This window comes from Corynebacterium heidelbergense (assembly GCF_028609845.1).
GTDB lineage: Bacteria > Actinomycetota > Actinomycetes > Mycobacteriales > Mycobacteriaceae > Corynebacterium > Corynebacterium heidelbergense.
Genome location: NZ_CP063191.1, coordinates 1378690 through 1494032 on the forward strand (window position 1 = coordinate 1378690; position 115343 = coordinate 1494032).

Here is a 115343-nt window from a genome sequence, read left to right on the forward strand (position 1 = left end):
CCCCACTGTACAGCCGGGGGAGATGAGCAACCGGAAATGGCGGCCTAGTCGAGATCGACCGCGTCGTCCACCTCGGAGGTGCGGCTAGTGCCCCGGGCCCCCTTGTTGCGGCTGGCGGCAACGGCGCCCTCGGGGATGGCGTTGACCCCCGTGTCCACGGTCATCGTCGAGTCCTCGTAGTTGTAGGCGGACTCGCCGTGGTGGGAAGTGTCGATGCCAGCAATCTCGTCGTCGCCGGAGATACGCCAACCCATGGTTGCCTTCAGAGCCAGGCCGAGGATCATGGTGATGATGGCGCAGTAGATGGCAGCCCCGCCCGCAGTCACGGCCTGGACGGCGAGCAGCTTGAAGCCGTCGGCGCCGCCACCGGTAAGAATGCCGCTGCCCTTCGCAAGGAAGCCGATGCACAGCGTGCCCCAGATACCGGCGACGAGGTGCAGGCCGACCACATCCAGGGAATCGTCGAACCGAAACCGGTACTTCAGGCCCACGCCGATGGCTGCGAGGATGCCGCCGATGAACCCGGCGATCAGCGACGTCAGCGGGGTCAGCGCTCCAGCTGCGGGGGTGATGGTGACCAGACCCGCAACCACACCGGATGCAGCGCCGACGGAGGTGACGTGCCCGTCACGCAGCTTTTCCGCCAGCAGCCAGCCCAGCATCGCGGCACAAGCGGCGGCGGTGGTGTTTAACCAGGCCAGGCCGGCCAGCCCATCCGCGGCGAAACCGGAACCGGCGTTGAATCCGAACCAACCGAACCACAGCAATGCCGCGCCAAGCATAACCAGCGGGACGTTGTGCGGCCGCTGCATGGATTCCATGAACCCGTGGGAGCGGCCGATGATGACGGCGAGCACCAGGCCCGCCACGCCCGCATTGATGTGGACGACGGTGCCACCAGCGAAGTCGATGGGAGCGATGGCGGCGACGGTATCTGCCCCGTCCTTGACTGTGCCGAACATCATCGCGGCCAAACCGTTCTCATTCCCGGAGAGCAGACCGCCACCCCAAACCATGTGGGCCATGGGAAAGTAAGAGAGGGTCGCCCACAGCAGGGTGAAGGTTAACCACGTTGAGAACTTCACGCGGTTAGCGAGGGAGCCGGAGATGATGGCAACCGTGATGGAGGCGAAAGTCACCTGAAAGGCAATGTCGATGACGTTGGCGTAGCCGTGATCTCCAACGAGGTAGTTACCCGCCGCATCCGTGACCGAATCCCGCAGCCCAAAGTACTGCAGGGGATTGGCGACGATCCCCGCGAAGGACTCCTTGCCGTAGGACATAGACCAGCCCCACAGGACATAGACCACGCCCACGACGCCGAGGGAACCGAAGGACATCATCATCATGTTGATGGCGGATTTCTGGCGTGACATGCCGCCGTAGAAGAGCGCTAGTGCTGGCGTCATCAGCAACACTAACCCCGCGCTCATCAATATCCATGACGCATTGCCGCTCGCTGCGGCGGTTTGATCCGGTGTCATTAGGAAACGGTTCTCCTCAGGTGGGCTAAATATGGCTAGTTTCCCATTGAACGGGGCCTGTGTTTCGCCGAGACGTGCAGCGATGTTTCGGGGCAGTTAAAAAAACGGTGTTTTGTTTCGGTTGTGTTTCCGGGTGTGGCCGGTTTGGGGGTACGGCCTAGCCCAGAAGTGCGTCGACGAAGCTTTCCACTTCGAAGGGCGCGAGGTGGTCGGCTCCCTCGCCGAGTCCCACGAGTTTGACGGGTACCCCGAGCTCCTCCTGCACCTGGAAGACGATGCCGCCCTTAGCGGTGCCATCCAGCTTGGTGAGGACGACTCCGGTGATGTCCACCACGTCCCGGAAGACCCGAGCCTGCATGAGGCCGTTTTGCCCGACGGTGGCGTCCAGGACGAGGAGCACCTCATCGACCTTGGCCTTCTTTTCCACCACCCGCTTGACTTTGCCCAACTGGTCCATCAGGCCGACGGAGGTGTGCAATCGACCGGCGGTGTCGATGAGAACCACATCCACTCCCTCTTCGGTGCCCCGGGCCACGGCGTCGAAGGCCACGGAGGCCGGGTCCGCCCCCTCCTTGCCCCGGACTGTGCGTGCCCCCACCCGGCGGCCCCAGGTTTCTAGCTGGTCGGCGGCGGCGGCACGGAAGGTGTCCGCTGCGCCGAGGAGCACGGTGCGTCCCATTCCGATGAGAACCCTGGATAGCTTGCCGGTTGTGGTCGTTTTTCCTGTGCCGTTGACGCCCACAACCATGATCACACCGGGCTTGCCCTCATAGGGCATGGCCTTGATGCTGCGATCCAGGTCTGGTTTGCAGGCCTGGATGAGGGACTCCCGCAAAAGGGCCCGGGCTTCCTGCTCATTGGAAACACCGTGGGTAGCGATCCGCTCCCGAAGATCCTCCACAACGGCAAGGGTGGTCTTGGTGCCGAGGTCCGCCATGAGCAGAATGTCCTCGATTTCTTCCCAGGAGTCTTCGTCGAGATCGCCGGCCGAAAGGATTCCCAGGACACCCCGGCCAATGACGTTCTGAGATTTCGCCATCCGTCCCCGCAGCTTGCCCAACCGCCCGGCGACGGGAGCAATCTCCTCGCGGGGTTCAGGTTCGGGTTCAGGCTCCGGCTCAGGCACCACCTCAGGTTCTGGTTCAGGCTCCGGCTCCGGCACCGCCTCAGGTTCAGGTTCAGGTTCAGATTCAGGCACCACCTCCGGCTCCAGCACCGCCTCAGGTTCAGGCTTCGTCTCAGTCTCAACCTCCGGCCGCCGCACCGGCTCCTTCTCCAGCATGCCCACTCCACCGGCAGTGAAGTCGAATCCCCCCTTCGCCTGGTAATTGCCCGAACCGGGCTTCTGCTGCTCAATCTCCTGCTTCGGCTCAAAGGAGATCTGCTTCTCCTTCTGCCGACGCAACCCGAAGACGACGAGCAGCGTCACCAGAAGGATGACAAGGACGACAACAATAACTATCCACACGACCGGTGAGAGATTCATACCCCCCAGTCAAACAGATGACGCACTTCGCTGCCGCTACCATGTGCCACCATGCCCGCCTTTCTGCGTGAGATCCCGCTGACGGGGCCGTATATCACGTGGATCCTTGCGGCCGTGGCCGCCGCGACCTTCGCCGCGCTCGTCGCCGCCGTACCCCTTGGTCACCGTGTGCGCGCAACCGTCTTCAGCCTGGTATTCGCCGCAGCGATCTGCGCCATCGGTGTGGGCCTCACTGTCTTCGGCTTCCGTCTTTCCTTATCCGAGATACCCCCACTATTCATCCTCGGCGGAGCGTTCTTCTTCGCGAGCTTGTTGATGGCGTCCTACAGCATCTCCCAGGACTGGCGCCGCATCTGGGCGCTGATCCCCCTCAGCGTGGCCCTCACCGTCGCGCTCCTCAGCGCCAACCAGGCCTTCGTGCTCTACCCCTTGGTGTCCACCCTCGCCGAGGATCCCAGCTACACCCCCATCACCACCACCCAGCTACACCGAGACGTCCCCACGACGAGCACCTCTCAGTGGCGCCCGCCAACCCGGATGCGCGCCAAGGGCTCCCTGGTCACCACCACGCCACCGGCCCCGATGAGCCGATTCCACGCGCGCCCCGCCTCCGTCTACCTCCCCCCGGCCTGGTTCACCTCCCCCCGCCCCCAGCTCCCGGTGCTCGTCCTGCTTAACGGAGTCCCGGGAGCCCCGGAGGACTGGTTCGATCAGGGATTGGCCGCGGATGTCGCCGACGATTATCAGCGCACCCACCACGGTCTGGCCCCCATCATCGCGGCCGTGGACTCCTCCGGGGGCCAGTGGAAAAACCCGGTGTGCACGGACTCCCCCTTGGGCAACGTCAACACCTACCTTTCGGTGGACATCCCGCAGTGGCTGCGCACAGAGTTTGGCGCAACCGGGGATCAATCCCGCTGGACCATCGGCGGCTTGTCCTACGGCGGCACCTGCGCGCTACAGATCATCACCAACAACTCCACCGCGTACGGCAGCTTCCTGGACTTCTCCGGCGAGAAGACCCCCAACATCGGCGGCAACGAGAAAGCCACGATCGACGCGGCCTTCGAGGGCAACGAGGCCCTGTTCCGCTCCCGCAACCCGGAGGACATCATGAGCCACCGGACCTTCCCCCACATCCACGGCCGATTCGTCGCCGGCAATCACGACACGAACGCCGTACACGACCTCTACGACCTCAACCGGGTCGCCGCCCGCGCGGGGATGCACACCGCCTTCGAGCTCGTTCCCGGCGGCCACACCTACGAAGCCTGGCGCGAAGCCCTCCGGCGCACCTTCGGCTTCGTCGTCGACCGCGGGCAGCTCCCCCCGGAGGGCTAGCGCCCGCCCTGCGGCTTTGCCAGCGGGAAGGCGAGCGACTCGCGGATGGTGTGCCCCGTGATGAGCATCACCAACCGGTCCACCCCAAGCCCCAGGCCGCCGGTCGGGGGCATACCGAACTCCAGGGCGCGGAGGAAGTCCTCGTCCACCTCCATCGCCTCCGGGTCTCCCCCGGCGGCGGCGAGCGACTGTTGCTCCAACCGTCGGCGCTGCTCGACCGGGTCCGTCAGCTCGGAGTAGGCTGTGCCCAGCTCCACCCCCCAGGCGACAAGATCCCAGCGTTCGGTGACGCCCGCAATGCTGCGGTGCTGGCGGGTCAGGGGGGACACGGAGGTGGGGAAGTTGGTGTAGAACGTGGGTCGCTGGGTGGTCTCCTCCACGAGGTGTTCGTACATCTCCAGCGCGACCTGCCCGGCATCCCAATCCGGGCGCCAGGGCACCCCGGCCTCCTCGCACAGCGCGGTCAGCTCACCCACCGGCGTCTCCGGGTTCACGCTGATGGCGCGGCCGAGCTGCTCGCTGAGCTTCTCGGACACGGCCTCGTGGAGCGTCTTGACCGGCCAGTCCCCGGAGATGTCCACCCACGTGCCCGGTTCCGGCCCCGGCACCTTGCACTCCCCGTGGACAGCCCGGGCGGCGGCCTGGATGAGTCGCTGGGTCAGCAGGCGCATGCTCTCGTAATCCCCGTGGGCCTGGTAGGCCTCCAGCACGGTGAACTCGGGGTTGTGCGTGGCGTCCACGCCCTCGTTGCGGAACACCCGGCCCAGCTCGAAGATGCGCTCCGCCCCGCCGCACATGAGCCGCTTGAGGTACAGCTCGGGGGCGATGCGCAGGTACAGATTCATGCTGTAGGCGTTGATGCGGGTGATGAAGGGCCGCGCGTTGGCGCCGCCGTGAATGCGCTGCAGCACGGGGGTCTCCACCTCCATGAAGGCGTCCTCGTGCAGCACGTCCCGCAAAGCTCGCAGGACTTGGGCGCGGGCCAGCACGGCGCTGCGGGCCTCCGGGTTCACGGTGAGCTCTAAGTGGCGGTCGCGGATGCGCCGCTCCGGGTCGGTGAGCCCGTGGAATTTGTCGGGTAGGGGGTGCAGTGACTTCGCCTCGATGGCCAGCTTCTCCACCAGCAGGGACTTGTGCCCAGTGCGGGAAAAACCCACGGTGCCGGTGGCCCGCACGAGGTCGGCGAGGTCCACGTCGGCAGTTGCGTCGGCGAGGTCCTGCCCGCCCCGACGTTCGATGATCATCTGGGCCTGTCCGTGGAAGTCCTCCACCACGAGGAAGGTCACCCCACCGAAGCAGCGGCGGGCGGTCACGCGCCCGGCGATGCTGGCCGGGGAGTTATCCGGCAGATCCGCGATCTCGGCGCAGCGGGCGGTGGGGACGACCGCTCCGGGCCAGGGGTCCACGCCGCGCTGTTGCATGCGTTCGGCGGCGGCCATGCGCACCCCCACCTGCTCCGGAACGCGTCGGCTGATGGAGGGCGCGGACAGTTCCTGCCGGAACGTCTCTGTGTTGGCGTAGGCGGCCTGGGCGCCGGGGTCGTGGCGGACCCAGGTGGTGGTGGTCCGCGTGGAGCGGCTCGGTGTAAGGGAGGGTACGAAGCCTTCGGCGATTCCGGACGCCAATCCAATGCGCGGCATCAACAGGGAATCCCCGAAGCAGATGTACCTGGGCACCCACTGGGGCCGGTACTTCTCGTTGGAGCGGTAGAGCGTTTCCATCTGCCACCAGCGGGAGAGGAACACCAGGACCTTGCGGCTGAGCCGAGTCAACGGCCCGATGCCGAGTTTGTTCTCCGTAACAAAGACCTGCTGGAACACGCTGAAGTTCAGCGAGATCCGCCGCACGCGAATCTGATCGGTCGCACACAGGTGGGCCACCATGGTCTCCACGGTGCCGTTGGGGGCGCTGCGGGCGCGGCGCATGAGGTCCAGGCTCAGCCCATCCTTGCCCCACGGCACGAATGAAAGCTGGCCCACTACCTCCCCGCTGTCGCCCTGCAGGGCCTCCACCAGCACGCAGTCCCCGTCGGCGGGATCCCCCAGCCGGGACAGGGCCATGGAAAATCCCCGCTCCTCCGTGGTATCCCGCCAGGCATCGGCGCGCCGGATAACGTCCTGCATCTCCTTCTCGGATAACTGGCTGTGGCGCCGGATGCGCACGCTGAGCCCCTTGCGCTGGGCGTGGGCAACGGAGTGGCGCACCGACCTGAACTCGGGGTCGTTGAGTCGGAATTGATCGGTGTGCACCACGGCCTCGTTGCCCAGTTGAGTCACGCTGAGGCCGTGTCGCCGGTAGGCCCGGGCCCCGCGCTCGGAGGCGCCCATCACCGCGGGGACCCAGCCGTACGTGCGGGCGTGCTCGAGCCATGCCTGGATGGCCGCATCCCAACTACTCGGATCCCCGATGGGGTCCGCGGAAGCCAGGCAGACCCCGATGTGCTCCCGGTAGGTCACGGCCGCCCGCCCGTCCGGCGCGTACACCACGGACTTGTCGCGCCGGGTGGCGAAGTACGCCAGGGAGTCCTCGCCGTTGAACCTGGCGATCATCGCGCGCACGGCCGCCTCGTCCTTGGCGGACATGCTGGAATCCTCGCGAATGGAACGCAACAGCAACCACGCCGAGCAGATAATGACCAGGGCGGCGGCAGAGGAGACTACAAGAGCCACCCACCGGGGCGGATGGCCGGTGAAGTACTCGTTCTCCGCCACGGCGAGGGCGAAGACGTGGTTCAGGACCCACGGCCAGTGCTCATCGACGGGCAGGCGCCCGGGGACCTCCCGCACCAGCAGGAACCCCAACACGGAGACCACCGCGGATCCGCCGACCCACATCGCCAGCGCCCGCCACACGGATCCCTTTGTCGTGCGGGCGTTGAACTGCCGCCGGGTCAGGATGAGCAGCACCAGCAGCACGGCCTGCAGCACGGCCCCGGCGATGTAGAAGCCGTGATCGTGGCGCGGCAGGTCTTGCTCGGACCAGAACAGCAGGATGTTCGCGTTGGAGACGTTGAGCAGGACCACGAACACCGTCATGATCACCCACCCCACCCGCTTGCGGGCCATGAGGGCCCCGCCCAGCAGGAAGAGCACCACGCACCAGGCGAAGGAGCCCACGGGCATGGGGAAGAGGAAGCCGAGCAGGCGCTGCACGCCGTGGAAGGAGCGCTGCAGGAACCCGGCGAGCGAGAGGAACATCCCGAATACCGCGTAGGCGCACATGAACGCACCGAACAAACGGGGAAACGCGGTATATCCGCCGGATGCTTTGACTGCCATGCGGGACATAATCAGTCACAATTGCACGCCGATCAAGCCTCCGGGCCGAACACCCCTAAAACCATGGCATCCGCCGCCGCGAGATCCCCGGTGACCAGGTCCGGGACGAGGCGCGCCATCTCCGCCCAGCCGGGGTAGGCCTGGGGCAACTTCCCCAGGTTCTGCAGGTGACCGTGGGCGTGCATGCGGGTCGCCAGGGCGAAGATCATGCTGATCACCGGGGCCAGGGCCCAACGGTTGCGGGCATCCTCGGTATCCACTCCCTCCAGCCGGTCGAGCCGGACGCGGGCGGAAACGTAGAGCTGCCGGTTGGTGGACTTGATCCGGCGCAGCACGCTCACTGCGGTGGTCATCAACTGGGGATCCGCCAACAGGTCGGAGAGCTCCTGTCGGTGGGTGAACGTGTCGAACACGGCGATGAGCCGGCTGTTGTCGTCGGAGAGGGCCCCGGGAACCACTCCGGCCCCGCCGAAGAACATGTCCAATACGGCGGCTTGCTGGGCTGGGTCCATGTGAGCGATCTGCACGGTGGTGTGGTCGATGCAGGCGGTCTCCAAGGAGGTGTCCCGCCCGGTGTGGACGGTGGTGGCCAAGTTGCTCCCCGCGATCTCCGCCAACTGCTGGAGCAGGGCTTTCGCGCGGCTACGGTCGGGTTCGGCGTCCTCGTTGAGGCAGGCCCACTCCCCCATGATCTCCAGGGCGGAGATCCACACGGCCCCGGTCCGCTCCCCCGGCCCTTCCGGCGCGGCGAAGCTGGAGTGCACGAGCCCGGAGGCGATGAACTGGGCGGGGCGATCCTGCGCGGGCACGAGAGACTGGGCCATCGCGTGCACGGATTCGCGGGGATGCCGGGTCAGCGCGGTCCGGATTTTGTTCAGCACCGGCTGGGTGATGTCGGTGCGGCCCTGCAGCCATCCGGCCTGCACATCCCACAGGGTAGGCAGAACCTCCGGGGCGGTGGGGATTTCCGGCAGGTCGTGCTCATCTGCGGCGAGGAATGCCGAGAGCTGGGCGAAGTTGGTGGCGTCCCCAAGACCGAAAGAGCCGGGGGCGGAAACGGTGACGCTGCGCTGCCCGGGCCCCACGGGCGCCCGCAGGTCGGAGAAGCGATCGGGGGCATGCAACTGCACGGCCAGCGGCCCGGCCCCCACCAGTTCCGCGGGGAGGTGGGCCACGTGATCGCCGCCGACGTGGACGGTGCGGGCGGGCTCCCACGGCGCCGTCAGCGGCCACACCCAGGCCTGGGACCAATCCGGGGCCTGGTCGAAACGCAACTGAGCCTGCGCGTCGGCGGTCTGCTCGTAGACGGCGCTCCACTGCTCCTGCGCTCGGATGTTGGCGATGCGCACGCTGATCCGTTTGCCCGTGCCCACGTCGGTGAACTCCAGCTCCACGCTCCCCTCCGCCAGGCTGGCCAGGGAGGCCGCACCCGCTCCCAGCTCGGCGACCCAGGTGATGTTGTCTACGGTGTGCAGGGGCATGGTCCGCTGCGGGGACCCGTGGCGGTTGCGGATAACGATCCGGGGATTGTCGATGGCGGGGTCCTCGGAATGGGAACTGTGGACGCCACTGCCCGGGCGCACCCGGAACTTCGCCGCCGTGTTGATCCAGGCCGCGGCGGTGGTGATGGCCTCCGTGCGCCACATGGGATCCTCCCCGATGAGGGGGAGCTGGTAGCGCAGGCGCGGGGGCAGGATGACGATGGGCAGGGCATCCCCCGCATCCGTTTCCACGACGGCGGTGCCGTAGCGTTCCTGCGGGCCGATGGCGATCGGCGGAAGGGTCTCGAAGGGCTTATCGCCCGGCAGCAGGCGCACGGTGACCGCCGACAGGCCCCCGGACAGCGGCAGGCGCGTGCTCGCCGCAGGGCCTTGGCTGTCCGCGGCGACCCGCAGCCCCTCGATGATGGCGTGCTCGTGCCGGAAAGACTCGTTGCGGGGCCCGCGCAGCCGGACGAGGTACTCCCCCACCCAGGGGCTGTCGTAGGCATCCGGGTCGAAGACCTCGAACACCCCGCCCTCCGCCGGGACCTCCAGCGGTTCCTCCTCGGAGACATCCTCCCCCACCTCCCCGGGCCCGGCATACGCGGATACGGAGAGGTACCACGTTTCCGTCGCGCCGGAGATCGTCGGGGGGAACTCGACCTGGAGGCCGTCGGAGTAGACCTGCTTGCCGGTGGCCGTCTGCACGGCCCACACGGCCTCTCCCCCATCGCTGAAGCGCACCCGCTGTCGGGGGTCCACGGCGCGCACCCCCGCCATCGCGGGTTGGCGCTGGCCCGGCTGGCCGACGTGCAGGCTTAGCGCCTCCGTCAGATCCAGCAGGCGAATGACCCAGCCCTCCCAGGCCTTGACGTTGTGCTCCTGCTCCACGGTAATGTCCCGGTCCCGGACGAGGTCGACGGCCCTCGCATCCGCGGGGCAGACCACCCACACGCTGGAGTGGTGCAGACAGGCCCGGTCGGTGAGGTCCATCCCCCGCGCGCTGAAGATGAGCACGGGATCCTCGGTGTCCACGAGGGGCAGGCTCCAGTGCTGGCCGTCGGTGGTGTTGCGCACCGAGATCTCCCGCAGCGGGCGGCGGATGGGGATGTCCACGATCTCGCTGAGCTGCTGCTCCGGCTGCAGGTCCTGGCCCGGGCGGTCGGCACGGCCGGTGCGGAATGCGGCGGGGTGGCCGTCGAAGTCGAGGCGCCAGCGCACTTCGGCGCCGGGGGTGTTCTCCAGGTGCTGGGCGGGCAGGCGCAGGACGACGCGGTTGCGGGGCGCGTCCAGGCGGATGCGCGGTTGGTTTTCTCTATGGGCGACGCCAACACGGTGACGCCGGTCCACCAACCCCGCCGGGCGTTCCCGGAGTTCCTCGATAACGTCCTCCCGCACGAGCGCGGGCAGACCCAGCTCCTGCGGGGAGGGCAGGGTGTACTGCCAGCTATGGGGGTGTTCGTGGGCGTGGTGGACGATCCGCACGATGGGCTCGATGAGGCGGGCGGCGCGCTCCGGCTGGGTGGCGCAGAGGGGGCCGGCCTGGATGTCCTGCTTAGCGAGGGCGGCGACGATGGCGGCGGCTTCTTCGGCGGCGGGCTGCTCGTTCCCGGCGTTTAAGCGCTCGTCGATGAGCTCGATGATCTCGGGGATCCAGTCGGTAGCTAACCCGACGTGGGCGAAGAGTCGGCCGAGCTCCCCGTCGGGCCCGGTGGAGGCGGAGTCCACTGGGTCTAGGCCGGCGGCGGAGAGCAGGTCACGGTAGCGCCCCTCGATGAGGGCGAGCCGGTCTGCGGTGGGTTCCAGCTCCAGGCCGGCCCAATACTCCCGGGGTAGCTCGCGGACCTCGTTGAGCCGGGCTGCGCGGGTGAGGAGCGTGGCGGCAGTCAGGGCGGGGCAAGCCGCCAGGAGTCCCGCTAGATCCGCGCCGGCCGCCAGTTGGCGGCGCAGGAAGGTGCCGTAGAACCGGGTCATCCGCTCGAGGTCATCGCCCCCGGTATCCAAGTCCACGAACAGGTCCAGCTCGGCGAAGCGGGCGGCGAGGTCCGCTTCCGTGCTGGAAGCCCAGGTAAGGAGGGTATCTGCGAGGTCTGCGATGGGGCTAGCGGTCACGGGTGACGAGTCTAGACGAGTTCATCCGCTGCGAGATCACCCTGGTCACGCCGTCTCCCCGCATGGTCACGCCGTAAAGCACATTCGCTACGTCCATGGTGGGTTTTTGGTGGGTGATGACGATGAGCTGGCTGTCCTTGCGCAGCTCCTCGAACAGGGCGATGAGGCGGCGCAGGTTGACGTCGTCCAGCGCGGCCTCCACCTCGTCCATGACGTAGAAGGGGCTCGGCCGGGCGCGGAAGATAGCCACGAGCATTGCCAGCGCGGTTAGCGATTTCTCCCCACCGGACAGCAAGGACAGCCGCTTGACCTTCTTGCCCGGGGGCCGGGCCTCCACCTCGATGCCGGTGGTCAACATGTCCTCCGGGTCGGTGAGCACCAGACGGCCCGCGCCCCCGGGGAAGAGCGTGGCGAAGACCTTCGGGAACTCGGCCTCCACATCCCGCCAGGCCTCCGTGAACAGGGTAAGGATCGTGTCGTCCACGTCCTCGATGACTTCCCGCAGATCGGAGCGGGCCCGCTCTACATCGTCGAGCTGGTTAGACAGGAAGGAGTAGCGCTCCTCCAGGGCCTTGTACTCCTCGAGGGCCAGGGGGTTCACCTTGCCCAGCTTTCCCAGGTCCCGCTCGGCCTTCTTGAGCTCAGCTGCCGTCTCGACGCGGTCAAAGTCCTCCGGCAGCTCTTCGGCCAGCAGGGACTGGGCGTTCATGCCGAGCTGTTCCATCGCCTGGGTCAGCGCCTGCTCCAGCTTCAACTGGGCCTGGCTGCGCGCGAGGTCCGCTTCGTGGGCGCTGTCCGTGCTGCGGCTGAGTTGCGCGACCAGCGCGGAGACCCGATCGCGCTGGGTACCCATCGTGGCTTGCCACTGTTTGTGGGTGTGTTCGGTGAGGGTGCGGTCCTGCTCGGCGCGGGCCAGAGCATCGTCGATGCGCGCACCCACGCGGCGGGCCTGCTCCAGCACGGTCTGCGCCAACTGACGGGCCGCGGCGCGGCGGGCCCGGGCCACCTCGTGCTGCTTGCGAGCCGCTTCCTCCTGGCGGGCCTGCCGGCGCAGGCCCTCGGCTCGGCCGCGGACCGCCCCGGCTCGCTCCTCCGCCGTGCGCAATTGCAGGCGCGCCTCAGTCTCCATCGCCTTGACCTGGCCCAGGCTCGCCGCGGCCGCATCCCTCGCCGCCGTGGAGGGCTGGGCCTGCTCCTCGGTGTCCTCGATCCGCGAGACCCGGTCCGCGAGCTGGAGAACGTGGGCATCGGCTTCATCCACGGCGGCCTCCGCTCGGTTGCGCTCCGCCGTGGCCCGGTCCAGTTGACGGCGCGCGGCCTCCACAGCCTTGGCCGCCGCTTTCTCGCGCTGCTCAGCACCGCGCAGCGCCGCCCGGTGTTCGTGGAGCCCGGCCCGCGCGCCGGCGGCCGTGGAGCGCAGATGGGCCGCAGCCTCCAGGGCCCCCTCCAGGCTGGCCCGGATGTCCGCCAGCTCGCGCTGCTTGGCCTCTGCTTCCTCGGCGGCCCGGCGCACCTTCTCGGCCAAGTCCACCGGGGTGGATCCCCCCTCCCCGGCAGCGACCCACCCCGCCCCGAAGAGGACCCCCTGCCGGGTCACTGCCCGCAGCCGCGGATCCTTCTCCACCACCTCCCGGGCCTGCTGAGCATCCCCCACAGCCACGACATCCACGAGCAGCGCCGTGAGCGCCCCCGCCAGCTCCTTGGGTGCCCGCACGTGATCCAGCAACCACGTCCCCACCGGCGGGGTGGTGGACAGCCGCCAGGGCTCCCCATCCCCCTCCGCCAGCAGAACCGCGCGCCCCTGCTCCGCCTCGGCGAGCGCGCTGACCATGGCGTCCACAATGGACATATCCCCAGGCGTGATCACGCCGTGGACCGCCGCCGGCCCCAGCGCGCTGGACAGGGCCTTCGCCCAACCCCCCTCCGCCGTGACGGCCTCCGCGACACTGCGGGCGCTGGCCTCCAACTGCCGAGCTGCCCGCACCGCTACCGCCGCCCCCTCCGCCGGGCGCAACTGATCCTCCCAGGCCCCGATGTGCGCCTGCAGGGAGGCGATCTCGCGCTCCAGGGCGCGCTCGCGGTCACGAATGCTCTCCGCGTGCGCTTCCGCACTCGCAGCTTCCCGCTGCGCCCGGGACATGGCCTCCTCCAGCCCCTCCCCGGCGCCGCGGGCCTCGTCCCCCTGCTGCGCGGCCACCTGGGATTCGCCCTCGGCCGCCTCCAACGCCTCCTGCGCGTGCTCCACGGCCACCGAGCTGCGCGCCGCCTCCTGTTTGGCAGCATCCAGCCGGGCCTGGGCGGCCTCGTGCTGGGTCAGCAAACGCACCGCCCCCTCCCGGCGGTCTGCAATGGCCCGGACCTGTGCCATGTGCTCCCGGTCCGCTTCCCGGGCGGCCTCCTCCCGCTCCTGAACCTCCTCCCGAAGCGTCTCCAGCCGCTCGAAGGCCTCTTCCACGGCCTCGTCCAGCTCGATCTGCTCCTCCTCCGCCCGCTCGGCCCTTGCCAAGAGGCCTGCGGGATCCGGGCCGGTCCAGGCAGCTTCCTCCACGTTCTCCGCGCGGTCCCGGGCGATGCGGATGGTGGCGGCGTTCTTCTCCGCGACGGCCGAAAGGCGATACCACAGGGTCCGGGCGGATTCCGCGGCCTCCAGGGCGGTGCGCAGCTCCTCTTCCGTCCGATTCAGCTCGGCACTGCTCTGCTCGTGCTGTTGCTGGAGTTCCGCGACCTGCTCGGCGAGCTCCGCGGAGCGCCGGGTTGTGCGGTCTAACTCGGCGGAGAGGGTATGGGCGGCGTGGGCGGTGAGCATCACCCGGGCCGAGCGGATCCGCGCCTGCACCATGGAGGCCTTCTGCGCGGCCTCCGCCTGCCGCGCCAGGGGGCCGAGTTGCCGGCGGAGCTCCTCCGTGAGGTCCTGCAGGCGATCGACGTTGGCCTGCATGGACACAAGCTTGCGCTGCGCCTTCTCCTTGCGCCTGCGGTGCTTGAGCACACCCGCGGCCTCCTCAATGAAGGCGCGGCGCTCCTCCGGCTTGGATTCGAGGATTTGGGACAGCCGCCCCTGGCCGACGATGACGTGCATCTCCCGGCCGATGCCGGTATCGCTGAGCAGCTCCTGGATGTCCATGAGCCGGGCCTTGGCCCCGTTGATCTCGTACTCGCTGGCCCCGTCGCGAAACATGCGGCGGGTCACGGAGACCTCGGAGTATTCGATGGGCAGGGCGCCGTCGGAGTTGTCGATGGTCAGCGTGACCTCCGCCCGCCCCAGCGGCTTGCGGTCACCAGCCCCGGCGAAGATGACATCCTCCATCTTTCCGCCGCGCAGCGTCTTGGCGCTGTGCTCCCCCATCACCCAGGCCAGGGCATCCACGACGTTGGACTTCCCCGATCCATTGGGCCCCACCACCGCGCAGATCCCAGGTTCTAGCTTGAGCACGGTCGAGGACGCGAAGGACTTAAACCCCTTGAGCGTCAGCGACTTCAAATGCATTCGCACATGTTAACTCACCGGCGTTTTGGCTTACCGGCGGTCGAAGCCCTGTTCTCCCTTGGGCTCTGCCCATTGCTCCACGACGGTGCTGACATCCCCCGGGCGGTCCCGCCCGCTGGGCTGTTCCCCCAGGCGCTCGAGTAGCTGCTCGGCGGCCCGGCGGGGCCCTTCGGCGACCACCAATACCCGCCCGTCCGGGTAATTCGTCGCGGAGCCGGCGAGGTTGAGTTGGAGGGCTTGGGTCCGCACCCACCACCGGAAGCCCACGCCCTGAACATGGCCGTGGACCCAGGCGATGAGTCGAACGGGTTGGTCGGCGGAATTAGGCACGTTGTTCCTCCCAGAATTCGCGTCGGGTCATGGCCTCTTCCCCATCCCAGCATTCCACGTTGCGCAGCTCCGGCAGATCGCTGCGGTGGAAGATGGGTTCCTTGCCCTCGTGGCGCTGGGCGGCGTAGTTGCCCAGAAGCTTGAAGGCCACCCCGCCGAGCGGGATGATCGCGATGAGGTTGATCGTCACCATCGTCGCGGCGAAGGTGTCCGCCAGGGCCCACACCAGCGGCACCGTCCCGATCGCCCCGCCGAAGACGCACAGGATCACCAGCACGCGGAAGATACGCATCACCGTCGGGGAGTTGCTGAAGTACTGGATGTTGGCCTGGGCCAGGTAGTAGTTGCCGAGGATGGAGGAGAACGCCAGGAAGAACAGGACGAAGGTGATGAGGTGCGTGCCCCAGGGCCCCACCTCTGCGGCCAGCGCGGACTGGGTGAGGGAGACACCCTCCACCTCGCCGCCATAGGTGGGGTTGGACAGCAGGATGATGAACGCGGTGATGGAGCAGACCACGAGGGTGTCGAAGTACACGCCGAGGGTCTGCACCAGCCCCTGCTTGACGGGGTGGGAGACGCTGGCGGTGGCCGCGGCGTTCGGGGCGGAGCCCTGTCCGGCCTCGTTAGAGAACAGGCCTCGCCGCATGCCCTGGCTGAAGGCGTAGCCCACGGCGGCCCCCGCCACCTCCTTGAACCCGAGGGCGTGGCCGACGATGGTGGCGAACATGTTCGGGATTTCGGAGACGTTCTTGCCGAGCACGAACACGCCGAGGAGAATGTAGGCCCCGGCCATGAAGGGCACGATCCACTGGGTGACATTGGCGATCCGCTGCACACCGCCGAAGATGACGAGCGCGCTGAGAAGGGCGATGACCAACCCGATGCCGGCGGCGGTGCCGGTGGAGATGGCCGAGTCTTGTCCCCGGGCCACCTGCAGGGAGGTGCCCATGGATTCCACGATGGAGTTGGTCTGCACGGCGTTGTAGACGAAGCCGTAGGTGATGGAGATGGCCACGGCGAAGACGATGGCCAGGGGGCGGGCCCGCAGGCCGCGGGTCATGTAGTAGGCCGGCCCGCCGCGGAATCCTTTGCCGTCGCGGGTCTTGTACACCTGCGCCAGGGTTGCCTCCACGAAGGCGGTGGCCCCGCCCACGACGGCAACGACCCACATCCAGAAGACCGCGCCGGGTCCGCCGAGGGAGATGGCGATGGCCACGCCGGCGACGTTGCCCGTCCCCACGCGGGAGGCCGCGGAGATGGAGAAGGCTTTGAATGGGGAGATCTCGTCCTTGTGGCTATCTTTGGGCGGCCGCTCCGTGATGGAGCGAAACATGTCCGGGACGTAACGGATTTGCACGAGCAGCGTGCGGATCCCGAAGTACAATCCGGCCCCTAAGAGCAGGAATGGGATGATTTTCCACAGCACCCCATTGATGTCTTCGCTGAAATTCCTGAGCAGTCTCCATGCTTTTTCAAGCTACACGACGCCCCATTCGCTTCTTTTGGAGTTAGTGCTGGCACTGGTTAGTGCTGGCATTGGGGGCAGTAGTGGGAGCTGCGATTCATCCACTGTTGGCGCACAATGGGTTGCCCGCAGACGTTGCAGGGCTGGCCGCCGCGCCCGTAGACGTTGAGGGAGCGCGAGAAGTACCCGCTGGATCCGTTGACGTTGACGTAGAGAGAATCGAAGCTGGTTCCCCCGACCTCCAGGGCCTTCGTCATCACGGCGGCAGCGGATTCGATGGTTGCGGTGATGGTCCTCAGGGTGAGCCAGCGGGCCATGCGCCTCGGCCGTACCCCGGCGGCGAAGAGGGCCTCGTCGGCGTAGATGTTGCCAATTCCGGAGATAACGGTCTGGTCCAGCAGGACGCGTTTGATCTCGGTTCGTTTGTTCTTTATGACGCCAGCAACCGCGCGCGCGTCGAAACCCTCCTCGAGGGGGTCCGGGGCGATGTGGGTTGCGATGGTGGGCACGCTGGCTTGCAGGCCGTGGGGGTCCGGGCACAGGTCCACCACGTTCCACTGGCCGAACGTGCGCTGGTCCACGAAGCTGAGCTCGCGCCGGTCGCCGTTGGGCAGCGCGAGGTCCGCGCGAATCCGCAGGTGGGGGTGGCCCGGGGGCGCTTGGATCAGCATTTGCCCGCTCATGCCCAGGTGCACAAACAGCGCTTGGGGCCGGTCCCCGTCTAGTGGCAGCCAGAGGTATTTCCCCCGCCGCTGGGCGCCGATGATGCGGCGTCCCACGAGCAGTTCCCCGAGGTCTTCGGGGGTGGTGTGCGAGCGGGCTGCCCGGGGGTGGCGGACGTTGACCGCCTCGAAGCGGGCACCGATGAGGTGGTCGTGGAGGCCGCGGCGGACGGTCTCCACCTCAGGAAGTTCTGGCACGGGTTCGGTGTGAGACTTTCTGTGGTGTGCTGGCCTATGAGCGTTCGGAGAGGCCGTGGACAGCGGCTTGCGCGGCGGCGTGCTCGGCTTCCTTCTTGTTCGCACCGGTGCCGGTGCCGCGGGCCACGCCATCGATGCTGACGACGGAGGTGAAGATCTGCTCGTGGGCCGGCCCTTCCACGGAGGTGGAGTATTCGGGGGAGCCCAGCGAGCGGGCGGAGAGTTTCTCCAGCAGGACCGTTTTCCAGTCCATGGTGAGGCCCACGGTGGGCGCTTGGCTGATGCGGTCGGCGAAGATGCGCAGGACGGTTTCGCGCGCGACGTCGAAACCGTGGACGAGGTAGATGGCTCCGAGCAGGGCTTCCATGGTGTCGGCGAGGATGGAGTGTTTATCGTCGCCACCGGTGAGCTTCTCCCCGCGCCCCAGCAGGATGTTAGGCCCGAGGTTGAGGGTGCGGGCCACCTCCGCGAGGGCGTACATATTCACGACGGCAGCTCGCATCTTGGAGATGTCCGATTCGCTGCGGTCCGGAAACTGGCGGTAGAGCTGTTCGGCCACGGAGAGCCCAAGCACCGCGTCGCCGAGGAACTCCAGGCGTTCGTTGTTGGGGAGGTGGCCGTTTTCGTTGGCGAAGGAGCGGTGGGTGAGGGCGAGGCGGAGGATGTCGTCGTCGAGGTGCACGCCCCAGGCCTCCAGGAGGGGGGTGTGGTCTGTCTTGTTGTAGGCGGCGTGGAGCGCGGCCTCCCCGGTCAGGCGTCGTTTACGCCCCATTCCGATCCTCCTGTGCCTCGGCGCCCAGGTCTTCAGCGATTTTGGCGAGCCCGGCCCATCGGGGGTCGACGCCACCCTCCCCAGCGCCCGCGTCACTGGCCGCGGCGTCGATCACGCCATCCGGGTCGGGGGTTTCGGAGGTGCACTCTTCGCCGTAGTCGGCGCAGGTGGGGCTGAAGGGGATGCCCAACCCGGCCTCGTCCAGCACGGCTTGGGTGATGTCGACGCGGTCCTCCTCGTCGACGGTGGCGACGACTTCCTCTTCACTGTGCGCCTCGTCCCCTTGGACCGTGTCCTCGTTAAGGGCGAACACTTCCTGGATGCTGAAGTCCAGGTCGGGGTTCAGCGGGTTGAGGCAGCGGGCGCAGCTTCCGGTCGCGGTGCCGTGGATGTCGGCGTCGACCATGATGGCTCCCCCCAGGTTGGTGAGGGTGGCCTCCACGCGGACGGGTGCGTCCTTGTGTATCGCCAACAGTTCCCCGCCGAGGTCGTGGGGTGCGGGCCCGGTGAGGGTGACCGCCTCCGGGCTGCCGGTGGTTCCGCGCAGCACTGGGCGAACGTCGAGGATGAAGGGGTTAGACATACCCCTAATTTCTACCCGGCTCCCCGTGGGAGCGGTAACCGGATACCCCGGCACCCTTGCGCAGGGCGGCGCGGTCCCGGCCGACGGTGCGCAGGGTGTTGGTGAGGGATTCCTCGAACTCGGCGAGCGTCGAGTCCACGTAGCGATCGCACTCGGTGCGCAGCCGGTCGGAGTCGGCGTGGGCGGACTGCACGATGCGCTGCGCCTCGGCCTCTGCGTTGCGGACCACCTCGGAGTTGGAGACCAGGCGCTGCTGTTCGGCGATGCCTTCGTCCACCGATCGTTGGTAGGACTCGTTACCGCTAGTGACCAGGCGGTCTGCCTCGGCGGCCGCGCGGGAGGTGACGTGGTCGTACTCGTCGCGGGCATCGTTGATCAGTCGATCGGCCTCGTTTTCGGCCTGGGCGACGGTGGAGGCAGCGCGGTCCTCGGCGTCCTGGACCATGGAGTCGGCCTGGGCCTTGGCGCTGGCGAGTATTTGGTCGCGCTCGGCTTCGGCGTCCGCAATAAGAGAGTCGGCGCGTTCCTGGGCATCGGAGATGATGCTGGATCGGTGGTCCAGCACATCTTGGGCGTCGTCCATCTCGATGGGGATGGCGTTGCGCATCTCGTCGAGAATGTCGAGCACTTCCCGGCGGGGAACCATGCAGTTGGAGGTCATGGGCACGCCGTAGGCCTGCTCCACCATGTTCTGGAGGTCGTCCATACCCTGGAAAGTTTTGTACATGTGGCCCACTATTCCATTGCTGCGGTTTCCGGGGTCGCTGTGACACGCGCGTCGGCGCCGGTCGGAGGTCAGAAGGGCGGCTCCTCTCCCGTGTCTTGGCGGTTGGGCGCGGCGGATGCGCTGCGGAGGTGCTGGCGGTAGGCATCCAGAAGGGTGTTGCGCTCGTTGATCACCTTCGTCCGCCGGGAGGCTCGCTGGGCGAAGGTGAGGCGCCGCAGGACGCCGTTGGGTTCGGTGGTCACGCTGTGGCCGTCCCCCACGCTGGTCCAGCGCTGGCACCCGTCCGCGCCCATGCTGACGTCCCACTGCCCGGCCGTCTTGACCCGGTGGTGGGTGCTGCACAGGCAGTGCAGGTTGGCGGTGTTGGTGGCCCCCCCTTCGCGGGAATTCTCGTGGTTGTAGCGGGCGATGTGGTCCAACTGGCAATCCTCGGCTTCCACGCCGCATCCGGGGAAACGGCAGGTGCCATCCCGCCCCATCACGGCTGCGCGGATGCCGGGGGTGGGGGTGTAACCCTTGGTGCTGTCCGCACCGGGGAAGCGCAGGTGGGTGACCCGGGAGAGCCAACGTACAGCGGCGGCGGGTTCCAGCCGCGTTCCAGCGCCGGTGATGCTGCTCAGATCGGCGGCGTTGGCGTAGAGGTTCAGCGTGACATCCGCGCTCGCCTCCCCGCGCACGAGCGCTAGGAGGGCCTGCGCCCGCGAGCACTCCTGGGTTGCGGCAGCCGAGTCGATAGCCCGGGTGAGCTCGAGGGCATCCATCTTGCCGAGCGTGAGGTGAAAAGTCGTGTAATCCGCGTTGCGCGAGTCGATCTCGAGCTGCGTCTTGGGCGGCTCTGGGGGGAGTTCGTCGCTGTCCGTCGGCCGCGCGGGCGGGTCGTACTGGGCCAGCAGGCGCTGCAGGCGGCGGTGGATGGTGCGGGGCCCCGGCACCGCCTGGTCTGCAATGGTCGGGCGCAGCGCCCGGACCACGGCGGGGTCCACCTCTGCTCGAAGCCCGGGGGACACGGCAACGAGGTCCCCGGCGATGGTGTTCAGGTGAGCCAAGCTGAAAGCCCCGCTCTCCAACATCGCTCCGGTCTTGGGGTAGGCCGCCAGCATCGTCCCGATGTCGCAGTACATCAGAGCGGCGCTGTGGGAAATCCCCAGGCGCGCCGCAATACGGGTGGTCACGTCAGTGATGACCTCCTCGCCTTGGGGTGCGCAGGCCTCTGCGATGCGGAGGTGATGGCGGTTGATCGCGACGGCGTGGCCGCTCAGATCATCGTCGGTATCGCATACGCGCCAGCAGGCCGACTGTTCGGCCGATTCCGGCGGCGGTTCTTGCTGTGGTTCCCGTGGTGGTCCCTGCTGTGGTTCCCGTGGTTCCTGTGGTGGCTGGGCAGTCATAGTGGGCCCCTCTCCCCCTTCTTGTTCCCCAAGTCTTTGCTGCGTGACCCGATCAATTCAGGCACACATCCACGTATAAACCACGCCCGGGACATCCCCCCTTCCCCACATCCGAAATACCCATTTCTGGACGCCAATAACCGAACACCTGTTCGAACATTCACCGTCGAGCACTGGTTTCTCCACCCCCAACTGGGGGGGGTGAGGCACCCCCGCTGCTAACCGAGGCTCAACGCTAACCGGCGCTCACCTCTGCGCGGATCGCGTCCGCCAGCACGCCGAGCCCCTCGCGGAGGAGTTCCTCCCCGATCACCAACGGCGGCAGTAGTCGCACGACGTTGCCGTCCATGCCGCAGGTGAGCACCAGCACCCCGGCGTCCCGGCACCGTCGAGCCACGGCGGAGGTCAGCTCTGCGCTGGGGGCGGAGTTGGCGTCCGCAAATTCAAGAGCCATCATCCCACCCCGACCGCGCAACTCGGCCACGCCACCGCGCCCCTCCCTTCTTCCTTCCTGCCCTCTTTCCCCAGCACCTGCGACGGATACCAGCGGGCCCAGAACCTCGCGCACAATCGCCTCGATCTCCCGGGCCCGAGAGCTGAGGTGTAGGCGCTCCATCTCCGTCAACGCTGCCAGCGCAGCCGCGCAGGCCACAGGATTACCGCCATAGGTGCCGCCGAGGCCGCCCGGATGAGGTGCATCCATGATCTCCGCCCGGCCCGTCACCGCAGACAGCGGCAGGCCCCCGGCCACGCCCTTGGCGATGGTGACGAGGTCCGGCTCAACCCCCTCCTGCTCGCAGGCAAACCAGGCACCCGTCCGACACAGCCCCGATTGAATCTCATCGGCAACGAAGACAACTCCGCGCTCCCGGCACCACCGCGCCAACTCCCGTAAGTATCCGGGGGCGGGGACGACGAATCCACCCTCGCCCTGGACCGGTTCCACCACCAGGCAGGCCAGATTGCCCGCTCCGATCTGCTGCTCCAACACCGAGATGGTGCGCTTGGCCGCCGCAGGTCCACTCAAGCCGTCGCGCAGCGGATAGGAGGTAGGAACGCGGTACACCTCGGAAGCAAACGGACCGAAACCGGATTTATACGGCATGTTCTTTGCCGTCATGGCCATGGTGAGATTGGTCCGCCCGTGATAGGCGCAATCCAGCACCGCCACGCCATTGCGGCCCGTGTAGCTGCGGGCGATCTTTACCGCGTTCTCCACGGCCTCAGCCCCGGAATTGAACAGGGCCGTGCGCTTTTCGAAGTCCCCGGGAGTCAACTCCCCCAACCTCTCGGCCACCTCGATGTAGGACTCGTAGGGGGACACCATGAAGCAAGTGTGGGTGAACTTCGCCACCGCCTGCCCCACCGCGTCCACCACCGCGGGATTGGCGGCGCCCACGGTGGTCACCGCGATGCCAGAACCGAGATCGATGAGCGAGTTGCCGTCCACATCCACCAACACACCGCCGTCCGCCTCAGCGATGTACCGCGGCCACAGTGGAGTGACGGAGCGGGGGACACTCGCTTCTAACCGGGCCTGCAGCTCTTTGCCCTTCGGACCCGGCTGGGTGGGCCCGGTGGTCAGGCGTCGGCGCTGCGGTAGGCGGTAATCCAGGTTGTCCATGGTGGGCGGGTTCCCTTCGGTTGTGTGTTTCGGTCCTAGTTCAGGGCTGCGTTCTCGTCAGCGTCGGTGCAAGTGCGTCGGCTCGAACATGCGCAGCACCGCAGGCAGCACCACCACGCGGGGCTGGCCGGATTCCAGGGCTCGGCGCACGGCCTCGGGGGCGTCGGCGACGGTCGTCTTCTCCGCAGCCACCCCGAAGGCCTCCGCGAGTGCCACGAAATCGGGCCGCGCCAACTCCGTGGCCGTGGCTGCACCGAACTCCCCCTCCATGTACTCGCGCAGAATCCCGTAGCCCCCGTCATCGACAATGAACCACGTCACCGGCAGAGACTCCTGGGCGAGGGTGGCCAATTCCGCGATGCCGTAGAGGGCACCGCCATCCCCGCTGACCGCCAAGGTCGGGCCGGCCCCGGCGAAAGCCGCGCCGATGGCGGCGGGCAGGCCATAACCGAGCCCGCCGGCACCCTGGCCGGAGTGAAAGTCGCTCGCGCTGGCGTCCCACGCCGACCAAGCCCAGTAGGCCAGCAACGTCATGTCCCAGAAGACCGGGGTCTCCGGGGGCACCGCGGCACGCAATCCTGCCAGTAGCGCCCGCTCCGTCGCGAGATCCTGGCCGTCTAGTCGCTGTTCCAATGTGGCCAGCAACTCCCGGATGGCGCTGCGGGCACTCTCGCGGCGCTCTGGGGTGGAATGGGCGCCCAGTGCCGCCAACTCATCCGCGATCCCGGCCAAGGCCAGGCGCGCATCCCCGTGGATGCCCCGGCACGGGTGGTTCGCGCCGATTTTGCCGAGGTCCGCCTCGATCTGCAGCACTCGGCCCGCGGGCCGGAAGGTGTGATAGTTGCTGGACAGTTCCCCCACGCCACTTCCCACGATGAGCAGAACGTCCGCACTTTCCAGGAACTCCGTGGTGGCAATGTCTTCGATCCAGCAGCGGGCGGAGAGTTCGTGATCCCATGGCAGCGCGGCCTTGCCTCCGATGGTCGTCACCACCGGCGCGTCGAGCTGTTCCGCCACGCGGCGCAGCTCCTCCTGCGCACCCGAGCGGACCACGCCCCCACCGGCCAGGATAACGGGCCGCTCCGCCGCGACCAGCTCTGGCGCCGCCGCGTGGATCTCCACAGTCAGGGGCTGTGGGTCCCGCCCGCTGGCCGCCTCTCGCACGTCTGCCCCGCCGGTGGGAGCCACCACCCCCTGGAAGGAATCCGATTGACGCGGCAGTCCGTGCAGGTATCCGTGCCAGAATCCGCCGCCGCCATCGCGGACATTATGGCTGCCGCGGGCGTTCCGACGGGGGTGTACACCAACCTCCGCGCCACCCACGATCAGGTCTCCCACCTGCTCATCGAGGATCCGCGGGTCCGGGGGATCTCCCTCACCGGTTCAGAACGCGCCGTCGCCGCGGTGGCCGCGCAGGCCGGGGCGGCGCTGAAGAACGTTGTGCTGGAGCTGGGCGGTTCCGATCCCTATGTGGTGCTCTCCGCCCAGGACATTCCCGCCGCCGTGGCAGCTGCGGTACAGACCCGGCTGGAAAACACCGGGCAGGCCTGCAATTCGAACAAGCGCATCATCGTCCACGCGGATATCTACGAGGACTTCGTCGCCGAGGCCGTGCGCGTGGTTTCCCAACTGCAGCCCCGACCCCCGGCGGAGATCACCGATGGTGTGGGCCAGCGCTTCTTCGGGCCGATGAGTTCTGCGGGGGCGGCGGAGAAGATCGTGGCGCAGATCGAGGCCGCGGTCGCCGCCGGGGCCACCGTGCACACCGGCGGGCAGCGGCTGGACGGGCCCTGGGCCTCCGGGTTCTACGTCTCCCCCGCCGTCCTCACGGATGTGCCAGTGGGCTCAGAGGTCTACTACGAGGAGTTCTTCGGCCCGGTGGTCACGATCTTCCGCGCGGCGGACGACGCCGAGGCCCTGCGGCTGGCCAACAACACCCCCTACGGCCTGGGCGCCAGCGTCTTCGCTGATCAACCCGGCCGTGCCGAAGCATTTGGGGAGCACCTGCAGGCCGGGATGGTGGGTATCAACGGGGAGGTGCCCATGACCGAGGAGACCCCCTTCGGCGGGGTCAAGTCCAGCGGCTATGGCCGGGAGCTCGGTGAACTGGGCATGGAGGAGTTCGTGAACAAAAGGGTTATTTGCGTCCACAAGTAGGACATCAACCGAACTTCGCCGCTACCGCTTCCACAACCGCATCGGGCAACAGGCCGGTGACATCCCCGCCGTACTTCGCGACCTCCTTGCACAACGTGGAGGAGACGTAGCCGTACTTCGGGTCGGTGAGCAGGAAGTAAGTATCCACCCCGGACAGGTGCTGATTCATCTGGGCCATGGGCAGCTCGTACTCGTAGTCCAGGGAGGTGCGCAAGCCCTTGACGATCGCGCCGATCTGGTGCTCGCGGAAGTAATCCACCAGCAGCCGATCCCAGGTATCCACGGTGATGTTCGTGGGTCGCCGGTCTTCCGGTAGGCCCCCGAGGGCCCGCTCGATGAGCTCCACCCTCTCCTCGGCGCTGAACAAGCCGTTCTTGTTGGGGTTGTAGGTCACCAGGACGGTGACGTGCTCCCAGTCGTGGGCGGCGCGGGTGAAGATGTCCAGGTGGCCGTTGGTGACGGGGTCGAAGGACCCGGGGCAGACAACACGCATGCGGCCCATCCTAGCTGTGCTGCTGCAGGTTCCAGGCGAGCATCCCACCGGCCAGGCTGCGCAGGCGGGTGCCTTCGGGGGCCTGCGGTGCCAGGGCGCGCACGGCAGTGGCGGATCGCCCGCCCGCATGGCAGTAGACCACCACGTCCCCGTCCTCTTTATGCTTGGGGACGCCACCCCACCCCGCGCTGAGCAGACGATCCAGGGGAATGTGCCGGGCCCCCGGGATGGAGCCCTCCGCCTCGCGTTCGTGGGCTTCGCGCACATCGATGAGCAGCGGTCGGCGGGACGGCTCCCCCGCCTGCAGCTCGGTCCGCAATTGTTGGGCGGACACCTGCGGAACGGGCAAGCTGCTGGCACAGGCCGCGAGGGTATCCGAGCCCAGCTCACGGACCGGAGCGCGCCCCGGATCGCGGGAAAAGGCCACCTCCCGGGTGCGCATGTCCAACACATCGAAGAGGACCAGTCGGCCGATCGTCGGGTCCCCCACGCCGGTGAGAACCTTGATGGCCTCGATGGCCATGGCGGCGCCGATCATTCCGGGTAGGGCCCCCAGCACTCCCCCGACGGCGCAGGAGGGCACGGAATCCGGGTCGGGGATTTCCGGGAACAGGTCGCGCAGGCTGGGCCCCTCCGGCGGGTGGAACACGGACATCTGCCCCTGGAACTGGCTGATCGTCGCCCACACGAGGGGGGTGTGGGTGATTTCGCTGGCATCGCTGGATAGGTAGCGGGTGGCGAAGTTGTCAGAGCCGTCCACAACGAGGTCGTGTTGGCTGAACAGGCGCACGGCGTTGTCCGGGGTTAGCAGCTCCGGGAGGGCCGTGACGTCGATGAGGGAGTTGAGCCGGAGTGCTGCCTGGGCCGCCGAACTAGCCTTGTTCATCCCCTCCGCGGATTCGGCGTGGATGACCTGGCGCTGCAGGTTGGAGGCCTCAACGAGGTCGGCGTCCAGCACGGTAATGGTGCCCACCCCCGCCGCCGCGAGGTACAGCAGGACGGGCGAGCCGAGCCCGCCGGCCCCGATGACCAGCACCCGGGCCCCCTTGAGGCGACGCTGGGCGGATTCGCCGAAACCGATCAGGCTGAGGTGGCGGGCATAGCGGGCGCGGTCGGCGGCGGTGAGCTCGGGGATCAGCTCGGGGATCACAGGCTGTCTTCCTCCCGGGCCCCCGTGATGAGCCCCGCGTTGGGGGAGCTGGCCTGGGCGAGGGTGCGCCGGGGGATGCGGCCGGCGCGGCGGGCCAGGGACCCGGCCGCGACCGCGTGGCGCATGGCGGTGGCCATCGCCTCCGGGTCCTGGGCGCGGGTCACGGCCGTGGCCAGGAGGGCCCCGTCGCAGCCCAGCTCCATGGCCAGGGCGGCGTCCGAGGCAGTCCCGATGCCCGCATCGAGGATGACGGGGACGTGGGCTCGGGAGTTAATGAGCTCAATGTTGTGGGGGTTGAGGATGCCCAGCCCGGTGCCGATCGGGGAACCCGCGGGCATGACAGCGACACAGCCGACCTCCTCCAACCGGAGGGCCACGGCCGGATCGTCGTTGGTGTAGGCGAGGACCTGGAAGCCCTTGGCCACGAGGATTTCGGCGGCGTCCAGCAGCTCCACGGGGTTGGGCAGCAGGGTTTCCTCGTCGGCGATCACCTCCAACTTCACCATGTTCGTGTCCAGGGCTTCCCGGGCTAGCTCGGCGGTGAGGACTGCATCTGCGGCGGTATAGCAGCCGGCGGTGTTGGGCAGTGCCTCGATGCCCAGGCGCTGCAGGAGCTCGAAGAGGTTGCCGCTCTGGGAGGGGGAGTATCGGCGCATAGCCACGGTGGTCAGCTGGGTGCCGGAGGCCACGAGGGCCTTTTCGAGGGTGCCGAAGGTAGTCGCACCCCCGGTGCCCATGATGAGCCGGGAAGAGTAGCTGCGATCCCCGATGCGCAGGGCGTCGGTTTGGGATGGCGCTTCGGTTGTGGGCGTCACGAATTCAACCTCCTTGGACGGCGGTGACGATGTCGATCTCGCCGGCCACGGGCGTTTCGCCCCACTTGCTGCGGGGGACCACGCTGCGGTCCTGGCTAACAGCAATGCCGGGGCCCCCGCTGTGGCCGAGCTTGTCCACGAGGTCCGCGATGGTCTCCCCGGCCGCCGGGGTGTAGTCCTCACCGTTGAGGGTGCACATGCTGTGGTTGCTCACTTCCTGGTTGAGTGTTCGAGCGGAGAATGGGTGAAGCGTCTCAGCCGAACGGACTGCGCCAGCGGGCCGTTACCGCCCTCCCCTAGCACCACGTCCGCGGCCAGTCGAGCTCCTATGGGTGCCAACAGGATTCCGTGCCGGGAAAATCCCGCGGCCACGCTGATGTGATCGGCGACACGGTCGATGATGGGCACGTCGTCCCCGGACGCGGGGCGTGCGCGGGCTGTGAGTTCGGTGATCTCGCACTCCCACACGCTCGGCAGGATGCGGTGGGCATCGTGGAGTAGTTGGAACACGCCCTCGGCGGATACTCCGGTGAGGTCATCCTCCCTGGAGGTGGCGCCCAGTACGAGGGAGCCATCGGCGCGGGGAACGAGGTACACCGGGCGCCCCTGGACCATAGCCCGGACGGTGGACGTGATGAGGTGATCCCGATGGGCGGGCATCATCATGCGGATGACGTCTCCGTGGACGGCGCGGATCGGTAGGTCCACCAGCTCCGGGGCGTTAAGCCCATTGGCCACGAGGACGTGATCGACGCGCAGGTCCTCACCCTCGGCGAGGCGAAGGATGGGCCCGTTTTCTGCCTCGATGGCCTTAACGCGGGTGCGGCGAACCTGCCCGCCGGCCTGCAGAACCTGCGCCAGCAGAGCCGAGCCGAGCCGACGGGGGTCCACCTGGTGGTCCCCGGGGATGCGCACGGCCCCGGCGATGGCGGTGCCCAGGTTCGGCTCGAGGGCGCGGGCAGCGCGGGTGGTGATGACCTCACACTCCATGTCCATCCGGCGTTGGAACTCGGCGAGGGTGGCCAGGAACTCCCGGTCGGCGGCATCGGCGGCGATGACGAGGGTCTCCGTGGTGCGATACGCGGCATCCGCCTCGATCCCAGCCAGGAATTCTGGGTACATCCGCGCGGAGGTGGCCATGAGCGGGTAGAGGTCATCTTGGTCGTAGGTGACTTCCGCGACGGGGGCCAGCATGCCCGCTGCGGCGTGGGTGGCCCCGGAAAGGGGCTCCGGGTCCACGAGAGTGACGCGGTGACCCCGGCGGGACAGCTCCCGCGCGGTAGCGACTCCGATGAGACCGGCACCGACAATCCCGATATGCATGCGATCCACCTTAGTATGGGGCCCATGTCCCCCTCGCCGAAGTCCGACCTTGCCGCCCGGCGCCGCGCCGCGCTGCAGCGTGCCCGCCTGTACCTCTGCATCGATGCCCGCTCCGCCCAGGGGGATCTGGCCGAGTTTGTGGACGCCGCCTACGCCGGTGGCGTGGACATCATCCAGCTTCGGGATAAGTCTCTGGAGGCCCGGGCAGAAATCGAGGCCCTGGAGGTCCTTGGGGATGCCGCCCGGCGCCACGGGAAGCTGTTCGCAGCAAATGATCGGGCGGACGTGGCGGCCCTCGTCGGTGCCGATGTCTTTCACGTGGGCCAGGGGGATCTTACGACGGCCCAGGCCCGGCAAATCCTCGGCGACGATATGATCATCGGGCGCTCCAACAATTCGTTAGAACAATTTTCTGCATCCTATGCGGATCCGGGCCTGGACTACGCGGTCATCGGGCCCGTCTGGCCCACCCCCACGAAGCCTGGCCGTCCCGCAGTGGGGTTGGACACGGTCCGCTCGGTCGCCCAGCACGCGGGCACCGGCACCAAACCGTGGTTCGCCATTGGGGGTGTGGACGCCACCAACCTCGCGCAGGTCAAGAGCGTCGGTGCCGAGCGCATAGTCGTCGTGCGCGCCATTGCGGATCCCCCCGACCCCGCCGAGGCCGCCCGGTTACTGCGCGCGCAACTGCCGCAGTGATGAGCCCCGCCAGTAGTCAACCCCGCCAAATGGCCATGTCGAAGCGGGCGATGCCGTGGGTCCGCTTCTTCAGCTTCTGCCCTGTCGGCTCGAAGCCGCTGGGCCAGTCCGTCTCCGCGCTATCCCGGTGCCGTTCCACCACCACGACCGCGTCCGGGCGCAGAGCGGGGATGAGGGCCCGCACCATCTCCCCCACCGCCTCATCCGCCAACTCGTACGGTGGGTCCGCCAGCACCATGCTGTAGTGCCGCCGCGGCGCCGTGGCCAGGAAGCTCGAGGCCTTCGCTTCCACGACGTGCACCCTGGGGTGCTCAACCACCGCCGCGTTGGCCTTGATCACCTCCACCGCAGCGTGGTTGTTGTCCACGAGGGTGACCTCCTCCGCCCCCCGGGAGGCCGCCTCCAAACCCAGAGCCCCGGAACCCGCGAAGAGATCCAACACCACTTCCCCGTCGAAGCCGAAGCGCACCTGCAGGGAGGAAAACAGTCCCTCCTTGGCCCGATCCGAGGTGGGACGGGTGCCCTGCGGCGGAACTTTGATCTTGCGGCCCCGGGCCTGACCAGAAATAATGCGGCTCACCCGTCACATCATAACGGCCCCTCACCCATCAGCTGCGCTCGATGTAATCCTGCTCCGCCAGCTCGATGTTCACCACCAGCGCCCGGGCCAGGGACTCGTCGTACTCCACCAGCTCCTCGGCGTAACGCCGGGCCTCCCGCACGATGTCCTCATCCTCCGCCAGGTCCAGCAGGCGAGCCCGCCGGTACCGGGCCCCGGATTGGTCCTGGCCCAGCACATCCCCCTCCGTGCGCTGGCGCAGATCTAGCTCCGCCAGCTCGAAACCGTCCTGGGTCCCCGCCACCGCCGCCAAGCGCTGCAGGCCCTTGGACTCGGGTTCCGCGTTGGTGTACAGCAGGCACCAGGAGTCCGCCGACCCGCGACCCACTCGACCCCTGAGCTGGTGAAGTTGGGAAACGCCCAGGCTATCGGCGTCGATAATGACCATCATGGAGGCATTGGGCACATCCACCCCCACCTCGATCACCGTCGTGGCCACCAGCACCGAAATCTCCCCGGCCACGAAGGCGCGCATCACCTCCTCCTTCTCCTCGGTCGGCAGCCGCCCGTGCATCACCCCGATGCGACAGCCCGCCAGGGGCCCCTCGGCCAACTGCTCGGCCCACGCCAGGACCCCGTGGTGGCCCTCGATGCGCGGCACCACGACATAGGCCTGGTGCCCGGCGCGCACCTCCTCCACCACCCGCTGCCACATCCGCTCCACCCAGCGGGGGCGATCCCCGTGAACCACAGCCGTCCCGATCTGGCCGCGCCCCTGGGGCACCCCGGTGAGTCGAATGTGGGTGAGGTCCCCGAACATCGTCATCGCGACGGTTCGTGGGATGGGGGTGGCCGTCATCACCAGGATGTGGGGGGTGCGATCCTCCGGGGCATCCTGCCGCAGCTTGTCGCGCTGGTGTACCCCGAAGCGGTGCTGCTCGTCCACGACCACCAGGCCCAACCGGTAGAAGACCACGTGCTCCTGGATGAGCGCATGAGTGCCCACGACGATGTCCGATTCCCCGCTGACCAGATCTAACAGCGCCGCTTTGCGCTCCCCCGCGCGCTGGGAGCCGGTCAGCAGGGTCACTTTCACCCCCGTGCCCTCCAACAGGGAGGTGAGGGTCCGGGCGTGCTGGACGGCCAGCACCTCCGTGGGGGCGATGAAGGCGCATTGGAAACCGGCGTCCACTGCGGACGTCATTGCCAACAGGGCCACGATGGTCTTCCCGGAGCCCACCTCTCCCTGCAGCATGAGGCTGGCGGGGTCCGTGGAATCCAGGGCGGTCTCGATGTGCTCGAGGGCATCGCGCTGGCCCGGCGTGAGCGCGTAGGGCAGGCCCTCGCGCAGCGTGCGGGTGTGGGTCCCGCCGCCGACGGGGATGGGCACCGCCGTCCGCTTCGCCGCATCCACCCGCCGCAGCGCCATGACCAACTGCAGCTCCAGGGCCTCGTTGAACTTCAACCGAGCCGTCGCAGCCTCGGGGCCCTCATCCGGGGGTTGGTGGATTTCCCGCAGGGCCCGGGCGAAATCGATCAGGGGTTCTCCCGTCGGCCCCACCGGCCACGCGGGGGCTGCTCGCCCCTCGGTGGGGCGCGGCAGGACCTCTTTGGGTTCCCGCATGGCCCGCAGCACCCGGTCCATCACGCCGATGAGTTCCGCCGTGGAGGTCCCGGCGCGGCGCGGATATCCGGGCAGGAAAGGCCGGGAGAGCAGCTTTTGCGCGCCGCTGTAGGACCCGGCGATGTCCACGATCGTGCGCAGCGGCCCGAAAGCACCGAACTCCCCGTCCGGGCCCATCTCCACGGTGACGTAACTGGGATTCTTCAACTGCCACTGATCCCGGTACAGGGCCACCTTGCCGTAGAGCATGACGATGGACCCGGGGGTGAGCACCTGCTTGTGCGCCTTGACGTTACCGAAGATCGCGCTGGTCATGTGCAGGGCCCCGTCCGTGAAGCTGAACCGCAGCAGTTTGCGGGGCCCGCGGGGGGAGGGATTTGTCCACTCCTCGGCGTGGAGGATCTTAGCCACGCAGGTGTACTTCTCGCCCTCGGCGAGGATCGCCAGGGAGCGGGTGGAGCCGGTGCGGATGTAGGTGGCGGGGAAGTTCAGCACGGCGTCCGTGACCGTCTTCAGCCCCGGCTTGTCGGCCAGCGCCGCCGCCCGCTTGGGGGAAGCGATGACCTGCGATAGGGGGCGGGGGTCCTCCCATCCGAGCACGCTATTCCACCCCCACCTGTAGCGCCTCGGCCATCCCCTCGGCCGGGTAGGCGTGCCATTCGATGTCCGGCCACGTCGCCCGCACCCACGAACCCAGCTCGTCGAGGTCGGCCTCGGTCAGCGGCGGTGCCCACAGCGCGGTGAGCATCTCCCCGCTGCCGTCCGCCAGGAGTTGGGCCACGAGCTCGCGGGCCCGGGCCGGGGTGCACTCCCCGGGGTCCAGGGTCCCCCAACGTTGGGCGGCGGCGGCTTCCTCCATGTCCGCGACGGTACGGGTGGCACCGGGGTCATCGGCGTCGTACACCGCCAGGGCCGCCAGCCCGGAGACGTAGGAGCCGGCCGCGACGACGAACATCGGCACCTCCTCGGAAATCCCCAGCGCCCCAGTGACCTGCGCGGGATCCGCCTGCAGGCCGTTGGTCACCAGGATCACACCGGTGGGCCGAGGGGTGCCGCAGATCTGCTCCCCCATCTCCAACGCAATGGCGCCCACCGCGTGAAAGAGCTCCGCCAACTGGCTTCGCCCGGAATGCACGAGCGCCACTACGCAGTGCCCCGGTTCCTCGGGCACCCCGGGGAGCGCCTCCAAGCGCAGATCGCTGACCTCCCCCAGCGCGAACGCCCGCTCGATCACTGGTCCCGCCTGATCCGTGTGGACGTGCGCCTTCGCGCAAGATTCGTCGACGGGGCTGAGCATCACCGAATTGCCGTGCTCGGCCAGGTAGCCCCGGAGCTCCTCGCGGTGCGCGGCGGTGGAGCGGAACAAGAACATGACCTCGATCTCCCGGCCACCTGCCCCGCCCTCCGGTTCGGCGGTTGCCTGCGTCTCATCATTGGGGACGCCACCCTCCGGGACCGGGGCGCCCCCCAGCACCGCTCGCAGGGCCTGGAGGATCACCACCAGCCCCCGGCCCCCGGCATCCACAACCCCCGCCCGCGCCAACACCGGCAACTGCTCCGGGGTCCGCCGCAGGGCCTCCTCCGCGGCATGCAGGGCCCCCTCCACCACCTGGGACAGCGCCTGGTCCCGGGTCGCCCCCTCCGCTGCGGCCTGGAGCACGCTGAGGACTGTGCCCTCTACGGGAGCCGCGATGGAGGCGCGCACGAATTCCGCGGCCTGGGCGAGCATGCGGGCCACGGCGGCCCCATCCACCGGACCGTGGGCCGCCGTCTGGGCCAGCGAGCGCATGACCTGGCTGAGCACCATCCCGGAGTTCCCCCGAGCCCCCCGAACCGCGCCCGTGGCCAGGGCCGCGGTGACAGCCGCGCTGTCCTGCTCGTCCACCTCGGCGCAGGCCCGATAGGCACTGGCCATAGTGGCGGCCATGTTCGAGCCGGTATCGGAATCCGGGATGGGGAAGACGTTGAGCCGGTTAATCTCCGCCTGGTGGGTGCGCAACCCCGCGGCCGCTTCGCGGGCCCACCGCACGATGAGCGGGCCGTCGAGGTTGTCTGACATAGCAGCCAGCCTATCCGCCCAGGTTCCAATCCACCGGAGCAGCACCCTGCTGGCGCAGAATCTCGTTGGCGCGGCTGAAGGGCCGGGAGCCGAAGAAACCGCGCCGGGCGGACAGGGGGGACGGGTGCGGGGAGCACACGCAGCGCTCAGCACCGATGATGGGCTGCAGCTTCTGGGCGGGGCGGCCCCACAGGATCGCCGCAAAGTGTTTGTTACCCGCGACCTGCCGCACGGCGGCCTCCGTGATGGCCTCCCACCCCAGGGACTGGTGCGAGTTGGGCTGCCCCGCCCGCACCGTGAGCACCCGGTTGAGCAGCAGGACCCCCTGTTCACTCCACGGGCTGAGGTCCGCCGAGCGAGGGCGGGGATGGCCCGTGTCCGCGCAATACTCGGTGTAGATGTTCTGCAGGGAGCGGGGGATTTCCGCTCCGTCGGAGGAGAAGGCCAACCCCACTGCGTGGCCCGGGGTGGGATAGGGATCCTGACCCACGATGAGCACCTTCACGCTGCTCGGGGGCACCTCGAAGGCCCGCAGGATGCAGTCCTTCGGCGGCAGCACGCGGTGCGTCTCCCCGTCGGCCAGAGCCCGGTCCAGCACATCCTGGAGGCCCTCCAAGTGCCAGTCAGGGTGCACGTAGATCACAGTGATTCCCACCCATCCCGGTAGCGGGGCGACCGGCCATCCACCGTCACCGCCGGAGGATCCACCACCTCCGCGTCCTCGCTCACCGCCACGACGGAGCCGATGACCCGGTATCCGGCGGGCAGGTGCGTTTGCGAGGTCGTGCCGACGAGGGTGTGATCCTCCCCGCCGGTGAGGACCCAGCGCCACGGGTCCTGCCCCGTGCGCTCCGCGGCATGCAGCAACTTCTCGTCGGGGGCGATGGCTGCCGCCGCGAAGTCGATGCACACGCCGGAGCGTTCCGCGATCATTGCCGCGTCCCGGATGAGCCCGTCGGAGTTATCCGTCAGGCTGTTGACCTTCGCCGCGCGCGCACCGCTGCCCCGGCCGGGCGTCAACCGGGGCGCGCAGTGCCAATCCACGAGCTCGCTGAGGACCGCATCGTCCGCGGGCACCGCGCGCCGAGAGCCGAAGTGTTCCAGGATCGCCAGGCCCGCAGCGCTGTGCCCGATAACACCAGAGGCGATCACGCGATCCCCCACGGCGGCGCCATCCAGGGTGAGGGCGGGGGCGGGTCCGACGAGCTCGCCGAGTGCGGTGATGGAGATGACCAGGTCCTTGGAGCGGACCACGTCTCCCCCGACCAGTTCGGCGGACCAGGGACTCGCCGCGTCGTTGATCCCGCGGGCCAACTCGTGGATGTGGGCCAAAGGCAGCTCGGTGGGGGTGGCGATGGCCATGAGCACCGCGGTGGGGCGGGCACCCATCGCCTGGATGTCCGCGAAGTTCTGGGTGATGGCCTTGATGCCCACCTCGTAGGGCGAGGAGTAGCGGAAGGAGAAGTGGCGATCCTGCACCAGGATGTCCGTGGTGCACACGTGGCGGGAGTTGGGCGCGTAGACGTCCAGGACTGCGGCGTCGTCCCCATTGAGCGCACTGGGTGCCGCGGAGCGGATGGCCGCGATGGTCCCGGCCTCCCCGGCTTGGCCGACCGTCACCGCCGACCGCCGATCACGGCGGCTACCTGCGGGATTGCGCATCAGCACCCTCCTAATAAGATTAGGCACCATGACTTTTTCGGGTGCCGGTGGCAGCAGCAACAACCATAGTGCACACCCCCAGGTACCCGCCGGGAGTCAGCGCACCCTGCGCACGGCCATCATCGCCGCCCTCGTCATCGCGGTGTTGTTCGTGGGCGGAGTCATCCTGGGAGCCCGGATGCTCGTGACAAAGCAGGTGTACTCCCCCGTCTCCGTGTCCCCCGTGGATGCCCCGGAGGCCTCTTCGCCCACGTGCTCTGATGTGGTGGGGGCCCTGACGCCACGAGCAGGGCGCTTCACGAAAGTTCCGGTGCAGCAGCCAGAGCCCCCGGGCGTGGGTGCCTACCGAAGCGCCCAGGGCACGGAGCTGACTGTGCGCTGCGGGGTGTACCCGCCGAACCAGTACACCGTCTTGAGCCAGCCCCAGGAAAGTGGTGGGACCAAGTGGCTGGAGCTCAAGGATGCGGTGGACGCCACCGGCCTGCGCACGTGGTACGCGGTCTCCAGCTCCCCGGTCGTCGCGGTGACGAGCACCGCAGATCGCCAGTCGGTCATAGAGGCCCTCACTCCCATCGGTGAGACCGTCAAACAGCACCACGGCTCGGCCCCGGCGCCGACCCCTAAGCCCTATCCGCTGTCCACCGTGGCCCTAGACCCCGCCCACTCCACCGCAGGGCCCGCCTGCAACCGCTTCACGGCCAAGCTGCCCCGCAGCATCGCAAACCACGACCTCGGCAATCTCCCCGGCACGCACCCGCCCTCCCTGTCACACACCTACCTCCCCCACGGGGACGCCCTCGGCACCGGGCCCATCGTGATCCGATGCGGGGTGGCCGTGCCCCCGAGCTACGCCCCCGGGGCCACGCTCACGCAGGTCAACTCCGTGCCTTGGTTCAAGGACACGGCTGACGGACAGGATATCTGGTATGCCCTCGGCCGCGAACGGGTCGTCGCCGTGTCCGCCCCACCCCAATTTGCCGGGGACGCCGTCAACGAGGCCAGCGCGGCTATCGAGCAGACCTTGCCAGCGCGCGGGCAATAAGCGTGTCCAGCAGCTCCGGGTACTCCATCCCGGAGGCCAGGAACATCTGGGGGTACATGCTGATGGGCGTGAAGCCCGGCAGCGTGTTCGGCTCGTTGAGGACCGGGCCCCGCTCGGTGACGAAGAAGTCCACCCGCGCCAGGCCCTCGCACCCCAGGGCCTCGAAGGTCTTCACGGCCCAGTGCTGCACATCCGCTGTGGTCTGCTCGTCCATTTGCGCGGGGATCTGGGCGGATACGGTGTTCGCGAGGTACTTGGCGTCGAAACCATAGAATCCCTCCTCCCCATCCTCGGTGCCCAGGAGCATGGCAGGCACGGAGGCAACCACCCGGCCGTCCGGATGCTGCAGCACACCGCACTCCACCTCCCGGCCATGCAGCATGGCCTCCACCACCGCCTTGGAATCATGGGAGAATGCCAGCTCCAGGGCCGCCGGGAAATCGGACCACTCGGTGACCTTGGAGATGCCGATGGAGGACCCGCCCCGCGCCGGCTTGACGAACACCGGCAGGCCCAGCGCATCCCGTTCCTCCTGGGTGAGGTCACGGCGCTCGGTGAGCACGACCTCCGCCCCCACCGGGATCCCCGCCTCCCGGGCCAGGCGCTTCGTGAAGACCTTGTCCATCGCCGCGGCGGAAGCTAGGACCCCGTTGCCCACGTAAGGCACCCCCGCCAGGTCCAGCAGGCCCTGCATGGTCCCATCCTCCCCGTTCTTACCGTGCAGCACGGGGAAGACCACATCCGCCACCGCATACACCTCGCCGGCGCGCGGCCCCGTGGAAAAGCGCAGCTCCCCGGGGTTGGGCCCGCCGAACATGAGTTGCAGGTGCTCCGGGCCGTCGGGGACCTCCGGTAGCTCGCGGCCGTGGGCCGACAGCGCCTGGGTGTCCGTCGTGCCCGGCACCCAGGCACCCTGTGGCGTGATCCCGACCGGGGCGATCTCGTAGCGTTCCGGGTCCAGGTTGCCGATAATCGCACCGGCGGAGATGCAACTGACGGAGTGCTCGGAGGATTGGCCGCCGTACAGGACGGCTACGGTGATCTTCGCTGTTTGGTCCACGGTGGATGAGTCTATTCGGCTTTGCGGCTGCGTCCGAGGAGGGCGCGGATCGTGTCCGTCGGGGAGGCACCGTGATGGCAGATATCCACGACCGCCTGGGTGATGGGCATCTCCACCCCCTGCTGCGTGGCCAGGTTCAACACGGACTCGGAGCTGACCACCCCTTCGGCGACCTGTCCCCGGTTGGCCTCGGTGGCCTGCTGCGTGCTCTCCCCCTGGCCCAGGCGCTCCCCGAAGGTGCGGTTGCGCGACAGCGGGGAGGTGCAGGTGGCCACGAGGTCCCCCATCCCCGCAAGCCCCGCCATCGTGCGGGCATCGGCCCCCAACTGCAGGGCCAGGCGGGTGGTTTCCGCCAGACCGCGGGTGATGACGGTGGCGGCCGTGTTGTAGCCGAAGCCCATCCCGGCGGCGATGCCCGCGGCTAGGGCGATGACGTTCTTGGACGTGCCCGCGATCTCGCAGCCCACCACATCCGTGTTGGTGTAGGGGCGGAAGTAGGGCGCGGCGACGGCGGCCTGCACCAACTGGGCGCGGTCCATGTTCTCGCAGGCCACCACGGTCGCGGCGGGTTGCTCCCCGGCGACCTCCTTGGCCAGGTTGGGGCCCGTGAGAACAGCGACCCGGTGGGCCTCGGCCCCGGCGACCTCCGCGATGACCTGGCTCATCCGCATGCCGGTGCGGTGCTCGATGCCCTTGGCCAGGCTGACCAGAGTGGCATCCGGGGGCAGGTGGGGCCGCCACGTCCCCAGGTTGTCGCGCAGCGTCTGGGAGGGCACGCCGAGCACCACGATCTCCGCGCCTTCCAGGGCCGCTTCGGGATCGGTGGTGGCGGTGATGGCTTCCGGGAGGGTCAGCCCCGGCAGATAGGCCTCGTTGCGGTGGCGCTCCCGCACATCGGCGGCCACCTCCTCCCGCCGGGCCCACAGGGAGACCCCATTGCCGGCATCCGCAAAGACCTTCGCCACCGTGGTGCCCCAGGAACCGGCCCCCATCACCGCTATCTGCACTGCGCTCCTCTCATCGACCGACTACTTCGTTATACGATAACGGGGCGCGCGCAGTTGCAGCGCACCTATCAACAACCTTTTCGGAAGGTACTCTTTCGCGTGATTTCCCATACCGGCACTGGTGACCTCTCCACCTCCCTAGCGATGGCCCACCACGGCACCGGCCACGTGGGCAGGATTGGCTCCAGCCCCGCCGAAGAGTTCGCCCGCCCCACCTTCGCCGCCGGGGCCCTGCTGTGGCGGCACAGCAAGTCCGCGACGGGACGCGCGGAGGGCACGGACATCGAGATCGCGCTCATCCACCGGCCCCGCTACGACGACTGGACCCTGCCCAAGGGGAAGGTGGACCCAGGCGAGAACCTCCCGGGCACCGCGGTGCGGGAAATTCGGGAGGAGACCGGCTTCGAGGCGCGATTGGGCTGGCTGCTGGGCTACGTGCACTACCCGGTGGGTTCCCGCACGAAGGTGGTCTACTACTGGACGGCGGAGGCGATCGGCGGAAAGTTCGAGGCCAACGAGGAGAGCGACGATCTGAAGTGGGTCGCCCCCAACAAGGCGGCCAAGATGCTGTCCTACGACATCGACCGCGATGTGGTGGAGGCCGGGCGGGCCATGCTGGCCCTGGGGTGCGACCGGCGGGTGTTGTACATCCGGCACGGCAAAGCCCACGAGCGCAAGGGATGGGGCGGGGATGACGACCTGCGGCCCCTCAACAAGAAGGGGCGCCGCCAGTCGGAGATGCTCTCGAGCGCGGTAGAGGGGTACCGGCCGGAGGCAGTGTTCTCCGCCAAGCCCGATCGCTGCGTTCACACCGCCACGCCTGTCGCCCAGGACCTCGGGTTGACCGTGGAGGTGGAACCGGAGTTGGGGGACGCGGGCTGGTCCGTATCCCCCGATGTGGCATTGTCCGCTTTTGCCCGAGCCACGGCGGATACCCCGGTCAGCGCCGTGATCGCGCAGGGAGCTGTGATCCCGGGGGTGCTGGCCCGGCTGGCGGGTCAAAACGGCGTGGAGATCGAGGATCTGCGGTGCAAGAAGTCCAGCATCTGGGTGCTGCACTTTGCCGGTGAAGAGCTGCTGGGGCTGGACTATCTGGCCAGCCCCCTGCCCGTGAAGTAGGAGGCTACTGGGCGGCCGGCAAGGTCTTCGGCTTGAACGACGGCCGGTGGGCCTCGAACTCGCTGATGGCATCCTCCTGGCGGAGGGTCAGGCCCACGTCGTCGAGGCCCTCCATAAGCCGCCAGCGGGTGTAGTCATCCACCTCGAACTGGAAGGTGTGCGTCCCCAACTCGGCAGTGCGCTCTTCCAGGTTGACCCGCATCTGGGCACCCGGTTCCTGCTCCAGCAGCTTCCAGATCAGCTCGATATCGGATTGCTCCAGCACCGCTGCCAGCAGGCCGGACTTGCCGGCGTTACCGCGGAAGATGTCGGCGAAGCGGGAGGATAAGACCACCTTAAAGCCGTAGTCCATGAGTGCCCAGACCGCGTGTTCGCGGGAGGAGCCGGTGCCGAAGTCCGGGCCTGCGACGAGGACGGAGGCCTGCTGGTAGGGCTCCTGGTTGAGGACGAACTGGGGGTCCTTCTTGCGCCAGGCGGCGAAGAGGCCGTCCTCAAAGCCGGTACGGGTGACCCGCTTGAGGTACACCGCAGGGATGATCTGGTCGGTGTCCACGTTGGACCGCATGAGGGGGGCGGCCACGCCGCTGTGGGTGGTGAATTTCTGCATGTTCCTTCACATTCCTCGTTGCTGTAATGCCTCGTTGCTGTAGCGCCTCGTTGTTCTTACTGGGCGGCTGCGAGATCCGCCGGGCTAGACAGGTGCCCTGTCACGGCGGTAGCTGCGGCGACGGCCGGGGAGACCAGGTGGGTGCGAGAGCCCTTACCCTGCCGCCCCTCGAAGTTTCGGTTGGAGGTCGATGCGCTGCGCTGTCCCGGCTCCATCTGATCCGGATTCATTCCCAGGCACATGGAGCAGCCTGCGGTGCGCCATTGGGCCCCGGCGTCCATGAAAATCCGATCCAGACCTTCGGCCTCCGCCTGCATCTTGACGCGCGTGGAGGAAGGCACCACAAGCATGTCCACACCGTCCGCCACCTTCCGGCCGCGCAGGACGTCGGCCGCGATCCGCAGGTCCTCGATGCGGGAGTTGGTGCAGGAGCCAAGGAAGACGGTATCCACCTCGATCTCCCGCAGCGGGGTTCCGGGGGTGAGGTCCATGTACTCCAGGGCGCGTTCGGCGGCGGCGCGGTCGTTGTCGTTGTGGAAATCCTCCGGGGCGGGCACCGCCGCGTCCAGGGGGAGGCCCTGTCCCGGGTTCGTGCCCCAGGTCACGAAGGGCGTTAGCGCGGAGCCGTCGATGTGCACCACCTCGTCGAACTGGGCTCCCTCGTCGGTGGGGAGTGTCTTCCAGTAGGCCACCGCGGCCTCCCAGTCCTCTCCCTTGGGGGCGTGGGGCCGGGCCTTGAGGTAGTCGAACGTGGTCTCGTCCGGGGCGATCATGCCGGCCCGGGCTCCGGCCTCGATGGACATGTTGCACATTGTCATGCGGGCTTCCATGGACAGCTTCCGGATGGCCTCGCCCCGGTATTCCAGGATGTAGCCCTGGCCGCCGCCAGTGCCGATCTTGGCGATGATGGCCAGGATGAGGTCCTTGGAGGTCACCCCGGGCTGCAACTGGCCGGACACCTCTATGGCCATGGTCTTGAAGGGCTTCAGCGGCAGCGTCTGCGTGGCCAGCACGTGTTCCACCTCGGAGGTGCCAATGCCCATCGCGATGGATCCGAAGGCGCCGTGGGTGGAGGTGTGGGAGTCCCCGCAGACCACGGTCATGCCCGGCTGGGTGAGGCCCAGTTGGGGCCCGACGGTGTGCACGATGCCCTGGTCGATGTCCCCCATGGGGTGCAGGCGGATGCCGAACTCTTCGGTGTTCTTGCGCAACGTGGAGACCTGCAGGCGGGAGGTTTGATCCTCGATATCCAACAGATTGCCGCCGGCCACCCCGGTGGTGGGGACGTTGTGATCCTCTGTGGCGATGGTCAAGTCCGGACGCCGAACCTGCCGGCCGACTTGGCGCAATCCATCGAAGGCCTGAGGGGAGGTCACTTCGTGGACCAGGTGGAGGTCGATGTAGAGCAGGTCCGGTCCGCCGTTGGAGCCGGGAGCGACCACGTGATCGCGCCAGACCTTTTCGGCGAGGGTGAGCGGCGCAGCTCCGGGTTGTTCCTGTGTCACCTGTGCAGTCCTCCTGGTCCTCGAAGCAATTTGGCGGAGGTCAGGGCGACGGTTGGCCGCGCTTACCTACCCTCCGTTCCACAGTGTGGAATGTATAGTACCAAAGTATGGGAAATAACGCGGAAGCGCCGAGGACGAGCGGCATCCAGGTTTTGGACCGGGCGGTGCATATCCTCACCGCCATCGCCGACCAACCCCGCACGCTCACCCAACTGTGCGAGGCCACCCAGCTCCCCCGGGCCACCGCCCATCGAATCGCGGTGGCCCTGGAAAAACACCGGCTCATCGCTCGCCAGCCGGACGGCAGTTGGACCAGTGGGCCGGCGCTAGCGGATCTCACCCCCAGCTCTCGCTCCCGGCTCGAGCTGGCTGCGGAGACCTATTTACCAGGCCTCATGGCCGCCGTCGGTGAATCGGTGCAGATCTACCGGATAATCGGGGACGAGCGGATCTGCATCGCCAACGCGGAGCCGACAACAGGCTTGCGGGATACCGTCCCCGTGGGGCACCGCATGAGCCTGCGGGCGGGTTCCGCAGCCAAGGTTCTGGTGGCCTATGCGCCCACCCCCTTTCAACAGGCCGTGCTGCAGCAGGCGGCCTATACCCAGGAGGACCTCAAGCGGGTGGCGAAGGAAGGTATCGCGGAGTCGCGAGCAGAGCGGGATCCCAGCCTCGCCTCCGCGAGCGTTCCTCTTTTCGATTCTCATGGAGCCATGATTGCGGCCCTGTCCGTGTCGGGGCCGGTGGACCGGATGGGGCTACACCCCGCCGCCCAGTACGGCGAGGCCCTGCGGGAAACTGCGGCTCGAATTTCGGAACATATCGGCTAGCTACTACCCCCGGGGATACCCCCGCAGCCGCGCTTTCGTCGCGCCCCGGAAAATACCTCAGTGTTAATCTGCATTTTAATCGCAACGGTTCCTGAGAGATGGGTCCCCCGCTCATGCCAATCCCCCGCCGCACCGCCGCCCTCCTCCTCGCCGCCGCGGCCACCGCCGACCTCGGCGCAACACCCGCCATAGCCGCCCCCGTCGGATCCTCCAACGCCGCCGCCCCGGAAGTGCCCAAGGATCCCAACAATCCCATGGACTTCCCGCCCACCGGCCCCAATGTCGTCGTCCTCGGCGATTCCTTCATGGCCAACCCGGACCTCATCTACGACCTCGGCAAATACGTCTGGCCCGGCATCGTCCCCACCTCCCTGCCCCGCCAGGACGGTTGCCTACAGACGGACGACAACGCCGCCCGCCAGCTAGCCGCCCTCACCCAGCGTCGGGTGGATGACTGGTCCTGCCCCGGCCAGACCTCCGTTGCTCTCGTGGAGCGCACCCGCACCGCCATCGCGAAGAAATACCTGGGCCCCGCCACCACCAGTGTGGTCATCGGCATCGGCGGTAACGATTCCGGCCCCTTTGCGGCCCAGCAGGGCATTGACGTGAACAACCCTCAAGCTGTTCACGATGCCCTGACGACCAATATGCGGCTCGTGGCGTCCGATATTCACGGCGCCGCACCCAACGCCAAGATCATTATGGTGGGCCTGCCCGAAATATCCGCCGGGCCCAACATCTGTGTGATCAACGTCGTCCCAGGGGCCCCGGGCGCCGTTCCCTTCGGCGTCAGCGATTTCGAGCAGCGGGTTCGAACCAATCAGCGGGACGCCGCGGCGGCAGTCGGCGCGACCTTCGTGGACGTTCATGAACAAACCCGCGGCCACAACACCTGCGCGCCCGATGACCAGCGCTACGTCGCCGGCATCATCGATACGACCAGCCCCAAGTATCATTTCGTGGTGCACCCCACCGTGCTGGGGTCCCGGGCGATCGCTGAGGGAGCGGCGAACGCCCTGGCGTAGCGTAGAACAGCATGAGTGATTCCTTCCCCCTGAGCACTTATGCCCGCCGCCTCGACCAGGCCGCCCGCCTCGCCGCGGACGCCGGCCTGGATGGCATCATCGCAACCCCCGGCCCGGACCTCGAGTTCCTGATCGCCGCCCGCCTGGCCACTCACGAGCGTTTCGCCGGCCTACTGCTCACCCCCACCGCGCGCCGCCTCATCGTCCCGGCCGTGGACGCCGCCTCCCTGAAGCACTCACCGGCCGGCCAGCTCGGCATCGATATCGTCGGTTGGCAGGATGGCGAGGACCCCTACGGCCACATCCCCGCCGGACGTTTCGCCGTGAGCCCCGCGATGACTGCCGATCACCTGCTGCGGTTGCAAGGCGGCGGTGTCTCGGCCGTGGATGCCACCGGTGTTCTCTCCGGGATTTTTGTGATTAAGGACGCCAATGAGATAGCGCAACTCCGCCACGCCGCGGAGGCTATCGACGATGTGCATCGTGCGGTGCCAGCGCTTCTGCGCCCTGGCGTCACCGAAAAAGAGGTGGCCGAGGAGCTGGATCAGCGGATCATCGCCAACCACGGCACCACGGACTTCGTCATTGTCGGCTCCGGGCCGCACGGCGCGGACCCCCACCACGACTACTCCGACAGGCAGTTGCAACCGGGTGACGTTGTGGTGGTGGACATCGGCGGCACCCTGCCCAGCGGTTATCACTCCGACTGCACCCGCATGTACGTCGTCGGCGGGCCCACCGCTGAGCAGCAGCGCATTTACGACGTGCTGCGCCAAGCCCAGGAGGCCGGGGTGGCCTTCGCACGCCCGGGGGTCACGGCTGCCCAGGTGGACCGGGTGGTTCGGGAGGTCATTGAGAACGCCGGATACGGGGAGGCTTTCATCCACCGCACCGGACACGGCATTGGCCTATCCTGCCATGAGGAGCCGTCCATTATGGCTGGTAACGACCTCGAGCTAAAGGAGGGCATGGCCTTCTCCATCGAGCCGGGCGTGTACTTTCCCGGCCAGTGGGGCGCCCGGATCGAGGACATCGTGGTCCTCACAAGCGATGGCGCGCAGCCGCTGAACCGGACCACGCACGACCTGGTCCGGGTGCCCTCCTCCGCCTAGCGGACGTCCACGAACTTGCGCAGGACCCACCGGCGCGATGCGAGAATGGCCAGGCCCAGGGCCACGGTCACGATGAACGTCACCAGGAAGTAGGAGCGCTCCGCCGCCGCGCTGGAGGGGTCGTAGAACCGCGCCAGGGACCCGGAAAGCGCCGTTCCCAAGCCGATGGACAGCATCCACAGCGCGTACATCCGCGTGGGGAACGCCTGCGGCGCCAGCCTGGTGGCCATTGAATTGCCCACCGGGCTGAGTAGCAGCTCTGCCATGGTGAACAGGAAGATAATGGCGACGAACGCCCACATGGGGGTGGAATTGGCCCCTCCGCCGGCAAAGGGGAGGAACAAAAGCAGCGCCACCCCGATGATGACCAGCGACGAAGCGAACTTCGTCACATAGGAGGGCTGCCGGTCCCCCAGCCGGGTCCACACCGCCGCGAACACTGCCGCAAAGATGATGATGAAGGCGGGGTTGATGGACTGCACCATGCCCGGGGGCATCTCCCAGCCGAAGATGCTGCGGTTGAGCCGCTGATCCGAGTAGACGGCCAACACGGTGAACTGCTGTTGGAACAGCGAGAAGAAGGCCACCCCCGCGATGAACATGGGGATGAAACCCACGAGGCGGGATCGCTCTTCGGCGGTCACCAGATCGGAGCGGTACATCTGCAACCACAGGATGACGGCGATGACCAAGGTGGCCAGCGCGGCCATGTTGGCCAACTGGCTGACGTGCAAAACGCCCGTAATGAACAGGACTACGACAACTGCGATGACCGCCGCTGCGCCCAGGAAGATCGGCAGGTACTGGCGACGCGGAAGTGGGTTGGCGACCTGGTGGCCTGCGTCCTTAATCGTCTGCTTCCGCATCGCCGCGTACTGGATGAGGCCCACGGCCATCATGACCGCCGCGGCCCCGAAGCCCCAGTGGAATCCCCGCCAGCCCCACAGGGCATTGGTGATGAACGGGCCCACCAGGGCGCCGATATTCACGCCCATGTAGTAGATGGAGAAACCGCCGTCGCGCCGGGGGTCATCCCGGTGGTACAGCGCGCCGAGGACCACAGAGGTGGTGGTCTTGAGCGCACCGGAGCCCACGGCGATGCACACGAGGCCCACTACCACTCCGGTGAACCCCGGCAGCAGCGCCAGGCTGATGTGCCCGATCATCACCAGGATCGCGGCATAGAACAGGGTCCGCTCGGCGGAAAGAATCCGGTCGGCTACCCACGCCCCGGCCACGCTGGTGAGGTAAACGAGGCCGCCGTAGGCCCCGACGATGGACAGGGCGCTGGCCTCATTCATGCCGAGGCCACCCTGGGCGGCCGAGTAGTAGAGGTAGTAGGCCAGCAGCGCCTGGAGGCCGTAGAAGCTGAACCGCTCCCACATCTCCACCCCGGAGAGGTTCGCCAGCCCCCAGGGATGGCCGAAGAAGGTGCGCTCCCCCGACTGGTCCGCCGGGGGATCTGGTTGGTGATGCTGCGCGGCATTGGGCGCGGAATCCGATTGGGTCATCGCTTTATTGCAGCACAATGATGCGGAAATCTCAGCAAGGGGGGGTGTTGCAGGCTCTTGTTAGGAAAGCGTCAAGAACTTCCTTACGCACCTCGGGGAGGGTTTATGTTGCCCGCATGATCTACGACGTTTTGCTGATCGCCGCCACCTGTGTGGCTTTCGCGCTCATGCAGTTTGCCGTGAAGGCGGTGCATAAGCTGTGAGCTGGGAGTTGATTGTCGGGGCAGTCCTGGGACTGCTGGCCATCTGCTACCTGTTGGTAGCCCTCGTGAATCCGGAGCGATTCTCGTGAGCGGCACGTGGACAGGGTGGATCCCTGTAGCCATCATTCTGCTGGCGCTGGCCCTCGTTTACGTACCCCTGGGCAACTACATAGCCCGGGTCTTCAGCAGCGAGCACGATACCGCCGTGGAACGGGCCCTGTACAAGATCACCGGGGTCAACCCCAAGGGCAAGCAGCACTGGACGAAGTACGCCTCCTCCGTGCTGGCTTTCTCCGTGGTCTCCATCGTCGTTCTCTACTTGCTGCAGCGGGTTCAAGGGCACTTGCCGCTGGCCCACGGCATGGGTGCTGTGCACCCGGACCAGGCGTGGAACACGGCCGTGTCCTTCGTGACCAACACGAACTGGCAGTCCTACTCCGGTGAGGAGGCAATGACCCAGCTCACGCAGATGGCCGGGCTCGCCGTGCAGAACTTCGTCTCCGCCGCAGTGGGTATCTCCGTGGCCATTGCCCTCGTGCGGGGCCTGGCCAACCGCGAGGGCGACGGTGTCATCGGTAACTTTTGGGTCGACCTCACCCGCACGCTCATACGCATTCTGCTGCCGATCGCCCTGGTCGGCGCGGTGCTGCTGATCACCCAGGGTGCCATCCAGAACTTCAACGCTCCGCAGAGCTTCCCCACCATCGCCGGTGGGGAGCAGAGCATCCCCGGCGGCGCGGTGGCCAGTCAAGAAGTGATCAAGGAGCTGGGCACGAACGGTGGCGGTTACTTCAACGCCAACTCGGCCCACCCCTACGAAAACCCCACCATGTGGTCCAACGTGCTGGAGATCTTCCTCATCCTGGTTATCCCGGTGAGCCTGACCCGCACCTTCGGCAAGCTTGTCCGCGATGTGCGCCAGGGCTGGGCCCTGCTGGCCACCATGGCGGTGCTGTTCTTCGCCTCCTTCGCCGTCGTCGCGGCCTCCGAGTCCTCCCTGGGCATCCCCGGCGGTGGCGCGATGGAGGGCAAGGAATACCGCTTCGGCGTGATCCCGTCGTCCTTCTTCGCTGTATCCACGACGATGACGTCCACGGGTGCGGTGGACTCCTTCCACTCCAGCTATTCCCCGCTGGGTGGCTGCATGCTCATCCTGGACATGATGCTGGGCGAAATCTCCCCCGGCGGCGTGGGCTCGGGCCTCTACGGCATGCTCATCATCGCCATCCTCAGCGTCTTCGTCGCGGGCCTCATGGTTGGCCGCACCCCGGAATACCTGGGCAAGCGCATCGGTATCAGCGAAATCACGAAGGCGAGCATGTACCTGCTCATCATGCCCGCCTTGGTGCTGGCGGGCGTGGGCATCTCCACGATGCTGCCGGATACCCGGGATTCGATGTCCACCACCGGCCCCCACGGCTTCTCGGACATCGTTTACGCCTACACGAGTGCCTCGAACAACAACGGTTCGGCCTTCGCCGGGTTCGGCGCGGATACCCCTTGGTTCAACATCTCCCTGGCGGTGGCGATGATGCTCGGGCGCTTCCTGCCCATTATCTTCGCCTTGGCCCTGGCCGGCGCATTCGCCAAGCAGCGCCCCGCCGAGGCCACGGCGGGTACCCTGCCCACCCACCGACCGCAGTTCGTCGGCGTGATGGTGGGGATTGCCCTCATCCTCGGCGCACTGACCTTCCTGCCCACCCTCGTTCTCGGCCCGTTGACGGAGGCGCTGCAATGACAACCGCAACCCATAGCCCCGCTAAAGCGCCGGAGAAGAAACCCGGGCTTAGCTCGCAGATGGCCGCCGCCCTCCCCCTGGCGGTCAAGAAGATGAACCCGCGCAGTCTGATCAGCGTGCCGGTGATGTTCCTGGTGGAGGTGGGCGCGGCATTCACGCTCGTGCTCGCCATCGTGCACCCCTCGGTGTTCACGTGGTCCATCACGGTCTGGCTGTGGCTCACCGTGCTTTTCGCCACCCTCGCGGAGGCAGTGGCCGAGGGCCGGGGCAAGGCCCAGGCCGAGTCCCTGCGCAAGACGCGCACGCAGTCCGTGGCCCACAAGCTGACGGGGGAAGCCACCCCTGCCGCCATCGAGAAGGCCATGGCTGCGCAGGAGGCCCAGACGGAGGAGATCCCCTCCGACCAGCTCCGCCCCGGGGACACGGTCATCGTCACCGCCGGCCAGACCATCCCGGGCGACGGCGACGTCATCGCCGGTGCCGCCAGCGTGGACGAGTCCGCCGTCACAGGCGAATCCGCCCCCGTAATCCGTGAATCCGGTGGGGACCGCAGCGCCGTGACCGGCGGCACGCGGGTTCTCTCGGACTGCATCGCGGTGAACATCACCAGCCACCCCGGGGAGAGCTTCATCGACCGGATGATCGGCCTGGTGGAGGGCGCGCAGCGCAAGAAGACCCCGAACGAGTTGGCCCTGGGCACCCTGCTCATCGTGTTGACCATCATCTTCCTCATCGTGGTGATGGCGCTGGCCCCCATGGCGGCGTTCAACGGGGCGGAGCAGTCCCCGGTCGTCCTGGTGGCCCTGCTCATCTGCCTGATCCCCACGACCATCGGTGCCCTGCTCAGCGCGATCGGTATCGCCGGCATGGACCGGCTGGTTCAGCACAACGTCCTGGCCATGTCCGGGCGCGCCGTGGAGGCCGCTGGGGACGTGTCCACCCTGCTGCTGGACAAGACGGGCACCATCACCATCGGCGACCGCCAGGCCACGGAGTTCGTTACCGTCGGCGAGGTGGGCCAGGACGAGTTGAACCGCGCCTGCCTGCTGTCCTCCCTGGCGGACGAGACCCCGGAGGGCCGCTCCATCGTGACCCTGGCGGAGAAGTTGGGCACCGAGGAGATCCCGGAGTCCACCTACCGCCACGCGGAGTTCATCCCCTTCACCGCTCAGACCCGCATGTCCGGCATCGAGCTGCCCGGCGATGAGCATGGTGGCACCCCCCAGAAGATCGTGAAGGGGGCCGCCTCGGAGGTCTGCAAGATGGTGGAAGAGGCCGGCGGCATAGTTCCCCCGGAGACCACCGACGTGGTCACCCGGATCAGCAACGACGGTGGCACCGCGCTGGTGGTAGCAACCGATAACGCGGTCCTGGGCGTCATTCACCTCAAGGACATCGTGAAGCCGGGCATGACCGAGCGTTTCGAGCAACTGCGCACGATGGGCATCCGCACCGTGATGATCACGGGCGATAACCGCCTGACCGCGCAGGCCATCGCGAAGGAGGCGGGCGTGGATGACGTGCTCGCCGAGGCCACCCCGGAGGACAAGCTGGCGCTGATCCGCAAGGAGCAGTCCACGGGCCGCCTCGTGGCCATGACCGGGGATGGCACGAACGATGCCCCCGCCCTGGCGCAGGCGGATGTGGGCGTGGCCATGAATACGGGCACCACCGCCGCCAAGGAGGCCGGGAACATGGTGGATCTGGATTCGGATCCCACCAAGCTCATCGACATCGTCGCCATTGGAAAGCAGTTGCTCATCACGCGTGGTGCCCTGACGACATTCTCGATCGCCAACGATATTGCGAAATACTTCGCGATTATCCCCGCTATGTTTGTCGTCGCTTTCCCCGGTTTGTCCGCGCTGAATGTGATGCGCCTGCACAGCCCGGAATCGGCCATTCTGTCCGCCGTGATTTTCAACGCCATCATCATCATTGCGCTGATTCCCCTGGCGCTGAAGGGCGTGAGTTACCGAGCGGGTTCTGCGGCGAAGCTCCTGTCGCGCAACCTCACCATTTTCGGCCTGGGCGGGGTGATTGTCCCGTTCATCGGCATCAAGATTATTGACCTCATCGTGTCTGGAGTGTTTGGACTATGACCACCGAAGCTATCCCCGAGACGGATCGCGCGACCCGCAGGTCCCTGCGTTCTTCCAATTCCTCTTCGCGGGTTTTGCTCACGGCTATCCGCTCCGTTGTGCTGTTCACCGTTGTGCTGGGAATCGTTTACCCGCTCGTGGTATTCGGGATCGGGCGGTTGATGCCGAATAAGGCCGATGGGTCCATGGTTCATAATTCGGCCGGGCAGGTGGTGGGTTCTTCCCTCATCGGCCAGGCGGTGGATAAGCCCGGATTCTTCTTCCCCCGTCCCTCGGCGGCCGGTGATGAGCCGGGGTACGACGCCATGAGCTCCGGCGCTTCCAATATCTCCCCCGCAGACCAGAAGTACCGCGCGGATATAGCGCAACTGCGCGAAAAGATCGCCACCCGGGAGGGCGTGAGCGTGGAGCGGGTGCCGGTAGATGCCATCACCTCCTCCGGTTCCGGCCTGGATCCCCAGATCTCGCGGGCCTACGCGGACCTGCAGGTCAACCGGGTGGCCAAGGAGCGCGGCGTGCCCGTGGAGCGGGTTCGGGGCCTCGTGGAGGAGCACACCCACACCAGTTTCAACGGCGCCGCCGACGGCAAGCCGGTGAACGTGGTGGAGCTCAACGAAGCCCTCACCCGCATCTAGGCCCGGGGGTTAGGCTGAACCCTGATAAGCACGATTAACGGAAGAGTCCAACATGGCCCAGCGCGGAAAACTCAAGGTTTATCTGGGGTTCGCCCCGGGTGTGGGGAAAACCTGCGCGATGCTCAGCGAGGCCCACGACCTGCAGGCCCGCGGCCACGATGTGCTCATCGGCCTGGTCGAGGACCACGGCCGGGAGCGCACCCGGAAACTGGTGGAGGGCCTGCCGGTACTCCCCCGCTTGGAGTACGCCCACCGGGGCGGCACGTACACCGAATTGGACGTGGAGGCCGCGCTCGAGGCACATCCGGAGATCATCCTCGTCGATGAGTTGGCCCACACGGTGGTGGGCTATGGGGAAGTCTCCGATACCCGCTCTGGGGAGTCCAAGCGCTGGCACGACGTGTACACGCTGCTGGATGCCGGTATCGACGTCATCTCCACAATGAACATCCAGCACCTGGAGTCCCTCAATGACGTGGTCGCGGCGGTGACGGGGACGCGGCAGCGGGAGACCGTGCCGGACCAGGTGCTCCGCGATGCCGACGAGATCGAACTGGTGGACCTGTCCCCGGACGCCCTGCGCATCCGCCTGGCCCGGGGCGAGGTCTACCGCCAGGAGCAGGCCGAGGCCGCGCTGGCGAAGTACTTCCGGGTGGGCAACCTCACCGCCCTCCGCGAGCTGGCGCTGCTGTGGCTGGCGGACAAAGTGGACGAGGGCTTGGAGCGCTACCGCGCGGACCAGGAGATCCAGGAGACCTGGCCCACTCGGGAGCGCGTGGTCGTGTCCGTTCAGGCCAACGCCAGCGCCGAGCGCCTCATCCGACGGGGGGCGCGCATCACCGGCCGAGTGGCCGGCCGCGAAATGTTTGTGGTGCACGTCGCCGGGGACGACGACGGTCTGCGCAGCGACGTACCGCGTGTGCTCAAGCGGCTGCAGTCGATGACGGAATCCCTCGGCGGCGAATGGCGGGTACTCGTCGGCGACGACGTGCCGGAAACACTGTTGCAGTTCGCCCGGAATATCAACGCCTCCCAGCTCGTGATCGGTTTCTCTGGGCGGATCCGCAGCATGTTCGGCGGGGGTACCTCCAAGCGCATCATCGACGGCTCCGGCCCGATCGACGTTCACATCGTCTCCACCAACGCCCCCTTCCGGGAGAACCCCGGTTCTGCGGAGCCCAGCCCCATCCCCAGCGCAAAGAAGGGTACCGGGGGCCTGGCCCTGCTGGGCCTATCCCCCAGCGAAAGCAAGCCCATCGCCGCCAGACCCGCGGCCCGGCCCTCTGCTCTGGGCACCACTGGCAGCAAGAGCGCGCGCAGCACCGTCCGCCGCAGATCCAAAGTCTCGCTGGAGAAGCGGCTGAGCACCCCGCGCCCCCTCAAGTGGCGTTCCCGCTTTTCCGGGGAGTTGCGGCTCTCCCCCTCCCGGCGGCTGATCGGTTGGCTCATCGGGGTGCTCGGCCCCATCTTGCTCACCGCCGCCGTCGTCCCCTTCGAGCCGGCCCTGCGCTACCTGGGCGCCATCCTGCTGGGCTACCTGACCATCGCCGTGTTCGCCGGACTCGCGGCGGGGATTTGGCCGGCCATGGTGTGCGTACTGCTCGGCACGCTGCTGGCCAACTGGTTCCTCACCCAACCGGTGCACACCTTCACGGTAACTAAGCCGGAGAACATCGTTCAGCTCATCCTCTTCGCCATCATCGCCGCCAGCGTCTCCTGGATCGTCCACGTCGCCGAACGCCGCCAGGCACTGGCCACGCAACGCCTGGGCCAAGCGGTTGTGTTGTCGGATCTGGCTAGGGGCGTCATCAATGAGGGAGACAATCTCAACCAGCTACTGCAACGATTGCGCCAAACCTTCGCCCTCAAGCGCGTCGATCTGCAAAGGTACGTCCCCGAGCGGAAGAAGTGGGTGACCATCGAAACCACCTCGGAGGACGGCATCTCCGCCCCCTGGGACGGCGGGAAAGATCCCGTGCGCGTCCGAGCTTCCCAGGGGCTGCGGATTGTCGTCGGGGGTCGCCAGCTCTCCCCCGCGGACCTGGCCATGATCGAGGCCCACGGTGCACGAATCACCGCCATCATCGACCGCCAGCAGATGGAGGCGATGCGGCGGGCCACAGCCGCGCTGGAGGCCGGCAACCGGGTGGGCACCGCTCTGCTCGCCGCCGTGAGCCACGACCTACGCACCCCCTTGGCGGGCATCAAAGCGGCCGTGTCCAGCCTCAGCATGGACGACGTGGAGCTGGACGAAGAAAGTCGCAAAATCCTCATCGAAACCATCGAGTCCAGTGCCGACCGGCTCGAAACCGTCGTGGGCAACCTGCTGGACATGTCCCGGCTGCGCTCCAACGCCGTCAGCGTGCAGCGCCGGGTACTTCCGGTCACGGAGGTGCTGGACGCGGTACAAAACGAGTTGCCGGAAGCGGCAGGGTACATGGATGTGGACGTGGATCCGGAGACCCTGGCGGTGCTCGGCGATGCCGGCCTGGTCCAGCGCATCATCGCCAACATCGTGGTCAATGGGCGCAAGTACGCCCCCCAGTCCCGGCTCACGGTGCTCGCCCGCCCCGGTGGCGTCCTCGGCGAGAGCGAGGCCAGCGGGGCCGCAGTAGAAATTCGGGTGATCGACCACGGCCCCGGCATCCCCGAAGACATGATGCAAGACGTTTTCACCCCCTTCCAACGCCTCGGGGATCAGACAGCCACCACCAACGGCCTGGGCCTGGGTCTCGCGGTGGCGCGCGGATTCGCGGAGGCGATGGGGGGCACCCTTGCCGCCGAGCAGACCCCCGGCGGCGGGGCCACCCTCGTCCTGGAATTGCCCCGCGCCACTGAGGCGGACGTCGCCGAGAATGACCGGGAGCGGGCGGAGGCATGAGCGAGGCGGCGCGCACCAAGATCCTCCTGGTGGAGGACGATATCCCCCTGGCCAATGCCGTGCGGATCAGCCTTGTGGCCCGCAAGTACGACGTGCAGGTGGCCACAACTGCAACCGCTGCGACGCAACTGGCCAGCAAATGGCAGCCAGACGCGGTTCTGCTGGACCTGGGTCTGCCGGACATGAGCGGGTTGGAAGTCCTGCGTTCCCTGCGCTCGTGGAGCTCCATTCCGGTGATCGTGGTCTCCGCCCGTCACGACCAGCCGGGCAAGATCAACGCCCTCGACGAGGGGGCGGACGACTACGTCACCAAACCCTTTGCCGTCGGCGAGCTGCTGGCCCGGCTGCGGGCCGCGCTCCGCCGGGTGCCGGATAGCACTCAGCAGGAACAACCGGTGGTCACCACCAGTGACGGGCGCCTAGAAGTGGACCTGGCCCTCTCCCAGGCGCGGGTGGACGGCCAGCCGGTGCACCTGACCCCCCGGGAATGGGGCATCGTCGAGTACCTTGCGCGCCGCAAGGGGCAACTGGTCCCCAAGGCCGACTTACTGCAGGCGGTGTGGGGCCCGAACTACAGCCGGGAGACCAACTACCTGCGGGTATTCATCAGTCAGGTGCGCCAGAAGTTAGAGCGAGACCCGGCGGCGCCGCAGCACTTTCTTACCGAATTGGGTGTCGGGTACCGATTCGTGCCTTAGGCCCCCGAACAAAAAAGCACGAGAAGCAAAGGTTCTGGGATCAACGATGTTCTGCATTCTCTCCGCCACCTATACCCTGGCCGGCGCGATGTTCCTGTGGTTGGCCCTGGCCTCCCGGCGCGGTCTGTCCCGAAATCACTGTGCGGGCATTCGGACGCCAAAAACAATGCGCTCGGATGAGGCCTTCGTCACGGCCAACCGGGCGGTGTGGGGACTGACTTTCCTACAGGGAGCCATTTTCCTACTGTCCGCCGTGGCCCTGATTCTTGTGTCCCGGGCCCAGGTATCGCCCGCAGCATCACTGGGTTTTGCGCTGCTGCCCGCAGTGATCAGCCTGGGGCTCGTTGGCCCCCAGGTACGCCGGGCCCACCGGGCGGTGGATTTACTCCCGGGCCGCTGATCCGAATCGACCCAACTGACGCCAAGCGCTGATCCCGCCGACAACGGCGACAATGGTCATAGCCAGGGCGGAAACCCAGAACCCGGTGCCGTCGGCCAGAGCTAGGGCCACCCATCCCGCCAAGAATGACAAGCCCAGGGGGATGCAGGTGAGCAGGGTGAAATCCGATCCGGCACGCGTCGGCCGGGCGAACCGGAGGGCCTGGGTGTAGACGGCCACATTCACCATGGTGTATCCCGTAAGGAGCAGGCTCACGCCGATTGCCGCCTGGATGAAGGACCCGGAGCTCGGTGACACCTCGGATGCGCCGGTGGCTCCGAAGATCGGCTGGAGGGTGGCGATTCCGGAAGCCAGCATGATCGTTCCGAGTACGACGGAACTCCTCCTTTCCAGCTTGGCATCGAGGTGGCCGGCCAGCAGCCCCGCGAGGATCGCGGGAAGAGAGGCCACAGTGAGCGTGATGAGGCCGATCTGGGTGAGCGAGAAGCCGTAGTCCCCGAGGGCCGGAGTGACCAGGGAATAGGCCCCCGCCGACCCCATGTAGAGCAGCGGCATGGTGACGAAACACCAACGGCGGCAGTCTCGGTTCCGGAACAGGTCAAACGTGTCCCGCCCCCAGGGCGTGGATCCCGCGCGGTTGTCCTGTTCGGCCCGGGGTTCGCGGTAGTGCAGGACGGAAACGAGGGCCAAGGACGTTGTGGCCGCCAGCAGGACGCCGGCGGCTGGAAGCCCCCACCGATCGGCCACGAAGACGGCGCCTGCCCCGCCCACGAGATTGCCGACGTACCCAGCCGAGACCTGTATGGAACTTCCGGTATCCCGGCGCCGCCCGCTCAAGCCACGCACGGAGATAGCGTCTGCGGCAATGTCCTGAGTAGCGCTGAGGAGGACGAAGAGGGCCACGATCGCCCCGAGGGCGGCAATCTGACGAGCAGGGTGGGGGATGAATGCCATGCACAGCAGTGACACCACCATGCCGCTCTGCAGCAGAAGGAGCCACCCGCGGTAATGCCCCTGGCGGCGCATTGGGGCCCACCGATCCACCAACGGAGCCCACAGGATCTTCAGTGGCCAAATAACGCCGAATAGCTGGAAGAGCCCCAGTGTGCTGAGGCTAACGCCGTCCGCCCGCAAGATAGCTGTCAAACCGACCGTGAGGAATCCCACGCCGATGAACTGGGTTGTGTACAGCGCCCACAGAAGCTTCAGCGGGACCTGGGCCTGGCCTGAAGCATCGGTCATGTTCTACGCCACCGCTTTCCAGTAACCGAGCGAGCACAGATCCGTCTTGGTGATTCCGTGATCCGCCCGCAAGCGCTTTACGAGGGCACGGGTTTTTCCAGCCTCGAGGGCCACCCAGACGCGCGGACTGTCACTGCTTTGCGCTACACATTGGGCCGCGACGTCCGTGACAGATGGCCCGCTGTCGTGCTGACAACGGATGACCTGGTGACGTGAACTGGCACAGACAGGAACCTGCGCGTCCGAGGCCAGTCGGTTTTCCACCACGGCGGTGATCGGAGTAGTGACCAGGGTGCCTAGCAGCGAATTCATGGCAGGCAACGAAGCCATGTCACCCACAAGGACGATTGGTTTCGATTTGCTGATGGCGAGTTCATCGACGCGAAGCCCCCAGGGGGTTTTGGAACCAAGTAGCGATGCCTGGATGGTCCAGCCGGGTTCCGCCGCCCGGGCCCAGTCGGAGGCGATTCCGTCGTGCAAGGTGAACTCGATGTGGGCCCGTCCGCACTGCTCATCTGCCCCCACGATGGTGAAGGCCCGTTGATGCCAGGAGGCGTCCCCTGCGGGAAACCACAGCCGCAACCACAGAGTGGGGAACGCTGGAGTAAAGGAGAATAACTGCCCGCAGTCCACCGTGACCCGTACGAAGGAGTCGCTGAGCCACTCCTTGGACAGGACCGTCAATGTGGTTTGCCCCGACCCAAGGGTCCGGACAAGAATCCGCTCCAGTTCAGATAGCATGGGGCCTTTCAACTCATAGGGGAGCCAGAAAACAGGCTGTGATCTGGGAATTTGTATTTACGCAACATTTGCTTGTCTAATTCTATACTTAGGATAGCCTTTGCAACGTAGCCGGGGCTACGTCGTGAACGTGTCGGGAGGGCCAGCCATCACATCCATCACCCGCTCCCCCGATGGCATCCCCACCATCAGCGCCGACAGCATCACGGATCTAGCCCACGGGCAGGGGACAGCGACAGCCACTGATCGCTCCCAGCAACTCATCGCAGATCATCGCCGCCTGTGCGCTGCCAGCGGGGAGCCACTGGATCGCCTTGTCGGCCGCGTCGGGCTGCGGCTTAGCGCCAGGCGGTGTTTCGAACGAGCAACCCCCGCAGCCAGGGACTTTTGTGCGGCCTACGCCGACGGAGTGAACGGGATCCTGGCGCGCGTTCCAGATACGAGCCGATGGGAGCCCTGGGACCCTATCGGGATGATGTTGCTGTCTCACCTGCTGTTCGGCGCATTCCCCGAAACCCTCTGGCGCGAAACCGTCCGCGCAACGCTCGGACCCGAGTTCCTCACGGCCTTCTCACACGAACCTGCGGTATCCGCGGGGAGCAATGCGTGGTTTATCCCTTCTTCCTGGTCTTCCACCGGCCGCCCTATTCTGTGCGCGGACCCCCACCGGTTGTTGGAACCCCCCGGCCCCTACCACCAGATGCGATTGCGGGCCCCCGGAATCAACGTTGATGGTTTGGCCTTCCCCGGTTTTCCCGGGGTCCCCCATTTCGGCCAAACCCCCACCTGCGCATGGGTGATCACCAATGCTATGGCTGACTCACAACCACTGGTTCGGCTCACCGGACAAGCAGCAGCTCCAGACTTGCCGATCGTGGCATGGGACGGGCGGGGTAATCCCCTGGGATTGGGATGGAGCGCACAAGTGACCGGTGACGGGGGCCTCCAAACAAGCATGGATCTTTTAGGGGCAGCCGATACCCGAAACATCATCGGCGCGTACTCCCACTGGGTGGACCCCGTCAATGACGTATTGGCAGCCGATCGCTCGGGGAGAGGCGTTCGGTTTACTGCTGGTCGGGTCCTCCGGCTGAATTCAGAGAAACGGGCCGGGCCGTTGTCCTTACACGAGTTCCGCCAAGCTGGATGGGAACGCTTCCCGGTCCGCGTCCTGGAGGCACCGGAAGCCGCTGCGAACGAACGCAAACCCGAGGAGGCGCGTTTGGGGTACAGCTACTGCCCGGATCAGCGAGCACGGCGTATTCGCGAATTGCTGAGAAAACACGGCAGCGCACCGATAACCCCGGAAGCCGCAGCGAGCATCGCCATGGATACTTACGACGAGGAGCTACACGGTTTGGTCGGGCGTTTGTGTAACACGAGCCGGCAAACACCATCTTCCAGGTCTTTCCATCGTTACCTCTCGGATTGGGACGGTTACTTCGCCAGCGATTCTGTCGATGCCGCTGCGGTTGCCGCATGGCGACACGCTCTGGTGGATCTGCTCTGCGAACTTCCGATCCTTAAACGCCTTCAGACCGGTTCCAAGAACTTGCGAACCCTCTGCGACCCGCTTTTCGAACCATGGCTCAACCCCAGGGTCCGGGTGGGCCTATCCCTACCCTCCATCCTCACATCCCACGCGTTATTCGGGTTCGACGTCCGTGCGATTACGCACCGAGCGGCAGAACTGGCAGCTCAGCGCTTTGGCGGCGAGACCTGGGGACAACTGCACGGCCTGGGTGGGGACACCCAAACCATCCTGGCGGCCGGTTCCCTCCCAGGGGTAACGGATCGATGCCTGAGGGTTCCGGTAGCCCGAGTCCTGTGGGATATCGGCAATCCGAATGGTTCCTCGTGGGTTGTGCCAGAACGGGGCCAAGAGCCGCTGTGGGAACGGGGAGAGTCCATACCGGTTCGACACTATGAACGGAGTTACGTCAATGCATGAGCATTTTCCGGAAAGCACGAGGCTTGACGGCGGGCTAATGATCCGTCCGGTTGACCCGAACGACGATAGTTCGATGATTTACGAGTGGACCCGAGCGGAGCGGGCGCGTTTCTGGGGAATGGGTTGGGCCACTCAGAACGATATCCGAGATATCTACTACGCCTTGGCGGCCTCTGAAACACACCATGCTTACGTTCTCAGTTGGGAAGGTCGGGCCTGCGCGATTTTTCAAACCTATGACCCGCGCTCAGATGAGGTTGGCCAGTTCTACCCGGTAGATAATCATGACCTTGGGTTCCACCTCATGCTGGGGCCAAGGGACGTGTTTTCCACGTCCGCACCCAGGTCGAGGGCAGTTCGGCGTGTCATCGAGGGCTTAGCCCCGGAAGTGATCCTCCGAACGGGGGCCCGCAGGCTGCTCGCGGACCCGGATTCGAACAACGAGCGGGCGATCCAGCGCTTGCACAGTATCGGCTTCACAACCATGTCACGCGTGTGGCTACCGGGCCAGGCCAAGCAGGCCGAGCTGATGATTCATGACGATGCTCGGCAATTTTGTACCCCGTACGGGATTTGAACCCGTGTTACCGCCGTGAGAGGGCGACGTCCTAGGCCGCTAGACGAACGGGGCAAGCGGCCGCTGTGCGACGCTCGAAACTGTATACGACCCCCACTGCTCGCACCTAATCCGCAGCTCGCGGGCGATATCCACGGGGTGAGCAGGCGGATGCGCCTAGAGTCGGGGCGATGGATACCACGGAGGATGGGCACTACATCGTCGTCAAGGGTCGCCGCTGGCGGGCGACGGACCCGGGCATACCGGAGAACCTCAAAACGGAGCTGGTGCGGGTGCTCATGGCCGGTCGCCGACTGGTGAAGACGGAGGGCGACCCTGTGCGCACGGTCGTGCAGGATGCGAAGGTGGCCCTGGGGGAACGCGGGGAGGAATGGTGGTCGCCCTCCCCCACCGAGGAAGGTTTGGCCTCCCGACTAGCCGCGACGATGCGCACCATGGCACGGGCCCGCCCCGGGAAGACCCACTGCCCCAGCGACGCAGCTCGGGTGGTAGGCGGCACAGAGGATTGGCGGGACCTCATGGACCTGGCCCGCCAGGTCGCCCGCGAGCTTCGGGCGACCGGCGAGATCCTTATCACGCAGAAAGGCGAAGCGGTGACGGCAGAGGAGTGGAAGGGGCCTATCCGCCTGTCGGCTGGCCCCAAGCTGCCCTATGCGGACATCCTCGCCCCGTGAGCGCAGCGAAGAGCTCCCGGAACTACATGAGTTAGCCGGGAACTCTGCGCACGATAATTTGTACCCCGTACGGGATTTGAACCCGTGTTACCGCCGTGAGAGGGCGACGTCCTAGGCCGCTAGACGAACGGGGCAAGGACTGAAAACTGCAAATCAGCTTTCGCTGGCCTACCAGGACTCGAACCTAGAATGACGGTACCAGAAACCGTAGTGTTGCCAATTACACCATAGGCCAATCGCTACCCACCGCCGTGGTCGGCGCTGCGCAACGCAGATGACTATAGCCAAGCGGGCGGCTAGCCAGCAAATCACTGATACGGAGTGACCTTTTGGGCCGCCCGCAGGCGCGCCAGCGTGGATTCCTTCCCCAGCAACTCCATGGATTCGAATAACGGCGGGGACACAGCGGCCCCGGAGACTGCCACGCGCAGGGCCCCATAGGCCTTTCGGGGCTTGAGCTCCATCTGCTCGATCAACCTCCCCTGCAGGGCGCCCTCGATATCGGGCGTGACGAAGTCCTCCTCGTCCAGTGCCTCCAGCTCCTCCACGGCGGCGCTGAGCACCTCCACCGCGTCCTCCTTGAGGTTCTTCCGAGCGGCTTTGTCATCCAGCTCCAGGTCGGCGTCGTCGGTAATAAGGAACCGCAACAAACCATCGGCGTCCCCCAGGGTCTTGATGCGCGTCTGCACCAGCTCGGCGGCGAAGGCGAACTTCTCCGCGGGGTAGTCACCGGGGAAGCCGTGGAACTCTTCTAGGTAGCGGCGCAGTCGGCGGGTGAACTCCCCGAGCTCCAGCAGGCGGATGTGGTCGGCGTTGATGGCCTCTAGCTTTTTGTGGTCGAAGCGGGCGGGGTTGGGCTTCACGTCGGCCACGTCGAAGGCAGCCACTAGCTCGTCCGTGCTGAAGATGTCCCGATCCGCGCTGAGCGCCCAGCCCAGCAGGGATAGGTAGTTCAGCATGCCCTCCGGGATGATCCCCTCCTTGCGGTGCAGGAAGAGATCCGATTCCGGGTCTCGCTTAGATAACTTCCTGTTGCCCTCCCCCATGACGAAGGGCAGGTGGCCGAACGTGGGGGTCTGGCTGGATACCCCGATGCGCTGCAGTGCCTCGTGCAGGGCGATCTGCCGGGGGGTGCTGGGCAGCAGGTCCTCTCCGCGCAGGACGTGGGTGATGCCCATGAGGGCGTCGTCGACGGGGTTGACAAGGGTGTATAGGGGCTGGCCGTTGGACCTGGCGACAACGAAATCCGGCACGGTGGCGCCGTCCACGCTCATCTCCCCGCGAACGAGGTCGGTCCACTCATAGCGCCGGTCGTCGGGCATCCGCAGGCGCCAGACCGGCTCGCGGCCCTCGGCCTCATACGCGGCGATCTGCTCGGCGGACAGGTCGCGGTCGAAGTTGTCATAGCCCAGGTTCTTGTCCCGCCCGGCATCCAGGTGGCGCTGTGTTACCTCGTCGGCCGTGGAGTAGGCGGGGTACACGTCCCCGGACTGCTTGAGCTTGTCCAGGATGTCCGCATAGATGTCCATTCGCCGGGACTGCCGGTAGGGCTCGTGGGGGCCGCCGACGTCGATGCCCTCGTCCCAGTCCAACCCGAGCCAGCGCAGGCCGTCGATAATGGCCTGGTAGGACTCTTCGGAGTCCCGCTTGGCGTCTGTATCTTCGATGCGGAAGACCATCTTGCCGCCGGTATGACGCGCGTAGGCCCAGTTGAACAGGGCAGTACGGATCAGCCCGACGTGCGGGGTTCCGGTGGGCGAGGGGCAGAATCGGACGCGTACTTCACTCATAGGGCTTAGGTTACCGGGCGGGGTAGCCACTCCCCCATGACCTCACCGGCGTAGCCAGCCTGGCGGAGCTGGCGGACCCAGTGCTGCAGTGGGGCCGTACCGCTGCCGGGTTCCCCGCGCCCGGGGTGGTCGGCGACTTGGACGTGGGTGGGCAGTCCCCGCCTCAGATCTTCAGCGGTAAGTTCGGCGCCGATCTCGCCGTTGGCGCGGAGGTGGTAGAGGTCCATGAGCAGCCCTCCGGTCCCGGCGGCACCGATGAGGTCCCAGGCTCGGTCAATGGTCCTGATGGGGTAGTCGGACATCGCGGAGAGGGGTTCGATGAGTACGACGCCACCTACCCGATTGCCGAGGAACTCCCCGATGGAACGCACGCGGTCCACCTGGCTGGGCAGCACGTCGCTCCCGCCGCGGCCGAGCTGGAGGTTGAACTTGTCCGCCCCGGTGGCCTCGTGGATCCGCAGGATGGATTCGAGGTGGGTCCGGGGCAGGTCGGCGCGGTGGAGGATGCCACGGTCCCCGGCGGTCATGTCCCCGCCCCACAGGTTGATCGCCGTGAGTCGGAGTTGCTGCTGGCGCACGGTTCGCACCAGGGCCTGAATCTCCGCTGGCGGCGCTACCGGGGTGGGAAAGGGCCACCACAATTCGATCGTCTCCGGGCCCTGTGCGGCGGACAGGTGGCTGCGCCAGTCCCCCGCTGGGGCCCCGATCGATCGGTTCCGGCCGGTGATCCACGTGGGGCTGTCGGGTGCGGGGCTGTCGGGTGTCATGGTGGGAACAAACCTCCTCGAAGGTGCCACCCCTTGATGGCATTTACACTGAATCCTATGGAATCAGCAGGCAGAGGACGGGTCGCTGTGGTCACGGGGGCCGGGGGCGGCCTGGGCCGGGTCTTCACCCGGGCGCTGGCCGCCGAGGGGTGGGCCGTTGCCGCCCTGGGGCGCACGCCCGCTACCTTGGCGGAGACCATCGCCGACTGCTCCCCCGCCTTGGCGGTGCAGTGCGACATCACCGATGCGGATGCGGTGGACCGGGCCTTTGCTCACGTAGTGGAGGCCCTGGGCGGACTGCATCTACTGGTCAACAACGCCGGGATCCCCGGCCCCGTAGGGGAGATCCACAGCGTGGATCCGGCCGACTTCCGCGCAACGGTAGAAACGAATGTGACCGGCACGTGGCTGTGCACGCGGGCGGCCTTCCGGCACATGGCGGCCAACGGGGGTGGGCGCATCATCAACAACGGCTCCATTGCGGGGCATGCCCCTCGGCCGCAGGCTGCGGCGTATGCCGCGAGCAAAGCCGCGGTGGCCAGCCTGAGCGTATCCACGGCCTTGGACGGGCGGGCGCACAATATCTCGGTCACGGAGCTGGATATCGGCAACGCCCGCACCGACCTGCTGGGGGCCTTCACCTCTGCGGAGCCGATGTTCGATGCTGAGCACGCAGCGGCGGTGCTGGTGCACCTTGCGGGCCTGCCGCTGGACGTCACGGTGGATCAGCTCACCCTCACGGCCACGGGCATGCCCTACCTGGGGCGGGGATAGCGCAAGTTTAGGAGCCGGGGTGGGGCTGGACGTAGACTTCCAGTCATGACTGAGCAGCGGAGACCGCCGGGTGCGCCGGATTTCCTGCTGTCCCGGCCGCATCATTCGATTCGCACTCAGGGGCGCACGGCGATATTCCCGGATCCCTTCGAGGCGGCCACCGCGCTGCGCAATGGCGAGGTGGAGTTGGTGGTGGGGGCGATTCCCTTCGATACCGCCAATCGGGCCGCGCTCATGGTGCCGCAGTCGGTGGTGCGCTCCGAGGGGCCCTTGGAGCCCCCCGCCTACTACCGCGGCAAGAAGGCCGCAGAGGCCCTGGAGATCGAGGACGTGCACTCCTCCAGCAGCCTGGAGGAGCATCAGGCCACAGTGGCTGCCGCGGTGGCGACGATGCAGCAGACACGGCTGGAAAAAGTAGTGCTGGCCCGCAGCGTGGATGTGACCTTCCGCCAGGAGGTGGACCCACTGCTCATTGCAGCGCGATTCATCGACTTGGCCTCGGCGCGCAACGGCTTTGCGGTGGATTTAGGGGCCACTGGCCGGGAGGACGATGCCGGGGCGATGTTCGTGGGCTCCTCCCCGGAGCAGCTCATTCGGCGGCGGGATCGGTCCATCACCGCCTTCCCCTTGGCCGGTTCGGGGCCCCGGACCGGTGATGCGCAGGTGGACGACGCCACCGCGGCGCGTTTGCTGGGCAGCGCCAAGGATCTGGCCGAGCATCGGTTTGTTGTGGAGCATTACCGGCGGGTTCTCACGCCCCTGTGCGCGGATCTGCGCATCCCGGAGACCCCGGAGCTCATGGAGACCAACGAGATGATCCACCTGGGCACGCACATCGAGGGGACGCTGGCGGACGAGGAGTACTCGGCGCTCGATCTGGCCCTCATACTGCACCCCACCCCGGCGATTGCGGGAACCCCCACGGACGATGCCCTGGGCATCATCAACCAGGTGGAGGAGGATCGCGAGTTCTACGCGGGCGCGGTGGGCTGGTGCGATAGCAGCGGGGATGGGGAGTGGATGGTGTCGATCCGCTGCGCCTGCGTCGGCGGATCAACAGCCCGCGCCTGGGCCGGGGGCGGCATCGTGGCCACCTCCAGCCCCGCCGAGGAGGTGGAGGAGACCACCGCGAAACTACAGACGGCGCTGCGGGCTCTCAACGTCCCCGTGCGGATGCGTCAGGTGTAGCGGCGCACCGGGTTGGCCAGGGTTCCCAGCCCGGGGATTTCCACGACAATCCGATCGCCGGGCACCATCTCCGCGGTTCCGGCGGGGGAACCGGTGCAGATAACATCCCCCGGCAGCAGCGTGAATGCGCTGGAGATCCACTCGACGATCTCCGGGATGTCCTTGATCATCTGGTTGGAGTTGGAGTCCTGCTTCGTCTCCGTGCGACCGTCGTGGGTGAGGTGGGCCTTGATGGGGAGGTTATCGATCTCCACCCCGTCGATATTGGTCTCGATCCACGGTCCCAGCGGGCAGAAGGAGTCCAGCCCCTTGGCCCGGGCCCACTGCCCGTCGGCGAATTGCAGGTCGCGCGAGGAGACATCGTTGACGATGGTGAAGCCGAGCACCACGTCTTTCCAGTTGTTGCGGTGCACGTCCTTGCAGGGCCGGCCGATGACGATTGCCAGCTCCCCTTCGAACTCCACCTTGGTTGCCCACTCCGGGACGCGGATGGGGGCCTCCGGGCCGATCACGGCTGTCGGGGGCTTAAGGAAGATCGTCGGCGGCAGGTGCTCCGCGCCCTGCTTAAACACTTCCTCCACATGGTCGGCGTAGTTGCGCCCGACCGCCACAATTTTGCTGGGCAGGATAGGGGCGAGGAGTCGAACGTCCGAGATGGGCCAGGACTTGCCGGTGAATTCCGGTTGCTGGAAGGGGTGACCGGCAATCTCGCGGCAGGTGGCGCCGGTTCCATCCGGTTGTCCCCCCTCGAGTACGGCGAAAGTCATGCCTTCCGGATGAGCTATTCGGGCGATTCGCATGGTTGGCTAGTTTACCTTCCCCGCCGGGCCCGCTAACGCTCGAGCACCGCCTTGAGCGTGGTGACCTTCCCGTGCGCGGCTTGGGCCAGGAAGAGTTCGGCGCAGGCGAGGGCATCGGTCAGGGCGTTGTGGGAGCTGTAGCTCGGCAGGTTGTAGCGTTCCCGCACCCGGGGCAGCCGCAGGTCTTCGCCGCGGGCGTAGGTCCCCATGCGCTCCATGTGCCGGCGTTCGAGGGCGAAGGTGTCCACTGTCGGCACGTCTAGGCCGGCGCCGAAGTGCCGCTTGCAGGCCAGGGAGAGAAAGTCCCGCTCGATCGGGCTGTAGTGCGCCAGCAGCACCCGCCCGGCCAGTGCCTCGAGCAGCATTCTCAGTGCGTCGGCCGGGGGCATTCCGGCGGCGATGTCGTCGTCCGTCAACCCATGGATTGTTGCTGAATGTTCGACGCCACCAACCGAGCGCTGCTCCCCACTGCCCGCGCAGCGGTGCACATCGGCGTTGACTACGCAGTAGCCGGAGGTGCTGGCGTCGATAAGAAAAGAATCGATGGCCACCCACCCGATGGACAAGACTGAATCGCAGGCGGGATCCAGGCCTGTCGTTTCGATATCCACGGCGAGGAATGGGACCTCGGGCAAGGGAGACGAGGGGGCGGGAGCAGGGACGCGGTAGAAGTCGGCGAGGGCGCCCGTCGCGGCCCGGGACTGGCGGGAGGCGCCGGGTTTCTTGCCGAATCCGAACATCATGGCTGCCTAGACACTGCGCACCGGGTACTTCATGCTCAGCGCGGACTGCATGCCCTTGATGATGTTGAAGGCATCGCGCAGGTTTTCCCGCTCCATCTTGGATAGTTGGGAGGGGTCCACGTGATAGTCGGGGTTCTCCCCGCGCTGCGTCTGCGCGGCCTGGCGTTCCAGGGACAGCGAGTTGAGGAAGCCGAAGGCCGCGGAGAGGTCCTGGGCGCTCTGGGCCGAGACGGGCCCGCCGGCGGCGACCTCTAGGCGCCCCTTTGTGCTCAGGGCTTCGGCCCCGGCCACGATCGCGAACAACCGGGCCATTTGCAAGACCGCCGCGATGCCGCCGTTCTTGATGTCGAGGGTGTTGGCGTATTTCCCGCGCCGGTCCACAACGAGCCCGCGGAAGAAACCGACGGGCGGTTCCCGGCGAGTTGCCAGGGCCGCCAGGTGGGCGTGCAAGCGGGGCGAGCCGGCGGCGGATTCCACGGCCTGCACGTGGACGCTGTGCGCCAGCTCCTCCTCGCCGTGGACCCACCGCATGTCGAAGAACGTCTGGGCGTAGAGCAGGGCCTCTGGTTCCGGCGCGGTGATCCAGGCGTGGAAGGTCTCCCGCCACTGCCCCACCGTCATCCGCCAGGTGTCGGTCATCGCCATCATCTCCCCCGGGTACAGCACCTGCCCGGCGGTGGCCAACCCCTGGCACACGGAGCTGCCGAGCTGGCGGAAGTACTCCCCGTGCAGCTCGGGCCGGTAGTCCTCGCTGAGCACAAGGGCGTTGTCCTGGTCACTGGCCAGGCCCATCTCGCGGCGCCCCTGGGATCCGAGGGCGACGAAGCTGTACAGCACTGGCGGCGGCCCCAGTTGTTCCTCGGCCAGGCGCAGCAGGCGGCGAGCCATGGCATCGGCGGCGACGGACAGAACACCCTGCACCTCTTCTGCTCCGGCTCCCCGCTCGATGAAGCGCACGGCGACGGTGTGGGCGGATTGGTAGACCTCCCGCATCCGCTCGGGGTCTTGCGCCGGCTGAGGTCCGCGGTGAGGTAGATGGGGTCGTGTTGAAGCAGGCGCATGATGTCCGCCGCGGTGATGATGCCGGTGACCTCCCCCTCATCCACGCCGGGCAGATGGTCGATATCCAGCTCGGCCATCTGCAGCATCGCGTCGAAGGTCGGCCGCTCCACCGCGAGCAGCAGGCTGTCCTCCACGGCGAGCATGGTGTGGAGGCTGTCCCGGTCGCTGACGAGGGTGGAGTAGCCGAAGCAGCGCCCGGCCTCCCGCCGGTCCAGCAGCAGCCCGTCGGGGTCGAGCACGTCGATGGCACCGGAGCGGATGACGAACACCGAGTCGTTGGGCCGGTTGGCGGCCACGATGGTCTGTCCGCGCCGCACGTAGCAGATGTGTTTTGTCGGCTGAGTTACGCGAGCTGGTTCGGCGGGAGGTGGCGGAAGGGTTCTGCGTCGGCGAGGAAGTCACGGATCGCCTCAATTTCTACGGTCACGGTTGTCAGCCCAAGCCGCAGATGGGGGCCGCTGGGATGATTTTGGCCCAGATAGTTTCTTGTGGACGCCACCCCCACCTAGCGCAGCATCGGAATACTCCGCGCTGCGGTGTAGACACTGACCACCGCGAGCAGTGCAGCGAAGCACAGGCGCAGCGTCTTCTCGCTAGCCCGTGACCCCAGCGCGGAGCCCAGCCAGGTTCCCCCGATGGTGGCGGCCGCGAACACCGCGATAAGGCCGGGGTGGGGAAGCTGGCCTACTCCCCCGTGAAGCAGTAGGGCGATGAGGGTGTTGAGGAGGATGACCAGCAGGGACGTGCCCACCGCCAACGGCATCTCCAGGCCGACCACGAGGGTCAGTGCCGGGACGATCGCAAAGCCCCCGCCGACTCCGAAGAACCCGGTGAGGAAGCCGACGGTCGTCGCACTGACAATGATGGCCACCCACCGGCCCGGGCCGTGGGTGGCCTGCCCCTCCCGCCGCCCGCGCCAGGCCGTGTGGGCCATGAGGCCCGCGACGACGGCCACCAGCGCGGCGAATGCGGTGAGCAGAACTGCTTCGTCCACGGCGGCAGACAGGCGGGTGCCCAGGTAGGACCCACCGATGCCGAGTGCTCCGAAGGCGAGGCCGGTGGGGGCTGCCACGTGCCGGGCCCGCACGTGGGTGAGCACCCCGGAGAGGGCCCCAATGCCTACGATGAGCAGGGCCGCGACGGTGGCCTGGTGCGCGGCGAAGCCCAAGCCGTAGATGAACAGGGGGATGGCCAGGATGGCCCCGCCCCCGCCGAGGGCCCCCATGAGTACCCCCACGACCAGCCCCCCGATGAGGGCGATGATCCCGGCGAGCACGGTGGGTTAGCCGCGCAGGGCAGCGGCGATGCGGTCACCGACCTCCGCGGTGACCACTCCCCTGTCCCCGCGGGAGGTGACCTCTTCGGTGACGGCGTGTTCGATGCGCTCGGCGTTGGCGTCGTCCCCCAAATGACGGAGCAGGAGGGCAACGGAGTTGATGGCGGCACAGGGATCCGCAACCCCCTGCCCGGCAATGTCCGGCGCGGAGCCGTGGACGGGCTCGAACATGGAGGGGAATTCCCGGGAGGGGTCGATGTTCCCGGAGGCGGCGAGGCCAATGCCGCCGGTGATGGCCCCCGCGAGGTCCGTGAGGATGTCCCCGAAGAGGTTGTCGGTGACGATCACGTCATAGCGGCTGGGGTTGGTGACCATGTAGATGGTGGCGGCGTCGATGTGGTTGTAATCCACCGTCACCTCCGGGTAGCGCGCGCCGATCGTCTCGACGGCGCGTTGCCACAAGGAACCGGCGTTGATCAGCACGTTCGTCTTGTGCACCCAGGTGAGCTTGCGACGGCGATCCATGGCGCGCTGGAAGGCATCCTCCACCACGCGGGAGATCCCCAGCCAGGTGTTCTGACTGACCTCGCAGGCCACCTCGTCCGGCGTGCCTTCGCGCAAGGTGCCGCCATTGCCCGCATAGAGGCCCTCCGTGCCTTCCCGGACGACGACGAAGTCGATCTCGCCGGGGTTCGCCAGCGGGGAGGAGGTGGATCCGGGGTACAGCTTGGCCGGGCGGAGGTTCACCCCGTGGTTGAGCTTGAACCGCAGGGGCAGCAGCAGGCCCCGCTCGAGGACTCCGGCGGGGACGGAGCGGGGGTCGCCGATGGCTCCGAGGAGGATGGCGTCGTGCTCCTTGAGACTGGCGAGGTCAGCGTTCGTGAGCAGCTCCCCCTTGTCCAAGTAGCGGCGTGCCCCGAGGTCGTATTCGGTGGTGTGGACGTCGTCCCGCACCGCGCGCAGCACCTTAAGGGCCTCGGCGGTTACTTCCACCCCAATGCCGTCGCCGGGGATCACTGCCAGTTTCATCCTATGGACTCCTGAGTCTCACCTTGTGAATAGTGCCCATAGCTTAACACCGCCTCTACAGGGTGGAAGCGGTGCTGTTTGGGGGCCTTATCTAGTGCTCGTCCCAGTGGCCCTCGTGGGCCGCGTGGCGGTGGCCATCGTGGATGTAGTCCACGTGATCCCCGTGAGGGACAGCGACGTGGCCGCAACCGGGGCCGTGCTCGTGGTCGTGGTCCTCGTGGGTGATGTGCTCGCTGGTCTCGCACTCATCCCAGTGGCCCTCGTGCTCGCGGTGCAGGTGGCCATCGTGGAAGTAGTCCACGTGATCCCCGTGGGGGATAGCGACGTGGCCGCAGTCCGGGCCGTGGGTGTGCTCGTGGTTGTCGTGCGGGGTGTGCGTCGTCATTGTCAACGCCTTTCTGTTGCAAATCATGAACTTCGTGACTGGGCCTAGCTTAGCGGTTTTCATCTAGTTGTCAATAAGACATTTTCGCAGCTTGTAAAGTATGCATCTGTTTTCATTAAGGACCGGGAGACCCCTGACATTTGTCACCGTCAAAAAGTGCGAAAGCACCTACGTGCCATCTGCTCAGCTCCGGTGAACTGTGAAGCATGACCCCAACAGAGACTCACACAAGCAGCTCCCCTCCCGCCATCAGCCTGCGCGATGTCCACAAAACGTTCCCCGCGAAGAAGGGCTCCGGCACGGGGCACGTCGCCGCCGTGGACGGCATCTCCTTTGACGTTCGGCCCGGGGAAGTCCTGGCCTTCCTTGGCCCCAACGGCGCCGGGAAATCCACCACCATCGACATGATCTGCGGCTTCACCTCCCCCACCTCGGGGGACATCACCGTCCTCGGCCAGCGCCCCACACAGTCGATGCACTCCGGGCGCATCAGTGTGGTCCAGCAGTCGGGCGGCCTGCTGCCGGACCTCACGGTGGTCCAGACGATGCGGCTCGCTGCGGCTGCGCAGGGGTTGGGGGCGTCCGCAATAGAGGAACCAATGCAGCGGGCCAACGTCGCCGAACTATCCAGGCGCAAGGTCTCCAAGTGCTCCGGCGGGGAACAACAGCGCGTCCGTTTCGCGCTCGCGCTGCTGCCAGACCCGGATCTCATCATCCTCGATGAACCGACCACTGGCATGGACGTCACCACGCGGCGCGAATTCTGGGAGGCCATCTCAGCCGACGCTGCGGCTGGGCGCACCATCATCTTCGCCACCCACTACCTCCAGGAGGCGGAGACCTACGCCGAACGCGTGATGATCATGGCTCGCGGCCACATCGTCGCCGACGGCAGCATGCAGCAGCTCCAATCGATAGCGGGCGACCGTTCCGTCACCATTTCCGGCCTCGGCCCAGACGAAATCCAGCGGGCCTGCGACGGTCTGCGCGTCCACATCGATCCCGCCGCGGAACCTGCCACCATCTCCGTGGCCCCGGAAGACAGCGACGAACTCGCCCGGCGCCTGTTGCACTCCCCCGGCGCCCACGACCTACACATCACCGGCGAAAGCCTGGAGGACGTGTTCCTCCAGCTCACCTCAGGACAGGAGCAATGATGCCATCCCAAGCCACGCTATGCGCCCGCTATACCGGGCTCGAACTGAAACGCACCCTCGCCGACAAACGCATCCTCGTTCTGGCGGTCCTGGTGCCCATGTTCATGTACTTCGTCATCGCGGGCACCAACGACCAGGAGGCCATGAACTCCAACGTGGGCCACGGGACCGTGAAGTTCCTCATCGCTACCTCCATGGCTCTTTATGGCACGGTGACGGTGGCGGGGGCCCAGTGCGCCAACATCGCCGCCGAGCGGGACTCCGGGTGGCTGCGCACCCTCTCCCTTTCCCCGATGTCCACCGGGAGCTACCTGTTGTCCAAGGCCCTCGTCGCGGTCGTCCTCTCCCTTGTGCCGGTCGCCGCGGTCTGCCTGCTCGCAGCCGCCACGGGAGCAAAGGCGGAATGGATCGTCTGGCCGCTCGCCTTCCTGCTCTCGCTGACTGGGGCAGTGGTGTTCGGGCTCATTGGGCTCATTCTGGGAATGCTGTTTGATCCCGGGATGATCAACCGCGTCATTGGCTTCATCACCGTGATCTTCTCTTTCCTGGGCAATCTGTTCATCCCCTTGAGCGGTACCATGCTCACAGTCGCGAAGTTCACGCCGCTGTTCGGGCCGGGGATGCTCGTTCGTTATCCGGCGGCCACGGAGGGGCGGGTCATCGCCGGGGCCGGCACCCTGCCCCTGTGGCAGCCAGTGTTGAACGTTGTGGTGTACACGGTGATCTTCGCGGTGATCGCCCGGCTTATAGTTCGGCGCGGTCTCGCCCGGCAATAGCGGAAAAGAGGTTCTAGCTGATATGGGCTCCTGGCGCGGGAAACTCCCCCACATTTCTGCGGAGCGGATGTGGCAGTTCTTTGGACCGGTGGGCGGCCTGTCCTTCATGGCCTTCCCAGTCTTGGCCACCGTCCACTTGGCCCCCTCCGGGGCAACGTTGGCCCTCGGGTTATCCATTCTCGCGGTTTTCAGCGCAGTCTACGTCTACGGTTTTTCCCGGTCGACGCGCAATCGGACGGCGCTGTTTTCCCTCGGCATTTTGACAGTTCTCTCCGCGCTGACACTGGCGCAATTCCTGTTGCTCGGTCCCGCGCTCCTGGGATTGTTGTACTTCATCGCTATCTGGGCACTCATCGAATTGCGGTGGCCGTGGGCACTGTTGGTGGCGCTAACCTGCATTGCCGTGATGTACACGCAGGCGGGCCCAAACTATGCTCTACCGCTGCTCGTCGTGCTGATGATGATGATCATCTACCGAATTTCAGCGGATTATTACCGCAAAATGCGCGACCTGGACTTGCAGCAAACACTCCTGGCGGACCGAGAACGGGTGGGCCAAGACCTCCACGATTCCCTCGGTCAATCCCTTACCGCTTTGAGCCTGCGACTGCAGCTGGCCGCCCGCTTGACCAAGACTGATCCGGCCGCCGCCAAGCGGGAGATCCTCGAGTGCCGCGATTTAACCCGGAGTTCTCTGGAGGATATGCGTTCCACGGTGGCGGGGCTTCGGACGGCGAGTCTGCCGCAGGAGATCGCTGATGCCCGGGCCACACTGTCCCATTCCCGGATCCGCCTGAAGGTGAGCGGGGATTATCACCACATCGATCCCCGCTTGCAAACGCCAATGGCTTGGGTCCTGCGAGAATCGGTGACAAACGTTGTCCGACACTCCGGGGCCACGAGCTGCACGGTGTCTTTCGGTCCTCAATCATTGGAGGTCCGCGATGATGGGCGCGGGCGTGCCCCACAGTCCTCGGGACGCCAGGATGGATTTGGGATTCCGGGTATGCGCGAGCGTGTGCAGAGCACCGGCGGGAACCTATCCATCCAGTCGAATTCGGGAGGTTTCAGCGTCACGGCATCTTGGAGTTCAGCACAATGAGTACCCACGATGGCGAAACGTCGGTCGGACCTATTCGGGTGTTACTGGCAGAAGATCAGGCGATGGTTCGGGGGGCCTTGAGCGTTCTGCTGTCCGCCGAGCCCGATATCGACGTGGTCGCGGAATGCTCGGATGGGGCGCAGGCCGTGGCTCGTGCGGCCGAGGGCGACGTGGATGTGTGCGTGATGGACGTGGAAATGCCCACGATGAATGGCCTGGACGCCACCGCCGAAATCGTGGCTGCCGGGGGCGGAAAGGTGCAGGTGCTGATCGTCACGACCTTTGGCCGCGCAGGTTACCTGCGCACTGCCATGTCCGCGGGAGCCTCGGGTTTTGTGGTGAAGGATGCTCCGGCAGAGCAGCTTGCCGAGGCCATTCGCCGTGTCCGTCGGGGGCTGCGCGTGATCGATCCCGCGCTGGCGGCGGATTCGCTGGCTACTGGCATTAATCCGCTCAGCCCTCGGGAGCGGGAGGTCATGCGGTTGGCGGCGACCGGCGCGACCGTTGCGGAGATTGCGGCATCTTTATTCTTGACGCCAGGAACGGTGCGCAACCACATCTCCCGCGCCATTGCAAAGACCAATACCGCCAACCGGTACCAAGCGGCCAAGGCCGCCCAGCGCAACGGCTGGCTCTAGTACCCTTACGCCAGGTCTAATTCGTAGGAGAGATACTCGCCCGAGGATCCGGTTTGCCGGAATCCCAGGGATTCGTAGAGTTTGCGAGCCGACACATTGGCCTCCTCAGTTTCCAGGACAACGCGGCTTGCCCCATCATCTGCAGCTTCTTCACACACCCGCCGGACAAGGTCACGACCGGCACCTAGACCGCGGTGCTCCTTCTGGACGTATAGATCGTTGAGGATCCACCAGTAGTCGAGCCGAACCGAGGAAAAGCCGAAGTAGACCTGAACAAAACCAACGGTCGTCGGCTCCGCCTCGTCCGCCACCTGGGCGACGTAACGGCGGGAATCTACACGGGTGAACCGGTCCCGGAGGAATTGCGGGGCCCGCGAGCGCGTTGTCGAATCGTCTCTCCCGTAGAACTCCAGGTACTTCAAGAAGAGGCCTTCGACAGCGGCGTAATCACGTTCCTCCGCGCGACGAATTTCTACAGCCATATCCGCGATCTACGCCAGATCCAATTGGAACACCGTTTGAGCGCTGAGCTGCTCAGCAGCCTTTTCCAGCAGCTCTTCCGGCACGTGGCGGTCCACCCGTAGGACCAGCGTCGCGGTGTGATCACCGGTGTTGGGCGAAAGGGCCGCCGCGTCGATATTGATGCCCTCGCTTCCCAGCAGCGTGCCCACCTTGCCCAGGGCACCCGGTTGGTCTCCGTACACCAGGAAGAGGTTGGTGCCTTCTGCGCGAAGGTCCAGGCCGCGATTGTTGATCCGAACGATCTTCTCCACGTGCTCCAGTCCGGTGAGCGCGCCGGTGACGGAAGTGCAGGCGCCATCGCCCGCCACCGCCTGCACTTCCAGCACGGATCGGTGGGTCACGGATTCCGGTTCCGTCTCGATCTGCAGGTGCACGCCGCGTTCCTCGGCGATCTTGGGGGCGTTGACGAAGGTCACCTGTTCGTCAACTACCCCGGAAAACACACCGCGCAGCGCAGCCAAGCCAAGGGAATCGACGGATTCGCTGGACAGCTCGCCGCGGGCAGTGACGGTTACCTGGGAGGGGGCAGAGCCCAGCAGGGCCCCTGCCACCCGGCCCAGCTTGGTTGCCAGGCCCAGCCACAGTGCGACCTCCTCGCTGACCTTACCGCCTGCCACGTTCACGGCGTCCGGAACGAAATCGCCGGACAGGGCCCGCAGGACGGAGGCGGCAACATCCGTACCTGCACGGTCCTGGGCCTCCACCGTGGACGCACCCAGGTGCGGCGTGGCGACGATCTCTGGTAGGGCGAACAGCGGCGAGTCGGTGCACGGCTCAGACTCGTACACATCCACCCCGGCCCCGCGGATGTGGCCGGACTTTATGGCCTCCGCGAGTGCGGCTTCGTCGATCAAGCCACCGCGCGCGGCGTTAATGACGATCTGCCCCTTCTTGGACTTGCGCAGCAGCTCCGCGTTAAACATCCCCTTCGTCTCGGGGGTCTTGGGCAGGTGGATGGTCACGAAATCGGAACGCTCCATCAGCTCCTCCAACTCCACCAGTTCCACGCCCATCTGGGCGGCACGGGCGGGGTTGGCATAGGGGTCGTAGGCGATCACGTGAGTTTCGAACGCCGCGATGCGCTGCGCGAAGAGCTGCCCGATGTGGCCGAAGCCCACGATGCCCACCGTCTTGCCCAGGATCTCCACACCGTTAAAGCTGGAGCGCTTCCACTCGCCGTCGCGCAGGGTCTTGTCCGCCGCGGGGATCTGCCGCGCGGTGGACAACAGCAGGCTGAGCGCGTGTTCGCAGGCCGAGTGGATGTTGGAGGTCGGAGCGTTCGCGACCATCACGCCACGCGCGGTGGCGGCGTCGATATCCACATTGTCCAGGCCCACCCCGGCGCGGCCGACGATCTGCAGCTTCGGCGCCGCCTGCAGCACCTCGGAGTCCACCTTGGTGGCGGAACGCACGAGCAGGGCATCTGCGTCCACGACGGCCTTGAGCAGCTCTTCGCGGTTGGGGCCGTCGACCCAGCGCACCTCGACGGAGTCGCCGAGGGCATCGACGGTGGACTGGGCGAGTTTGTCGGCGATGAGAACGACCGGACGGGATGTAGTGCTCACGGGAAGAAAGTCTCCTGAAGAATTCGGGCTGCCGCCTCACCCCGGAACGACCGCGCCGGGGTATGCGGGACCACGCCGTGCAAATGTGACGTGCGCCGCGTTACAGCATATCGCGAACCTCCTGGTCGGTCAGCATGGCTTTCTCCAGCCGCCCCAGGGCCGCGGGCCCATCGAAGTTCACCCCGATAAGCACCACTTCGCTCCCCGGCTGCAAGTCCGCGGACTTCCAGTAGGCCGCCGGTTGTATCCGCAGGTCCGGGCCGGCCTGGTGCCAGATGTGCACCATCTCGATCCGGTCGGCGATCCAGCAGTGCCCCTTGCTGCGCACCAGCCCCCTCGTGGACCGCAGTGCATCGAGCAGCCGCTGCCGGTGGAAGGGGCGCTCGCCGCGAAACACCACGGAGCTGATGCCGTATTCCTCCGTCTCTGGGGTGTGGGGGTTGCGGAGCTCCTCCACATAGCCTTCGTAGGTGCGGGCGGTGGCTTCGTCGTAGAGGTTGGCGCCGAGGATGTCCGTGATAGCGCTTCTCGGTGTCGCCGTTCCGCTGTTGTCGGCGTCCCAAATAACACCATCGATGAGCTTGTGGACGCCGGCCCTGGGGTTCATCCGACGGACCAGAGAAGCGGTGGCCTCGTAGCGGGCGGGGGCGACCAGATCCGATTTGGTGATGTAGATCTTGTCCGCGAATTCCACCTGGTCCACGAGGAGGTCCGCGACTGTGCGCTCGTCCTCGTCGGTAGCGCCGCGACCGGCGTCCCGGAGGCGGGTGTGGGTGGCCACCTGGTCCAGGAATTGGGCGGCGTCCACGAGGGTGACCATGGTGTCGATGGGGGCAATATCCGCAAGCCTGGTTCCGTCCTGGAAGGTCCATTCGAAGGTGGCGGCGACGGGCATGGGTTCGGAGATGCCGGTCGATTCGATGACGATGTGATCGAAGCGCTGGGAGCGGGCGAGGTGACCGACGGAGTCCACGAGGTCCTCCCGCAAGGTGCAGCAGATGCAGCCGTTGGTGAGTTCCACGAAGCGGTCCTCCCCGCGTTCCAGGTGGCCCTCCCCGGCGATGAGGGCGGCGTCGATATTGATTTCGGAGAAATCGTTGACGATGACGGCGATGCGGCGGCCGTCGCGATCGGCGAGGAGTTGGTTGAGCAGCGTGGTTTTGCCGGAGCCGAGGAATCCGGACAGGACGGTTACTGGGGTGGGGGTCATGCCCGCACCCTACCCTAACGACAATTGTTTTCAGTAGAGGGGTTGGGGTTGTATCCCCCGCCGCAGCAAGTAGCGTGGCAGGTTATGCCCCGACTTCGCCCATCCACACCAGTGAGCGCCCTAGCTTTCGTTGTGTACGCCACCGTTATGGTCGCGCTGACAATGCTCAAGGCCTTCTACCGCATTGGGTATCTCTGGGATCCCGCCCGTCAGCATCAGCGGGGCCTGTCCCTCGCCGTATTGCGCGAGATCCGCGAGGGCAGCAGTTGGTTCGCCCCGCTGTTCGGGTACGTGGGCAACGTCGGATTCTTTGTGCCCTTTGGGGTGTTGTTGTTCGTCTTCATCTATCGACGCCACCTCGCCCAGCGCTCCTCCGACCAACCGCGCCCCTGGCGCTGGGTCCTGGCGGTGACGCTGCTCAGCGCGGCAGCGAGCGTGGCCATGGAAACCGCCCAGTACGTCTTCTCCCTGGGCTTCAGCGACATCGATGACGTGCTGATGAATACCCTCGGCGGTCTCCTCGGAGCGGTCATTGCGAAAACCTTTGGGCCCCGCGCCCACTGGGTGTGGGTCTACGGGGCCCTGGCAATCGGTGTGGTGTTCGCGGTGTTGGTCGGGCTCGGCGAGCGCTTGGGGGACCCGAGCAAAATCCGCGAGGTGTAGGGGCCGGTTAATCCCAAGTGCAGGTTTCCGGGTTTAGGCCTTTCGCGCGGGCGGTGGCGTTGACCAACTCCGCGAGATAGGAAACTAGAGGAGTCCCGTCGTTGGCCCGCCCGAGGAAATCGGAGAAGCGCTCATCCTGCGTATAGACGCGGCACAGCAGAACCTGCCGCGGCAGCGTGCACTCGTACCACCAACCGACGATGCTACGATGCTCGGCGACGAGCTCTGCAGCTCGGGCCGAATCGGGGCGCACCCCCGCATCGTGGGCCTGACGGAGCTCCTCCCCCAGTCTGGAGAACTGCTCCTGGTATCGATCCCATTCCGGCTGTTCGAGCTGGGCAATGCGATCCATGGCTTGGCCCCATTCCGGGGTGTGCCCCCATCGGGCTTGGGCTTCCTCGTGCCACTCTTCGTGGAACTTGTCCCCCATGATCTCTTTGGCTCGACGGGGGTCAATGTTGTGATCGGACATAGCTATTGCCTCCTGGATCAGACTGTCGATCGAATCCAGCATGTCGCTGACCTCTACCCGTTTTCGGGTAAGCAGCTCGTGCTGGTGTTGCAGAATGGACAACTCGTCGCCAGCCCCGTCCAAGATGGAGCCGATTTCCTGCAGCGGCACACCTGCACTGCGGTAGACCAGGATCTTCTGGCCCCGGCGTAGTTCCGCAGATGTGTATAGGCGATAGTCCGCCCAGCTGCGCCACTGGGGGGTAAGTAGGCCGATGTGATCCCAATGGTGGAGGGTCTTGACCGTCACACCGAGGAACGCAGCGGCCTGGCCGACCGTAAGGTCCTGGGCTGGTGAATCATCCATGACCAACAACCTGGTCCCTCCCCCAGCAGGAGGGTCAACCCAACCCCAAAATCTGCTGCCCGACAGCCGAAGAGACGGTCGCTTAGGCCGTGGCGTCGAGGGGGTTCTTCACCCAGCTCATTAAATCCCGCAGCTTCTCACCGGTCTTCTCGATCTGGTGGTCGTTGTAGGAAGCCCGAAGCTGCTCCAGCTCCTTGTTGCCACCCTCCACGTTGGCGACCAGGCGCTTCGTGAAGGAGCCGTCCTGGATATCGGAGAGGATGTCCTTCATCCGCTTCTTGGTATCGGCGTCGATAACACGCGGTCCGGAGAGGTACCCACCGAATTCGGCGGTGTCGGACACGGAGTAGTTCATGTTCTTAATGCCGCCCTCGAACATGAGGTCCACGATGAGCTTCAGCTCGTGCAGGCATTCGAAGTAGGCCATCTCCGGCTCGTAGCCCGCCTCCACGAGCACCTCGAAGCCGGTCTTCACCAGTTCTTCCGTCCCGCCGCACAGCACAGCCTGCTCACCAAAGAGGTCGGTGACGGTCTCGGCCTCAAAGGTGGTGGGAATGACGCCAGCCCGGGCGCCGCCGATAGCGGCAGCGTAGGACAGAGCCAGTTCCTTGCCTTCACCCTTCGGGTCCTGCTCGATGGCGATGAGGCAGGGCACGCCCTTGCCGTCCACGAACTGGCGGCGCACGAGGTGGCCCGGCCCCTTGGGGGCGACCATGCCGATGGTGATGTTCTCCGCGGGCTTGATCAGGCCGAAGTGGATGTTGAGGCCGTGGCCGAAGAACAGCGCATCCCCATCCTTGAGGTTGGGGGCGATGTCCTTTTCGAAGATGCTGGCCTGGGAGGTATCGGGAGCCAGCAGCATGATGGCGTCTGCCCACTCGGAGGCCTCGGCGTTGTTCTTCACGGTGAAGCCCGCCTCCTCCGCCTTGGCGCGGGACTTGCTGCCTTCACGCAGGCCGATGACGACCTCCACTCCGGATTCCCGCAGGTTCTGGGCGTGTGCGTGGCCTTGGGACCCGTATCCGATGACCGCGACCTTGCGGCCCTGGATGATGGACAGGTCAGCGTCGGCGTCGTAGAGCAGCTCGATAGCCATGGGGAAGTTGTGTCCTTTCGATGGGGTTCTTTGTTCTTTTATAGCAGTTGGATCGTTTCACTGAGCGGGACGCGAGCGCCCATATCGTGAAACTGGGGCCGGGAGCCGCCCAGCTAAAGCTTCGCGGGGTACATCGCCTTCGGCCCCCGACTCATCGCGGTCACCGAGGATTCCACCAGCTCGCGGATGCCAAACGGCTCCAGCACATCCAGCAGGGCCTGCAGCTTGGAGGGCGTACCCGTCGACTCGATGATCAGCGAGTCCGGACCCACGTCCACGACGTGAGCGCGAAACAGCTTGGCGGCCTCCACTACCTGCATCCGGTTGGAGTTATCTGCGGAGACCTTCACCATGAGCAGACCGCGGGCCACGAGGGTGTCCGGATCGTGTCGGGAGACCTTAATCACCGGAATGAGCTTGTTGAGTTGCTTGGTGATCTGTTCCACCACGGTCTCTTCGCCCTCGACGATGATGGTGATGCGATTGACGCCATCTACCTCCGTGCGCCCAGAACTGATCGACACGATGTTGAACGCTCGGCGGGTGAACATGCCCGAGATGCGGGAGATGATCCCCTCGACGTCCTCACACAGGACTGATAAAGCGTGCGCGCTGGCCATTAGATCTGTTCCCCTTCCTGGGTCACGTCGTGAATGGTGTCCGGGGTCTCGGCCGCGGAAGATTCATCGTCGAAAAGCGGGCGCAGGTTGCGCGCGTATTGCATCTCGTTGTTGGAGGTACCGGCGGCGACCATCGGCCACACCTGGGCATCCTCGCCCACGATGAAGTCGATGACGACGGGGCGGTCGTTGATCTTGCGGGCCCGCTCGATCGCTGGAACCACGTCCTCCTCGCGTTCCACACGAATGGCCTCGCAGCCCATGGATTCGGCGAGCATGACAAAGTCCGGCAGGTAGGTCTCCCCCGGCTTGAGGTTCGTGTGGGAGTAGCGCTGTTCGTAGAACAGTGTCTGCCACTGGCGCACCATGCCGAGGTTGCCGTTGTTGATCAGCGCCACCTTGATCGGCAACTTCTCCACCGCACAGGTCACAAGCTCCTGGTTGGTCATCTGGAAGCAGCCATCCCCGTCTATGGCCCACACTTCCTTCTCCGGGGCACCGGCCTTCGCGCCCATGGCGGCGGGGATGGCGTATCCCATCGTGCCCAGGCCCCCGGAGTTCAACCAGGTTCGCGGATTTTCGTACTTCACGAATTGGGCGGCCCACATCTGGTGCTGGCCCACGCCAGCGCAGTAGACGGCCTCAGGGCCGACGATGTCCGACAGCGTCTGGATGACGAACTGCGGGGAGAGTTTGCCGTCCTCCGGCTCTTCGTAGCCCAAGGGGAACTCCCGGTTGAGCTTGTTCAGATAGTTCAACCAGTCCTTGGTATCGGGCTGGGCGTAACCGGCGCCGTTATACGCGCTGTAAAGGGCGTCCAGAACCTCGCTGGCATCCCCCACAATGGGCACCTGAACATCCCGAATCTTGCCGATCTCCGCCGGATCGATATCGGCGTGGATCACCGTGGCATCCGGGGCGAAGGTCTCCAACTGGCCAGTGACGCGATCGTCGAAGCGCGCGCCGATCGTGATCATGACATCCGCCTTCTGCAGGGCAGCCACGGCGGGAACGGATCCGTGCATTCCGGGCATGCCCATGTGCAGCGAGTGGGACTCCGGGAAGGCCCCAAGGGCCATGAGTGTGGTCACCACCGGGATGTTCGTGGCCTCCGCAAACCGCTTGAGCTGGTCGAAGGCCTCGGACTTGATCACACCCCCGCCGACGTACAACACCGGCTTCTTGGCCTCGCTGATGATGCGCACGGCCTCGTCGATCTGGCGGGAATGCGGGGTGGTCACCGGCCGGTACCCGGGCAGTTGATACTTCGGGGGCCACACGAAGTCTAGCTCCGCGTTCTGGACGTCCTTCGGGATATCCACCAGAACAGCCCCGGGCCGCCCCGTGGAGGCAACATGGAAGGCCTCCGCAATCGCGGCCGGGATGTTCTCCGGCGCGGTGACCATGAAGTTGTGCTTGGTGATGGGCATGGTCACACCCCGGATGTCCGCCTCCTGGAAGGCGTCCGTGCCCAGTAGGTTCTTGCCCACCTGCCCGGTGATGGCGACCATCGGAACGGAGTCCATGTTGGCATCCGCGATGGGCGTGACCAGGTTCGTGGCTCCCGGCCCGGAGGTGGCGATGCACACCCCCACCCGTCCGGTCGCCTGGGCATACCCGGTGGCGGCGTGTCCAGCACCCTGCTCGTGCCGAACCAGGATGTGGTTGAGCTTCGTGGAATCGTAGAGGGCCTCGTACAGCGGCAGCACTGCCCCGCCGGGGAGGCCGAAGACTACGTCCGCGCCGAGCTCCTCGAGGGATCGCACGATGGCCTGCGCGCCGTTGATGCGCTCCGGCTGGCGCTTCTTGGTGTGCTGCGCCAGCGTGGCTGGCGAGGGTTGCGAGCGTGAAGTGTCGGTCACGTCGTTGTCGCTCCTTGCAGGGGAATGAGAGGGGGAAGTGTGAACAACTGGCCCGAGACCGACGAAAGCGCCCCCGAAGTGTCGGCCTCCGCTTTCACTGCGGGGGGCCGGTCGGGGGCGCCGGGTTCATCGAGCTACTTCGACGAGGCTAACGGCGCCCCGGGGGAAGTACTACTCGCTGAATTCGCGTGTTCATCATGCGAGCAACTCTAGTTATGATTGCTTCGCCAAGTCAAACGTTTTCACCGGCGATTTCCCGGCAGGTAGTACGCGCCGTCTCACCTAGCGGAACGGCCACTGTCGTCACTGTCCGCCCACTGACGGGGGACCCGCAGGCCAACTCCAGCCGGGAGCGAAGAGCGATTGGCTAGGGTAAGGCCATGAATTTGGTGATCTACTACCTAATCCAGCTGTGGTCGCTCCTGGTCAATCACGGTCTGCCGCTGGCAGCACTGCTGATCGTGGCGATCCTCATCCCCCGCATTGGGCGGCTCGCTGTGCGGGTCATCTCGCAGCGCTTCGACTCGGCGGAGGAGGCCACGAAGGGCAGACTCGCCCTCCTCGGCGCACTGGTTTACGTATTGGAGGCCATTGCCTTCTTCGTGGTGGTCATGCTGGCCCTCGCCAACCTGGGGGTACCCGCCACCAGTGCGGCAATCCCGGCCACCGTCGTATCCGCCGCGATCGGCTTTGGCGCGCAGAACGTCATCAAGGACTTCGTCGCCGGGTTCTTCATCATCTCCGAGCGCCAGTTCGGCGTGGGCGACTACGTCAGCTTCGACGGCCCCAGCAGTGCCGTGGAAGGGACTGTGGTCGCACTGACCCTGCGCGCGACCCGCATCCGCACCCCAGCCGGGGAGACGGTCATGGTCCCCAACGGTTCTGCGGGAGTTGTCACCAACTACTCCCAGGAATGGTCCCGCGCTGTTGTGGACATCGAGATTCCCCTGCAACCCGGCGAATCCATGGACCACCTCACCGAGAAGGTCCGCGCCGCCGCGCACCGGGCCGTCCAGGACCCGCAGGTGGCCGGGGACATCACCGGCGATTTGGACGTCCTACCCGCGATGAAGCTCGTCCAACCGCTGGCCGCCGGACAACCCTGGGCCATTACATTCCGCACTACCGTTACCGTCGTGCCAGCCCGCCAGTGGGCCGCAGAACGCGCCATTCGCTCCGCCATCGTCAACACGTTCTGGGATCGCTTCAACGTCTCCGACCTGTCCAGTGCCGTATCCAGCGTGCTCGACGGTTCTACGCCACCGTCGCCCATCGCGGACAAGACCAGCAGACTGCCCCAGGCGGATCCGGACGCGCCCACCGAGCTCTACCCAGCCGCGTCACCGCACACACCCGGCGATCTCGACACGGACCCGGACACCGGAGCCGCCCGCGTTGGCGATCAGTCCCACAGCGGCAATCCGACTGGAGGCCGCCCCCTACCCGCCCAGGCCCAGACTGCCGCCACCGAGGACACGGACGGCAAGGACACGAGGGGCAAGGGAGTCTGGCGCAACGTCGAATACGACAACAAGATCCAGCGCTGGCTCAGCCTCAACGGGCGCACCCGCGTCTCCACCACCGTCCTCATCCTCGCGCTGATCCTGGTGGGAGCGCTGTCGCTGGCGGCGTCCAACCCCTCCGAAGGATCCACCGGCTGGCTATCCCCGGACCGCTACAAGGAACACCGCACCCCGGCCACCTCGGCCCCGGCTACCCCCACCCCCACCGAACCGAACACGGCGGAGGACACGACCGAGCCGCAAACCACCACCCCGGAGGAACCCACAAACCCCAACCCCACGCGCACTAACCCCACCGGTCAGGCCAACCCCAACCCCACTGGTCAAGCCAATCTCAACCCAAACCCCAACAACGGCGGCAGCGCCGACACCGGAAACGGCGCCACGGGGGCCAACACAGGCACCGGCCCGGAGGCCGCAGGCGGGGGGCAGGCCGGCTAACTGGTTAAATGGCCCACATGGGTCAACCGGAACAGCACAACACCAGCCGCTCGGAGCGTGCGGAACACCATTCACCGCAGGGCAGGGGCGAAGTCCAACCCAGCGTGTTCCGGCCCAGCAGGGAACACATCCTCGCTGCTGGTGTGATGTTTCTTATCTGCCTGATGTTCACCGGCTACAACGTCCGGTGGTTCTTCTGGGTGCCGCTGCTGCCCCTTCTGTTCATCGTGTGGATCATGCGGGTGCGCACGCACGTGGACAACCGGGGCATCACGGCCGTCACCCTCTTCCGCGGGCGGAAAACCATGCCGTGGAATGAATTCTCCGCGATCCGGTTTAATCGCGGGGGACGCGCCTACGCAGCGGGGGCCAACGACACCACGATGTGGCTGCCCGGAGTGACCTTCAACAGTTTGGTCGAGCTCAACGAAAAGACCCGCGGGCGCATCCCAGATCCGGTGACCCCGGCCAGGGAACGCGCCGAGAACATGGTGCAGGTGGTCAATAAGGACGGCAACGCCGTGCTCATGGACCGGGAGGAGTACGCGGCTTACGAAAAGCAGCGCCGCGAGGAATACTCCGCCACCCACCCCACCACCGAATCGAAGACGACAACAAACGAGAAGTAACCCATGACTGCAATCCCCTTGAGGTCCAGCGTCACCACCCAGGGCCGCAACGCCGCCGGGGCCCGTTCCCTGTGGCGCGCCACCGGCATGACCGACAGCGATTTCACCAAGCCCATCGTCGCCATCGCGAATAGCTATACCCAGTTCGTTCCCGGCCACGTCCACCTCAAGGATGTGGGGGACATCGTCGCAGACGCCGTGCGCGCCGCTGGTGGCGTCCCTCGAGAATTCAACACCATCGCCGTGGACGACGGCATTGCAATGGGCCACGCCGGAATGCTCTATTCCCTGCCCTCCCGGGAGGTGATCTCGGATGCGGTGGAGTACATGGTCAACGGCCACGCCGCAGATGCCCTGGTGTGCATCTCCAACTGCGACAAGATCACGCCGGGGATGTTGAATGCCGCGATGCGGTTGAACATCCCGGTGGTCTTCGTTTCCGGCGGGCCGATGGAGGCGGGCAAGACCGTTTCCGTGGATGGGGTGGTGCAGGCACCGACGGACCTTATTACCGCGATTTCGGCTTCCGCCTCGGAGCGGGTGGATGCGCAGGGGTTACTGAGCGTGGAGCAGGCGGCCTGCCCCACCTGTGGCTCGTGTTCCGGGATGTTCACCGCGAACTCCATGAACTGTCTGACGGAGGCGCTGGGGTTGTCCCTGCCGGGCAATGGGTCCACCCTGGCGACGCACGCCGCGCGCCGAGACCTGTTTACCCGGGCGGGCACGACGATCGTGGAGCTGTGCAACCGCTATTACGGGGAGGGTGACGAATCGGTTCTGCCCCGCAGCATCGCGACGCGGGAAGCTTTCGAAAATGCGATGGCCTTGGATATGGCCATGGGCGGTTCCACGAATACGGTGCTACACATCCTGGCCGCGGCGGAGGAGGGCGAGGTGCCGTTCACGTTGCAGGACATCGACGACCTGTCCAAGCGGGTGCCCTGCCTGTCCAAGGTTTCCCCCAACTCCGACTATCACATGGAGGATGTGCATCGAGCTGGGGGGATTCCGGCCATCCTCGGCGAGCTGTGGCGCGGGGGGAAGCTGAACGAGGGCGTGCGGGCCGTGCATGCGCCGGACCTGAAGACCTGGTTGGAGCGGTGGGATGTGCGCGGGCCCGGTGCGGCGCCGGAGGCGGTTGAGCTGTTCCACGCTGCGCCGGGTGGGGTGCGCACCACCGAGCCGTTCAGCACGGAAAACCGCTGGTCCTCTCTGGATACCGATTCGGCGGAGGGTTGCATTCGCGATGTGGAGCATGCCTACACGGCCGATGGGGGCCTGGTCATTCTGCGCGGCAACCTGGCCGAGGACGGGGCTGTGATCAAGGCTGCGGGCATCGATCCGGATGTGTGGCAATTCTCCGGGCCGGCGTTGGTGGTGGAGTCCCAGGAGGACGCGGTGCGCGTGATTCTGGAGCGGAAGGTCCAGGAGGGGGACGTGATTGTGGTCCGTTATGAGGGGCCGGCCGGTGGGCCGGGGATGCAGGAGATGCTCCACCCGACCGCGTTCCTGAAGGGTGCTGGGTTGGGCAAGAAGTGCGCGCTGATCACCGATGGGCGGTTTTCCGGCGGGTCCTCGGGTATTTCTGTTGGGCATATTTCCCCGGAGGCGGCGGCCGGTGGGGTGATCGGTCTGGTCCGCGATGGGGACATTATCGAGATCGACGTCAATGCCCGGAAGCTCCAGGTGAAACTCACCGCTGAGGAGTTGTCGGAGCGACGCAGGGAGATGGACGCCAGCGACAGCGCGTGGCAACCCACGACCCGCACACGGACCGTGACGAAGGCCCTGCGTGCATATGCCGCGATGGCGACCTCTGCGGATCGGGGTGCGGTGCGGGAAGTGCGCTAGGGCTTGCCCGTGCGTTCGCGGTGATCGCAGCCGGGCCAGCAGCAGGGGCGGCGTTTGGCGTTTTCCACGCAGCAGACGAATTCGTTGCGCCCGAGTGGGGTCAGCCCATTCCACAGGTCCCCCACGTTCTCCGCCGTAATTGCTTCCCGCAGATCGGCGGGGAGTTCGTGCACTACTCCGCCGAGGAGCTCAGCCATTGGTTGGTGTTTTTCTGTGGGTTTCTGCGGGCGAGGTGGGGTTAGATCGGGTGGACGTGCCGCCTGACGCGAGAATGCGGTCCACGGCAGCGACCTTGTCGGTGATTTGACCGGTTATGCCCGGTCGAATGTCTGCCTTTAAGACGAGGCTGACCCGCGGAGAGACGGCGACCACGGCCTCGGTGGCGCGCTTGACCACATCCATCACTTCCGCCCACTCCCCTTCTACCAGCGTGAACATGGCGTTGGTTTCGTTGGGTAGGCCCGAGTCCCGGACGATTTTGACGGCCCGGGCCACGGCTTCGGCCATGTCCGCGTGGGCGTTGGGCGTTTCAGTCGGGGCCACGGAGAATGCAACGATCATGGTGCCGAGTGTAGGACGGCATTCGGGGGTGCGGAGGGGGACGGTAATAAGCGCGGGGGGACAGCGACATTTCGATTGGACGGCACACTTTTGTTGCCAACATCATTGAATGGCGGCAAGTGGGCAATCCTGCCTACTTTCTGTGGGTCAGCCGTTTTCGCGTATGTGCGGAGCCTGACCGTCTGAGGAGGAACGAGGTCGACCTATGTCGCAACCCCATGACCCGAACCGCCAGCCCAACAATGGCGCCGACAATCCGCATTCCGGCGGTGACCAATATGGTGGCAACCAACATGGTGAGAGCCAGTACGGTGGTCACGCACAGAGCGGCAACGAGTACGGCCGAGAGCACTTCAGCGGCAACCAGTATGGTCAAAGCCGTCAGGGCGGCGAGGCATATGGCGGTGGTGGATACCCGCAGCCCGGTTCGGGCCAGCCGACATCGGGCGAGTACGGCCAGCAAGCACCCGGATACGGTTCCGCACCAGGGGCACAGCCCCAATACGGTCAAGCCGGTCAGCAGCATGCGCAGCAGGTTCCGTATCAGGGATATCCGCAGAGTCAGCAGAAGAAGCCTTGGTACAAGCGTCCGATCATCGTGGTCCCGCTGATCCTGCTTGCCCTGTTCATCTTGGCGCTCGGCAGTTGTATCGCCTTCATCGGTACTGCGGCCAACGAGGTGGATAAGCAGATGAGTGCGGAACACAAGATCTCGTACGCCGTGGAGGGCGACGCCAAGGATGCGTCCGTTACCTACAGCGCAGGGCAGTCCAACACGTCTCAGGACACGGGTGTTGCCGCTGGGTGGACCAAGGAGGTAACCATCACGGGACCTCTGGGCGCGACCTCGACCGCTACGAACGGCATGAATGATACGGGCGCCGTGACGTGCAAGATCCTCAAGGACGGAAACGTGATCAGCGAAAACACGGCAACAGGTGCCTTCGCGACCGCAACTTGTAGCGCTACCGACGCCTCCCTCAATAAGTAGAACCCGAAAGCCCCGTGCAGCTTGGCCCTGAGGTGTGGGTGTTGGGTGTGCGGGGGGTGTGGATATGTGCGGTGTGGGTTGGGGGGTGGTGGTTGGTGTGTGGGGTGGGGTTTTTGCCGGTGTGATGTTGGGTTGGGGGGCATGGGGGCGGTAAAAACGGCTGGGTGGGGTGGGGTCGCAGGTGGGTTGGTGTGGGTGTTCGATCGGATAGTTTTTCGATTGCCCAGCCGGTGGGGTGTGGCGGCGCGGTGGGCACCGCTCCCGGGCCGGTGGTGCGGGGGGAGCGCGCCGCTATCGGCGTCCGGAAGAATTGTCTACCGCAACCCCACTGCGGCGGCAGCATGAATGGCGTCGCCCAGCCTCTCCACCACCTGCGATTCCACGCGCCAGTGCTGCCAATAGAGCGGCACGTCCAGCACATCATCGCTCAGCAGATCCATCGCACCCCGCCCGATCCATTCCTCGGCGGTGACCTCCGGAATCATGGCCCACCCCAGCCCCGCCGCAACGGCCTGATTGATCCCCTCGAAGGACGGCACGTGGCTCACCACCCGCCCCGCCGCCGGCCCCCGCTCCCCCAGGTGCGCAGCCAGCACCGGCGCCTCCATCAGGTCTTTCGACCCGAATCGCACCGCGGGCAGATCCGCCCAGCCGTACCGCCCCTCCCGCAAATCCGCCGCGAGCCCCGGCGACCCCACCGGCCGATACCGCTGCACCCCCAGGTACTCGCTGTCGCACCCGGGCACGGCCCGCGCCTCCGTCGTCACCACGCCCAGGCAATCCCCGCGCTTGAGCGTCGCCAGTGAGTGCCGCTCGTCCTCAATCCAGATGCGCAGGCCGGTGTGGCGCCCGGCGCTGGCGTCCCGAAAGATCGCGCTGAACCACGTGCCGAGGGAATCGGCGTTGACCACTACAGATAGCGGCATGGTCAGCGCCTGCCCCTCCAACTGCGCGGTGGCCTCCGCCTCGAGTAACCGCCGCCGCCTCGCTGTCTGCACGAGGATCTCCCCGGCTTCCGTCGCGGTCGGTGGACTTGTGCGCCGCAGCAGGACCCGGCCCGCGCTGAGCTCGAGGTTTTTGATGCGCTGACTCACGGCGGATGGGCTGATCCCCAGGGCAGAGGCGGCCCCGTCGAAGCTGCCCTCATCGATGACAGCAATGAGGGTATCCAGGTGCCCGAAGTTCATGAAGATATTCTAAACCATATGAAGTTAACTTAGATTGTCTACAGAGGGCGGCCATACTTACCCTGTGAGCTGTGGATATGACGTCGCTTAACTCGCTGCTTACCGCCCCAGGCCCATCCGCCGCCTGGCAGGGTTTTCTCCTGTGGATCGCCCTCATCGCGGCCATTGGACCGCAGAACGCCCTCCTCATAAAGCAGGGCTTGAAGCGCCGCGCCGTCGGCGTGATCGTGGGTGTGTGCATGCTCAGCGACGTGATTTTCGTGCTCGGCGGGGTTTTCGGTATGGGCGCCGTGATCGAGCGCGCCCCCTGGCTCATGTTCGGTCTGCGCTGGGCAGGGGTGGTCTATCTGCTGTGGTTCGGCGCTAGCTGCATTCGCGATGCCATCCGGCCGAAGGCCCTCGTCGATTCTTCTCTTGTGGACGCCCCCAGCCCCGCGCCCGTCAAACAACCCGCCCTTGTCCCCACGGGTGGCGCGGGTGCGGACCAAACCCAGGCTGAGTGGGTGTATCACTGCCAATCGGGCGGCGAACGCCAGCCGCTACGCACGGAGCAGAGCGCACCCCGCAGCATCCGGGGTCCGATCCTGCTGGCCCTAGCCATGTGCTGGCTGAATCCCGGGGCCTACCTGGACGGCTTCGTGATGTTGGGGTCCGTCGCCAACCAGTACGGCCCGGAGAAGTGGTGCTTCGCGCTTGGGTCGCTGGCGGCGACGTGCCTGTGGTTCCCGGTGGTGGGGTACGGCTCCGCTGCGCTGGCGAAGCCGCTGTCCAAGCCGGCGGTGTGGCGGTGGATCAATATCGCCGTGGCCCTCATGATGGCGGCGCTGGCCTACAACCTAGCCTTCAACCTTTGACCAGGCCTCTACAGCCTCTAGCTAGTTCAGCGGGTTGCCGCCACCCAGCAGCAACCACCCGGCGATCAGCCCGCCGAGGCCTAGGAGCGCGAACAGGGTGGAGGACACCCGCGGCCGGGTGGACCACTGCCGGGCCCGGTCCAGGGAGAGGCGCCCCGGGCCGGTCCACACGAGGCCGAACGTGATGAGCGCGAACAGAGCCCACAGGTACACCATCGGGTTGAGGGCATAAGGCCAGAGCTGCCCGGAGAAGGTGTTGAGGTTGTGCAGGGCCAGGAAGCCGGTGATGACGAAGGCCACGGCGGCAGCCAGGGGGGTCAGCAAACCCAGCACCAGGAGCCCACCGGCGGCCACCTGGGAGATGGGGACGACAAGGGCGAGGATGTCCGGGAACCGGTAGGCCTCGAAGCGAGTGGACAGGGCGTCGATGCCCGGGTCCCCGCCGAAGGTGAACAGCGTCTGCAGGCCGTGGACGAGCAGTAGGGCGCCCGTGACGACACGCAGGATGAGCAGGCCGAAGTCGGTGGTGCCGCGGCCGGGGGTGGGGTCGGCGGGCTTGGCCTCTGGGAGGGTGGTGGTGTCTGTGGTGTCGGTGGCTGTGGTGTCCGTGGTGGTATCGGCTGTGCTGTCCGCGGTTGTAGTTGCGGGTGCCGCGGAAATCTCGGTGGGAGCTGAGGCGCTCTCGGTGTGAATGACCTTCGTGGGCTGCTCCGCGAAGTCGGTGTCCTCATAGCCGCCCTGCGCGGGAATAACTTCCGTCGCGGCGTCCTCCCGGGCGCTCTTCCCGTCGATCTTCTGGGGGCGAGCCCGCCCCGTCATGGCGTAGATGTCCCGTTTCGGAGTGGTATCTGCCCCGGCACTCTTGCTGGCGGCCACGCTCCCGCCCTCGTAGTCAGGCACGTCGATGGTCTCGTCCACGTCTTGGGCGATCTCGTTGTGTGTGTCGTCGGCCGCCGTGGTTTCGGACTGCTTCTTCTGCGGGAACTTCATGCCCCTCACCCTAGGGGGATCCGCGCGCAGACCTGCGAATCTGCGGCGGCATGTCCGGCAGAAAAACCTACTTCAGCTTCTCGGCAATGAGCTTGTTGACCTGCCCCGGATCAGCCTTGCCGCGGGTGGCCTTCATCACGGCACCAACGATAGCGCCGGTGACCTTCTTATTGCCCGCCCGGTATTTCTCCACAATGTCCGGGTTTGCCGCGATGGCCTCGTCCACTGCCTTCTCGATGGCCCCATCATCGCGGACCACCTCCAAGCCGCGCGCGGAAACGACGTCGTCAACATCCCCTTCCCCGGCCAACACACCATCGACGGCCTGACGGGCCAGCTTGTTGGTCAGCTTGCCCTCCGCCACGAGCTGGGCCACGCGGGCCACCTGGGCGGGCGTGATGGATAGCCCGTCCAGCTCCACACCCGCTTCGTTCGCCTTCTGCGCCAGATAGGCCACCCACCAGGAGCGCGCCTCCGCCGGCTTGGCCCCGGCCTCCACGGTCTCCACGATGAGGTCCAGGGCCCCAGCGTTGACGAGGTCCCGCATCTCCTCGTCCTTCAGGCCCCACTCCTGCTTAATCCGGGCGCGCCGGATCCACGGCATCTCCGGCAGAGTGGCGCGGATCTCCTCCACCCACTCCGCTGGGGCCAACACGGGCGGAAGGTCGGGGTCGTTGAAGTAGCGGTAATCCGCCATCGTTTCCTTCGGCCGCCCCTTGGAGGTGGTGCCGTCCGTCTCCTGGTAGTGCCGCGTTTCCTGGATGATGTCCACGCCGTTGCTCAGACACGCAGCCTGGCGCTGCATCTCAAACCGCACGGCCTGCTCCACGGACTTCAGGGAGTTGATGTTTTTCGTCTCGGTGCGGGTACCAAACTCCTGGGTGCCCTTGGGGCGCAGGGAGAGGTTGGAGTCCACGCGCATGGAGCCCTGATCCATGCGGGCATCCGATACGCCGAGGGCCTTCACCAGGTCCCGCAGGGCGGTGACGTAGGCCCGGGCCACCTCCGGCGCCCGCTCCCCCGCGCCCTCGATGGGCTTAGTCACGATCTCGATGAGCGGCACCCCCGCCCGGTTGCAGTCCACCAGGGATGCAGTGGCCCCGTGGATGCGGCCGCTGGCGCCCCCGAGGTGGGTGAGCTTGCCCGTGTCCTCCTCCATGTGGGCCCGCTCGATCTCCACGCGCCACTCGGTGCCGTCCTCCAGCACTACGTCCAGGTAACCGTCGTGGGCGATGGGCTCGTCGTACTGGCTGATCTGGTAGTTCTTCGGTTGATCCGGGTAGAAGTAGTTCTTCCGCGCAAACCGGGAGTGCGGCGCGATCTCGCAGTTCAGCGCCAGGCCGATCTTGATGGCCCACTCCACCCCCTGCTTGTTGACGACGGGCAGGGCCCCGGGCAGACCCAGGCTGCAGGGGTCCACGTTGGAGTTCGGGGCGTCGCCGAACTCGGCGGACGAGGTGGAGAACATCTTGGTCTTCGTGGACAACTCCACGTGCACTTCCATGCCCATCACCGGGTCGTAGTGCTCGAGGACCTCGGCGTAATCCATCACGTCGTCTGAGTAGTCGTACACGGCGGCAGTCATGGTCCTACATGATACCCACCGCTATCCGAACAGCGCCTGCGCCGTCTGGTAGCGGCGCATCGGCACCTCCTTGAGGTGCCCCACGGCCTCGTCGAAGCTGATCATCTCGATGTGGCCGCTGCGCAGGGCGGTGACCTTGCCGAATTCGCCGCGCAGGCAGGCCTTGGTGGCGTTCACGGCGTAGCGGGTGGCCAGAACGCGGTCAAAGGCGGTGGGGGTGCCGCCGCGCTGGATGTGCCCAAGCACGGTGGAGCGGACGTCCACGTCCAGGCGCTTCTCGATCTCCTTGGCAATGCGCGCGCCCATGTTTTGCATCTTGATGTGGCCGAACTGGTCCACTTCTTCGGCGTCCATCTCAATCGTCCCGGGCTTGGGCACGGCCCCTTCCGCGACGACGATGATTCCGTACTTCTCCCCCAACTGCATGCGGCGGCGCATCTTCTTGCACACTTCTTCGATGTCGAAGGGCACCTCGGGGATGAGGATGTGGTGGGCCCCGCCGGCCATGCCCGCGTGGAGGGCGATCCATCCGACGTGGCGGCCCATAACCTCCACAATCATCACCCGGTCGTGAGATTCGGCGGTGGTGTGGAGGCGGTCGATGGCGTCCGTAGCCACGGCCACTGCGGTGTCGAATCCGAAGGTGTAGTCGGTGCCGTTGACGTCGTTGTCAATTGTCTTGGGGACGCCCACAACCGGAATCCCGTTATCACTGAGCCACTTGGCACCCTTGAGGGTGCCTTCACCACCAATGGGGATTAGCGCGTCGATCCCCGCGTCTGCGAGATTCGCCTTGATCTGCTCCAGCCCCGCCTTGAACTTGTCCGGGTGCAGCCGCCCGGTGCCCAGGATGGTGCCGCCGCGGCGCAGGATGCGGTCGATGAAGGCATCGTCGTAGAGCTGTCGGCGGCGGTCCTCCAGAAGCCCTTGCCAGCCGTCTTCGAAGCCGACGACGGTGGAGCCGTGGTCCGCAGCGGTCCGCACAATCCCCCGGATCACGGCGTTGAGGCCCGGGCAGTCACCACCACTGGTCAAGGTCGCAATACGCATGGACCTTAGTGTAGCTAGTCCTCGGCCCCGCGCCATGCGGACCACACGCCGATGGCCAGCACCACGGCGGCGGGGATGAGGGATTGGCCGAAGGCCCCCGGGGACCCGACCGCGAGGCGCCATTGCATGACCGCCCCGATGACGGCGGCTCCCGTCACGGCGCCGAGCTGGCGGGTGGAGTTGTACATACCGGAACCGGCGCCGGCCCACTTGTGCGGGAGGTCCCGCAGCGTCAGCGTGGAGTTAGGCGCCCACACCCCGGCGTGGCCGAAGCCCATGAGGGTGGTGACCGGCAGGATCCACCACTGGCTTACGCCGGGGCGCAAGACGAGGACGAGCAGGGCCACGGTGAGCACCATGATGCTGAAGCCCACGATGGCCACCGGGCGGGGATCCGTGCGGTCCACGAGTCGGCCCACCAGGGGCGCGCAGATCATGGAGACGACGGACATGGGAACCACCATGAGCCCGGCGCGCATGGGGCTGAAATGGTGCACCTGCTGGAGGTACAGCATGATGGGCAGCATCATCCCGGCGACGGCAAAGCCCATGGCCGCGATGCCGATGTTGCCGAAGGCGAAGCTGCGGCGGGCGAACAGCGGGAGGGGAAGGAGGGGTTCACGATCGGTTTTGGCGGCGGCGGCTTGGCGTCGGATAAAAAGGGCGGCGATGCCCACCGCGGCGAGCATCCCGGCAAAGATCCACCAGGGCCAGCCTGTGGTCTCCCCCTGCTGGATGGAGAAGATGAACAGGAACATGGCCACGACGGACAGGGCGATGGACAACGCGTCGATGGGCCGCTTCAGCAGCGGGAAGGTGGGCACGAACTTGGCCACGGCGACCACGGAGATCACGCCAATGGGCACATTCACCAGGAAGACCCACTGCCAGCTCAGCAGGGAGGTGATCACTCCCCCCAGCAGGGGGCCGACCAGCGTGGACAGCCCGGCGGTGGCACCCCAGACCCCCAAGGCGGCACCGCGGCGGTCCCGGGGAAAGATGCGGTTTATCACGCTCATGGTCTGCGGGGAGAGCAGCGCAGCGCCGAGCCCCTGGGCGGCACGCGCGATGATGAGCCACGTGATGCTGGGGGCCAGACCGCAGGCCAGGGAGGACAGGGTGAACAGCACCATGCCCAGGATGTAGACGTTCTTCGGCCCGTACTTGTCCCCCAACCGGCCGGTGACCAGTAAGGGTACGGCGAAGAACAACAGGTAGGCGCTAGTGACCCAGATGACCTCGTTGTAGGTGGCGCCGAGGTCCGCCTGGAGGGCGGGGGTGGCCACGGCCACGATCGTTTGGTCCAGCAGGATCATGAAGAAGCCGACGCACAGCGCGATGAGCGCGCGCCAGGGCCGCACGTCCGACCCCGCCGGAGATTTTTCGGTCATAGCGCACATTTATAGCTGGCGTGGGTCCCCGGCCGTGACGGCGGCCAGGACCTCCTCCAGCTCCGGCAGGGAGGCGGCAAACTCCGGCATGAGGTCTAGCTGGGCTAGATCCTCCAGCGGCCACCATTTGAGGTCTTGGCTTTCGGCGGTGGCGTTGAGCTCCAGTTGATGCTGGGCGCGGGCGATGACGGTGGTGTAGGTCCAGCGCGTGGCGCTGTGATCCGGCACCTCCCACCAGAACCGGGCGTTGAGGCCGAACACGGCCCTGCCCCCATGCTCGGGGTGGGTGATCGGGCGTGCCTGTAGCTCGGCACGGGGGTCCGTGGCGCCCAGGGCTTGGGTGAGCAGCTCCTCGTCCCCGGGCTCCGTCGGGCGGCGGCGCAGGACGTGGTCCAGATCCATCGTGGAGGTGACCAGGGAGGCCAGGATCTCCACGTCCTGGCCGCGCACGCCGGTCTCCTCCCAGGTCTCCCGCAGGGCCGTGTCCTCCGGGGTCTCCCCCACGTCGCAGGCTCCCCCGGGCAGGGCCCACGTGCCCCCGCGGTTGGTCCACATCGCCCGGTGCTGCATGAGGACCAGCGTGCGGCCCTGCGCGTCGCAGGTGGTGAGGAACAGGCCGGCCGCGCCCATCGTGCCCCAGCGGCGGGACCCGTCCAGGCCGACGGCCCAGCCATCTCCGGTGTAGTTCATGCCCGCTACCCTACGCGCGCGCCGTGTTTCCGCCGCGTCACGAATGCGTGAACTGGGGGCGCGGATCGCCGGGGGCTGCTGCTGTGACGGCTAGGCTTGTACTACCTATTCCACGCCATTCCCCGACGAAAGCACGCTATGAATGCACCTATTCGGACCCGTAACCGAACGATCCGAGTGGAGGAGGAGTTTCAGCTCATCGACACCGCAACGCGGTGCATGGCGGCCCGGGCGCGGGACATCGCCGGAACTCGTCCCACCACCGGCTTCACCCCGGAGATGCAGGAATGCGTGGTGCAGTCCGCCAGCGCCGCGCACGCCAGCGTGGAGGATCTGACCCAGGACCTCCTGGACCGCCGGGCGGCGCTCAACGAGTCCGCCGCCGAGCTGGGCCTGGCCATTGCCGCGGCGGGAACGGTGCCGATGGCCTCCAAATCCACCGTGGAGGTCTTCCACAACGAAAGCTTCCGGAAATTGTCGGCGGACTATGGCCTGCTGGCCCGCGAGCAGTTGGTGTGCGGCACGCAGATCCACGTGGAGGTCGCGGATCGGGACGAGGCCCTCGCCGTGGCGGCGGGGATCAGCCGCTACCTGCCGCTGCTGCTGGCGCTCAGCGCCTCCAGCCCGTTCAACTCGGAGGGGCAGGATACGGGCTACGCCAGCTCCCGCTACTTGGCCTGGGCCCGCTGGCCCACCACCGGCTCCCACCCCCCGGCCAGCACCAGCGCGGAATACGACGCGCTGGTCTCCGGCCTGGTGGAGGCCCGCGTGATTTCGGGGCCCAGCATGATCTATTACGATCTGCGCCCCTCCCAGCAGCGCAACGGCCTGGAGCTGCGCATCGCGGATGCCTGCCCCTCGGTGGATACCACCATCACCATCGCCGCGCTCTTCCGCGCGTTGGTGGAGCGGGAATCTCAAATGGCCACCCCCACCCCGCCGCTGAACCCGGCTATCCAGCGCGCGGCGTCGTGGCGGGCGGCGCGCTTCGGCATGGAGGGGGATCTGCTGGATCCGGAGACCTCCGCGCCGAGGAGCGCGCGGGAGGTGCTGCTGGACCTCGTGGAATTGCTGCGCCCGCAACTGACCGCCACCGGGGATTTCGAGCGAGTGGATGCGCTGGCTCGCCGCGCGGTGATGGCCGGCTCCAGCGCCTTCCGCCAGCGCCGCGCCCTGCGCCGCCGCGGCCGACCGGACGACGTGATGGACCTGCTGGTCGCGGAAACGGCGAGTTCCACGGATTCCACGCAACTGTTCAGCACGGACGAGGACGTGTTCAAGGCCTACGTCCCCATCGAAGGCGTGGAGATGGATCATTTCACCGACGAGGCCTTCGATGCCGCGGGCCTGCCGCGCGACCTATACAAGCAGACGGTGGAGGCGGCGACTCGATTGGGTCCGGTGGGTCTGCGCACCCAGCAGGTCAGTGCGGAACGCGATCTCACGGTGCGGGGCGTGACCTTCCGCGTGACTGGGGAGAGCCACGCCCGCGCCTTCTCCATGGACATGATGCCGCGCATCATCGACCAATCCACGTGGCGCCACCTGTCCACCGGCGCGGAGCAGCGGGCGAAGGCCATCAACGCCTTCCTCAACGACGTTTACGGGGAGCAGGCCATTTTGCGCGACGGACGCCTGCCGTTGGACATTTTGGATAAATCCCCGGGCTATCGCCGCGCGGGTCAGACGGCCCTGCGCGGAAGTGTGCGCAATCACGTCAGCGGGGTGGATCTGATCTATTCGGAGCGCAATGGTTGGCAAATTCTGGAGGACAATGTGCGCATGCCCTCCGGGTTGACGTTCGCCCTGGAGGCGCGGGCAATGTCCCAGCGCAACTACCCGGAGTTGTTTGACACGGCCCCGGTAGGCCTCAACGACATCTCCGGTTGCTATTCGATGTTCTACGACACGCTGTTGGCCGCGGCACCTCCGGGGGCTGGGGAGGACCCGCACATCGTCATCGCCAGCCCGGGCCAGCACGATCCCAGTTTCTTCGAGCAGGTGCAGATCTCGGAGGCGACGGGCATCCCGATTGCTACCCCGGATCAGTTGGTCGTGGAGGATCACGTGGCCTACGAGGTCTCCAGCGGTTCCCGGCGCCGGGTGGATGTGGCCTACCTGCGCCAGGATGAGGAGATGTTCCTCACGTCCCGGGGCGCCGATGGGGAGCCTTTGCGCTATCCCATTCAGTCGGCCATTTCGGCGGGGCATTTAACGATTGCTAATGCGCTGGGCAATGGGATCGGGGACGATAAGGCAATTTACGCCTTTGTGCCGCAGATGATCGAGTATTACCTCGGGGAAAAGCCGTTAATCAATCACGTGCCCACGTATTTGTGCTCTATTCGCGAGCAGCGGGACATGGTCATCGAGCGCTTGGACGAGCTGGTGGTCAAGCCCATCGACGGCTATGGCGGCTCCGGCATCACGATTGGCCCGGAGGCCACCGACGAAGAGCTCGCGCTGCGGCGGGAGGAGTTGCAGGTCCGCCCGGAGCAGTTCATTGCCCAGGAGGTGGTGAGCTTGTCCACCCTGCCGACGTTCGAGGGCGTGAGCATGCAGCCCCGGCACGTTGATCTGCGGCTGTTCACCCACCTGCGGGCCGGTTCCGGGCCGGGCGAGTTGACCGCGGTGACCGCTCCGGCGGGTCTGACCCGGGTGGCGCCCGCCGGTTCTCTGGTGGTTAATTCTTCTCGCGGTGGCGGGGGTAAGGACACGTGGATTGTGGTTGAGGACGCCACCAACCCCAGCGCGGCCTCCACCGCCCCGTAGAATCGACGCTCGTGCGTCATACCTACGGCCCCTCACTGTCCCCCAACGGCGACGAGATCGCGTTCATCGTGCGGGGGGATGAGGGGTTTCCCTATGCGGTGCAGGCCCCCCTGCTGCCGAACGGGGTGGGGGCGGAGCGCCCGGTACGCATCCCCGTGGAGGGCCCGGTGACCCGGCTGATGCACTCCCCCGACGGGCGCTGGTTGGCCCTGGAAGTGGCCCCGCTGGGTACGGAGCGTTCGGAGATTTGGCTGGTCACAACGGATCCCTCCGATAGCGGGGCCACCCTGGTGCGCAGCCCCGGGGATGCCCGCGTCTCCCTTGTGGAGTGGGATGGGCAACACCTGGCGGTCGCGGCTTTCGGCGCGGACGGGGTCACCGAGGGTCGGTTGGTCAACCCCTTTACCGGGGAGTACCGCGTGCTGGATCGGCGAGCCGACGGCATGCTCGTGGATGCCGAGAATGGCTACTCCCTCATGCGCGTGGGCCCGCGTGGCAACCGGGAGTTGTTGCTCAACCACCCCGATGGTTCCTGGCACCCGCTGCTCCCCCCGGATCCGGGGAGCACGGTGGACGAGGGAATCATCCTGCCCTTCACCCGCGGGCAGGAGCACCCGACGCTGCTCGTCGCCGGGGACTGGGGCGCCAACCGGCGGCGCCTGCTGCACATCGTGGTGCGCGAGGGCACCCCGGAGTGGAGCGTGTTCATGGCCTCCGCGGGCTGCGATGTAGAGCACGCGGTGGTCAGCCGGGACGGGTCCACGGCGGCGGTCACGTGGTCCGCAGATGGGGTATCCACGCTGGAGATCGTGGTCCTCGGCACGGATCTGCACCCGGCCTCCCGCCAGGAAGTGAAGCTGCCGGGGATGGTGACCTCCGGGCTGTCCATCACCGACGACGGCTCCCTGCTGGCGGTGACTGCGGAAGGTCCCAATCTCGCGCCCTGCGTGGACATCATTTCCACCCGCACTGGGGAGATCGACTCGTTGGACAATGTGCCGGATACTCATCACGAGATCGAGTTGGCGTCCCGAAGAGAACAAGACCAACCCCACCCGGCCCGCCGCACCCGGGACGACACCCCGGATTTGCTGCGCTACACCGCCCGAGACGGCCGCGAACTCAGCGGCTGGCTGTACCGGGGCCTCGATCCCCGGGGACGGCGGGTGCGCGGTCGCAAGCAGCCCGTTCTGCTGCTGTTCCACGGCGGGCCGGAGGGGCAATCCCGGCCGGACCACCACGACGTGATCAGCGAGGTCATTGGGGCTGGAGTGAGTGTGTTCACCCCCAACATCCGGGGTTCTGCGGGCTATGGGCGGGACTTCGTGCACGCCGATGACCGGTACGGCCGGTTCGCCGGGATCACGGATGTGGCGGATACGGTGGCCTTCCTCGTCGGCGCGGAGGTGGCGGACCCGGAGCGGATTGTCATCTCCGGGCGCAGCTACGGCGGCTTCCTCACGCTCATGGGCCTGACCCAATTCCCGGAGCTGTTCGCCGGGGGCATCTGCGCCTGCGGCATGAGCGACCTGCACACCTTCTACCGGGATACGGAGCCGTGGATCGCCAGTGCCGCCTACCCCAAGTACGGCTACCCCATCCAAGATGGGGAGTTGCTCGGCGAATTTTCCCCCTTGAGCCACGCCGATGCGGTGCGGGCACCGGTGCTATTCATCCACGGGCGCAACGACACGAATGTGCCGCCGAGCGAGATGTTTCAGATGCGCCAGCGGCTAGCGGAGCGCGGGATGTACACGGATTTGCTGTACTTCGAGGACGAGGGCCACGAGTTCGTCAAACGCCAGAACCGGGCCCTCATCGGCCACCGCATGGTGGAGTTTTTAGGGCAGTGCGGGCTGCTCTAACCCCGGCCGGCTTCGAAGGCGGCGCCGACGCGGTACAGCCGGTCGTCGCCGTGGGCGGGGCCCATGAGCTGGAGGCCGGCGGGCAACTGTGTATCCTCCGCCAGGCCGGCCGGCACGGACATGCCGCACACGCCCGCGAGGTTTAGGGGCAGGGTGAACAGGTCGAACAGGTACATCGACAGGGGGTCCCCCACCTTTTCCCCCAGGCCGAAGGCCGTGGTGGGGGTCACCGGGGCGGCAATGACGTCCACGGTCTCAAAGGCCTTGGCGTAGTCCTGCGCGATAAGGTTGCGCACGCGCTGGGCTTGCAGGTAGTAGGCGTCGTAATAGCCGACGGACAGGGCGTAGGTGCCCATCATGATGCGGCGCTTAACCTCCGGGCCGAAGCCCTCGGAGCGGCTGAGGCTCATCACCTCGTCCGCGCTGCGCGTGCCGTCGTCTCCCTTGCGCTGGCCGTAGCGCATGCCGTCAAAGCGGGCCAGGTTGGAGCTCACTTCGGAGGGCAGGATGAGGTAGTAGGCCTTCACCGCGTGGTCGAAGTTGGGGCAGTCCACCTCTACTAGTTCCGCGCCCTGGCTTTCTAGCTGTTCCAAGTTGCGGCGGTGAAGCTCTAGTACACCGGGCTGGAGGGCCTCCGGGCGCTCGAATTGCTTGACGATGCCCACCTTCACGCCGCTGAGGTCCCCGCTGGCGCCCTGGCGGGCAGCTTTCACGACGGGAGCTACCGGGCGGGTGGATGAGGTCGAGTCGTTCGCGTCGTGGCCAGCGATGACCTCGTGCAGCAGAGCCGTGTCCAGTACCGTGCGGGCCGTGGGTCCCCCCTGGTCCAGGGAGGAAGCGCAGGCGACGAGTCCGTAGCGGGAGACGGTGCCGTAGGTGGGCTTGACCCCCACGGTGTCGGTCAGCGCGGCCGGTTGGCGGATGGAACCACCCGTATCCGTGCCGATGGCCAGGGGGGCCATCCCGCTGGCCAGGGCCGCGGAGGAGCCGCCGCCGGAGCCGCCGGGGGTGCGTTGCAGGTCCCAAGGGTTGCGGGTGGGCCCGTAGGCGGAGTTTTCCGTGGAGGATCCCATGGCGAACTCGTCCATGTTGGTTTTGCCCAGAATGGGGATGCCCGCTGCGCGCAGCTTGAGGGTGACGGTGGCATCGTAGGGGCTGCGGTACCCGGCGAGGATTTTCGAGCCGCAGGTGGTGGGGGCATCCGTGGTGGTGAACACGTCTTTGAGCGCCAGGGGCACCCCGGCGAGCGGGGAGGTGGGCTCGTCCCCGCTGGCCAGGGCCTCGTCCACGGCGGTGGCGGCGGCCATGGCCTCGTCGGAGCTGACGTGCAGGAAGGCGTTGATGGAACCGTTGGCTTCCGCGATGCGGTCCAGGTGGGCCCGGGTCACTTCCGCGGAACTGATCTCGCGGGAGTGGATCTTCTCCGCCAGCTCGGCCGCGCTCCAGGTGGTGAAGTTCGAATCCGTGCGCTCACCGACAGTCATGCGGTTCGGGGTGCTCATGGCAGTTGGGGTTCCTTACTCCTTGTGCGGGGGGAATTGGGTGCTGGTGGGGTGGACTAGTCGCCGAGAATCTGGGGCACCTGGAAGCGCTGCTGAGCTCGCTCGGGGGCCTGGTCCAGTGCCTGCTCGGCGGTCAGCGAGGGGATCACCACGTCCTCTCGCATGACGGACACGTCGCCGTCCACGTTTTGGGTGGGGTGGCTCAGGGGTTCCACGCTGGAGGTGTCCACCTCCCGAATGGCCGCCACGTGCTCCACAATCCCGTCGATTTGGGCTGCGTATTCGTTCAGCTCCTCCTCGCTGAGCTGCAGGCGGGCCAGCCTGGCCAGGTGAGATACGTCGTCGCGGGAGATTTCAGACATGCGGTCTACTTTAGCCAGCTAGGACGCGGGCCGCGCGGGTGGGGCTGGAAGCTGTAGCGGGGGTGGCTCCTCTACTATGTGGGGCATGACCTTCCTGATGCGTGTGCGTATGCCCGATGCCCCCGGCACCCTCGGCTTGCTGGCCGCGGCGCTGGGCTCGGTGTACGGCGACATCCGGGGAGTGGACATCGTGGGCCACGACGTGGATGGCACGGTCGTGGACGATGTGGTGGTGGCCCTGCCCTCCGGCCATCTGCCGGACGCCCTCATCACCGCAGCGCAGGAGATTGAGGGCGTGTTCGTCGATTCGATCCGCCCCTTTTCCGGGACGGTGGACCGGCGCGGTCAGGTGCAGATGCTCTCGGAGGTGGCAACGCGGCGCCGGACCCGCGCGGAGGCACTGGACAAGATGATGACCGCCCTGCCGCAGACGATGACGGTGGGCTGGGCCATCGTGTTGGACTCGGACCCGGTAACGCACCGGATAGCGGCATCCTCGGCCGCACCGGCGGATAACGGCAAAACCTTTGACTTCCCCTTAGCTACGGAAGCCCGCACCCTGCACCCCGACAACGATGCGTGGATCCCTGCGTCCTGGACAGTGTTGGATTCTGCCCTAGCCGCAACCCCGGTGGCGGGAACCTCTTTGCTATTGGTGGTGGGCCGTCCGGGCGGGCCAGACTTCCTGCTCAGCGAGGTGGAACATCTTCGCCAAATGGGCACGATAGTGGGGGCTTTCTTCGCCTAGGCCAACGTAATCGACCCTGGGCGGCTAGCATCTGCAATCATGCACACTGGGGTGGAGACGTTAGTGCAGATGCCCAGTCACATTTCGCTCATCGACGGCTGGTTTCCCACCTCCGTCCAAATCGCCGTCTTGCTCACCGCCGTTTTAGCCTTCTGGCGTAGGGGGCGGCGTTGGTGGCGGGTGTGCTTGCCCTTGGCCGCGGGTGTGGGTGGTCTAGTGGCGTTGGGGTTGCGCTTCTATTCCATCTCCCAGGGGATGAGCGCCGCTCCTCTGCCGTGGATCCTGTGGGTCTGGTGCGGCCTAGGTGCCGCGGCAGTGGTGGTCGGCGCCGTGGGGTGGACCTACGGCAGGCATTGGCAGCAGGTCTCGGCGGTGGCCTGCGTTTTGCTCTCACTTTTGGCCGCGGCGCACGTTCTCAACCAGTGGACCGGGTACGTCAGCACAGCCCGCCAGGCCTACGAAACAGCAGTGGACGCTCCGCTGCCCGGGGAGGTTCCTCTCTCTGCTTTGGAGGACATGCACAGGGATCCCCCGCGTAGCGGCGTTTTGGTGCGGGTAAACGCGCCGTCGGTGGCGTCTGGAATGAAACACCGTCCGGAAGTGGTGTATCTTCCCCCGGCCTGGTTCGCCGGGCCCCACCCGCCACAATTGCCAGTGCTCGTGCTCATCGGCGGGGCCTTCAACACCCCGGCGGATTGGGTGCGTTCGGGGCACGCCGATGTGGTCGCGGATCGCTATGCCGCAGCGCACGATGGTTTCGCGCCGGTGCTGGTCCTGGCGGATGTCTCCGGTTCCATGGGGACGGACACGGAGTGCGTGGATGGCCCCCGGGGCAACAGCGCGACGTACGCCACCCAGGACTTACCGCAGTATATTCAGGCCACCTTCGGCACCTACCCGGGTTCCTCCGGCTGGGGTATCGCGGGATGGTCCATGGGCGGGACCTGCGCCATCACGCTTACCACGGCACACCCGGAGGTGTACTCCACCTTCCTGGACATCGCCGGGGATCTAGCGCCCAACGCGGGCAACGAGCGGGAGACGCTAGCGCGATTGTTTGCCGGGGATGTCGCCGCCCGGGACCGTTACGACCCGGCCACGGCGATGCGCACCCACAGCCCCCTGGATTACGCGGGCGTGACGGGCCGTTTTGTGGAAGGTAAGCCTGTGGGCGGCACGGAGGGGTTGGCGGAGCTGACGCAGGAGCAGGCACAGCGCTCCCAGGCCCCCGGAGAGGTGCTGTGCCCCCAGGCTCGGGCGGCAGGGATCGACTGCGATGTCGTCACCACCGATCTGCCGCACCAGTGGGGCCTGGCGGAGGCACAGTTCGAGGAGCAGTTCGGGTGGCTATCGAACCGTCTGTTCGCGAACCTGTCCTAACCGTGACGGCACTGCGGCTAGTTACTAGCAAGGAAGAATTCGTAGGCCGGGCTATGGGTCACCTCAGTGACGGGGTAGCCCAGCTCGGTAACGTGGCTTTGGAATTCCTGGTCCCCCGCCACTCCTTCGAAGGCCGCGAGAATGCGGCCGTAGTCCATGCCGAAGCTGCGGTAGTGAAAAGCGGTGACATTCCAGCGGGTGCCCAGGACCTCCAAAAATCTCTGAAGGGCCCCGGGTTGTTCAGGAAACTCGAAAGCGAACACGGATTCGTTGACGCGGGCGGGGGGTTGCCCGCCGACCATGTAACGGACGTGTTCCTTCGCTATCTCGTCATCGGAGAGGTCCACCACACCGTATCCGGCGTTACTGAGGTCTGCGTGAATGGCCGTCCGTTCGGAGCGACCTTCTTTGAGCTGCACGCCGACGAAGATCTTGGCGGCGTGGCCATCGGCGCGGTCGCCAACTCGGTAGTTGAATTCGGTGACGGCGCGGCGGCCAAGAACGTTGCTGAAGTGGAGGAACGCGCCCTTGGCCTCGGGGATGGTGACGCCGAAGATCGCCTCACTGCCCTCGCCGAGCTCGGCACGTTCGGAAACGTAGCGCAGAGTGTGGAAATTAACGTTCGCACCGGAGAGGATGTGAACGAGGGTTTCCCCTTCCAGCTCATGCTCAGCGGCGTAGCGCTTGAGTCCGGCGAGGGATACGGCTCCTGCGGGCTCGGCGATGGCGCGCGTGTCATCGAAGATGTCCTTCATCGCTGCGGAAATTTCGTCGGAGCTGACGGTGATGACGGCGTCGAGGTTGTCCCGGCAGAGGCGGAACGTTTCGGAGCCGATGGTCTTTACGGCTACGCCCTCGGCGAAAAGACTGACACGCGGAAGGTCAACAGGCTTCCCGGCTTCGAGCGCAGCGGTCAGGCAGGCGGACTCTTCCGGTTCTACGCCGATAACTTGAATGTCTGGGTTAATCTGTTTGATCAGAACGCTCGTGCCCGCTGCAATGCCCCCGCCTCCTACGGGCACGAACACGCGGTCCACATTGGGATTGTCTTTGATGATCTCAAGCCCGATGGTGCCTTGGCCCGCAATGATGGCCGGATCGTCGAAGGGAGGCACCCAAATCATGCCGTGTTCTTCGGCAAGCTGCTGGGCATGTCCCTTGGCCTCATCGAAGTTGTTCCCGTAGAGCAGAACATCACCACCGAAACCCTCGACAGCGGCGATCTTGATCGCAGGGGTGATACGGGGCATCACGATGATGGTTCTGATGCCCAGTTCGGTACCGGAAAGGGCTACACCTTGGGCGTGGTTGCCGGCTGAGGCTGTGATGACGCCCGCGGCCCGTTCGGCTTCGTTGAGCTGTGCCATGCGGTTGAATGCGCCGCGGATCTTGAAGCTGTGCACGGGCTGCAGGTCCTCACGCTTGGCGAGAATGCTGTTGCCCAAGCGGGTTCCTAGGACTGGCATGGTTTCTAGCGGAGTGTGCTTGGCCACCCGGTAGATAGGGGATGCGACGATGTTGCGCAGGTAGTGGTCCCCGGTGCTGGGGTTCGGGGCGCTAGAGGAAGTCGCAGGGGTTTCGGCGGGCATAGGCGCCCATTATAGGAGGCACGGTACCCGCCTGGAACCTAGCGGGAGTCCGGCTTGCTGGCCCACCGGCCTTGGTACTCGTCCAGGTTGACCTGGGGGGTGGGCTGAAGATTGTCGGTGGCTGGGTTCTCCACGGAGGGGTACTTGAGGTCCACTCGGGAATCGTCGTCGGCGGCCGCGTAGGGGTCCTTGCCATCGAGCACGCGGTGGACTTGGTCGGTGTCGATTGTGCCGGTCCATTTGCCGACAAGGAGGGTGGCTACAGAGTTACCAGCGAAGTTCGTAAGCGCTCGGGCCTCGGACATGAACCGGTCGATGCCAGCGATGATATCCACACCATTGACAAGTTCTGGCCGGTGGGATTGTAGCCCGGCGGTGAGGGTCGCGATGCCCGCCCCAGAGACACCGGCGGCACCCTTTGAGGCGATGATCATGAACAGCAGCAGGCCCACCTGTTGGGGAATGGACATGGGTTTTTGCATCGCATCCGAGACGAAGATGGCACCCATCGTCAGGTAAATTGCGGTGCCGTCCAAGTTGAAGGAGTAGCCGGTGGGTACGACAATGCCGACGGTCGCCCGGTCCACTCCCAAGTGTTCCATTTTTCGGATGAGGTTGGGCAGAGCTGATTCGGAGGAGGAAGTGGCGAAGATCAGCAGGAATTCAGATCCGAGATATTTGACGAGCTTGAAGATGTTGAAGCCACCGAAAACCCGGAGGATGGTGCCAAGGACCACAAAGATGAAGATGATACAGGTCGCGTAGAAGGCCAACATGAGCTCGCCAAGTTGCCACACGGCCTCGATTCCGGAGCCACCGACCACACCCGCGATGGCGCCAAAGGCGCCGATGGGGGCCAGCCAGAGAATCCACGTGAGGATTTTGAACACGAGCTTTTGCAGGGCGGCAACGAAACCGAGGATGGGCTCCCCCGCGGGACCGAGAGATTGGGTGGCGAAACCGACGAGGAGGGCGACAAAGAGGGTTTGCAAGACCTGTTCGCCGGTAAGTGCGGCGAAGAACGTAGTGGGTACCACTGTGTGGAAGAAACCGAGGAAGCCGGTTCCGTGGTCGGCGGCTTCGCTGGCTTTGCGGGCAGCGTCCCCGGTGGCGGCGATGTTGAGTCCATCGCCGGGTTCGATGAAGTTTCCAACAAGTAAGCCGATGGCCAGCGCGAAGGTGGACATGGTGAGGAAATAGGCCAAAGCCATACCGCCGGCTTTGCCCACGGAAGATGCGGCGCGCACAGATCCGATGCCCAGCACGATGGTGCAGAAGATCACCGGAGCAATGACCATGGTGATGAGGCCCACGTAAGCCTTGCCCAGGTCGCTGAACCCCTGCGCAATGTTGGGGGCTACGAGACCGAAGATGATGCCCGCTATGACGGCGACGATGACCGCTATATACAGAAAGTGGGTGTTGTCTTTGTGGGGTTTTTTCGCAGGAGCGATTTTCGGCGATGCCGCGTAGCTTGCGTTTGCCATGGTCGGGGCCTCCGTTGCAGAGAGGGTCGTGAGGCCGCTGGACGCGACCGAGCTTTTCTCAGCCGATGATTAAGGATTTACCATCGGATACTTAAGTTTGCTGCCGAATCGACGTAAGTGCAATCCGCCGGTATTCCCGCCCTCATCTGAGGGGATCCTCCCCGCATGCCCTCTCCTGCAGGTCACCCTCGTGGCCCTCCTCGTCTTACTCCCACCCCCTACTTGTCCCGCAGCGGCCAGTAATCATCCACGTCCACATCCCGCCCCTGCCGCTTGAACCACTCCTGCAGCCCAGTCTGTTCCTCGTAGTGCCACGTCGCCTGCGCCAGCATGAGTTCGTCGGCGCTCATCTGCGTCACCTGCGGGTTCTCCCGGGCCAGCTTCCACGCCACCCGCGCGGCTGCCACCGCATCCGCCGTCGCCTCGTGCGCATTGGCCAGTTCCACCCCGTAGTGCTCGCACACGCTGCCCAGGGTCCGCTTCCCCCGCCGCTTGCTGTAGTGGCGGTCCAGCACATACGGATCCACCACCAGCCCATCAACGGTGAAGCTCGGCTCCAGCGCGCGCAGCACCGTCAGGTCGTACGCCGCGTTGTACACGATCAGCGTCGCCCCCTGCGCCCAGGCTTCCCGAATCTTCTGGATCGTCGTGGCCAGCACTTCGTCATGCGGTTGTCCGTGTTCCCTGGCGTGTTCGGTGCTGATCCCGTGGACTTTGGTTGCTTCTTCTGGGATCTCGACGCCAGGATCCGCCAGCAACTCACAATCGTCACGACTGCGACCTTTGATCGTCACCAGCGCGCTGGTGACGATCCTGGCTTGCAGGGGGTCCTTGCCAGTCGTCTCCAGGTCGAAGCTCAACATGTGGCCGGGGTCGAAGCGGGACGGGCCGGGTTCACCGTGTGTGGGCTGCATGCCCCACACTTTATTAGCGACCCGAGACATCACGATTAGCAGGACAGCGTCCGCGCACTCATTACACTCGACGGGGTGACTACGGAACAGACCGCGGACCAGGATCAGCTCGCCCAGCGGTGGCGGGAACTCGCCGATGCGGTACAGCACCACCGGCAGCAGTATTACTACGCCTCGCCGGAGATCTCGGACGCGGAGTTCGACCAGCTTTTGTCCCAACTGCAGGAGTTCGAGGCCCAGCACCCGGAGGCCGTGACGGGCCCTAGCCCCACCCAGGAGGTTTCCCCGGCCCCGCCGGAATCCTCCCCGTTCCGCAATGTGGATCACCTGCGCCCGATGCTGAGCTTGGACAACGTGTTCGGTACCGAGCACATGTCCGCCTGGCTAGAGCGCACCCCCGCCGAGACCTACCTCACGGAACTCAAGATCGACGGCGCGTCCATCAACCTGCTCTACCGCAATGGTGAGCTGGAGCTCGCGCTCACCCGCGGGGACGGCACGACGGGGGAAGATATCACCCACAACGCCCGCACCATGAAGGACATCCCCACCACGCTCACGGCCACGGAAAAGTTCCCCGTCCCGGATCTGGTGGAGGTGCGTGGGGAGGTCTTCATCTCCGTGGAGGACTTCGCCGCGATGAACGCCCAGCGCCAGGCGGAGGGCCTCAAGCTGTTCGCCAATCCCCGCAACGCCGCCGCCGGCGCGATGCGCCAGAAGAACGCCGAGGACACGGCCAAGCGCCCCCTGCGCCTGATCTGCCACGGCATCGGCGCCCGCGAGGGCTTCAGCCCCGCCTCCCAGCACGAGGCCTACGAGGCCCTCACCGCGTGGGGCCTGCCGGTCAGCCCGTACACCAAGCAGCTCCACACGGCCGCGGAGGTCCTCGAGCAGGTCACGTACTGGGCGGATCATCGCCACGATGCCACCCATGAGATGGACGGCCTGGTCATCAAGGTGGACGACCTGGAACAGCAACTGCGCCTAGGCACCACCAGCCGCGCCCCCCGCTGGGCCATCGCGTACAAGTACCCGCCGGAGGAGGCCATGACCCGGCTGAAGTCCATCCGCGTGGGCATCGGGCGCACGGGCCGGGCCACGCCGTATGCGGTGATGGAGCCAAAGTTCGTGGCCGGCTCCACGGTGACGATGGCCACCCTGCACAATCCCACGGAGGCCCATCGCAAGGGCGTGTGCCTGGGCGATCAGATCATGATCCGCAAGGCCGGGGAGGTTATCCCCGAGGTTTTAGGCCCGGTGGAGGATGCCCGCACTGGCGCGGAGTGGGAGTTCATTTTCCCCTCCCTGTGCCCGGAATGCGGTACTCCCCTTTCGCCCACTAAGGCCGGCGATGCCGATTGGCGCTGCCCGAATACGCGTTTTTGCCCGGGGCAGTTGCATACTCGCCTGACGTACCTGGCTGGTCGTGGCGCGTTTGATATTGATGCCCTGGGTGAAAAAGCGGCTTATGATCTCATGGCTTCTGGCGTCCTACAGGATGAAGCAGGGCTTTTCGACCTGGACGAGCAAGCCCTCCTGCGCACCAAGGCATACACGGCCAATACAACAGCGGCTCAGCGCAAAGAGGATCCGGATACCCTGCTGCGCCTGAATAAGGCGGGTGAGACGCTATTGGAAAAGCTGCAGAGTGCCAAGGAAGTGGACCTGTGGCGAATTATTGTGGCGCTTTCTATCCGGCATGTCGGCCCGACGGCGGCCAAGGCACTCGCTAAGCATTACCACTCCATTCCGGCGATTGCGGAGGCCGATGTGGAGACCATGTCCCACATCGATGGCGTGGGCCCCATCATCGCTGAGTCGGTAAAAGACTGGTTCGAGGTCGATTGGCATCGGGAGATTGTGGCGGCATGGCAGAAGGCCGGTGTTCGGATGGTTGAGGACGCCACCAACCAAGCGCAGGAAGACGCCGCCGGCCCCATCGACCCGGAGGTCCTCGCGGGCCTGACGATCGTGGTCACCGGCGGCTTGGAGAACTTCGATCGCGCGGGCGTGAAGGAGGCCATCGAGGAGCGCGGGGGGAAGGCCGCCTCCAGTGTGTCTAAGAAGACGGACTACCTGGTGGCCGGGGAGAAGGCGGGGAGCAAGCTGACCAAGGCGGAGCAGTTGGGCACGCCGATTCTCAACGAGGCACAGTTCCTGGAGCTGTTGCGCACGGGGAGCGTTGGGGACTCTGCGGGGGGCACCAACGAGGGGGCGGCGGGAGAAACCACCAACGAGGGGGAAGAGTGATCGCGGCAACGAAGGAGGAGAACCTCGGCAAACTGGCCCCCGGCGTGACGGTAAGGGTTCGCGACGAGCTGTGGCTGGTAACGAACATGGCCCGCACACCGGACGGGTTTCGGCTGCGGGTGCGCGGCGTCTCCGATTATGTGCGGGACACCACCTCCACCTTCTTCACCGCGCTCGACGAGGTCACGCCGAACGACCCGGCGGACATGACCGCCGTCGCGGACAACTCCCCGAGCTTCCGGCACTCCAAGCTGTGGCTGGAGTCCACCTTGCGCCAGACCCCGGTGCCGCTGCACCAGCAGGAGCCGGAGGTGGCCACCCGCATGCTCGCGGACCCGTTAGACTATCAGCTCGCGGCGGTGCGCAAGGCCCTGGACCCCTCCCGCGCGCAACCACGGCTGCTGCTCGCGGATGCGGTGGGCCTGGGCAAAACGTTGGAGATCGGGATGATCGCCGCGGAGCTCATCCGCCGGGGCCGGGGCGATCGGATTCTCGTGGTCACGCCGAAGCATGTGCTGGAGCAATTTCAGCAGGAGATGTGGACGCGTTTTGCCATCCCCCTCGTGCGGCTCGATTCCCAGGGTATTCAGCGCGTTCGCCAGAAACTCCCGGCGAGCAAGAACCCGTTTACTTATTTCCCACGCGTCATTGTGTCCATGGACACCCTGAAATCCGCGAAGTATCAAGCCCAGTTGGAAAAAGTGAGCTGGGATATCGTTGTGGTCGACGAGATCCATAACGCCACGAATGTGGGAACCCAGAATAACCAACTGATCCGCACCTTGGCGCCCCGGACGGACGCTCTTATTCTGGCTTCGGCCACCCCACACAACGGCAACCCGGATTCCTTCAAGGAGGTTCTTCGCCTCCTCGATCCGCTGTCGGTATTCCCCAATGGGCAGATCGATGCGCAGGCCGCCCAACAGTTGATTATTCGGCGCCACCGGAACTCGCCGGAGGTTGCCAGTGTGGTGGGCAGTAAGTGGGCGGTACGGGAGGAGCCGAGAAACATTTTGGTCTCGGCGTCCACAGAGGAAGATGCGGTGGCCGCCGAACTGGCCGAGACATGGCTAGCGGCGCCGAGCAACGGGAGCCACCTCTTCCCCTGGACGTTGGTCAAGGCCTTTCTATCCTCCCCGTGTGCCCTGGAAAAGACGATTGAAACCCGCCTAAAGACTCTGGAAACTACCGATGCGCAGCGGTGTATTCCGGACGAGGAAGCCGCGCTGAGGCGTTTGCAGGCCCTCAACGCCGCCGTGGGGGTGGAGGACTCGAACAAGTACGCCCAGCTCGTGAACTACCTCAAGGACGAGGTTGGGATCGCAAAGAACTCGCCGCACCGGGCGGTCGTGTTCTCCGAACGCGTGCCCACCCTGGACTACCTCGAGGAGAACCTCCCGAAGCACCTTGAGCTGCCAGATGATGCGGTGAAAGTCATGCACGGCGGGATGTCCGATCAGGAGCAGATGAATCTAATCGACGAGTTCAAGCGCACCGATACTCCGCTGCGGGTACTCGTGACGGGCGATGTGGCCTCGGAGGGGGTGAACCTCCACGCGCAGTGCCACGATCTGGTGCACTATGACATTCCGTGGTCGCTGATCCGTATCCAGCAGCGCAACGGCCGCATCGACCGCTACGGCCAGCAACATCCGCCCAGAATCGCCACTCTGCTGCTGGATCCGCAGGTGGGTATCGGCGAAACGCACGTGCTGACCAAGCTCGTCGACCGCGAACACGCGGCCCACGAGCTTTTAGGCGATGCGGCCAGCCTCATGGGCAAGCACTCTGTGACGGGCGAGGAGGAACAGATCCGCGAGGTGCTGCGCGGCGCTCGGGACCTGGACTCCACGGTGCGCACGCCCGAGGAGATCATCGAGGCAGGTCGCGAGATGGTTCGCCAGGCCGCCAAACAGGCCGGCGAGCAGGGCGTGCCGGAGCAGGATGCCGACGCGCCCGATCAGGCGGAGACTGGCTCGGCCGTCGCCGGGCTGGATATGGCGGAGCTGCTGGCTCTCGCCCTCGGCGAGGCGGAACCCGGCACCGATGCGACCACGGCCCCTGCCGGCGCCACCCCCCAGGTCGCTGCCCAAGTCTCCCCCGCCCTGTCCGCGCCCAGCCTGTACACGGAAGAAAAGCTCTACCTCGTCGACGCGCTGTCCGAGGCCTTTCACGATGTTCCCGCCGAATCCCCCGCCCGCGGCGGCGTGGGCCTCCAGTTGCACGAGAACAACATCGCGGAGCTCACTCCCCCGGCGGACCTGCAGCGTCGCTTCGACCTGCTGCCGCAGGACTACGTGGACTATCGCCACGTCAAGGAGCGGCTGATGCTGGCGACCTCCACGATCCGGGGCGAAGCCCAGCTCGAGGCAGCCCGCGAGGGCGATTCCCAGAAGTCCTGGCCTAAAGCACACTTCCTAGGCCCCCTCCACCCCGTGACGGACTGGGCCGCGGACCGGGCGCTATCCTCCATGAGCCGCGACGAAATCCCCGCGTTCCTGGGGGATGTGGACGAACTCACCGTTCTTTTCATGGCCACGCTCACCAGCTCCCGCGGGCAGGTGATCACCCGGGCCTTCCTCTCCGCCACCGCCGTCCCCACGGCATTCGCCGCGCTGGCCGAGGAATTGGACCCGAGCATCAGCCCGCTGGCGGATCCCATTGCCTGGCTCAAGCGGATCGGCCTGACCCAGAACGCCATCTCCCCCGGCAACCTCCACGTTCCCGCCGAGGCCAACGATCTCATCCGGTCCGCCCTCCCGGCCGTGGAGGCGCACATGGACTGGGTCCGCCAGGAAGCCGCGACGGCCGCCGCCGAGCGGGCGGAAAGCTACGGCCGCCGCGCCGACCTGTGGGAGCAGAACGCCACCCGCGCGACCAGTACCCTGTCCCGTTCCCGCGCGGTGGTGCGTAAGCAGCGCGAGATCCTGGCATCCAACCGACCACATCGCAGCCTGATCCGGCCGCTCGCGGTGATCATCCCCCGCCACGCCGAGAACCCGACTACCTGAGAGACCCCCGCATGGCTTCCTTTGACTCGATCGTCAACGTTGACGAGTGGATCAGCGACTACTACCTGACCAACGATGAAACCAAGGGCGAATCCTTCGGCAAGCGCGCGGATTCGACGGTTAAGCTGTGGCGCGCGCAGGATAAGGAGTCCGGGCACGCGACCTCCCCCTGGGCCCGGTTGACGGCGAATCGGGAGCGGTTGCAGACCACGTTGTCCACGATCAGCCCAGTGGACGCGCCGGAGACGGTGACGGCCGCCGCGGAGGCCATTGAAACCGCGTTCAGCTACCCCGCCCCGGCCCCCGTGCGGCTCACCCGCGCCGGTCACCCGCTGGATCTCACTGCGGGGTTTCAGCATCAGGCCCTGGTCCTGCGCGTCTCCCCGATCACCGGCATCGAGGAACTACCGGAGGCCACCGCCCTAGATCCGGTCACGCTCGCGGACAAGCCCTTTGCTGCCCCGGCCACCAAGTTGGTCACTCAGCTTTTCCTGGCAGATGAGGCCCCGGCCTTTATCGTCGTCATTGCGGGGTCCTGGGTGATCCTGGCGGAGCGGGAATCCTGGCCGCTGGGCCGCTACCTGGGGGTGGATGTGGCCCTGGCCGCCGAGCGCAACGATACCCGCGCCCGCGGGGAGTTACAGCAGGTCACGGCGGCCCTGGCCTGGGAGAACATCAGCCAGTCCGCCGATGGCACCACGTGGTGGGCGGACACGATTGCGCAGTCCCGCGAGCATGCGGTGAAGGTCTCTGAGGATCTGCGCCAGGCGATTAAGGAGTCCATCGAGATCATCGGCAATGATGTGTTGGACCGCTACCGCAGCGCGGGCAAGGATATCGCTTCCATCGATGGCAATGAGCTGGCCAAGCAATCCCTGCGCTACTTATACCGCATTCTTTTCCTGTTGTTCGCGGAGGCTTCCCCGGAACTGGATATTCTTCCGGTGGGGGTGCCGGAGTACGACGATGGCTATGGCCTGTCTCATCTACGGGATCAGATTTTGTTTGAGCCCCCGACGGATCGCGCCGCCAATGGCACGTATTTGTTTGAGAGCCTGGATCTGTTGTTCCGTCTGGTCAATGAGGGCCATGATCCGGGGGTCGATGGTTTTGTAGATGAGGACGCCACCAGCCGCGAAGAGGGCTTGACCTTCCGCAATCTCTCGGCGGACCTGTTCCAGCACAGGGCCACCGCCTATATCGACGAGGTGCGCCTGTCGAACAGGGCGCTCCACCAGGTGTTGCAGAATCTGCTGCTCACCCGGGAGGCCAAGGGTAAGGAACGCGGCTATGTGTCCTACGCATCGCTGGGCGTGACGCAACTGGGCCAGGTGTATGAGGGCCTGATGTCTTTCACTGGCTACATTGCCGACCAGGAATTGGTGGAGGTCGCGCCCCACGGGGATCCCTCGAAGGGTTCCTGGGTTATTCCACCTGAACGAGCTGAAGATCTGCCCGACGATAGTTACGTGTTGGAGGTCGTGGGCGACGGTTATTCCGGCACGATGACCCGCAAGCGGCGCTATCCCAAGGGTTCGTTTGTCTACCGGCAATCCTCCAGGGATCGGGAGCGATCTGCCTCCTTCTATTCCCCGCCGGTGATTACGGAATTTACCGTTGGGCAGGCATTGGAGGAGCTTCGGGGTTCTGGACGGATTAGCGAGGCGGACGACATCCTGGGGTTGAGCATCTGCGAGCCCGCAATGGGTTCCGGGGCCTTCGCCGTGGAAGCGGTGAACCAGCTCGCGGAGCTGTACCTGGAGCTGAAACAGCAGGAGCTGGACCAGCAGGTTCCAGCGGAGGACCTTACCCAGGAGCTGCAGCGGGTGAAGGCATATATCGCCCTGCACCAGGTGTACGGCGTGGACTTAAACCAAACGGCAGTGGAGCTGGCCGAGATCTCCCTGTGGCTCAACACCATGACCGCCGAGCTGAAAGCCCCGTGGTTCGGCTTGCACCTGCGCCACGGCAATTCGCTGATCGGTGCCACGCGCTCAACGGTGCACTCGAAGGACCTACAGACCAAGAAGTATCTGCAGGAGGCCCCACGCCACCACAGCGTGCGCACGGTGGCACAGAACATTCTGCCTGTTCAGCAGGATCCGGAGATGAAGGGCCGGGTCCACCACTTCCTGGTGCCTTCGCCAGGCTGGGGTGCAAGCAGCGATTCCAAAGAATTAAAGGACATGGCCGCGGATG

General features: G+C 66.2%; 95 protein-coding genes, 3 tRNA genes and 1 pseudogene (1 of these 99 running past the window's edge). 37 read left to right on the forward strand and 62 right to left on the reverse strand.

Annotated elements, in window-relative coordinates:
* Positions 1-44 precede the first annotated feature (44 nt).
* Positions 45-1484 (reverse strand): ammonium transporter, encoded by a 1440-nt coding sequence (locus tag CHEID_RS06115; RefSeq protein WP_112769042.1) that lies wholly within the window; start codon positions 1482-1484, stop codon positions 45-47.
* A gap of 157 nt (positions 1485-1641) precedes the next feature.
* Positions 1642-2970, reverse strand: a complete 1329-nt coding sequence (gene ftsY, locus CHEID_RS06120) for a signal recognition particle-docking protein FtsY (protein ID WP_112769041.1) — start codon at positions 2968-2970, stop codon at positions 1642-1644.
* 51 nt (positions 2971-3021) lie between these two features.
* Between ftsY and CHEID_RS06125 the strand changes: the two genes are divergently transcribed.
* Positions 3022-4311: an alpha/beta hydrolase gene (locus CHEID_RS06125; RefSeq protein WP_273660988.1), complete on the forward strand. Its 1290-nt coding sequence runs from the start codon at positions 3022-3024 to the stop codon at positions 4309-4311.
* On the opposite strand, the gene lysX is transcribed toward CHEID_RS06125, so the two are convergent.
* The 12 genes from lysX to CHEID_RS06185 all read right to left on the reverse strand — a co-directional run bounded on the left by lysX (position 4308) and on the right by CHEID_RS06185 (position 23669).
* The gene (gene lysX, locus CHEID_RS06130) at positions 4308-7589 is read right to left on the reverse strand and encodes a bifunctional lysylphosphatidylglycerol synthetase/lysine--tRNA ligase LysX (RefSeq protein ID WP_112770157.1); all 3282 of its coding nucleotides are present in this window, start codon (positions 7587-7589) and stop codon (positions 4308-4310) included. The two genes, CHEID_RS06125 and lysX, sit on opposite strands and share 4 nt — an antisense overlap.
* A gap of 32 nt (positions 7590-7621) precedes the next feature.
* Positions 7622-11182 (reverse strand): hypothetical protein, encoded by a 3561-nt coding sequence (locus CHEID_RS06135; protein WP_273660990.1) that lies wholly within the window; start codon positions 11180-11182, stop codon positions 7622-7624.
* Positions 11172-14669, reverse strand: coding sequence for a chromosome segregation protein SMC (gene smc, locus CHEID_RS06140; RefSeq protein ID WP_273660991.1), 3498 nt, complete (start codon positions 14667-14669; stop codon positions 11172-11174). Before smc ends, CHEID_RS06135 begins: the two co-directional genes overlap by 11 nt.
* Positions 14670-14699: 30 nt before the next feature.
* Positions 14700-14999: an acylphosphatase gene (locus CHEID_RS06145; protein WP_112769708.1), complete on the reverse strand. Its 300-nt coding sequence runs from the start codon at positions 14997-14999 to the stop codon at positions 14700-14702.
* Positions 14992-16434 carry an alanine/glycine:cation symporter family protein gene (locus CHEID_RS06150; RefSeq protein WP_420536400.1) on the reverse strand — a complete coding sequence of 481 codons (1443 nt, stop codon included), beginning with the start codon at positions 16432-16434 and terminating at the stop codon, positions 14992-14994. Before CHEID_RS06150 ends, CHEID_RS06145 begins: the two co-directional genes overlap by 8 nt.
* An 89-nt stretch (positions 16435-16523) precedes the next feature.
* A complete protein-coding gene (gene mutM / locus CHEID_RS06155) occupies positions 16524-17384 on the reverse strand; it encodes a bifunctional DNA-formamidopyrimidine glycosylase/DNA-(apurinic or apyrimidinic site) lyase (RefSeq protein ID WP_112769706.1) in 861 nt (286 codons plus the stop codon).
* A 34-nt stretch (positions 17385-17418) separates the two neighbouring features.
* A complete protein-coding gene (rnc, locus tag CHEID_RS06160) occupies positions 17419-18156 on the reverse strand; it encodes a ribonuclease III (protein WP_112769705.1) in 738 nt (245 codons plus the stop codon).
* Positions 18146-18739, reverse strand: a complete 594-nt coding sequence (locus tag CHEID_RS06165) for a YceD family protein (protein ID WP_112769704.1) — start codon at positions 18737-18739, stop codon at positions 18146-18148. The genes rnc and CHEID_RS06165 overlap by 11 nt, the downstream gene beginning before the upstream one ends.
* Positions 18740-18743: 4 nt before the next feature.
* On the reverse strand, positions 18744-19466 hold the full coding sequence (locus tag CHEID_RS06170) for an SPFH domain-containing protein (RefSeq protein WP_112769703.1): 723 nt from the start codon (positions 19464-19466) through the stop codon (positions 18744-18746).
* A 68-nt stretch (positions 19467-19534) separates the two neighbouring features.
* Entirely contained in the window at positions 19535-20854 is a 1320-nt protein-coding gene (locus tag CHEID_RS06175; RefSeq protein WP_112769702.1) for an HNH endonuclease signature motif containing protein, read from the reverse strand.
* A 235-nt stretch (positions 20855-21089) separates the two neighbouring features.
* Complete coding sequence (gene gabT / locus CHEID_RS06180; RefSeq protein ID WP_112769701.1) at positions 21090-22478, reverse strand: 4-aminobutyrate--2-oxoglutarate transaminase; 1389 nt, start codon at positions 22476-22478, stop codon at positions 21090-21092.
* Positions 22479-22535: 57 nt separating this feature from the next.
* On the reverse strand, positions 22536-23669 hold the full coding sequence (locus CHEID_RS06185) for a thiamine pyrophosphate-dependent enzyme (protein ID WP_238599343.1): 1134 nt from the start codon (positions 23667-23669) through the stop codon (positions 22536-22538).
* Positions 23670-23687: 18 nt separating this feature from the next.
* On the opposite strand from CHEID_RS06185, the gene CHEID_RS06190 reads away from it, so the two are divergent.
* The gene (locus tag CHEID_RS06190; RefSeq protein WP_238599342.1) at positions 23688-24635 is read left to right on the forward strand and encodes an aldehyde dehydrogenase family protein; all 948 of its coding nucleotides are present in this window, start codon (positions 23688-23690) and stop codon (positions 24633-24635) included.
* Between the two features lie 4 nt (positions 24636-24639).
* Here the strand turns inward: CHEID_RS06190 and coaD are convergent, their stop codons facing one another.
* Genes coaD through thiO form a run of 5 tightly spaced genes read right to left on the reverse strand, consistent with a single transcriptional unit; the run spans position 24640 to position 28416 of the window.
* Complete coding sequence (gene coaD / locus CHEID_RS06195; RefSeq protein ID WP_112769713.1) at positions 24640-25128, reverse strand: pantetheine-phosphate adenylyltransferase; 489 nt, start codon at positions 25126-25128, stop codon at positions 24640-24642.
* A gap of 10 nt (positions 25129-25138) precedes the next feature.
* On the reverse strand, positions 25139-26278 hold the full coding sequence (locus tag CHEID_RS06200; protein ID WP_238599341.1) for a ThiF family adenylyltransferase: 1140 nt from the start codon (positions 26276-26278) through the stop codon (positions 25139-25141).
* Positions 26275-27093: a thiazole synthase gene (locus tag CHEID_RS06205; RefSeq protein ID WP_202973258.1), complete on the reverse strand. Its 819-nt coding sequence runs from the start codon at positions 27091-27093 to the stop codon at positions 26275-26277. The genes CHEID_RS06200 and CHEID_RS06205 overlap by 4 nt, the downstream gene beginning before the upstream one ends.
* Before the next feature lie 4 nt (positions 27094-27097).
* On the reverse strand, positions 27098-27307 hold the full coding sequence (thiS, locus tag CHEID_RS06210) for a sulfur carrier protein ThiS (RefSeq protein ID WP_238596892.1): 210 nt from the start codon (positions 27305-27307) through the stop codon (positions 27098-27100).
* Positions 27304-28416 carry a glycine oxidase ThiO gene (thiO, locus tag CHEID_RS06215; RefSeq protein WP_112769697.1) on the reverse strand — a complete coding sequence of 371 codons (1113 nt, stop codon included), beginning with the start codon at positions 28414-28416 and terminating at the stop codon, positions 27304-27306. Before thiO ends, thiS begins: the two co-directional genes overlap by 4 nt.
* 24 nt (positions 28417-28440) lie before the next feature.
* Between thiO and thiE the strand changes: the two genes are divergently transcribed.
* Positions 28441-29115: a thiamine phosphate synthase gene (thiE, locus tag CHEID_RS06220; RefSeq protein ID WP_112769710.1), complete on the forward strand. Its 675-nt coding sequence runs from the start codon at positions 28441-28443 to the stop codon at positions 29113-29115.
* 16 nt (positions 29116-29131) lie between these two features.
* Here the strand turns inward: thiE and rsmD are convergent, their stop codons facing one another.
* From rsmD to CHEID_RS06245, 5 genes are read right to left on the reverse strand one after another with little or no spacing between them, the layout of a single operon-like run.
* A complete protein-coding gene (rsmD, locus tag CHEID_RS06225; RefSeq protein ID WP_112769696.1) occupies positions 29132-29695 on the reverse strand; it encodes a 16S rRNA (guanine(966)-N(2))-methyltransferase RsmD in 564 nt (187 codons plus the stop codon).
* A gap of 28 nt (positions 29696-29723) precedes the next feature.
* Entirely contained in the window at positions 29724-31898 is a 2175-nt protein-coding gene (locus tag CHEID_RS06230; protein ID WP_273660994.1) for an ATP-dependent DNA helicase RecG, read from the reverse strand.
* A 1-nt stretch (position 31899) separates the two neighbouring features.
* Positions 31900-33357 carry a DAK2 domain-containing protein gene (locus CHEID_RS06235; RefSeq protein ID WP_273660995.1) on the reverse strand — a complete coding sequence of 486 codons (1458 nt, stop codon included), beginning with the start codon at positions 33355-33357 and terminating at the stop codon, positions 31900-31902.
* A gap of 10 nt (positions 33358-33367) precedes the next feature.
* The gene (locus CHEID_RS06240; protein ID WP_420536401.1) at positions 33368-33973 is read right to left on the reverse strand and encodes a uracil-DNA glycosylase; all 606 of its coding nucleotides are present in this window, start codon (positions 33971-33973) and stop codon (positions 33368-33370) included.
* Positions 33974-33996: 23 nt separating this feature from the next.
* Positions 33997-35019: a thiamine-phosphate kinase gene (locus tag CHEID_RS06245; RefSeq protein WP_273660996.1), complete on the reverse strand. Its 1023-nt coding sequence runs from the start codon at positions 35017-35019 to the stop codon at positions 33997-33999.
* Between the two features lie 28 nt (positions 35020-35047).
* Between CHEID_RS06245 and CHEID_RS06250 the strand changes: the two genes are divergently transcribed.
* Entirely contained in the window at positions 35048-36061 is a 1014-nt protein-coding gene (locus CHEID_RS06250) for a DUF3515 domain-containing protein (RefSeq protein ID WP_181645968.1), read from the forward strand.
* Here the strand turns inward: CHEID_RS06250 and CHEID_RS06255 are convergent.
* Both CHEID_RS06255 and CHEID_RS06260 read right to left on the reverse strand, forming a co-directional pair.
* Positions 36027-37121 carry a D-alanine--D-alanine ligase family protein gene (locus CHEID_RS06255; RefSeq protein ID WP_112770206.1) on the reverse strand — a complete coding sequence of 365 codons (1095 nt, stop codon included), beginning with the start codon at positions 37119-37121 and terminating at the stop codon, positions 36027-36029. The two genes, CHEID_RS06250 and CHEID_RS06255, sit on opposite strands and share 35 nt — an antisense overlap.
* A gap of 11 nt (positions 37122-37132) precedes the next feature.
* On the reverse strand, positions 37133-38113 hold the full coding sequence (locus CHEID_RS06260) for an NAD(P)H-dependent glycerol-3-phosphate dehydrogenase (RefSeq protein WP_273661502.1): 981 nt from the start codon (positions 38111-38113) through the stop codon (positions 37133-37135).
* Positions 38114-38227: 114 nt separating this feature from the next.
* On the opposite strand from CHEID_RS06260, the gene CHEID_RS06265 reads away from it, so the two are divergent.
* Positions 38228-39247 carry an NUDIX hydrolase gene (locus tag CHEID_RS06265; protein WP_273660998.1) on the forward strand — a complete coding sequence of 340 codons (1020 nt, stop codon included), beginning with the start codon at positions 38228-38230 and terminating at the stop codon, positions 39245-39247.
* A 4-nt stretch (positions 39248-39251) separates the two neighbouring features.
* On the opposite strand, the gene leuD is transcribed toward CHEID_RS06265, so the two are convergent.
* Together leuD and leuC are read right to left on the reverse strand one after the other, a co-directional pair.
* Positions 39252-39854, reverse strand: a complete 603-nt coding sequence (leuD, locus tag CHEID_RS06270; protein ID WP_112770209.1) for a 3-isopropylmalate dehydratase small subunit — start codon at positions 39852-39854, stop codon at positions 39252-39254.
* A 56-nt stretch (positions 39855-39910) separates the two neighbouring features.
* Positions 39911-41359 (reverse strand): 3-isopropylmalate dehydratase large subunit, encoded by a 1449-nt coding sequence (leuC, locus tag CHEID_RS06275; RefSeq protein ID WP_112770210.1) that lies wholly within the window; start codon positions 41357-41359, stop codon positions 39911-39913.
* 107 nt (positions 41360-41466) lie between these two features.
* Here leuC and CHEID_RS06280 point away from each other — a divergent pair, with 107 nt between their 5' ends.
* The 3 genes from CHEID_RS06280 (at position 41467) to CHEID_RS06290 (ending at position 44326) form a co-directional block, all read left to right on the forward strand.
* Positions 41467-42189, forward strand: coding sequence for an IclR family transcriptional regulator (locus CHEID_RS06280; protein ID WP_112770211.1), 723 nt, complete (start codon positions 41467-41469; stop codon positions 42187-42189).
* A 113-nt stretch (positions 42190-42302) separates the two neighbouring features.
* The gene (locus CHEID_RS06285; protein ID WP_273661001.1) at positions 42303-43214 is read left to right on the forward strand and encodes a GDSL-type esterase/lipase family protein; all 912 of its coding nucleotides are present in this window, start codon (positions 42303-42305) and stop codon (positions 43212-43214) included.
* Positions 43215-43225: 11 nt separating this feature from the next.
* Positions 43226-44326: a M24 family metallopeptidase gene (locus CHEID_RS06290; RefSeq protein ID WP_112769673.1), complete on the forward strand. Its 1101-nt coding sequence runs from the start codon at positions 43226-43228 to the stop codon at positions 44324-44326.
* On the opposite strand, the gene CHEID_RS06295 is transcribed toward CHEID_RS06290, so the two are convergent.
* On the reverse strand, positions 44323-45837 hold the full coding sequence (locus tag CHEID_RS06295) for a peptide MFS transporter (protein WP_112769672.1): 1515 nt from the start codon (positions 45835-45837) through the stop codon (positions 44323-44325). The genes CHEID_RS06290 and CHEID_RS06295 overlap by 4 nt on opposite strands.
* Positions 45838-46036: 199 nt before the next feature.
* On the opposite strand from CHEID_RS06295, the gene CHEID_RS10555 reads away from it, so the two are divergent.
* The 7 genes from CHEID_RS10555 to CHEID_RS06325 are packed head-to-tail and all read left to right on the forward strand — an operon-like array spanning position 46037 to position 54494.
* Positions 46037-46129 (forward strand): potassium-transporting ATPase subunit F, encoded by a 93-nt coding sequence (locus CHEID_RS10555; RefSeq protein ID WP_112769671.1) that lies wholly within the window; start codon positions 46037-46039, stop codon positions 46127-46129.
* Positions 46126-47778: a potassium-transporting ATPase subunit KdpA gene (gene kdpA, locus CHEID_RS06300; RefSeq protein ID WP_112769670.1), complete on the forward strand. Its 1653-nt coding sequence runs from the start codon at positions 46126-46128 to the stop codon at positions 47776-47778. Before CHEID_RS10555 ends, kdpA begins: the two co-directional genes overlap by 4 nt.
* Positions 47775-49880 (forward strand): potassium-transporting ATPase subunit KdpB, encoded by a 2106-nt coding sequence (gene kdpB / locus CHEID_RS06305; RefSeq protein WP_112769669.1) that lies wholly within the window; start codon positions 47775-47777, stop codon positions 49878-49880. The genes kdpA and kdpB overlap by 4 nt, the downstream gene beginning before the upstream one ends.
* Positions 49877-50515: a K(+)-transporting ATPase subunit C gene (gene kdpC, locus CHEID_RS06310; protein ID WP_112769668.1), complete on the forward strand. Its 639-nt coding sequence runs from the start codon at positions 49877-49879 to the stop codon at positions 50513-50515. The genes kdpB and kdpC overlap by 4 nt, the downstream gene beginning before the upstream one ends.
* Positions 50516-50567: 52 nt before the next feature.
* Entirely contained in the window at positions 50568-53396 is a 2829-nt protein-coding gene (locus tag CHEID_RS06315) for an ATP-binding protein (RefSeq protein WP_112769667.1), read from the forward strand.
* Positions 53393-54094, forward strand: a complete 702-nt coding sequence (locus tag CHEID_RS06320) for a response regulator (RefSeq protein ID WP_112769666.1) — start codon at positions 53393-53395, stop codon at positions 54092-54094. Before CHEID_RS06315 ends, CHEID_RS06320 begins: the two co-directional genes overlap by 4 nt.
* Positions 54095-54140: 46 nt before the next feature.
* Entirely contained in the window at positions 54141-54494 is a 354-nt protein-coding gene (locus CHEID_RS06325; protein WP_112769665.1) for an SdpI family protein, read from the forward strand.
* Here CHEID_RS06325 and CHEID_RS06330 read toward each other — a convergent pair.
* Both CHEID_RS06330 and CHEID_RS06335 read right to left on the reverse strand, forming a co-directional pair.
* Positions 54477-55736, reverse strand: a complete 1260-nt coding sequence (locus CHEID_RS06330; RefSeq protein WP_112769664.1) for an MFS transporter — start codon at positions 55734-55736, stop codon at positions 54477-54479. The genes CHEID_RS06325 and CHEID_RS06330 overlap by 18 nt on opposite strands.
* 3 nt (positions 55737-55739) lie before the next feature.
* On the reverse strand, positions 55740-56477 hold the full coding sequence (locus CHEID_RS06335) for a siderophore-interacting protein (protein ID WP_112769663.1): 738 nt from the start codon (positions 56475-56477) through the stop codon (positions 55740-55742).
* A gap of 100 nt (positions 56478-56577) precedes the next feature.
* On the opposite strand from CHEID_RS06335, the gene CHEID_RS06340 reads away from it, so the two are divergent.
* Positions 56578-58428: a penicillin acylase family protein gene (locus CHEID_RS06340; RefSeq protein WP_112769662.1), complete on the forward strand. Its 1851-nt coding sequence runs from the start codon at positions 56578-56580 to the stop codon at positions 58426-58428.
* 37 nt (positions 58429-58465) lie between these two features.
* The gene (locus CHEID_RS06345) at positions 58466-59005 is read left to right on the forward strand and encodes a GNAT family N-acetyltransferase (RefSeq protein ID WP_181645924.1); all 540 of its coding nucleotides are present in this window, start codon (positions 58466-58468) and stop codon (positions 59003-59005) included.
* Here the strand turns inward: CHEID_RS06345 and CHEID_RS06350 are convergent.
* Positions 58987-59059: transfer RNA gene (locus CHEID_RS06350), tRNA-Glu, on the reverse strand. The genes CHEID_RS06345 and CHEID_RS06350 overlap by 19 nt on opposite strands.
* A 116-nt stretch (positions 59060-59175) precedes the next feature.
* Between CHEID_RS06350 and CHEID_RS06355 the strand changes: the two genes are divergently transcribed.
* Positions 59176-59679: a DUF3253 domain-containing protein gene (locus CHEID_RS06355; protein ID WP_112769660.1), complete on the forward strand. Its 504-nt coding sequence runs from the start codon at positions 59176-59178 to the stop codon at positions 59677-59679.
* Between the two features lie 61 nt (positions 59680-59740).
* Here the strand turns inward: CHEID_RS06355 and CHEID_RS06360 are convergent.
* From CHEID_RS06360 to CHEID_RS06375, 4 genes are all read right to left on the reverse strand, one after another.
* Positions 59741-59813: transfer RNA gene (locus tag CHEID_RS06360), tRNA-Glu, on the reverse strand.
* A 29-nt stretch (positions 59814-59842) separates the two neighbouring features.
* Positions 59843-59914: transfer RNA gene (locus tag CHEID_RS06365), tRNA-Gln, on the reverse strand.
* 73 nt (positions 59915-59987) lie between these two features.
* Positions 59988-61469, reverse strand: a complete 1482-nt coding sequence (gene gltX, locus CHEID_RS06370; RefSeq protein WP_273661003.1) for a glutamate--tRNA ligase — start codon at positions 61467-61469, stop codon at positions 59988-59990.
* A gap of 5 nt (positions 61470-61474) precedes the next feature.
* A complete protein-coding gene (locus CHEID_RS06375) occupies positions 61475-62236 on the reverse strand; it encodes a TIM barrel protein (RefSeq protein WP_112769658.1) in 762 nt (253 codons plus the stop codon).
* A gap of 57 nt (positions 62237-62293) precedes the next feature.
* Here CHEID_RS06375 and CHEID_RS06380 point away from each other — a divergent pair, with 57 nt between their 5' ends.
* The gene (locus CHEID_RS06380; RefSeq protein ID WP_273661004.1) at positions 62294-63010 is read left to right on the forward strand and encodes an SDR family oxidoreductase; all 717 of its coding nucleotides are present in this window, start codon (positions 62294-62296) and stop codon (positions 63008-63010) included.
* Positions 63011-63055: 45 nt separating this feature from the next.
* A complete protein-coding gene (locus tag CHEID_RS06385; RefSeq protein WP_273661005.1) occupies positions 63056-64198 on the forward strand; it encodes an isochorismate synthase in 1143 nt (380 codons plus the stop codon).
* Here the strand turns inward: CHEID_RS06385 and CHEID_RS06390 are convergent.
* The 6 genes and pseudogenes from CHEID_RS06390 to CHEID_RS06415 form a co-directional block, all read right to left on the reverse strand.
* Positions 64189-64998, reverse strand: a complete 810-nt coding sequence (locus CHEID_RS06390) for a fumarylacetoacetate hydrolase family protein (protein WP_112770305.1) — start codon at positions 64996-64998, stop codon at positions 64189-64191. The two genes, CHEID_RS06385 and CHEID_RS06390, sit on opposite strands and share 10 nt — an antisense overlap.
* 32 nt (positions 64999-65030) lie before the next feature.
* Positions 65031-65738 carry an exonuclease domain-containing protein gene (locus CHEID_RS06395; RefSeq protein WP_112770306.1) on the reverse strand — a complete coding sequence of 236 codons (708 nt, stop codon included), beginning with the start codon at positions 65736-65738 and terminating at the stop codon, positions 65031-65033.
* A 9-nt stretch (positions 65739-65747) separates the two neighbouring features.
* Positions 65748-67230: pseudogene (locus CHEID_RS06400) on the reverse strand (DUF294 nucleotidyltransferase-like domain-containing protein).
* Between the two features lie 78 nt (positions 67231-67308).
* A complete protein-coding gene (locus CHEID_RS06405) occupies positions 67309-68079 on the reverse strand; it encodes a sulfite exporter TauE/SafE family protein (protein WP_273661006.1) in 771 nt (256 codons plus the stop codon).
* 6 nt (positions 68080-68085) lie between these two features.
* A complete protein-coding gene (locus CHEID_RS06410) occupies positions 68086-69108 on the reverse strand; it encodes a 3-isopropylmalate dehydrogenase (protein WP_112769876.1) in 1023 nt (340 codons plus the stop codon).
* A 91-nt stretch (positions 69109-69199) separates the two neighbouring features.
* Positions 69200-69493 (reverse strand): hypothetical protein, encoded by a 294-nt coding sequence (locus CHEID_RS06415; protein WP_112769875.1) that lies wholly within the window; start codon positions 69491-69493, stop codon positions 69200-69202.
* A gap of 206 nt (positions 69494-69699) precedes the next feature.
* On the opposite strand from CHEID_RS06415, the gene CHEID_RS06420 reads away from it, so the two are divergent.
* Genes CHEID_RS06420 through CHEID_RS06435 form a run of 4 tightly spaced genes read left to right on the forward strand, consistent with a single transcriptional unit; the run spans position 69700 to position 73166 of the window.
* Positions 69700-70650: an ABC transporter ATP-binding protein gene (locus CHEID_RS06420; protein WP_112769874.1), complete on the forward strand. Its 951-nt coding sequence runs from the start codon at positions 69700-69702 to the stop codon at positions 70648-70650.
* Positions 70647-71426, forward strand: a complete 780-nt coding sequence (locus CHEID_RS06425) for an ABC transporter permease (RefSeq protein WP_112769873.1) — start codon at positions 70647-70649, stop codon at positions 71424-71426. The genes CHEID_RS06420 and CHEID_RS06425 overlap by 4 nt, the downstream gene beginning before the upstream one ends.
* Before the next feature lie 22 nt (positions 71427-71448).
* The gene (locus CHEID_RS06430) at positions 71449-72528 is read left to right on the forward strand and encodes a sensor histidine kinase (RefSeq protein ID WP_112769872.1); all 1080 of its coding nucleotides are present in this window, start codon (positions 71449-71451) and stop codon (positions 72526-72528) included.
* Positions 72525-73166: a response regulator transcription factor gene (locus CHEID_RS06435; RefSeq protein ID WP_112769871.1), complete on the forward strand. Its 642-nt coding sequence runs from the start codon at positions 72525-72527 to the stop codon at positions 73164-73166. The genes CHEID_RS06430 and CHEID_RS06435 overlap by 4 nt, the downstream gene beginning before the upstream one ends.
* Positions 73167-73171: 5 nt before the next feature.
* Here CHEID_RS06435 and CHEID_RS06440 read toward each other — a convergent pair whose 3' ends face one another.
* The 3 genes from CHEID_RS06440 to CHEID_RS06450 all read right to left on the reverse strand — a co-directional run bounded on the left by CHEID_RS06440 (position 73172) and on the right by CHEID_RS06450 (position 76463).
* Positions 73172-73648, reverse strand: coding sequence for a GNAT family N-acetyltransferase (locus tag CHEID_RS06440; RefSeq protein ID WP_112769870.1), 477 nt, complete (start codon positions 73646-73648; stop codon positions 73172-73174).
* A gap of 9 nt (positions 73649-73657) precedes the next feature.
* Positions 73658-75253 carry a phosphoglycerate dehydrogenase gene (serA, locus tag CHEID_RS06445; protein ID WP_112769869.1) on the reverse strand — a complete coding sequence of 532 codons (1596 nt, stop codon included), beginning with the start codon at positions 75251-75253 and terminating at the stop codon, positions 73658-73660.
* Between the two features lie 100 nt (positions 75254-75353).
* The gene (locus CHEID_RS06450) at positions 75354-76463 is read right to left on the reverse strand and encodes a GTP-binding protein (RefSeq protein ID WP_112769868.1); all 1110 of its coding nucleotides are present in this window, start codon (positions 76461-76463) and stop codon (positions 75354-75356) included.
* 84 nt (positions 76464-76547) lie between these two features.
* Here CHEID_RS06450 and CHEID_RS06455 point away from each other — a divergent pair, with 84 nt between their 5' ends.
* The gene (locus CHEID_RS06455) at positions 76548-77126 is read left to right on the forward strand and encodes a VanZ family protein (protein WP_112769867.1); all 579 of its coding nucleotides are present in this window, start codon (positions 76548-76550) and stop codon (positions 77124-77126) included.
* Positions 77127-77133: 7 nt separating this feature from the next.
* Here CHEID_RS06455 and CHEID_RS06460 read toward each other — a convergent pair whose 3' ends face one another.
* The 4 genes from CHEID_RS06460 to CHEID_RS06475 form a co-directional block, all read right to left on the reverse strand.
* Complete coding sequence (locus CHEID_RS06460; protein WP_112769866.1) at positions 77134-77943, reverse strand: MerR family transcriptional regulator; 810 nt, start codon at positions 77941-77943, stop codon at positions 77134-77136.
* An 82-nt stretch (positions 77944-78025) separates the two neighbouring features.
* Positions 78026-79039 carry a ketol-acid reductoisomerase gene (ilvC, locus tag CHEID_RS06465; RefSeq protein ID WP_112769865.1) on the reverse strand — a complete coding sequence of 338 codons (1014 nt, stop codon included), beginning with the start codon at positions 79037-79039 and terminating at the stop codon, positions 78026-78028.
* Positions 79040-79152: 113 nt separating this feature from the next.
* Positions 79153-79659 carry an acetolactate synthase small subunit gene (gene ilvN, locus CHEID_RS06470; RefSeq protein WP_112769864.1) on the reverse strand — a complete coding sequence of 169 codons (507 nt, stop codon included), beginning with the start codon at positions 79657-79659 and terminating at the stop codon, positions 79153-79155.
* Complete coding sequence (locus CHEID_RS06475) at positions 79659-81521, reverse strand: acetolactate synthase large subunit (protein WP_112769863.1); 1863 nt, start codon at positions 81519-81521, stop codon at positions 79659-79661. The genes ilvN and CHEID_RS06475 overlap by 1 nt, the downstream gene beginning before the upstream one ends.
* A 380-nt stretch (positions 81522-81901) precedes the next feature.
* Between CHEID_RS06475 and CHEID_RS06480 the strand changes: the two genes are divergently transcribed.
* The 3 genes from CHEID_RS06480 to ilvD are packed head-to-tail and all read left to right on the forward strand — an operon-like array spanning position 81902 to position 85965.
* Positions 81902-83485: a mechanosensitive ion channel family protein gene (locus CHEID_RS06480; protein ID WP_273661011.1), complete on the forward strand. Its 1584-nt coding sequence runs from the start codon at positions 81902-81904 to the stop codon at positions 83483-83485.
* Positions 83486-83502: 17 nt separating this feature from the next.
* On the forward strand, positions 83503-84114 hold the full coding sequence (locus tag CHEID_RS06485) for a PH domain-containing protein (RefSeq protein ID WP_112770314.1): 612 nt from the start codon (positions 83503-83505) through the stop codon (positions 84112-84114).
* 3 nt (positions 84115-84117) lie between these two features.
* Entirely contained in the window at positions 84118-85965 is a 1848-nt protein-coding gene (gene ilvD, locus CHEID_RS06490; RefSeq protein WP_112770315.1) for a dihydroxy-acid dehydratase, read from the forward strand.
* On the opposite strand, the gene CHEID_RS06495 is transcribed toward ilvD, so the two are convergent.
* Both CHEID_RS06495 and CHEID_RS06500 read right to left on the reverse strand, forming a co-directional pair.
* The gene (locus CHEID_RS06495) at positions 85962-86162 is read right to left on the reverse strand and encodes a YdeI/OmpD-associated family protein (RefSeq protein WP_112770316.1); all 201 of its coding nucleotides are present in this window, start codon (positions 86160-86162) and stop codon (positions 85962-85964) included. The two genes, ilvD and CHEID_RS06495, sit on opposite strands and share 4 nt — an antisense overlap.
* Positions 86155-86526, reverse strand: a complete 372-nt coding sequence (locus CHEID_RS06500; protein WP_112770317.1) for a thiamine-binding protein — start codon at positions 86524-86526, stop codon at positions 86155-86157. Before CHEID_RS06500 ends, CHEID_RS06495 begins: the two co-directional genes overlap by 8 nt.
* Positions 86527-86731: 205 nt before the next feature.
* Here CHEID_RS06500 and CHEID_RS06505 point away from each other — a divergent pair, with 205 nt between their 5' ends.
* Positions 86732-87517, forward strand: coding sequence for an MmpS family transport accessory protein (locus CHEID_RS06505; protein ID WP_112770318.1), 786 nt, complete (start codon positions 86732-86734; stop codon positions 87515-87517).
* Positions 87518-87831: 314 nt separating this feature from the next.
* Here the strand turns inward: CHEID_RS06505 and CHEID_RS06510 are convergent, their stop codons facing one another.
* Complete coding sequence (locus CHEID_RS06510; RefSeq protein ID WP_273661014.1) at positions 87832-88704, reverse strand: ArgP/LysG family DNA-binding transcriptional regulator; 873 nt, start codon at positions 88702-88704, stop codon at positions 87832-87834.
* A 77-nt stretch (positions 88705-88781) separates the two neighbouring features.
* Between CHEID_RS06510 and CHEID_RS06515 the strand changes: the two genes are divergently transcribed.
* Complete coding sequence (locus CHEID_RS06515; RefSeq protein ID WP_112769558.1) at positions 88782-89558, forward strand: LysE/ArgO family amino acid transporter; 777 nt, start codon at positions 88782-88784, stop codon at positions 89556-89558.
* Between the two features lie 21 nt (positions 89559-89579).
* On the opposite strand, the gene CHEID_RS06520 is transcribed toward CHEID_RS06515, so the two are convergent.
* From CHEID_RS06520 to CHEID_RS06540, 5 genes are all read right to left on the reverse strand, one after another.
* The gene (locus CHEID_RS06520; protein WP_112769559.1) at positions 89580-90548 is read right to left on the reverse strand and encodes a DoxX family protein; all 969 of its coding nucleotides are present in this window, start codon (positions 90546-90548) and stop codon (positions 89580-89582) included.
* Positions 90549-90615: 67 nt separating this feature from the next.
* Entirely contained in the window at positions 90616-92133 is a 1518-nt protein-coding gene (gene gatB / locus CHEID_RS06525) for an Asp-tRNA(Asn)/Glu-tRNA(Gln) amidotransferase subunit GatB (RefSeq protein WP_112769560.1), read from the reverse strand.
* 21 nt (positions 92134-92154) lie between these two features.
* Positions 92155-93183, reverse strand: a complete 1029-nt coding sequence (locus tag CHEID_RS06530; protein WP_112769561.1) for an ATP-dependent 6-phosphofructokinase — start codon at positions 93181-93183, stop codon at positions 92155-92157.
* Positions 93184-93197: 14 nt separating this feature from the next.
* Entirely contained in the window at positions 93198-94574 is a 1377-nt protein-coding gene (locus CHEID_RS06535; protein WP_238599325.1) for a DHA2 family efflux MFS transporter permease subunit, read from the reverse strand.
* A 9-nt stretch (positions 94575-94583) separates the two neighbouring features.
* Positions 94584-95264, reverse strand: coding sequence for an NUDIX domain-containing protein (locus tag CHEID_RS06540; protein WP_112769563.1), 681 nt, complete (start codon positions 95262-95264; stop codon positions 94584-94586).
* 138 nt (positions 95265-95402) lie between these two features.
* Between CHEID_RS06540 and CHEID_RS06545 the strand changes: the two genes are divergently transcribed.
* Together CHEID_RS06545 and CHEID_RS06550 are read left to right on the forward strand one after the other, a co-directional pair.
* Positions 95403-98036, forward strand: coding sequence for a carboxylate--amine ligase/circularly permuted type 2 ATP-grasp protein (locus CHEID_RS06545; RefSeq protein WP_112769564.1), 2634 nt, complete (start codon positions 95403-95405; stop codon positions 98034-98036).
* Positions 98037-98047: 11 nt separating this feature from the next.
* Positions 98048-99901: a S9 family peptidase gene (locus tag CHEID_RS06550; protein WP_273661016.1), complete on the forward strand. Its 1854-nt coding sequence runs from the start codon at positions 98048-98050 to the stop codon at positions 99899-99901.
* Here the strand turns inward: CHEID_RS06550 and gatA are convergent.
* Positions 99898-101403, reverse strand: a complete 1506-nt coding sequence (gene gatA, locus CHEID_RS06555; RefSeq protein ID WP_112769566.1) for an Asp-tRNA(Asn)/Glu-tRNA(Gln) amidotransferase subunit GatA — start codon at positions 101401-101403, stop codon at positions 99898-99900. The genes CHEID_RS06550 and gatA overlap by 4 nt on opposite strands.
* A gap of 56 nt (positions 101404-101459) precedes the next feature.
* Positions 101460-101765, reverse strand: a complete 306-nt coding sequence (gene gatC, locus CHEID_RS06560; protein ID WP_112769567.1) for an Asp-tRNA(Asn)/Glu-tRNA(Gln) amidotransferase subunit GatC — start codon at positions 101763-101765, stop codon at positions 101460-101462.
* 85 nt (positions 101766-101850) lie between these two features.
* Between gatC and CHEID_RS06565 the strand changes: the two genes are divergently transcribed.
* Positions 101851-102513, forward strand: a complete 663-nt coding sequence (locus tag CHEID_RS06565; protein ID WP_112769572.1) for an ACT domain-containing protein — start codon at positions 101851-101853, stop codon at positions 102511-102513.
* Between the two features lie 69 nt (positions 102514-102582).
* Positions 102583-103893: an alpha/beta hydrolase gene (locus tag CHEID_RS06570; protein WP_181645918.1), complete on the forward strand. Its 1311-nt coding sequence runs from the start codon at positions 102583-102585 to the stop codon at positions 103891-103893.
* Between the two features lie 17 nt (positions 103894-103910).
* On the opposite strand, the gene ilvA is transcribed toward CHEID_RS06570, so the two are convergent.
* The 3 genes from ilvA to CHEID_RS06585 form a co-directional block, all read right to left on the reverse strand.
* Positions 103911-105482: a threonine ammonia-lyase, biosynthetic gene (ilvA, locus tag CHEID_RS06575; RefSeq protein ID WP_112769569.1), complete on the reverse strand. Its 1572-nt coding sequence runs from the start codon at positions 105480-105482 to the stop codon at positions 103911-103913.
* 38 nt (positions 105483-105520) lie between these two features.
* Positions 105521-106969 carry a cation:dicarboxylate symporter family transporter gene (locus CHEID_RS06580; RefSeq protein WP_112769570.1) on the reverse strand — a complete coding sequence of 483 codons (1449 nt, stop codon included), beginning with the start codon at positions 106967-106969 and terminating at the stop codon, positions 105521-105523.
* 218 nt (positions 106970-107187) lie between these two features.
* Entirely contained in the window at positions 107188-107883 is a 696-nt protein-coding gene (locus tag CHEID_RS06585; RefSeq protein ID WP_238599326.1) for a 3'-5' exonuclease, read from the reverse strand.
* A gap of 75 nt (positions 107884-107958) precedes the next feature.
* Here CHEID_RS06585 and ligA point away from each other — a divergent pair, with 75 nt between their 5' ends.
* The 3 genes in view from ligA to CHEID_RS06600 are tightly spaced (at most 11 nt apart) and all read left to right on the forward strand, a layout consistent with a single transcriptional unit that may run on beyond the window.
* Positions 107959-110133, forward strand: coding sequence for an NAD-dependent DNA ligase LigA (gene ligA, locus CHEID_RS06590; RefSeq protein ID WP_273661018.1), 2175 nt, complete (start codon positions 107959-107961; stop codon positions 110131-110133).
* Positions 110130-113144 carry a DEAD/DEAH box helicase gene (locus CHEID_RS06595; protein ID WP_238599339.1) on the forward strand — a complete coding sequence of 1005 codons (3015 nt, stop codon included), beginning with the start codon at positions 110130-110132 and terminating at the stop codon, positions 113142-113144. The genes ligA and CHEID_RS06595 overlap by 4 nt, the downstream gene beginning before the upstream one ends.
* Before the next feature lie 11 nt (positions 113145-113155).
* Positions 113156-115343: the beginning of an Eco57I restriction-modification methylase domain-containing protein gene (locus tag CHEID_RS06600; RefSeq protein ID WP_112769694.1), read on the forward strand. 2393 nt of this gene lie beyond the right edge of the window; only the first 2188 of its 4581 coding nucleotides appear in the window; its start codon is at positions 113156-113158; its stop codon lies off the right edge, out of view.

Excerpts from the sequence above, each read along its gene's own strand:
- CHEID_RS06330 (WP_112769664.1), bottom strand. The coding sequence starts at position 55,736 with ATGACCGATGCTTCAGGCCAGGCCCAGGTCCCGCTGAAGCTTCTGTGG.
- kdpC (WP_112769668.1), top strand. The coding sequence starts at position 49,877 with ATGACCACCGAAGCTATCCCCGAGACGGATCGCGCGACCCGCAGGTCC.
- CHEID_RS06315 (WP_112769667.1), top strand. The coding sequence starts at position 50,568 with ATGGCCCAGCGCGGAAAACTCAAGGTTTATCTGGGGTTCGCCCCGGGT.
- CHEID_RS06380 (WP_273661004.1), top strand. The coding sequence starts at position 62,294 with ATGGAATCAGCAGGCAGAGGACGGGTCGCTGTGGTCACGGGGGCCGGG.
- CHEID_RS06530 (WP_112769561.1), bottom strand. The coding sequence starts at position 93,183 with ATGCGTATTGCGACCTTGACCAGTGGTGGTGACTGCCCGGGCCTCAAC.
- CHEID_RS06170 (WP_112769703.1), bottom strand. The coding sequence starts at position 19,466 with ATGTACAAAACTTTCCAGGGTATGGACGACCTCCAGAACATGGTGGAG.
- CHEID_RS06295 (WP_112769672.1), bottom strand. The coding sequence starts at position 45,837 with ATGACCCAATCGGATTCCGCGCCCAATGCCGCGCAGCATCACCAACCA.
- CHEID_RS06415 (WP_112769875.1), bottom strand. The coding sequence starts at position 69,493 with ATGACGACGCACACCCCGCACGACAACCACGAGCACACCCACGGCCCG.
- CHEID_RS06165 (WP_112769704.1), bottom strand. The coding sequence starts at position 18,739 with ATGTCTAACCCCTTCATCCTCGACGTTCGCCCAGTGCTGCGCGGAACC.
- CHEID_RS06440 (WP_112769870.1), bottom strand. The coding sequence starts at position 73,648 with ATGGCTGTAGAAATTCGTCGCGCGGAGGAACGTGATTACGCCGCTGTC.
- CHEID_RS06480 (WP_273661011.1), top strand. The coding sequence starts at position 81,902 with ATGAATTTGGTGATCTACTACCTAATCCAGCTGTGGTCGCTCCTGGTC.
- CHEID_RS06410 (WP_112769876.1), bottom strand. The coding sequence starts at position 69,108 with ATGAAACTGGCAGTGATCCCCGGCGACGGCATTGGGGTGGAAGTAACC.
- CHEID_RS06485 (WP_112770314.1), top strand. The coding sequence starts at position 83,503 with ATGGGTCAACCGGAACAGCACAACACCAGCCGCTCGGAGCGTGCGGAA.
- CHEID_RS06425 (WP_112769873.1), top strand. The coding sequence starts at position 70,647 with ATGATGCCATCCCAAGCCACGCTATGCGCCCGCTATACCGGGCTCGAA.
- CHEID_RS06345 (WP_181645924.1), top strand. The coding sequence starts at position 58,466 with ATGATCCGTCCGGTTGACCCGAACGACGATAGTTCGATGATTTACGAG.
- ilvA (WP_112769569.1), bottom strand. The coding sequence starts at position 105,482 with ATGCCCGCCGAAACCCCTGCGACTTCCTCTAGCGCCCCGAACCCCAGC.
- ilvC (WP_112769865.1), bottom strand. The coding sequence starts at position 79,039 with ATGGCTATCGAGCTGCTCTACGACGCCGACGCTGACCTGTCCATCATC.
- CHEID_RS06115 (WP_112769042.1), bottom strand. The coding sequence starts at position 1,484 with ATGACACCGGATCAAACCGCCGCAGCGAGCGGCAATGCGTCATGGATA.
- CHEID_RS06510 (WP_273661014.1), bottom strand. The coding sequence starts at position 88,704 with ATGAACTTCGGGCACCTGGATACCCTCATTGCTGTCATCGATGAGGGC.
- CHEID_RS06585 (WP_238599326.1), bottom strand. The coding sequence starts at position 107,883 with ATGCAGCCCACACACGGTGAACCCGGCCCGTCCCGCTTCGACCCCGGC.
- CHEID_RS06540 (WP_112769563.1), bottom strand. The coding sequence starts at position 95,264 with ATGAACTACACCGGAGATGGCTGGGCCGTCGGCCTGGACGGGTCCCGC.
- CHEID_RS06290 (WP_112769673.1), top strand. The coding sequence starts at position 43,226 with ATGAGTGATTCCTTCCCCCTGAGCACTTATGCCCGCCGCCTCGACCAG.
- CHEID_RS06325 (WP_112769665.1), top strand. The coding sequence starts at position 54,141 with ATGTTCTGCATTCTCTCCGCCACCTATACCCTGGCCGGCGCGATGTTC.
- CHEID_RS06375 (WP_112769658.1), bottom strand. The coding sequence starts at position 62,236 with ATGACACCCGACAGCCCCGCACCCGACAGCCCCACGTGGATCACCGGC.
- thiE (WP_112769710.1), top strand. The coding sequence starts at position 28,441 with ATGTCCCCCTCGCCGAAGTCCGACCTTGCCGCCCGGCGCCGCGCCGCG.
- coaD (WP_112769713.1), bottom strand. The coding sequence starts at position 25,128 with ATGCGTGTTGTCTGCCCCGGGTCCTTCGACCCCGTCACCAACGGCCAC.
- CHEID_RS06335 (WP_112769663.1), bottom strand. The coding sequence starts at position 56,477 with ATGCTATCTGAACTGGAGCGGATTCTTGTCCGGACCCTTGGGTCGGGG.
- ilvD (WP_112770315.1), top strand. The coding sequence starts at position 84,118 with ATGACTGCAATCCCCTTGAGGTCCAGCGTCACCACCCAGGGCCGCAAC.
- CHEID_RS06460 (WP_112769866.1), bottom strand. The coding sequence starts at position 77,943 with ATGGATGATTCACCAGCCCAGGACCTTACGGTCGGCCAGGCCGCTGCG.
- CHEID_RS06285 (WP_273661001.1), top strand. The coding sequence starts at position 42,303 with ATGCCAATCCCCCGCCGCACCGCCGCCCTCCTCCTCGCCGCCGCGGCC.
- CHEID_RS06495 (WP_112770316.1), bottom strand. The coding sequence starts at position 86,162 with ATGGCTGAGCTCCTCGGCGGAGTAGTGCACGAACTCCCCGCCGATCTG.
- CHEID_RS06390 (WP_112770305.1), bottom strand. The coding sequence starts at position 64,998 with ATGCGAATCGCCCGAATAGCTCATCCGGAAGGCATGACTTTCGCCGTA.
- CHEID_RS06435 (WP_112769871.1), top strand. The coding sequence starts at position 72,525 with ATGAGTACCCACGATGGCGAAACGTCGGTCGGACCTATTCGGGTGTTA.
- CHEID_RS06385 (WP_273661005.1), top strand. The coding sequence starts at position 63,056 with ATGACTGAGCAGCGGAGACCGCCGGGTGCGCCGGATTTCCTGCTGTCC.
- CHEID_RS06175 (WP_112769702.1), bottom strand. The coding sequence starts at position 20,854 with ATGACTGCCCAGCCACCACAGGAACCACGGGAACCACAGCAGGGACCA.
- kdpB (WP_112769669.1), top strand. The coding sequence starts at position 47,775 with ATGACAACCGCAACCCATAGCCCCGCTAAAGCGCCGGAGAAGAAACCC.
- CHEID_RS06420 (WP_112769874.1), top strand. The coding sequence starts at position 69,700 with ATGACCCCAACAGAGACTCACACAAGCAGCTCCCCTCCCGCCATCAGC.
- CHEID_RS06430 (WP_112769872.1), top strand. The coding sequence starts at position 71,449 with ATGGGCTCCTGGCGCGGGAAACTCCCCCACATTTCTGCGGAGCGGATG.
- CHEID_RS06250 (WP_181645968.1), top strand. The coding sequence starts at position 35,048 with ATGACTTTTTCGGGTGCCGGTGGCAGCAGCAACAACCATAGTGCACAC.
- CHEID_RS06450 (WP_112769868.1), bottom strand. The coding sequence starts at position 76,463 with ATGACCCCCACCCCAGTAACCGTCCTGTCCGGATTCCTCGGCTCCGGC.
- CHEID_RS06565 (WP_112769572.1), top strand. The coding sequence starts at position 101,851 with ATGACCTTCCTGATGCGTGTGCGTATGCCCGATGCCCCCGGCACCCTC.
- gatB (WP_112769560.1), bottom strand. The coding sequence starts at position 92,133 with ATGACTGCCGCCGTGTACGACTACTCAGACGACGTGATGGATTACGCC.
- gabT (WP_112769701.1), bottom strand. The coding sequence starts at position 22,478 with ATGGACAACCTGGATTACCGCCTACCGCAGCGCCGACGCCTGACCACC.
- CHEID_RS06260 (WP_273661502.1), bottom strand. The coding sequence starts at position 38,113 with ATGGGGGCCGGTTCCTGGGGCACCACGGTGGCGAAGGTCTTTGCGGAT.
- CHEID_RS06235 (WP_273660995.1), bottom strand. The coding sequence starts at position 33,357 with ATGTCAGACAACCTCGACGGCCCGCTCATCGTGCGGTGGGCCCGCGAA.
- CHEID_RS06515 (WP_112769558.1), top strand. The coding sequence starts at position 88,782 with ATGACGTCGCTTAACTCGCTGCTTACCGCCCCAGGCCCATCCGCCGCC.
- gltX (WP_273661003.1), bottom strand. The coding sequence starts at position 61,469 with ATGAGTGAAGTACGCGTCCGATTCTGCCCCTCGCCCACCGGAACCCCG.
- CHEID_RS06545 (WP_112769564.1), top strand. The coding sequence starts at position 95,403 with ATGAATGCACCTATTCGGACCCGTAACCGAACGATCCGAGTGGAGGAG.
- CHEID_RS06245 (WP_273660996.1), bottom strand. The coding sequence starts at position 35,019 with ATGCGCAATCCCGCAGGTAGCCGCCGTGATCGGCGGTCGGCGGTGACG.
- CHEID_RS06395 (WP_112770306.1), bottom strand. The coding sequence starts at position 65,738 with ATGTTCGGATTCGGCAAGAAACCCGGCGCCTCCCGCCAGTCCCGGGCC.
- CHEID_RS06280 (WP_112770211.1), top strand. The coding sequence starts at position 41,467 with ATGGGAAATAACGCGGAAGCGCCGAGGACGAGCGGCATCCAGGTTTTG.
- ftsY (WP_112769041.1), bottom strand. The coding sequence starts at position 2,970 with ATGAATCTCTCACCGGTCGTGTGGATAGTTATTGTTGTCGTCCTTGTC.
- CHEID_RS06535 (WP_238599325.1), bottom strand. The coding sequence starts at position 94,574 with ATGACCGAAAAATCTCCGGCGGGGTCGGACGTGCGGCCCTGGCGCGCG.
- CHEID_RS06125 (WP_273660988.1), top strand. The coding sequence starts at position 3,022 with ATGCCCGCCTTTCTGCGTGAGATCCCGCTGACGGGGCCGTATATCACG.
- ilvN (WP_112769864.1), bottom strand. The coding sequence starts at position 79,659 with ATGGCCAGCGCGCACGCTTTATCAGTCCTGTGTGAGGACGTCGAGGGG.
- lysX (WP_112770157.1), bottom strand. The coding sequence starts at position 7,589 with ATGGCAGTCAAAGCATCCGGCGGATATACCGCGTTTCCCCGTTTGTTC.
- CHEID_RS06580 (WP_112769570.1), bottom strand. The coding sequence starts at position 106,969 with ATGGCAAACGCAAGCTACGCGGCATCGCCGAAAATCGCTCCTGCGAAA.
- CHEID_RS06355 (WP_112769660.1), top strand. The coding sequence starts at position 59,176 with ATGGATACCACGGAGGATGGGCACTACATCGTCGTCAAGGGTCGCCGC.
- smc (WP_273660991.1), bottom strand. The coding sequence starts at position 14,669 with ATGCATTTGAAGTCGCTGACGCTCAAGGGGTTTAAGTCCTTCGCGTCC.
- CHEID_RS06455 (WP_112769867.1), top strand. The coding sequence starts at position 76,548 with ATGCCCCGACTTCGCCCATCCACACCAGTGAGCGCCCTAGCTTTCGTT.
- CHEID_RS06320 (WP_112769666.1), top strand. The coding sequence starts at position 53,393 with ATGAGCGAGGCGGCGCGCACCAAGATCCTCCTGGTGGAGGACGATATC.
- gatA (WP_112769566.1), bottom strand. The coding sequence starts at position 101,403 with ATGAGCACCCCGAACCGCATGACTGTCGGTGAGCGCACGGATTCGAAC.
- CHEID_RS06505 (WP_112770318.1), top strand. The coding sequence starts at position 86,732 with ATGTCGCAACCCCATGACCCGAACCGCCAGCCCAACAATGGCGCCGAC.
- CHEID_RS06520 (WP_112769559.1), bottom strand. The coding sequence starts at position 90,548 with ATGAAGTTCCCGCAGAAGAAGCAGTCCGAAACCACGGCGGCCGACGAC.
- CHEID_RS06570 (WP_181645918.1), top strand. The coding sequence starts at position 102,583 with ATGCCCAGTCACATTTCGCTCATCGACGGCTGGTTTCCCACCTCCGTC.
- thiO (WP_112769697.1), bottom strand. The coding sequence starts at position 28,416 with ATGCATATCGGGATTGTCGGTGCCGGTCTCATCGGAGTCGCTACCGCG.
- leuD (WP_112770209.1), bottom strand. The coding sequence starts at position 39,854 with ATGCAGAAATTCACCACCCACAGCGGCGTGGCCGCCCCCCTCATGCGG.
- gatC (WP_112769567.1), bottom strand. The coding sequence starts at position 101,765 with ATGTCTGAAATCTCCCGCGACGACGTATCTCACCTGGCCAGGCTGGCC.
- rnc (WP_112769705.1), bottom strand. The coding sequence starts at position 18,156 with ATGGGGCGTAAACGACGCCTGACCGGGGAGGCCGCGCTCCACGCCGCC.
- CHEID_RS06500 (WP_112770317.1), bottom strand. The coding sequence starts at position 86,526 with ATGATCGTTGCATTCTCCGTGGCCCCGACTGAAACGCCCAACGCCCAC.